This is a genomic window from Qipengyuania sp. (genome assembly GCF_964227205.1).
Classification (GTDB): domain Bacteria; phylum Pseudomonadota; class Alphaproteobacteria; order Sphingomonadales; family Sphingomonadaceae; genus Qipengyuania.
This window is the reverse complement of the sequence record NZ_CAXQVB010000002.1, coordinates 335,071-447,400: the sequence shown is the minus strand read 5'-3', so window position 1 is coordinate 447,400 and position 112,330 is coordinate 335,071. Positions and strand designations below refer to the sequence as shown.

106 protein-coding genes, 5 tRNA genes and 1 other RNA gene (2 of these 112 running past the window's edge) are annotated in these 112,330 nt (G+C 63.9%); 61 read left to right on the top strand and 51 right to left on the bottom strand.

Translation table 11 applies throughout. The features are described 5' to 3' along the window. The 8 genes from ACEQZ0_RS04120 to ACEQZ0_RS04085 all read left to right on the top strand — a co-directional run. Window positions 1–1,647 carry the end of a PAS domain S-box protein gene (locus ACEQZ0_RS04120; RefSeq protein ID WP_370188662.1) on the top strand. The gene continues 1,869 nt to the left of window position 1, outside the view, so only the last 1,647 of its 3,516 coding nucleotides appear in the window; its start codon lies off the left edge, out of view; it ends in the stop codon at window positions 1,645–1,647. A gap of 120 nt (window positions 1,648–1,767) precedes the next feature. Further along, window positions 1,768–2,412, top strand: coding sequence for a response regulator transcription factor (locus ACEQZ0_RS04115; protein WP_370188661.1), 645 nt, complete (start codon window positions 1,768–1,770; stop codon window positions 2,410–2,412). A gap of 89 nt (window positions 2,413–2,501) precedes the next feature. After that, window positions 2,502–2,975: a DUF4402 domain-containing protein gene (locus ACEQZ0_RS04110; RefSeq protein WP_370188659.1), complete on the top strand. Its 474-nt coding sequence runs from the start codon at window positions 2,502–2,504 to the stop codon at window positions 2,973–2,975. A gap of 147 nt (window positions 2,976–3,122) precedes the next feature. Beyond that, window positions 3,123–3,608, top strand: coding sequence for a DUF4402 domain-containing protein (locus tag ACEQZ0_RS04105; RefSeq protein WP_370188657.1), 486 nt, complete (start codon window positions 3,123–3,125; stop codon window positions 3,606–3,608). Between the two features lie 97 nt (window positions 3,609–3,705). Further along, window positions 3,706–4,179, top strand: coding sequence for a DUF4402 domain-containing protein (locus tag ACEQZ0_RS04100; protein ID WP_370188656.1), 474 nt, complete (start codon window positions 3,706–3,708; stop codon window positions 4,177–4,179). 92 nt (window positions 4,180–4,271) lie between these two features. Further along, entirely contained in the window at window positions 4,272–5,090 is an 819-nt protein-coding gene (locus tag ACEQZ0_RS04095) for a hypothetical protein (RefSeq protein ID WP_370188654.1), read from the top strand. Window positions 5,091–5,108: 18 nt separating this feature from the next. Next, entirely contained in the window at window positions 5,109–7,829 is a 2,721-nt protein-coding gene (locus tag ACEQZ0_RS04090; RefSeq protein ID WP_370188652.1) for a carboxypeptidase regulatory-like domain-containing protein, read from the top strand. A gap of 160 nt (window positions 7,830–7,989) precedes the next feature. Next, window positions 7,990–8,433: a DUF2267 domain-containing protein gene (locus ACEQZ0_RS04085; RefSeq protein WP_370188650.1), complete on the top strand. Its 444-nt coding sequence runs from the start codon at window positions 7,990–7,992 to the stop codon at window positions 8,431–8,433. 29 nt (window positions 8,434–8,462) lie between these two features. Here ACEQZ0_RS04085 and ACEQZ0_RS04080 read toward each other — a convergent pair whose 3' ends face one another. Then, window positions 8,463–9,140, bottom strand: a complete 678-nt coding sequence (locus ACEQZ0_RS04080; RefSeq protein ID WP_370188648.1) for a phosphoribosyltransferase — start codon at window positions 9,138–9,140, stop codon at window positions 8,463–8,465. Beyond that, window positions 9,137–9,733 (bottom strand): dienelactone hydrolase family protein, encoded by a 597-nt coding sequence (locus ACEQZ0_RS04075; protein ID WP_370188646.1) that lies wholly within the window; start codon window positions 9,731–9,733, stop codon window positions 9,137–9,139. Before ACEQZ0_RS04075 ends, ACEQZ0_RS04080 begins: the two co-directional genes overlap by 4 nt. Before the next feature lie 605 nt (window positions 9,734–10,338). Between ACEQZ0_RS04075 and ACEQZ0_RS04070 the strand changes: the two genes are divergently transcribed. After that, window positions 10,339–11,001 (top strand): CPBP family intramembrane glutamic endopeptidase, encoded by a 663-nt coding sequence (locus ACEQZ0_RS04070; RefSeq protein WP_370188644.1) that lies wholly within the window; start codon window positions 10,339–10,341, stop codon window positions 10,999–11,001. Window positions 11,002–11,468: 467 nt separating this feature from the next. Here ACEQZ0_RS04070 and ACEQZ0_RS04065 read toward each other — a convergent pair whose 3' ends face one another. The 4 genes from ACEQZ0_RS04065 to ACEQZ0_RS04050 form a co-directional block, all read right to left on the bottom strand. Then, window positions 11,469–12,530 carry a glutathione synthase gene (locus ACEQZ0_RS04065; RefSeq protein ID WP_370188642.1) on the bottom strand — a complete coding sequence of 354 codons (1,062 nt, stop codon included), beginning with the start codon at window positions 12,528–12,530 and terminating at the stop codon, window positions 11,469–11,471. Continuing rightward, the gene (locus ACEQZ0_RS04060; RefSeq protein WP_370188640.1) at window positions 12,520–13,740 is read right to left on the bottom strand and encodes a tyrosine/phenylalanine carboxypeptidase domain-containing protein; all 1,221 of its coding nucleotides are present in this window, start codon (window positions 13,738–13,740) and stop codon (window positions 12,520–12,522) included. Before ACEQZ0_RS04060 ends, ACEQZ0_RS04065 begins: the two co-directional genes overlap by 11 nt. Continuing rightward, window positions 13,737–14,567: an N-formylglutamate amidohydrolase gene (locus ACEQZ0_RS04055; RefSeq protein WP_370188638.1), complete on the bottom strand. Its 831-nt coding sequence runs from the start codon at window positions 14,565–14,567 to the stop codon at window positions 13,737–13,739. The genes ACEQZ0_RS04060 and ACEQZ0_RS04055 overlap by 4 nt, the downstream gene beginning before the upstream one ends. A 799-nt stretch (window positions 14,568–15,366) precedes the next feature. Continuing rightward, window positions 15,367–15,870: a CinA family protein gene (locus tag ACEQZ0_RS04050; protein ID WP_370188636.1), complete on the bottom strand. Its 504-nt coding sequence runs from the start codon at window positions 15,868–15,870 to the stop codon at window positions 15,367–15,369. Window positions 15,871–16,280: 410 nt separating this feature from the next. Here ACEQZ0_RS04050 and asd point away from each other — a divergent pair, with 410 nt between their 5' ends. Continuing rightward, entirely contained in the window at window positions 16,281–17,147 is an 867-nt protein-coding gene (gene asd / locus ACEQZ0_RS04045; protein WP_370188634.1) for an archaetidylserine decarboxylase, read from the top strand. Between the two features lie 62 nt (window positions 17,148–17,209). Here the strand turns inward: asd and ACEQZ0_RS04040 are convergent, their stop codons facing one another. The 3 genes from ACEQZ0_RS04040 to ACEQZ0_RS04030 form a co-directional block, all read right to left on the bottom strand. After that, a complete protein-coding gene (locus ACEQZ0_RS04040) occupies window positions 17,210–18,619 on the bottom strand; it encodes a class II fumarate hydratase (RefSeq protein ID WP_370188632.1) in 1,410 nt (469 codons plus the stop codon). A 145-nt stretch (window positions 18,620–18,764) separates the two neighbouring features. After that, complete coding sequence (locus tag ACEQZ0_RS04035) at window positions 18,765–18,950, bottom strand: DUF3008 family protein (RefSeq protein ID WP_370188630.1); 186 nt, start codon at window positions 18,948–18,950, stop codon at window positions 18,765–18,767. A 19-nt stretch (window positions 18,951–18,969) separates the two neighbouring features. After that, complete coding sequence (locus ACEQZ0_RS04030; protein ID WP_370188628.1) at window positions 18,970–19,839, bottom strand: SDR family oxidoreductase; 870 nt, start codon at window positions 19,837–19,839, stop codon at window positions 18,970–18,972. A gap of 305 nt (window positions 19,840–20,144) precedes the next feature. Between ACEQZ0_RS04030 and ACEQZ0_RS04025 the strand changes: the two genes are divergently transcribed. Further along, window positions 20,145–20,372, top strand: a complete 228-nt coding sequence (locus tag ACEQZ0_RS04025; RefSeq protein ID WP_370188626.1) for a hypothetical protein — start codon at window positions 20,145–20,147, stop codon at window positions 20,370–20,372. A gap of 427 nt (window positions 20,373–20,799) precedes the next feature. Here the strand turns inward: ACEQZ0_RS04025 and ACEQZ0_RS04020 are convergent, their stop codons facing one another. The 4 genes from ACEQZ0_RS04020 to ACEQZ0_RS04005 all read right to left on the bottom strand — a co-directional run bounded on the left by ACEQZ0_RS04020 (window position 20,800) and on the right by ACEQZ0_RS04005 (window position 23,977). Next, complete coding sequence (locus ACEQZ0_RS04020; protein ID WP_370188623.1) at window positions 20,800–21,078, bottom strand: hypothetical protein; 279 nt, start codon at window positions 21,076–21,078, stop codon at window positions 20,800–20,802. A 42-nt stretch (window positions 21,079–21,120) separates the two neighbouring features. Beyond that, window positions 21,121–21,735 (bottom strand): hypothetical protein, encoded by a 615-nt coding sequence (locus ACEQZ0_RS04015; RefSeq protein ID WP_370188622.1) that lies wholly within the window; start codon window positions 21,733–21,735, stop codon window positions 21,121–21,123. A gap of 62 nt (window positions 21,736–21,797) precedes the next feature. Beyond that, complete coding sequence (locus tag ACEQZ0_RS04010) at window positions 21,798–22,796, bottom strand: endonuclease/exonuclease/phosphatase family protein (protein ID WP_370188620.1); 999 nt, start codon at window positions 22,794–22,796, stop codon at window positions 21,798–21,800. 911 nt (window positions 22,797–23,707) lie between these two features. Further along, window positions 23,708–23,977, bottom strand: coding sequence for an usg protein (locus ACEQZ0_RS04005; RefSeq protein ID WP_370188618.1), 270 nt, complete (start codon window positions 23,975–23,977; stop codon window positions 23,708–23,710). Between the two features lie 490 nt (window positions 23,978–24,467). On the opposite strand from ACEQZ0_RS04005, the gene groES reads away from it, so the two are divergent. From groES to ACEQZ0_RS03985, 4 genes are all read left to right on the top strand, one after another. Then, complete coding sequence (gene groES, locus ACEQZ0_RS04000; protein WP_370188616.1) at window positions 24,468–24,782, top strand: co-chaperone GroES; 315 nt, start codon at window positions 24,468–24,470, stop codon at window positions 24,780–24,782. A 53-nt stretch (window positions 24,783–24,835) separates the two neighbouring features. After that, complete coding sequence (gene groL, locus ACEQZ0_RS03995) at window positions 24,836–26,455, top strand: chaperonin GroEL (RefSeq protein WP_370188614.1); 1,620 nt, start codon at window positions 24,836–24,838, stop codon at window positions 26,453–26,455. Window positions 26,456–26,601: 146 nt separating this feature from the next. After that, a complete protein-coding gene (locus ACEQZ0_RS03990) occupies window positions 26,602–26,793 on the top strand; it encodes a DUF465 domain-containing protein (RefSeq protein ID WP_370188612.1) in 192 nt (63 codons plus the stop codon). 247 nt (window positions 26,794–27,040) lie between these two features. Continuing rightward, a complete protein-coding gene (locus ACEQZ0_RS03985) occupies window positions 27,041–27,517 on the top strand; it encodes an Hsp20 family protein (protein ID WP_370188610.1) in 477 nt (158 codons plus the stop codon). Window positions 27,518–27,694: 177 nt separating this feature from the next. Here ACEQZ0_RS03985 and ACEQZ0_RS03980 read toward each other — a convergent pair whose 3' ends face one another. Together ACEQZ0_RS03980 and ACEQZ0_RS03975 are read right to left on the bottom strand one after the other, a co-directional pair. Further along, a complete protein-coding gene (locus ACEQZ0_RS03980) occupies window positions 27,695–28,189 on the bottom strand; it encodes a hypothetical protein (RefSeq protein ID WP_370188608.1) in 495 nt (164 codons plus the stop codon). 149 nt (window positions 28,190–28,338) lie between these two features. Further along, window positions 28,339–28,415 (bottom strand) — tRNA-Pro (locus ACEQZ0_RS03975). 108 nt (window positions 28,416–28,523) lie between these two features. Between ACEQZ0_RS03975 and ACEQZ0_RS03970 the strand changes: the two genes are divergently transcribed. The 5 genes from ACEQZ0_RS03970 (at window position 28,524) to ACEQZ0_RS03950 (ending at window position 33,863) form a co-directional block, all read left to right on the top strand. Next, window positions 28,524–29,498, top strand: a complete 975-nt coding sequence (locus tag ACEQZ0_RS03970) for a thymidylate synthase (RefSeq protein WP_370188606.1) — start codon at window positions 28,524–28,526, stop codon at window positions 29,496–29,498. A 79-nt stretch (window positions 29,499–29,577) separates the two neighbouring features. Beyond that, window positions 29,578–30,879, top strand: coding sequence for a 3-methyl-2-oxobutanoate dehydrogenase (2-methylpropanoyl-transferring) subunit alpha (locus ACEQZ0_RS03965; RefSeq protein WP_370188604.1), 1,302 nt, complete (start codon window positions 29,578–29,580; stop codon window positions 30,877–30,879). A gap of 56 nt (window positions 30,880–30,935) precedes the next feature. Next, window positions 30,936–31,934, top strand: a complete 999-nt coding sequence (locus ACEQZ0_RS03960) for an alpha-ketoacid dehydrogenase subunit beta (protein WP_370189927.1) — start codon at window positions 30,936–30,938, stop codon at window positions 31,932–31,934. A 5-nt stretch (window positions 31,935–31,939) separates the two neighbouring features. Next, window positions 31,940–33,241, top strand: a complete 1,302-nt coding sequence (locus ACEQZ0_RS03955) for a dihydrolipoamide acetyltransferase family protein (protein WP_370188602.1) — start codon at window positions 31,940–31,942, stop codon at window positions 33,239–33,241. A 34-nt stretch (window positions 33,242–33,275) separates the two neighbouring features. Beyond that, entirely contained in the window at window positions 33,276–33,863 is a 588-nt protein-coding gene (locus tag ACEQZ0_RS03950; RefSeq protein ID WP_370188600.1) for a YdeI/OmpD-associated family protein, read from the top strand. Between the two features lie 24 nt (window positions 33,864–33,887). Here ACEQZ0_RS03950 and ACEQZ0_RS03945 read toward each other — a convergent pair whose 3' ends face one another. Further along, window positions 33,888–34,034, bottom strand: a complete 147-nt coding sequence (locus ACEQZ0_RS03945; RefSeq protein WP_370188598.1) for a hypothetical protein — start codon at window positions 34,032–34,034, stop codon at window positions 33,888–33,890. Between the two features lie 187 nt (window positions 34,035–34,221). On the opposite strand from ACEQZ0_RS03945, the gene ACEQZ0_RS03940 reads away from it, so the two are divergent. Further along, a tRNA-Asp gene (locus ACEQZ0_RS03940) sits at window positions 34,222–34,298 on the top strand. Between the two features lie 183 nt (window positions 34,299–34,481). Here the strand turns inward: ACEQZ0_RS03940 and ACEQZ0_RS03935 are convergent. The 5 genes from ACEQZ0_RS03935 to ACEQZ0_RS03915 form a co-directional block, all read right to left on the bottom strand. Continuing rightward, a complete protein-coding gene (locus ACEQZ0_RS03935; protein ID WP_370188596.1) occupies window positions 34,482–34,697 on the bottom strand; it encodes a DUF2842 domain-containing protein in 216 nt (71 codons plus the stop codon). Continuing rightward, window positions 34,694–35,266, bottom strand: a complete 573-nt coding sequence (locus ACEQZ0_RS03930; RefSeq protein ID WP_370188594.1) for a 5-formyltetrahydrofolate cyclo-ligase — start codon at window positions 35,264–35,266, stop codon at window positions 34,694–34,696. The genes ACEQZ0_RS03935 and ACEQZ0_RS03930 overlap by 4 nt, the downstream gene beginning before the upstream one ends. A gap of 104 nt (window positions 35,267–35,370) precedes the next feature. Further along, window positions 35,371–35,540: non-coding RNA, 6S RNA (gene ssrS / locus ACEQZ0_RS03925), on the bottom strand. An 11-nt stretch (window positions 35,541–35,551) separates the two neighbouring features. Further along, complete coding sequence (locus tag ACEQZ0_RS03920; RefSeq protein ID WP_370188592.1) at window positions 35,552–35,875, bottom strand: cell division protein ZapA; 324 nt, start codon at window positions 35,873–35,875, stop codon at window positions 35,552–35,554. Next, window positions 35,872–36,078 (bottom strand): hypothetical protein, encoded by a 207-nt coding sequence (locus tag ACEQZ0_RS03915; protein ID WP_370188590.1) that lies wholly within the window; start codon window positions 36,076–36,078, stop codon window positions 35,872–35,874. Before ACEQZ0_RS03915 ends, ACEQZ0_RS03920 begins: the two co-directional genes overlap by 4 nt. Window positions 36,079–36,257: 179 nt before the next feature. Between ACEQZ0_RS03915 and tkt the strand changes: the two genes are divergently transcribed. The 4 genes from tkt to ACEQZ0_RS03895 are packed head-to-tail and all read left to right on the top strand — an operon-like array spanning window position 36,258 to window position 40,924. Continuing rightward, a complete protein-coding gene (gene tkt, locus ACEQZ0_RS03910; RefSeq protein WP_370188588.1) occupies window positions 36,258–38,237 on the top strand; it encodes a transketolase in 1,980 nt (659 codons plus the stop codon). 16 nt (window positions 38,238–38,253) lie between these two features. Further along, window positions 38,254–39,261 carry a type I glyceraldehyde-3-phosphate dehydrogenase gene (gene gap / locus ACEQZ0_RS03905; protein ID WP_370188586.1) on the top strand — a complete coding sequence of 336 codons (1,008 nt, stop codon included), beginning with the start codon at window positions 38,254–38,256 and terminating at the stop codon, window positions 39,259–39,261. Between the two features lie 11 nt (window positions 39,262–39,272). Continuing rightward, on the top strand, window positions 39,273–40,472 hold the full coding sequence (gene pgk / locus ACEQZ0_RS03900) for a phosphoglycerate kinase (RefSeq protein WP_370188584.1): 1,200 nt from the start codon (window positions 39,273–39,275) through the stop codon (window positions 40,470–40,472). After that, complete coding sequence (locus ACEQZ0_RS03895; protein ID WP_370188582.1) at window positions 40,469–40,924, top strand: PaaI family thioesterase; 456 nt, start codon at window positions 40,469–40,471, stop codon at window positions 40,922–40,924. The genes pgk and ACEQZ0_RS03895 overlap by 4 nt, the downstream gene beginning before the upstream one ends. On the opposite strand, the gene ACEQZ0_RS03890 is transcribed toward ACEQZ0_RS03895, so the two are convergent. Continuing rightward, window positions 40,921–41,679 (bottom strand): flavodoxin family protein, encoded by a 759-nt coding sequence (locus ACEQZ0_RS03890; protein WP_370188580.1) that lies wholly within the window; start codon window positions 41,677–41,679, stop codon window positions 40,921–40,923. The genes ACEQZ0_RS03895 and ACEQZ0_RS03890 overlap by 4 nt on opposite strands. A 95-nt stretch (window positions 41,680–41,774) precedes the next feature. Between ACEQZ0_RS03890 and ACEQZ0_RS03885 the strand changes: the two genes are divergently transcribed. The 3 genes from ACEQZ0_RS03885 (at window position 41,775) to ACEQZ0_RS03875 (ending at window position 45,636) form a co-directional block, all read left to right on the top strand. Next, on the top strand, window positions 41,775–43,298 hold the full coding sequence (locus tag ACEQZ0_RS03885) for a tryptophan halogenase family protein (protein WP_370188579.1): 1,524 nt from the start codon (window positions 41,775–41,777) through the stop codon (window positions 43,296–43,298). Further along, window positions 43,295–44,641 (top strand): tryptophan 7-halogenase, encoded by a 1,347-nt coding sequence (locus ACEQZ0_RS03880; RefSeq protein WP_370188577.1) that lies wholly within the window; start codon window positions 43,295–43,297, stop codon window positions 44,639–44,641. The genes ACEQZ0_RS03885 and ACEQZ0_RS03880 overlap by 4 nt, the downstream gene beginning before the upstream one ends. Before the next feature lie 107 nt (window positions 44,642–44,748). Next, the gene (locus tag ACEQZ0_RS03875) at window positions 44,749–45,636 is read left to right on the top strand and encodes a fructose bisphosphate aldolase (protein ID WP_370188575.1); all 888 of its coding nucleotides are present in this window, start codon (window positions 44,749–44,751) and stop codon (window positions 45,634–45,636) included. Between the two features lie 3 nt (window positions 45,637–45,639). Here the strand turns inward: ACEQZ0_RS03875 and ACEQZ0_RS03870 are convergent, their stop codons facing one another. Continuing rightward, window positions 45,640–46,029: a hypothetical protein gene (locus tag ACEQZ0_RS03870; RefSeq protein WP_370188573.1), complete on the bottom strand. Its 390-nt coding sequence runs from the start codon at window positions 46,027–46,029 to the stop codon at window positions 45,640–45,642. 81 nt (window positions 46,030–46,110) lie between these two features. Between ACEQZ0_RS03870 and thiE the strand changes: the two genes are divergently transcribed. The 3 genes from thiE to ACEQZ0_RS03855 are packed head-to-tail and all read left to right on the top strand — an operon-like array spanning window position 46,111 to window position 48,751. Continuing rightward, complete coding sequence (thiE, locus tag ACEQZ0_RS03865; protein WP_370188572.1) at window positions 46,111–46,746, top strand: thiamine phosphate synthase; 636 nt, start codon at window positions 46,111–46,113, stop codon at window positions 46,744–46,746. A gap of 53 nt (window positions 46,747–46,799) precedes the next feature. Beyond that, complete coding sequence (locus ACEQZ0_RS03860; protein ID WP_370188571.1) at window positions 46,800–48,041, top strand: L,D-transpeptidase family protein; 1,242 nt, start codon at window positions 46,800–46,802, stop codon at window positions 48,039–48,041. A gap of 17 nt (window positions 48,042–48,058) precedes the next feature. Then, a complete protein-coding gene (locus ACEQZ0_RS03855; protein ID WP_370188569.1) occupies window positions 48,059–48,751 on the top strand; it encodes a M23 family metallopeptidase in 693 nt (230 codons plus the stop codon). A 5-nt stretch (window positions 48,752–48,756) separates the two neighbouring features. Here ACEQZ0_RS03855 and ACEQZ0_RS03850 read toward each other — a convergent pair whose 3' ends face one another. Continuing rightward, a complete protein-coding gene (locus tag ACEQZ0_RS03850; protein ID WP_370188567.1) occupies window positions 48,757–49,125 on the bottom strand; it encodes an elongation factor P in 369 nt (122 codons plus the stop codon). A 141-nt stretch (window positions 49,126–49,266) separates the two neighbouring features. Here ACEQZ0_RS03850 and efp point away from each other — a divergent pair, with 141 nt between their 5' ends. The 6 genes from efp to ACEQZ0_RS03820 all read left to right on the top strand — a co-directional run bounded on the left by efp (window position 49,267) and on the right by ACEQZ0_RS03820 (window position 55,039). Next, a complete protein-coding gene (efp, locus tag ACEQZ0_RS03845; RefSeq protein WP_370188565.1) occupies window positions 49,267–49,830 on the top strand; it encodes an elongation factor P in 564 nt (187 codons plus the stop codon). A gap of 4 nt (window positions 49,831–49,834) precedes the next feature. After that, entirely contained in the window at window positions 49,835–50,185 is a 351-nt protein-coding gene (locus ACEQZ0_RS03840; protein ID WP_370188563.1) for a hypothetical protein, read from the top strand. Window positions 50,186–50,195: 10 nt separating this feature from the next. Continuing rightward, window positions 50,196–51,017, top strand: coding sequence for an inositol monophosphatase (locus ACEQZ0_RS03835; protein ID WP_370188561.1), 822 nt, complete (start codon window positions 50,196–50,198; stop codon window positions 51,015–51,017). Between the two features lie 43 nt (window positions 51,018–51,060). Beyond that, window positions 51,061–51,145, top strand: a tRNA-Leu gene (locus ACEQZ0_RS03830). Between the two features lie 647 nt (window positions 51,146–51,792). Next, window positions 51,793–53,592: an SLC13 family permease gene (locus ACEQZ0_RS03825; RefSeq protein WP_370188557.1), complete on the top strand. Its 1,800-nt coding sequence runs from the start codon at window positions 51,793–51,795 to the stop codon at window positions 53,590–53,592. Between the two features lie 121 nt (window positions 53,593–53,713). Then, window positions 53,714–55,039, top strand: a complete 1,326-nt coding sequence (locus ACEQZ0_RS03820; protein WP_370188555.1) for an amidohydrolase — start codon at window positions 53,714–53,716, stop codon at window positions 55,037–55,039. 84 nt (window positions 55,040–55,123) lie between these two features. Here the strand turns inward: ACEQZ0_RS03820 and ACEQZ0_RS03815 are convergent, their stop codons facing one another. Then, window positions 55,124–55,303, bottom strand: coding sequence for a hypothetical protein (locus ACEQZ0_RS03815; protein ID WP_370188553.1), 180 nt, complete (start codon window positions 55,301–55,303; stop codon window positions 55,124–55,126). A 20-nt stretch (window positions 55,304–55,323) separates the two neighbouring features. Then, window positions 55,324–56,922, bottom strand: a complete 1,599-nt coding sequence (locus ACEQZ0_RS03810) for an isocitrate lyase (protein ID WP_370188551.1) — start codon at window positions 56,920–56,922, stop codon at window positions 55,324–55,326. Window positions 56,923–57,070: 148 nt separating this feature from the next. Between ACEQZ0_RS03810 and ACEQZ0_RS03805 the strand changes: the two genes are divergently transcribed. The 7 genes from ACEQZ0_RS03805 (at window position 57,071) to ACEQZ0_RS03775 (ending at window position 66,624) form a co-directional block, all read left to right on the top strand. Then, window positions 57,071–58,459, top strand: a complete 1,389-nt coding sequence (locus tag ACEQZ0_RS03805; protein ID WP_370188549.1) for a short-chain fatty acyl-CoA regulator family protein — start codon at window positions 57,071–57,073, stop codon at window positions 58,457–58,459. A gap of 84 nt (window positions 58,460–58,543) precedes the next feature. Next, entirely contained in the window at window positions 58,544–58,837 is a 294-nt protein-coding gene (locus tag ACEQZ0_RS03800; protein ID WP_370188547.1) for a hypothetical protein, read from the top strand. Between the two features lie 139 nt (window positions 58,838–58,976). Beyond that, window positions 58,977–60,362 (top strand): TIGR03013 family XrtA/PEP-CTERM system glycosyltransferase, encoded by a 1,386-nt coding sequence (locus ACEQZ0_RS03795; RefSeq protein ID WP_370188545.1) that lies wholly within the window; start codon window positions 58,977–58,979, stop codon window positions 60,360–60,362. Further along, on the top strand, window positions 60,362–62,470 hold the full coding sequence (gene prsK, locus ACEQZ0_RS03790; protein WP_370188543.1) for an XrtA/PEP-CTERM system histidine kinase PrsK: 2,109 nt from the start codon (window positions 60,362–60,364) through the stop codon (window positions 62,468–62,470). Before ACEQZ0_RS03795 ends, prsK begins: the two co-directional genes overlap by 1 nt. After that, window positions 62,470–63,837: a PEP-CTERM-box response regulator transcription factor gene (prsR, locus tag ACEQZ0_RS03785; RefSeq protein WP_370188541.1), complete on the top strand. Its 1,368-nt coding sequence runs from the start codon at window positions 62,470–62,472 to the stop codon at window positions 63,835–63,837. The genes prsK and prsR overlap by 1 nt, the downstream gene beginning before the upstream one ends. Beyond that, window positions 63,821–65,581, top strand: a complete 1,761-nt coding sequence (locus ACEQZ0_RS03780) for a tetratricopeptide repeat protein (protein WP_370220983.1) — start codon at window positions 63,821–63,823, stop codon at window positions 65,579–65,581. Before prsR ends, ACEQZ0_RS03780 begins: the two co-directional genes overlap by 17 nt. Before the next feature lie 41 nt (window positions 65,582–65,622). Continuing rightward, window positions 65,623–66,624, top strand: coding sequence for a bile acid:sodium symporter family protein (locus ACEQZ0_RS03775; protein WP_370188537.1), 1,002 nt, complete (start codon window positions 65,623–65,625; stop codon window positions 66,622–66,624). Here ACEQZ0_RS03775 and ACEQZ0_RS03770 read toward each other — a convergent pair. After that, the gene (locus ACEQZ0_RS03770; RefSeq protein ID WP_370188536.1) at window positions 66,557–67,624 is read right to left on the bottom strand and encodes a DUF475 domain-containing protein; all 1,068 of its coding nucleotides are present in this window, start codon (window positions 67,622–67,624) and stop codon (window positions 66,557–66,559) included. The two genes, ACEQZ0_RS03775 and ACEQZ0_RS03770, sit on opposite strands and share 68 nt — an antisense overlap. A gap of 18 nt (window positions 67,625–67,642) precedes the next feature. Further along, window positions 67,643–68,515, bottom strand: a complete 873-nt coding sequence (gene panB, locus ACEQZ0_RS03765; protein WP_370188534.1) for a 3-methyl-2-oxobutanoate hydroxymethyltransferase — start codon at window positions 68,513–68,515, stop codon at window positions 67,643–67,645. A 129-nt stretch (window positions 68,516–68,644) separates the two neighbouring features. Between panB and ACEQZ0_RS03760 the strand changes: the two genes are divergently transcribed. Further along, entirely contained in the window at window positions 68,645–70,075 is a 1,431-nt protein-coding gene (locus ACEQZ0_RS03760; RefSeq protein WP_370188532.1) for a sodium-dependent transporter, read from the top strand. A 103-nt stretch (window positions 70,076–70,178) separates the two neighbouring features. Next, complete coding sequence (locus ACEQZ0_RS03755) at window positions 70,179–71,747, top strand: amino acid permease (protein ID WP_370189925.1); 1,569 nt, start codon at window positions 70,179–70,181, stop codon at window positions 71,745–71,747. Window positions 71,748–71,822: 75 nt separating this feature from the next. On the opposite strand, the gene ACEQZ0_RS03750 is transcribed toward ACEQZ0_RS03755, so the two are convergent. Then, window positions 71,823–72,308 (bottom strand): pyridoxamine 5'-phosphate oxidase family protein, encoded by a 486-nt coding sequence (locus ACEQZ0_RS03750; protein ID WP_370188530.1) that lies wholly within the window; start codon window positions 72,306–72,308, stop codon window positions 71,823–71,825. Window positions 72,309–72,456: 148 nt separating this feature from the next. On the opposite strand from ACEQZ0_RS03750, the gene ACEQZ0_RS03745 reads away from it, so the two are divergent. The 7 genes from ACEQZ0_RS03745 to ACEQZ0_RS03715 all read left to right on the top strand — a co-directional run bounded on the left by ACEQZ0_RS03745 (window position 72,457) and on the right by ACEQZ0_RS03715 (window position 83,270). After that, window positions 72,457–73,239: a hypothetical protein gene (locus ACEQZ0_RS03745; protein ID WP_370188528.1), complete on the top strand. Its 783-nt coding sequence runs from the start codon at window positions 72,457–72,459 to the stop codon at window positions 73,237–73,239. A 62-nt stretch (window positions 73,240–73,301) separates the two neighbouring features. Further along, window positions 73,302–74,822: a DUF6504 family protein gene (locus ACEQZ0_RS03740; RefSeq protein ID WP_370189923.1), complete on the top strand. Its 1,521-nt coding sequence runs from the start codon at window positions 73,302–73,304 to the stop codon at window positions 74,820–74,822. 60 nt (window positions 74,823–74,882) lie between these two features. Then, complete coding sequence (locus tag ACEQZ0_RS03735; RefSeq protein ID WP_370188526.1) at window positions 74,883–76,124, top strand: putative DNA modification/repair radical SAM protein; 1,242 nt, start codon at window positions 74,883–74,885, stop codon at window positions 76,122–76,124. A gap of 232 nt (window positions 76,125–76,356) precedes the next feature. Then, the gene (locus tag ACEQZ0_RS03730; RefSeq protein WP_370188524.1) at window positions 76,357–77,808 is read left to right on the top strand and encodes a UdgX family uracil-DNA binding protein; all 1,452 of its coding nucleotides are present in this window, start codon (window positions 76,357–76,359) and stop codon (window positions 77,806–77,808) included. A 145-nt stretch (window positions 77,809–77,953) separates the two neighbouring features. Continuing rightward, on the top strand, window positions 77,954–81,901 hold the full coding sequence (locus tag ACEQZ0_RS03725; RefSeq protein WP_370188522.1) for an error-prone DNA polymerase: 3,948 nt from the start codon (window positions 77,954–77,956) through the stop codon (window positions 81,899–81,901). Window positions 81,902–81,912: 11 nt separating this feature from the next. Further along, on the top strand, window positions 81,913–82,548 hold the full coding sequence (locus tag ACEQZ0_RS03720) for a LysE family translocator (RefSeq protein WP_370188520.1): 636 nt from the start codon (window positions 81,913–81,915) through the stop codon (window positions 82,546–82,548). Continuing rightward, window positions 82,545–83,270: an extensin family protein gene (locus tag ACEQZ0_RS03715; RefSeq protein WP_370188518.1), complete on the top strand. Its 726-nt coding sequence runs from the start codon at window positions 82,545–82,547 to the stop codon at window positions 83,268–83,270. The genes ACEQZ0_RS03720 and ACEQZ0_RS03715 overlap by 4 nt, the downstream gene beginning before the upstream one ends. A gap of 1 nt (window position 83,271) precedes the next feature. Here ACEQZ0_RS03715 and phoB read toward each other — a convergent pair whose 3' ends face one another. The 11 genes from phoB to recJ all read right to left on the bottom strand — a co-directional run bounded on the left by phoB (window position 83,272) and on the right by recJ (window position 94,111). Beyond that, the gene (gene phoB, locus ACEQZ0_RS03710) at window positions 83,272–83,958 is read right to left on the bottom strand and encodes a phosphate regulon transcriptional regulator PhoB (protein WP_370188516.1); all 687 of its coding nucleotides are present in this window, start codon (window positions 83,956–83,958) and stop codon (window positions 83,272–83,274) included. Between the two features lie 70 nt (window positions 83,959–84,028). After that, window positions 84,029–84,700, bottom strand: a complete 672-nt coding sequence (phoU, locus tag ACEQZ0_RS03705; protein WP_370188514.1) for a phosphate signaling complex protein PhoU — start codon at window positions 84,698–84,700, stop codon at window positions 84,029–84,031. Window positions 84,701–84,713: 13 nt separating this feature from the next. Next, the gene (pstB, locus tag ACEQZ0_RS03700) at window positions 84,714–85,460 is read right to left on the bottom strand and encodes a phosphate ABC transporter ATP-binding protein PstB (RefSeq protein ID WP_370189921.1); all 747 of its coding nucleotides are present in this window, start codon (window positions 85,458–85,460) and stop codon (window positions 84,714–84,716) included. Window positions 85,461–85,498: 38 nt separating this feature from the next. Next, a complete protein-coding gene (gene pstA / locus ACEQZ0_RS03695) occupies window positions 85,499–86,749 on the bottom strand; it encodes a phosphate ABC transporter permease PstA (RefSeq protein WP_370188512.1) in 1,251 nt (416 codons plus the stop codon). Further along, window positions 86,742–88,127, bottom strand: coding sequence for a phosphate ABC transporter permease subunit PstC (gene pstC, locus ACEQZ0_RS03690; RefSeq protein ID WP_370188510.1), 1,386 nt, complete (start codon window positions 88,125–88,127; stop codon window positions 86,742–86,744). The genes pstA and pstC overlap by 8 nt, the downstream gene beginning before the upstream one ends. 16 nt (window positions 88,128–88,143) lie before the next feature. Next, a complete protein-coding gene (locus ACEQZ0_RS03685; protein WP_370188508.1) occupies window positions 88,144–89,190 on the bottom strand; it encodes a substrate-binding domain-containing protein in 1,047 nt (348 codons plus the stop codon). Window positions 89,191–89,310: 120 nt separating this feature from the next. Next, the gene (locus ACEQZ0_RS03680; protein ID WP_372529832.1) at window positions 89,311–90,621 is read right to left on the bottom strand and encodes an OprO/OprP family phosphate-selective porin; all 1,311 of its coding nucleotides are present in this window, start codon (window positions 90,619–90,621) and stop codon (window positions 89,311–89,313) included. A gap of 181 nt (window positions 90,622–90,802) precedes the next feature. Then, on the bottom strand, window positions 90,803–91,990 hold the full coding sequence (locus ACEQZ0_RS03675) for an ATP-binding protein (RefSeq protein WP_370188504.1): 1,188 nt from the start codon (window positions 91,988–91,990) through the stop codon (window positions 90,803–90,805). Between the two features lie 62 nt (window positions 91,991–92,052). Further along, a tRNA-Glu gene (locus tag ACEQZ0_RS03670) sits at window positions 92,053–92,127 on the bottom strand. 47 nt (window positions 92,128–92,174) lie between these two features. After that, a tRNA-Glu gene (locus ACEQZ0_RS03665) sits at window positions 92,175–92,249 on the bottom strand. A gap of 83 nt (window positions 92,250–92,332) precedes the next feature. Beyond that, complete coding sequence (gene recJ, locus ACEQZ0_RS03660) at window positions 92,333–94,111, bottom strand: single-stranded-DNA-specific exonuclease RecJ (RefSeq protein ID WP_370188502.1); 1,779 nt, start codon at window positions 94,109–94,111, stop codon at window positions 92,333–92,335. An 80-nt stretch (window positions 94,112–94,191) separates the two neighbouring features. Between recJ and ACEQZ0_RS03655 the strand changes: the two genes are divergently transcribed. From ACEQZ0_RS03655 to ACEQZ0_RS03645, 3 genes are all read left to right on the top strand, one after another. Then, entirely contained in the window at window positions 94,192–94,677 is a 486-nt protein-coding gene (locus tag ACEQZ0_RS03655) for a flavodoxin family protein (protein WP_370188500.1), read from the top strand. 85 nt (window positions 94,678–94,762) lie between these two features. Then, the gene (locus tag ACEQZ0_RS03650; protein WP_370188498.1) at window positions 94,763–95,581 is read left to right on the top strand and encodes a hypothetical protein; all 819 of its coding nucleotides are present in this window, start codon (window positions 94,763–94,765) and stop codon (window positions 95,579–95,581) included. Window positions 95,582–95,631: 50 nt separating this feature from the next. Continuing rightward, window positions 95,632–96,120 (top strand): AHH domain-containing protein, encoded by a 489-nt coding sequence (locus ACEQZ0_RS03645; protein ID WP_370188497.1) that lies wholly within the window; start codon window positions 95,632–95,634, stop codon window positions 96,118–96,120. On the opposite strand, the gene ACEQZ0_RS03640 is transcribed toward ACEQZ0_RS03645, so the two are convergent. Together ACEQZ0_RS03640 and ACEQZ0_RS03635 are read right to left on the bottom strand one after the other, a co-directional pair. Beyond that, complete coding sequence (locus ACEQZ0_RS03640; RefSeq protein WP_370188495.1) at window positions 96,117–97,085, bottom strand: NAD(P)H-dependent flavin oxidoreductase; 969 nt, start codon at window positions 97,083–97,085, stop codon at window positions 96,117–96,119. The two genes, ACEQZ0_RS03645 and ACEQZ0_RS03640, sit on opposite strands and share 4 nt — an antisense overlap. An 82-nt stretch (window positions 97,086–97,167) precedes the next feature. Beyond that, window positions 97,168–98,217 carry an amidohydrolase gene (locus tag ACEQZ0_RS03635; protein ID WP_370188493.1) on the bottom strand — a complete coding sequence of 350 codons (1,050 nt, stop codon included), beginning with the start codon at window positions 98,215–98,217 and terminating at the stop codon, window positions 97,168–97,170. A gap of 317 nt (window positions 98,218–98,534) precedes the next feature. On the opposite strand from ACEQZ0_RS03635, the gene ACEQZ0_RS03630 reads away from it, so the two are divergent. Then, window positions 98,535–100,349: a diguanylate cyclase domain-containing protein gene (locus ACEQZ0_RS03630; RefSeq protein WP_372529831.1), complete on the top strand. Its 1,815-nt coding sequence runs from the start codon at window positions 98,535–98,537 to the stop codon at window positions 100,347–100,349. Here the strand turns inward: ACEQZ0_RS03630 and leuA are convergent. Further along, window positions 100,346–102,028 carry a 2-isopropylmalate synthase gene (leuA, locus tag ACEQZ0_RS03625; RefSeq protein WP_370188489.1) on the bottom strand — a complete coding sequence of 561 codons (1,683 nt, stop codon included), beginning with the start codon at window positions 102,026–102,028 and terminating at the stop codon, window positions 100,346–100,348. The two genes, ACEQZ0_RS03630 and leuA, sit on opposite strands and share 4 nt — an antisense overlap. A 224-nt stretch (window positions 102,029–102,252) precedes the next feature. Here leuA and ACEQZ0_RS03620 point away from each other — a divergent pair, with 224 nt between their 5' ends. Then, window positions 102,253–102,675 carry a PaaI family thioesterase gene (locus tag ACEQZ0_RS03620; RefSeq protein ID WP_370188487.1) on the top strand — a complete coding sequence of 141 codons (423 nt, stop codon included), beginning with the start codon at window positions 102,253–102,255 and terminating at the stop codon, window positions 102,673–102,675. A gap of 2 nt (window positions 102,676–102,677) precedes the next feature. Then, window positions 102,678–103,805 carry an epoxide hydrolase family protein gene (locus ACEQZ0_RS03615; RefSeq protein ID WP_370188485.1) on the top strand — a complete coding sequence of 376 codons (1,128 nt, stop codon included), beginning with the start codon at window positions 102,678–102,680 and terminating at the stop codon, window positions 103,803–103,805. A 123-nt stretch (window positions 103,806–103,928) separates the two neighbouring features. Here the strand turns inward: ACEQZ0_RS03615 and ACEQZ0_RS03610 are convergent, their stop codons facing one another. The 7 genes from ACEQZ0_RS03610 to miaA all read right to left on the bottom strand — a co-directional run bounded on the left by ACEQZ0_RS03610 (window position 103,929) and on the right by miaA (window position 110,495). Continuing rightward, entirely contained in the window at window positions 103,929–105,077 is a 1,149-nt protein-coding gene (locus ACEQZ0_RS03610; RefSeq protein ID WP_370188483.1) for an alpha-hydroxy acid oxidase, read from the bottom strand. Beyond that, entirely contained in the window at window positions 105,074–105,682 is a 609-nt protein-coding gene (locus ACEQZ0_RS03605) for a DUF6151 family protein (protein WP_370188481.1), read from the bottom strand. Before ACEQZ0_RS03605 ends, ACEQZ0_RS03610 begins: the two co-directional genes overlap by 4 nt. 30 nt (window positions 105,683–105,712) lie before the next feature. Further along, window positions 105,713–106,747 (bottom strand): ketol-acid reductoisomerase, encoded by a 1,035-nt coding sequence (gene ilvC, locus ACEQZ0_RS03600; protein ID WP_370188479.1) that lies wholly within the window; start codon window positions 106,745–106,747, stop codon window positions 105,713–105,715. Between the two features lie 123 nt (window positions 106,748–106,870). Continuing rightward, entirely contained in the window at window positions 106,871–107,386 is a 516-nt protein-coding gene (ilvN, locus tag ACEQZ0_RS03595) for an acetolactate synthase small subunit (protein WP_370188477.1), read from the bottom strand. After that, window positions 107,383–107,682, bottom strand: a complete 300-nt coding sequence (locus tag ACEQZ0_RS03590; RefSeq protein WP_370188475.1) for a hypothetical protein — start codon at window positions 107,680–107,682, stop codon at window positions 107,383–107,385. The genes ilvN and ACEQZ0_RS03590 overlap by 4 nt, the downstream gene beginning before the upstream one ends. Beyond that, complete coding sequence (gene ilvB / locus ACEQZ0_RS03585; RefSeq protein ID WP_370188473.1) at window positions 107,682–109,433, bottom strand: biosynthetic-type acetolactate synthase large subunit; 1,752 nt, start codon at window positions 109,431–109,433, stop codon at window positions 107,682–107,684. The genes ACEQZ0_RS03590 and ilvB overlap by 1 nt, the downstream gene beginning before the upstream one ends. A gap of 108 nt (window positions 109,434–109,541) precedes the next feature. Continuing rightward, window positions 109,542–110,495 carry a tRNA (adenosine(37)-N6)-dimethylallyltransferase MiaA gene (gene miaA, locus ACEQZ0_RS03580; protein ID WP_370188471.1) on the bottom strand — a complete coding sequence of 318 codons (954 nt, stop codon included), beginning with the start codon at window positions 110,493–110,495 and terminating at the stop codon, window positions 109,542–109,544. A 19-nt stretch (window positions 110,496–110,514) separates the two neighbouring features. On the opposite strand from miaA, the gene serB reads away from it, so the two are divergent. Both serB and ACEQZ0_RS03570 read left to right on the top strand, forming a co-directional pair. Then, window positions 110,515–111,381, top strand: a complete 867-nt coding sequence (gene serB, locus ACEQZ0_RS03575; protein WP_370188469.1) for a phosphoserine phosphatase SerB — start codon at window positions 110,515–110,517, stop codon at window positions 111,379–111,381. 70 nt (window positions 111,382–111,451) lie between these two features. Continuing rightward, on the top strand, window positions 111,452–112,288 hold the full coding sequence (locus ACEQZ0_RS03570) for a Coq4 family protein (protein ID WP_370188467.1): 837 nt from the start codon (window positions 111,452–111,454) through the stop codon (window positions 112,286–112,288). 2 nt (window positions 112,289–112,290) lie between these two features. On the opposite strand, the gene ACEQZ0_RS03565 is transcribed toward ACEQZ0_RS03570, so the two are convergent. Further along, on the bottom strand, window positions 112,291–112,330 hold the end of the coding sequence (locus ACEQZ0_RS03565; RefSeq protein ID WP_370188465.1) for a nitroreductase family protein. Its footprint extends 632 nt past the window's final position; only the last 40 of its 672 coding nucleotides appear in the window; its start codon lies beyond the right edge, outside the window; its stop codon occupies window positions 112,291–112,293.

The window sequence follows — 112,330 nt, the reverse complement described above, 5'->3', positions numbered from 1 at the left end:
CGTGCACTGGTCGCCTTTCGCACGCCTGCGCCGCAGGGGCGCGGAGAGGGGCGCTGGTTCGAGGCCAGTTGCGCGGCGATTTCGCACCAGGACGACCCGGCAAAGGATTATATCCTCGCTTCGGTCCGCGACATTTCGCATACCAAGCGGCTCGAAGGCGAACTGCGCTCGGCCCAGCGCCAGGCCGAGGCGGCAGCCCAGGCGAAATCGGCCTTCCTCGCCAACATGAGTCACGAAATCCGCACGCCGATGAACGGCGTTATCGGCTTCACCGATCTGCTCGAGCAGAGCGAACTCGATGCTGACCAGCGCCACTATGTGAAGATGATCGCCGAGTCCGGGCTGACCATGATGCAACTGCTCAACGACATTCTCGACGGGTCGAAGATGGAAGCCGGACACATGACGGTTTCCTCCGAGCCGCTCGACCTGCGCGAAAAGATCGGTGCGGCCAGTCGCCTGATGCAGCCACTGGCACGCCAGAAAAACGTAGTGCTCGAAACGGTGGTCGATCCGGCGCTACCCGCGGTTATCCTAGGAGACCGGCTGCGGCTGCGTCAGGTGATGCAGAACCTCATCGGCAATGCGATAAAGTTTACCGAGAATGGCAAGGTCACCGTCGCGGCGAGAGTCATCGGCGAGGCGCGCGAGGTTGAGCTGTCGGTCGCCGACACCGGGATCGGCATCGCGTCTGAGAACCTGGAGCGGATATTCGAGTCCTTCACCCAGGCCGACGCCACGGTCGCCCGGCGTTACGGCGGCAGCGGGCTCGGCCTCGCGATCACGCGGCAATTGGTCGAGCTGATGGGGGGGCGGATCGAGGTTGCCAGCACGGTTGGCGAAGGGTCCGTCTTCACCGTGACCCTGCCGATCGTGTTGCCCGGCGAGGACGCCGCGAGTGAGGCTCCGGAGCAGTCTGCGAAGGGCGATCGCCGCTCCATGGACGGGCTGCGCGTGCTCGTTGCCGAAGACAATGAAATCAACCAGCACCTCATCCGCACGATGATCGACAAGGTCGGCGGCAACTCGCTGATCGTCGGGGACGGGGCAGCAGCGATCACGGCGGTCGAGCAGGCATGCGCCACCGGCGAACCGTTCGATCTGGTCCTCATGGATCTGCAGATGCCGGGCCTCGACGGGTTGGAAGCTACGCGCGTCTTGCGCGGACGGGGTTTCGATGCCGATCGGGTTCCGATCGTAGCGCTGACGGCAAATGCCTATGACGATGATGTCGAGGCGTGCCATGCGGCGGGCATGCAGGGCCATGTCGCCAAGCCGATCACGCTGAGCGCCCTTTCGCGAGTGCTCGACCGTTTTGCGCGAGGCGGCGAGATGCGCGGTACAGAGCAGGAGACCGATGCCGGGGCGAGCTTCGCGCAAGACCATCCGCTTCGCAGGCAATTCGCGGAACGCAAGGCTGAGCTGCGCGATCTTGCAAGGTCGATCAACGCCGACAACATCGCTGAACAGTCGCCCGAGATGGTTCGGGCACTGCACCAGCTCGCAGGCACGGCCGCCGTCTTCGGGCAGGGCGAACTTGGCGAATACGCGCGCGAACTCGAGCGCCGGCTCATCAAGGCGGAGAACGATCGCGAGCGGCTCGAGCTGATTTCGGCAAGCTGCGCGCGTCTCGCCGACGAGGTTTGAACCGGTTTGGCGGTGGGGAAAGCTGTGGGCCGATTGCAGCGCCAAGCTTGTGCCCCGTCCCAAGACAATTGCATGGTGAAATCAATAATGAGATCGCATAATACCGACGAGAGAGGATCGATGAACCGGCCAATCCACATCATCGACGATGACGCCCTGTGGCGCGCAATCGTCGCGGAAATGATCCAGGCCTTGCCCGGCTTCGTGGCGGTCGAATGGGAATCGGGCAACGCTTTCCACGATAGCCCGGACAAGGCACCCGGTATTGCGCTGATCGACGTCAAGATGCCGGGGATGTCGGGCGACGAACTCCTTGTCTTGCTCGACCAGGCGCGCTTCCTTCCCATCATGATGTCGGGCAGTGCCGACATTGCGCTGGCGGTCGAGGCGGTCAAACGGGGCGCCTTCGACTTTCTCGAGAAACCCTGTTCGGCGCAGAAACTGGAAGACACGATCGGGAAGGCGTCGCGGGAATTCGAACAGCGGTATCATGAAGCGCTCAGGCGGGAGGAGGACCTTGCGCGGTTCGAGGCGCTTTCGCACCGCGAACGAGAGATCCTTGCCGAGATCGCAGGCGACAGCAGCAATCGCGAAGCAGGAGAAAAGTTCGGCATCAGCGTGCGGACCGTCGAGGCACACCGGGCACGGATCATGCTGAAGCTGGGCATGTCTAGCTTCGCCGAGGTCGTCAGCCTAGCCCATGGTTGCGGATTCGCCGCGGAACGGCGCAAGCGTTCGGATGTCTCCGCGAGAGGCGCAGTTTAACCTTTCGGTAGGCATATCGCATTACGTATGGTTACGTCATAGGGGCTACCAAGGCTCGTATGGCTCGGCTTGATTTCATGTCACACCCCATGATTCGACCGATCCTGATGCTCTGTGCTTGGGTGCCTTCCAGCGGCGCCCAAGCACTTCCTCCTTCTGCCGGAGACGCTTCGGTAGAGATCTTGCGACCGGTTACGGTCACCAGCGAACGCAACCTCGATTTCGGTCGCGTGGTCATCGCCGATCAAGGTGGCACGGTCGAGATCACTCCAGACGGGACGCGGAACTGTTCGGCGGCACTCGCGTGCAGTGGCGCCGTATCACCGGCCATGGTCCGCCTCACCGGTGCGGAAGAGTGGGTGACGCTGTCCGTGCGGTTCGATGATCGCCTGGTGGGTCCTAACGACACGCACATCGCTGCGCGTTTGCGACTTGAGACAACCGAATTGGCGATCACGGAAGAAGGAACACTCGTCCCGATCGGCGCAACGGCGGAGATCCTGCCAGGACAACCCAGCGGAAACTACGCTGGAGAATTCGATATTATCGTTTCATATCAATAGGATAACTCGCAAAGAGCCAACCGTCTTGCCGTTAGGACGGGCTTAACCATGCTCGTCATCCGTAAATAAACGGCATTCGCCCAACTTGGCCTCGTCGGTAGCTGGAAATTGCCGACCCATAGACCAACAGAGGGTGTGACAATGAACATGACTGTACTCAAGGCGCTCGGCATCGCCGGCGTCGCTTTCGCGTCGGCAAGCCCGGCATTCGCGCAATCGGCCACGGGCGATGCTTCGGTCAAGATCCTGACCGCCATCACCGTAACCAAAAGCTCGGATCTCTACTTCGGCAAGGTTCTCGCCTCGGCCAGCGCCGCGACTGTCGATATCGCCGAAAACGGCAGCCGTACCTGCGGCACCGGCCTCTCGTGTTACGACACGGCCACCGCCGGCGGCTTCAATGTCACCGGTACCGATGGCGAAACCGTGACGGTGGCAATCGACAATCCGAACATCAGCTTGTCGGACGGACATGGCAATAGCATGGATGTGGCCCTTTCCACGTCGACCTCGACGCTGACGCTCGCCGGTGGATCGGGCAGCTTCAACATCGCCGGCTCGCTCAGCGTCGGTGCCAACCAGGCTGCTGGGGATTACACGGGCCAGTACAGTGTATCGGTCGACTATCAGTAGACCTGGGCGCTCGGTTTGTATCGCCAAGGGGGTGTCGTGCAGTGCGCGGCGCCCCCTTTAGCGATGGATTAACCATATCGACGCGATGATACCCCCCGTGATCCGCCGCCCCATACCGATCGCCGTCCTCGGGCTGGCCATCGCCGCCCTGCCGACGGGTTGGGCGCCGCTCGCTGCCCAGCAAAGCACGACGGCGCCGATCGTCGAAGAGGGGGCGCAGGTCGATTTCGGGATCGTCGTGCCGTCGGGTGAGGCGGGCGCGATCTCGATAACTCCGGGCGGCGCGCAGTTGTGTTCGCCGACGCTCACCTGCCTCGGCGGGCAACGGGAGGGCCTGATCTATGTCACCGGTGTGAAAGACGAGCTTGTCACTATCTTGATCGGCGACGCGCTTCTCTCGAACGGCAGCGCAACGCTGCATGCGCGGTTTAGGCCTAGCGATCCCTATCTCATCCTGCGCCCAGGGCGGCGCAAGAATGCATTCGGCGTTACGGGTACGCTCGCAATCGAACCGCATCAGCCCGCAGGCAGCTACAGCGGCACGTACGACATCATCGTCGAATACCAGTAACGTGCACGCATTAGGCATTTTTCAACCTTAATTCGCCAATTTGCCCCAACGCGGCGAGCTGGAAACACGCCGCAATACAAAGAGGTGTGTCAATGAAGTTCCGATCGATCGTGATCGCGGCAATGGCCGCGTGCTGTTCCGCCATGTCCGCTTCGCCGGCGCAGGCGCAAAGCGACCTGCTGGTCGCGCCGACGCGGCTCGTGCTGGCAGAAAACAGCGGCGGCGAAGTCGTCATCAGCAACAAGGGCGATGCGTCCGCCACTTACCGCATCTCGCTCGTCCTGCGGCGCATGGACTCCGAGGGACGGGTCGTCGCCGTCGACGAGGCGGAGGCGAAGCCTGAAGAGGCCGCAGCGATCGATATCCTGACCTATGCGCCCCGCCGGGTCACGCTGGCGTCGCAGGAATCGCGCACAGTGCGCATCGGCGTGCGGGCCCCGGATACATTACCCGCAGGCGAATATCGCGCGCATCTGCTGTTTCGCTCGGTACCCGATGCCGCCGACCCGACCGCTGCACCCGGGAATACCGGCAGCGATGGCATGTCGATCAGGCTCACGCCGATCTATGGCGTCGCCATCCCGGTGATCGTCCGCGTGGGGTCGGTGCATGGCCAGGCGAGAATAACGATGGCCAAGGTCGAAAACAGCGACGGCCGGGCGGGCATCCATGTCGAATTGGCCCGCGATGGGGACCGCTCGGTCTATGGCGACCTCGCAATCAGGCGGGCAGGGCGCAAGGATCCGATTGCCAGGGTCCGAGGTATCGCGGTCTATCCCGAAATCGCGAAGCGGACGGTGGCGATTCCGGTTGATGCCGCCAGTATCGCCGCGGGCGAATTGACGGTAGAGTTCGTCGAAACCGATCCCGCTGGGAACGGCCAACCGGTCGTCGCCGCGGTCGCCCGATAGCAGGCGAGGGTGCCGCGCATGCGGCCGTCGCTCTTCCGCTCTCGCTACCCTGTACTGCGGGCCGTCCTGCTGGCGGGCGCGATGTGCTGTGTCGCGGCTGCCTCGTCTGCGCGAAGCGAGGAAGAGGCAGCTGCGGCCGATCCGGTGGTTGATCCCGATACGGCGCTGCTGTTCGAAGCGCGGATCGGCCGCATGCGGATCGGCAACGGGATCAGGGCATTCGAAACCGAAGCAGGCCTGTGTCTCGATTTCGGCGATGTTGCCCATGCGCTTCAGCTCGCGGTCAAGCTCGAGGACGGGAAAAGTCGCGCGCGCGGCTGGGCCTTCAGCGAAGACCATCGGATCGACATCGATCGGGCTGCGGGTCACGTCGAGTTCGGCTCGCACTACGAGGAAATCGCACCGGGCAGCTTCTGGCGAAGCCGGTCGGGCTGGTGCGTTCGCGCGGACGACCTTGCGCGCTGGATCGGGGTGAGGCTCGAGCCCGATCTCACGAATGCCGTCCTGGCGGTGGAAAGCGATAAAGAGCTGCCGATCGAGCAAGCGGCCAAGCGGGCGATCGCGGCCGATCGATTGCGTGACATTACGGCCGGTGCCCGCGAAGAGGAACCGCTGGAGAAGCGCGTGCTGCCCTATCGCGCATGGCGGGTTCCCTCGGTCGACCTGTCGGTCCGGCTCGGGACCAGCCGAGAGCCCAGGGCTGGGCGCAAGCATACGGCTTCCTACGAGCTCTTCGCTGCGGGCGAACTGGCCTATTTTTCGGCACAGGCACGGCTTGCCTCCGACAGGAATGCAGTGCCCCGATCGCTGCGAATGCGCTTCTTTCGCGAAGATGCCGGCGCCGGTCTGCTGGGGCCCCTGCGCGCCACCCATATCGGCTTCGGCGATGTCGAGAGCTTGGCCAGCCCCCTGGTGGCGCAAGCGATGCCGGGCCGGGGGATAGCCCTGGCGAACCGACCGCTCGGCCTGTCTTCCTCCAGCGACACGACCGAACTGGTCGGTGACCTGCCGCGCGGGTGGGACGCGGAGCTTTATCGCAACGGCGAACTGATCGCGGCAACCGGTGGGCGTGCCGGTCGCTATGAGTTTCGTGACATCGAGCTGCAATACGGCACCAATTTGCTCGAAGTGGTCCGGTATGGGCCGCAAGGCCAGGTGCGCCGAGAAAAGCGCCTCTATAACATCGCCGCGCAATCGCCCGGCGCGGGAGAGGTCTGGTACGCGATTGGTGCGCTGCAGGATCGGCGCGACCTGATCGATTGGCAGCGGGATGCGCGCTCCGTAGGTGGCTGGCGTGCGACCGGGCAGGTAGAAGTCGGGCTTGGCAAGGGGGCGGCGCTGGGGCTCGGTCTTTTCCATGTGCCGCGCCGCGGGGGAGCGCGGCGATATGCCGAACTCACCGCCCGTGCCGGGGTTTTCGGCCTCCTCAACGAAGTCAATCTGGCAGCGGGCAGCGGTGGCGGGACATCGCTTCGGTTGCGCTCGATCGGGCAGGTGGCCCGATCTAGCCTGTCGTTCGAGGCGATCGTCAATCGTCGCCTCGAATCCGAACGAATCTCCGACAACCTTCGCTCCCGATACCGTCTCTCGGTCAGTCCGCGGATCAGGCTTGCAGGGCAGATCGTTCCGCTCACCTTCGACCTCGCGCGGGTCGCGACCGAGCGCGACACGCAGGAAAGGGCCCGCGTACGCGGAGCGATCACCGGGCGCAGTTTCGCGCTGGGTATCGCGGCAGGGTGGCAGCGCACGCATCGCCCGCTCGGCGAGACGGTGCAGGGTGCAACGATCGATATGCTGTTCAACGCTCGCCTGCGCGGCATCCGTCTGCGCGGCGAGGCCAATTGGGAGATTGGTCCTGCCATGCGCTTCGTCGGCGCCCAGGCAAATGGGGTCTTCGCCGTCGGTGCGTCGGGCAGCGGGCATGCTTCGCTGGGATACGGCGCGCGCGATCGCCGCGTCCGTTTCGGCCTGGGCTATACGCGCAGCTTCGCACCGGTGGCGATTACCGCCTCCGCCAATGCCGATACCGGGGGAGCGTTTTCGCTCGGGCTCGATCTGACGCTGAGTGTCGGACCCAACGGTCGGGGACGCTTCGGCAGCATCCGCGCGGAAAGCCGAGCGCAGACGGGGAGGCTGCTGGTGCGCGCTTTCGAAGACCACAACGGCGACGGCATCCGCCAGCACGGGGAGGATTGGCATCCGTTGCGCACCGCGCTGGTCAATGGCTTGCCCGTCGAACTCGAGCAAGCTTCGGATGCCGGCGGCGGGATGCTTGCCGCGCTCGCCCCGGCAGTGCCGGTGTCGCTTGCCATCGATCCTTCGAGCATAGCCGACCCGAACAAGGTTCCGACCTCGCGCGGCGTGATGGTTGCGCCGCGCGCGGGGGTGGTCATGCCGCTCGAGCTGGGAATCGTCTCTACCGGCACGGTCGAAGGGACGTTGGCCGACGCCCGGGGACCGCTTGCGGGATATCGGCTCGAACTGGTCGGGCTCGACGGTCAGGGGAATCTCGTCACGCACAGCGAATTCGACGGGCTGTTCGTGTTCGAGGGCGTGCGCCACGGGCGTTACATGCTGAAAATGATCGACAAGTCTGGTCCGGTCGAACTGCGCATGGTCGAAACCGGAGCGAATAAGGCCCGGGTTCGCCTGGGCCGGATCGGCACCGGGGGCGCACTCGCTGTCGCCGCCTCGCCGCAATCCGCGGTGCCGCGGGCCGCGACGCAAGGGGGCAACTAGGACCGCGAATTAGCCTCTGCAAGCCGCAACGGGGAGCACAATTGCTTCAACCGCGGGCTGCATCGCATGGCGGGCGGATGCGGAGGTTTCCTTAGTGCGGCACTGGTGGTCGACCGCCTAGCCTCGCGCCTTGCCTGACTCGGCAGGAAAGGAAAGCGCGATGAGTACGACCGGCCTCGAGGTGTTCGACAGGACGCTGCACTCGACCCACATATGGCTCGATGAAATCATGCAGGAGATCGGTCCCGATCGCACGCTCGCCTGGAAGGTCCTCTCGACCGTCCTGCAGACGCTGCGCGACAGGCTTCCGCTCGAGCTGGCGGCCCATCTCGGTGCGCAGCTCCCGTTGCTGGTTCGCGGTGCCTATTATGCCGGGTTCGATCCTACGAAAATGCCGACCGATTGGCACACCGCCGAAGAGTTCCGGCAGTATGTCGCCGCCCGCTTGAAAGACGCACGGCCGGTCGGGGCCAGCGACGCGATCGATGCGGTCTTCCGCGTGCTCGACCGACATCTCTCGGCCGGGCAGGTCGACAAGGTCTACCGCGCGCTTCCCAAGTCGATCCGCGGGCTGTGGCCTTTGTTCGCCGGCTGGGAAGGATGACGCGAGGCCGGCGGAATGCCTCCGCCCGACTAGCGCTGGTCGGCCGAGCCTGCGGTGCCCAGCCGGGCCTCGTGCAGGAGCTGGATGACCTCGGCATCGCTGGTCTGCCCGAAATCGCGATAGTGCGCGCCCACGGCATAGAACGGCGACGGAGTAGCGAGGCAGACGATCTCGTCGCAGAAGGCGCGTAGCGTATCGAGTGTTTCGCGCGGGGCCACCGGCACGGCGAGAACGATATTGGCCGCCCCTGCGGTGCCTAGCGCCTGCAGCGCGACCATCGCCGTGTTGCCGGTCGCGATCCCGTCGTCGACCACGATCGCGGTGCGGCCTTCGATCGGGACCGGCGGGCCGTGGCGATAGGCGGCGCGGCGCTGCTCGATCCGCTCGAGTTCGCGCGCGACCTCGGCATCGATATAGGCCTGGTCGGCGCCGGCCGCGCGCGCGGCGGCGTGGTTGATGATTGCCCGGTTGGCAGCGCCGTCCACCACGGCGCCGATACCGTATTCGCTGTGCCCCGGTGCCCCGATCTTGCGTACCAGGATGACGTCGAGCGGAGCATGCAGGCGGCGGGCGATCTCGAACCCCACGGGGACGCCGCCGCGCGGCAGCGCCAGGATGACGGGATCGCGCGGATGCAATTCCTCGATCTTCCGGGCAAGGGCGGCACCGGCCTCGCTCCGGTCGCGAAAGACCACATTCCCGCTCATGATTGCGGTGCCTCGAACGCTAGGCGGAACCAGTCGCTGGCCAGTTCGACCACCCGATCGAGCGTGCCCGGCACCTCGAACAGATGGCCGGCGCGTGGGACGATGACCAGTTCGTGCGGGCAATGGAGATCGGCGACCGCGTGCTGGTTGAGTTCGATGACCGGCCCGTCGCGTGCGCCCACAAGCAGCAAGGTGGGGGCGGTCACTGCCGCCAGCGCTTCCCTGCCGGCGAGGTCGGGGCGTCCGCCGCGCGATACCACCGCGGCGATACGCGGATCTCCCGCTGCCGCGCGCAACGCCGCGCCGCCACCGGTGCTCGCGCCGAAATAGGCCGGCTTCAGGCCGCGCGTCTCCGCGTAGCCGGCAGCCCAGTCGGTCGCGCGGACCAGCCGCGAAGCGAGCAGCGCGATATCGAAGACGTTGCGCCGGTCCTGTTCTTCGGCGGGCGAGAGCAGGTCGATGCGGGCGTCGGCGTAGCGGTCGAAGGCGTCGGCGAAACGCGGGGCGTCGGGGTCGCGCAACGGTTCGGCCCTGCCGCGCAGCAGTGCGGCAATGTCCGCCTGTGCCGCGAGCCTGGCCGGATGGATCGTCATGGCGTATCCCCTGGCTTGTCCGCCCGTGCCGCGCCGGGCGCGGGACGGGGTGCATCGAGCCTGGAGAGATGCCGAGCGCAGGGGGATCGCTGCTATACGTAATGTCCCGCGCGGGGGACGGGCGCGGAGACGGATACCGACAATGCAGACAAGGAAATTCACCGCTCGCGCGATGAAATGGTCGGGGAGAGAGGATTCGAACCCAGAATAGCGCTCACCCGCAACTGCAGATTTCCGCCGGTTTTGCAGGATTGATGGGCTCTTGTGCAGGGCTTGTGTGTGAGTGTCCAGTTTCCACTTCCTGGCGTCCCCAATGACCGGCAGGCTACTCGAATTTGCTAGGCGGAGGACAGAGATCTTCTCCTGTTCGACCTAGGCAATGAAGGCGTTCGTAAGTGTCCGGTCGAAACCGTTGTCGGCAATGGCTGGATTTGGCGTGCGGGCGACGGCACCGGAATGACCGGGTCTGGGTGGAGAGCGGACGCCGCTGAAACAGAACGAATGGGTAAATTCCACCGCTATTGGGCTAGTCATGTTGGACAGCCTAGGCGCAGTCGCGCTAGCCGCTGGCAGACTGTTACGGCACAGTTTCAAGATAGGTGCTTATGTCTGCGTCTAAACTTCCGCTTCTTACCAATCCGGCGATACGCCTGATCGTCACCATCGCGCTCATGGCTGGCGCCATGTTCGCCCCCATCCCCTTCCCATGGAAAGTGCCGTTATTCGCAGTGCTGGCTATGCTTGTTGTGTGGCTTGAGACTGGAAACTTAGAACGCATGGGGCTTGGAAAGCGTTCGCTGCGTCCAACCGTGGGTTGGGCGATCGTCGGCTTCCTTCTAGTAACTCTTCTCGTTGCGCGAGGCATCATGCCGGTAATCGAAGGCGCAATGGGGATCGAGACCGACTATTCGGCCTATGGCGCACTTAAGGGCAATCTCGAATTAGTCCTCAAGCTGCTTGCGGGAGCCGCAATCAGCGCTATGATCGCCGAAGAGATCGTCTATCGCGGTTTCTTTTTCCACCAACTCACCGCACTATTTGGCAATGGCAAGGCCACACGCGCCGTCCTGATTGTCCTCGGCGGCCTCGTCTTTGCGCTCCCGCACAGTGAGCAGGGAATGGTTGGCATGGTAGCCGTTGCGCTCACCGGCATAATTTTCGGCTGGCTCTTCTTCCGAGGCGACAAGCGAAACCTGTTCACTTGCATGCTCGCTCACGCTTTGATCGACATTTGGGGCCTCTCCAGCCTATATTTCGGCTGGTATTGAGAAGTGGGAATGGGAATTTTTTGCAGTGGGCCGTTTGCCACCCGACAGCTTGGGTGCAAAAGGCTGACGCTTGGACCAATGTCCGCAAACTGGGTCGATTCCCGAGAGGCAGCTTTGGTCGGGAAATCGCAGATAGCTGCCATTGGCGCCATGTTCCTCAGGCACCGCCCGCGACCAAAAACTCGAGCCCGGGAAGTATGGCACGCCCAAGGTTGGACCAAAGATTTTGGACCGCCCCCGGCAGTGAGACCCGGAGGCGACCCACCGTGATGCAGTGATAAACGCCCCGACCAGCCCAGTACGAACCGACAAGTGACATAAGAGCCAGTCTCATGACAAGGTTCAAGCGCGGCGGTGACCCGATCGACGACTATACCTTTTTGAGCACGATAAATCGCACAGAGCATCTGAGCACACGGGCGATACGCCCGGTTGGCCGATGAGCGGGCTACCGTCTGGCCGCTTCTCTATATGACGGCGAGCTCGCGATTGGTCAGCGTGCCGCCATATTGACGCTGCAGACGTACCTTGCGTTCCAGATCGTCGATGATCGCGCCGCTGAAATCTACCCCGCTGAGATCTTCCATGAAACTGATCCCACCGGGTGTATCGACGTTAAGTTCGATCATCTTGTCACCCACGATGTCCAGTCCGGTTAAATACATTCCGTCGTCGATTAGCTTGGGGCCAACGATTTCGGCGATCGCCAGCGCGTTTTCGTCGGGAGCCATCATCTCGCACCCGCCGCCTGCCGAGATGTTCGATCGGTGATCCTCGGTCTCGCTAAACCGACGCAAGCAAGCATAAGTGTCGGCAACCTTGAGCGGTCTCCCGTTCAGCGTGATCATGCGCAAGTCGCCGTTCTTAGCTGCGGGAAGGTATTCTTGGACGATGGCATAGCCATCGCGGATAACCGCTTCGGTTATTTGGTTGAGATTCTGGCGATTTTTCTTGTCGAGGAGGAACACACCCTGGCCGCCGGAGCCTTGCAAGGGCTTGATCACACCCTTGCCACCATGGGCATCGAGGAAACGCCGAACCTCCTCCGGTTCGCGGGTTATCGTGGTTTCCGGACGCACACTGGCAGGGAAACCCTGGAAGTATGTTTTATTCACCGCATCGGTTAGATGACGGGGGTCGTTGAGCACAATGGTGCGTTGAAGCGAGGCCAGTTGCGCGAATAGCAGGCTCGATGACGGAGCCCAGCTGCGAGAGACCAGCTCTTCAGCCGGGTCGCTTCGAAGCATAAGGACGTCCCAGTCGCTGAGCGCTATTCTCGCCCGTTCCCGTCCGGTATCCTGCAAGTGCGCCAGATAGACGGTATCGTCTTCGAATTTGCTGTTCTTGCTGAGAGTGGCCATGGCACAGATGCCCTCCTCCCAATCGTAGATGAAGTCGCCAAGTCCGATGAGCGCGACTTCGTGTCCTCGCGCTACTGCCCGACGGGCAAGGCGAATGGTCGAATAATTGTCCTGCTCGGTGGCCACATCGTTGACCACAAAGGCAAGCTTGATCTTTTCAGCTGTCACTGGGGGTTTCCTGATAAAGCGACGAGAGCGGTAGTTTGCGTATCTCCGCGAGCCGCTGGCGTGCTGCCGCATCGTCACAATAGGCGGGCAGTAGTTCGGGCGGGTGTAGAATTCCCTGCTCGATCAGCTTTTGCAGGCTCGGCAATTGCTTCAGCGCAAACTTCCCGAGGAAGAGTATCTCGAACTCGTCCCCGTGGCTGAGATAGGCGAGGAGTTCTTCCAGCCCCTTCAGATAAAGCGCGTCCTTGGTCAGTCCGCCCCCTCGTTTGGCACGTACCGCTGTATCAAACGCGTCTTTCGACGGGATTCCATATTGCTCGGTCAGACAAGCGTAGATTTCAGCACCCGTCCCTTCCTCTGCGGCCATGTGCGCGGCAACGACCCTGGCCGCGAGCACGCGCAAACGACCGGCGGGAAGATAGCCGGTTAGGTATTCTCCGAGTACCGCAAGGCCTTCCTGCAAGACATCGTAGTCGCACAATCCGCCTGCCAGTGTGTGCAAAGGCTGCCGCTGGCCGTTATGGCGCGTCACTACATGAGTGCCGATCTCGTGGGCGATCAAGGGCTTCACTCTGTGGCGCGAGGTAAGGTAGTCGTGCGCGACATGGAAATCGCCTGCGGAAACATACATAGATGTCCCCGAGGTAGGATCGACCACAACTTTGCATCGAAAGTCCGGCGCCCGTTTGCGATAGCCGGCAATGGCAGCCTCCGCCGCCTCGCTTACTTCCGCAGCTCCGACATCTTCCTGCTCTGGCTTGAGGATGGGGACGGTTTCCAACAGGTCGAGTGCGGTTTGAAGAAGCCGTTCGCTGACGTGCCCAAACAGGTCAATGCTGGCCAAAATGAAGCCGTCCTTGTCGCGCATTCGCACGAGTTCAATCTGCCGGTCGAGCTCGCGCTGCTTCTCGAGCAGAAGCGCCTCAATGATCGGGTTCTCAATCTCCTGAACGGGCAGTTGGAAGAGCTCGCTACGAAGTACCGGCGCATCCTGATCGAGCCCCTCACCATACCGGCTATCGGGCATGAAACTGTAGGAAGACGCTTGGAAACCCTCCCAGATTTCGTCGATGTTCACCGGGGTCAGCCGTTCCAACCAATTGATTCTCCGGTCCATTTCCTCGAGCGCGCGATCAACGCTTATTGCCGCTTCGCAGAGCGGCTCGCCGTTCAAGTTCTGGCACTTCCCTACCGCAGCGGCATAGGTCACGCGGACGCTCCGACTTCGCTTGAGGCCGGGCCGGGCGCCGGATGTGCGGAGAGCCAGTCGCGCGCCTCGCTTACCGCGGCTAGGAAGCCCTCGCGTAAATCCTGCAGCGCGAGGATGTCGGCCGAATGGCCCCATTCATCCATGAAAACTTTTTTGTATTCGAGCGTTATCACACAGGCGGCGTCGCCGTATTTGGCATGAAGCCACTCGGGGAAATGCCCGCCATTCTCCCAACGAATATTGGTTCCTACCTCGAGCGAGCGGTTGCCCATTGGGTGCGAGCGCAAGGTGTCACCGAATTTGCCGAGAAGCTCCCCGTAGATATCCTTGTTCAGCGTGGTAGCGCCAAGGTCAATGTCGGGGCTACGCTGCGGATCGTCGGGCTCCGCGTCGCGGCCTTTCCGCCGGTGATTATAGCTGTGCACGTCGAGCACCAGTATGCGCCCATGCGCGCTGATCATCTCTTCGACCTGCTCGGCGATCCGATCGTAGAATTGCTGGTAAAGCGTAAGAGAAAGTTCCTTTTCCCTTTCCGGCATGTCGGGGTTCCAGATGCGCAGGCCCCAAGTCTCACCGGGATCCGTAGTCACAGCAGTCTCGGGCGGTCGGTTGAGATCGAACTCGAACCGAGATCGGTTGGCCCGAATTATCGTGTCGCCAGCAGCAAGGAAAAAGTCGGTTAGGGGATCTTCTTCCCGCAGGCGATCAGACTCTCCAATCTCGAGCCAAGGCCTAAGAGACCTGCGAATTGTATGGCCCGCGTGGATCGCCGCAACCAGCACCGGCCCGGGCTGTGTGACAATATCCCACGGAGCAGTCGTCTTCAACGAAGGTCGTGATAGTTGCACCATGCGTGCCTAACGGCCTCTCCCACCAGGTGTTCCTACTTGCCGTGCGACCGCTGACGATGACAGCGTATTTCGGACTGTGCGTTGCCGCCACGCTGCAGAAGAGAGCTCTAAGTGGCGCCGTTTCGACGCCATAATGGCAGGCTGCCGTCGAAGTGCGGAAACCCCAACAGGTGATCCGAAGCGACCCACCCAGCCGGGTCATCCCGACCTTCCAGCAATCGCATGGCAGCAACGCGAGTGCTGAATCGTGCCGAAATTGGTGGAGTTTACAGCTTTTTTCGCCCGTCGGCATGTAATCTCGCGGACGACGGACCTTTCTCTTTCCTCAAGCGTCCATTTAAGACCTGATGATTGAAAGGAACAGCCATGGGCGAGTATGAACCAGAGGACTCCCGCAACGTCACTCAAAGGCAGTCTGGCACGCCGGGCGAACCCGAACGCACTGGTCCTCGAGAAAGCGAAACGCGTGATTCGCGAAAAGACAATGATGAGGGGCAAATCCAACGTAGCGGTCACACGCCGAAGGGCAATGATTTGTCGCGGGGCTCGGAGCCCTCGACTGCGGCGGCAAGTCGCAACCGCAATTAGTGGGCAGCCCCCGCATCCTGCTAGGTGAGAGATGTAAACCGGCTGGGTCGCAGGATAGGGAATGGGTTGCCGCTGCCTTGATCCGAAAACCTTTTTGGCGAGGATGTCGGATAGCCCGCACGCGGAGCCTGGAAACGCACACCACGAGAGGCGTGCGCTTAGACGCAAACCAAAGAGTAACCTAAGCTTAATTGGGAGCGACGGTTATTTCCTTGGCGTGATCGACAGCCATTTCGAGAGCAACCCTGACCGCTGCCTCGCAGGCAGCGGTCCTGCCTATGTCACCAAGATGCAAGACTCTATGCCGGATGCCGTCTTTGGCTGCCGACGCAACGTGGATCAGGCCAACTTCCTCGTCACTCTCTCGCGGACCTGCAAACCCCGTGATTGCAACCGCAAGGTCTGCATGGCTCCTATCTAAAGCGGACTCTGCCATGGCGCGTGCCACGTCTTCCGCCACACCGCCACATTCTTCCACTCTTGTCCTTGCGAGACCCAGCATTTCGCATTTCGCGTCGATTGAGTAGACCACGAAGGCACGGTCGATGATGGGGCTGGCGTTTACATCGCCGACGATTGCCGATGCCAGCATACCCCCGGTACAGCTCTCCGCGACTGCGATCTTCATTTTACGAGGTACGAGTATACCCCCAAGCTCAGTAACTAGGCCGCATATCGACTTGTTGCACATGGTCAGGCTGGATTTTCGTCTCGGTCCGGATAGTCTTCTGGCCTTACCGACCCCTGGTTCTTCACCGCTTGACGGTTTTCCTTTTGCAGGGCCGGGTTTTCATCCCTGTCCTTGATACTTGGATGTCTTTCCTTTGCGCCCCCCTCATCAAGCGGCTTTTGCGTAGCTCGGCTCATATCGATCTCCTATCTTTCCGGTATGCTCCCTGTCGAACGCGCGCGGATCGGCCTCTTTCCAAATTTTTCTAGCAGAAAGCGCCATCCGCCGTGCGGGTCCGACTATTGGCCACTGCTTCGGAACACATGAACCGCGAGATAGCTCCGGTCTTGCCAAGCATTTTTTGACCCTAGTTGCATGCCGACCAGGAGGCTTCGATCCATATTTTCGGCCATGCTAGAAGGAAGATTGGAATGTCTGATCGCCTTACTGTCTTATTTCAGCACCTGCTGCCGAAACAACGTCTAACCAAGTTCGCCGGTCTCGTAGCCCGTTCACAATGGGGCCGGATAACAACCACTCTTATCCACTTGTTCATTCGGAGATATGGCGTCGACATGGGCGAAGCCGAAATCGCCGACATAAAGAGATACAAGACTTTCAACGATTTTTTTGGCAGGTCCTTGGTATCCGGTGCCCGGTCAATGGCAGAGGCGGATTTTGTCAGCCCGGTGGACGGGGCGATCAGTCAATTGGGGGCAATCGATGACCACCATATCATGCAGACCAAGGGACATCGGTTCACGACTACTGACCTGTTAGGCGGAGACGCCGCCTTGGCAGCCCAATTCCGCCACGGCAGTTTTGCAAACCTCTACTTGTCACCGAAGGATTATCATCGAGTGCACATGCCCTGCACCGGCCGACTGACCCGGATGATCTACGTCCCTGGCTCCTTGTTTTCGGTGAACCCCGCAACGGCACGCAGCGTTCGAAATCTGTTCGCCCGTAACGAGCGCGTCATATGCGTGTTTCACTCGGAGGAGCACGGATCCTTCGTGATGGTGCTCGTCGGAGCGACAATCGTCGGGAGCATGAGAACCGTATGGCACGGTATCGTCAACCCGAAGCGGAACGGCGAGGTCTCCACTTGGGACTACGCCTCCCAGTCGATCGTTCTTCAAAAGGGACAGGAAATGGGCCGGTTTCTACTTGGCTCCACGGTGATCCTCTTGTTCCGGCAGAACAGTATCGTCTTCAACGAAAATTGGGAGCCTGGACGGTCGGTGCGTCTCGGAGAAACGATGGGCAATACGCCCGGTCCTATCGCATCTGGCTAGGCAAGCGCGCGAAACCTCACTCGGCTATTTTCGCATCACGCGGCGCGTCATCGATCTATCTTCTAGACCATCTTCCCCGGCCGTACGAGCCGGTCGAACGTTTCGGCATCAACAATGCCGAGTTCTAAACCTGCCTGTTTGAGGGTTTGGCCGGTCTCCAGCGCGTGCTTGGCGATGGCCGCAGCGTTATCGTATCCGATTTCGGGGACCAGGGCGGTGACAAGCATCAGCGAGCGTCCGACCAACTCGGCGATCCGCTCCTCGTTTGGCTCGATCCCCTCGACACAGCGACTAGCGAAGCTATCCATACCGACAGCAAGCAGTTCGATCGAGCGCAGGACATTGGCACCGATGAGCGGCATGAAGGTGTTCAACTCGAACTGGCCCTGCATCCCGCCTAGCGTTGCTGCTTGGTGATTGCCGATCACCTGGGCGGCCACCATGGTCAGCATTTCGACCTGTGTCGGATTGACCTTTCCCGGCATGATCGAACTTCCGGGTTCGTTCGCCGGTAACGACAATTCACCCAGGCCCGAGCGCGGGCCGGAGGCGAGCAGGCGGAGGTCGTTAGCGATCTTGTTCAATGCCACGGCGAGGGTGTTTAGCGCACCCGAAAAGGAAACGAGACCGTCCTTGGCCGCGAGCTGCTCAAAGGAGTTGTCGGCCTCGCGGAACTGCTCGCCAGTGATGCCGGAAATCGCCGCCACCATTTCGCTGCGCCACCCCTCCGGCGCATTTAGTCCCGTCCCGACAGCCGTCCCGCCGATTGCTAGGACACGGAGATCACGCTCAAGCGAAGCTTGGATACGCTCTCGGCAATTGGCTATCTGCGCGGCGTACCCGGAAAACTCCTGACCCAGCGTGAGTGGCGTTGCGTCCTGCGCGTGGGTGCGTCCAATCTTCACGATCCTGCTGAAGGCTTGGGCCTTGCCGTCGAGAGCCGAATATAACGTATCCAGGGCCGGCAGGAGCTGTTGATGCGATGCGAGCACCGCCGCCACATGCAGTGCTGTCGGGAAACTGTCGTTGGAGCTTTGCGATTTATTGACGTGATCATTGGGGTGGACCGGCCGCTTGCCACCCCGCGTACCGGCGAGCTGCTCGTTGGCGATCCCGGCGATCACTTCGTTGACGTTCATATTGGTCTGCGTGCCGCTGCCGGTCTGAAAGATGGTGAGCGGGAATTGATCGTCATGATCGCCAGCTTGCACCGCCTTGGCCGCGGCCTCGATCGCTTCTGCCAGTTTCGGGTCGAGCCCGTGCTTGCGATTCACTCTCGCGGCCGCCTGCTTCACCGCGGCTTGCGCGTGCACGATCTGGAGCGGCATGCGGTGGTGGGGCGGGAAGGGGAAGTTCTGAAGGCTGCGCTGCGTTTGCGCGCCCCAATAGGCATTCGCCGGGACGCCGATCGGTCCGATGGAGTCGGTTTCGGTACGGGTGTCGTTTTCGGTACGGGTGTCGTGGTCGGGCATGCGCGATCTCGCCTTCGATGTATTCCGGTTGCAAAAGGGTGGCATCGTTGGCTCGCCGTTTCGCAACCGGAGAACGTGGCCGATCGGCCGACTTCGACGGCAACGGTCGGAAGATCGCCTGCCTCGGCGAGAGGCCCCTTGGCTATCAATCGCCCTTGTGCTCGGGTTTACCCTTACGCTTCGTACTGGCGAACTCCTCGAGTTCGCTTTCGCTCATCGACTCATACATCTCTTTGGATGCGCCGCGTAGTTCGCTTTTGTCCGTCTCTCCGCGCTTGGCACTCAGGGCTGCCCCGGCTGCCTTTTGCTGCGCTTGCGATTGTGCTGGCATGGTCTTCTCTCCTGAAAATTTAGCTACCGATAATGCTCCCGCCGTTAGGATGCAGAACCTGGCCCGACATGTAACTGGAATCATCGCAAGCGAGAAAGAGGAAGGCGGGAGCGACTTCGTTCGGCTCTCCTGGACGTCCCATAGGCGTGCTCCTGCCGAAATCGTCCATCTCTTCGGGAGACTGGCCGCCATAGGGATTTAACGGCGTCCATATCGGACCGGGAGCCACTCCATTTACCCTAATGCCTTCTCCCACGAGATTTTCGGAGAGCGAGCGGGTGAACGCTGTGATGGCGCCCTTGGTGGCCGAATAGTCGAGCAGGTTGTCGGCGCCCTTATACATGGTCACGCTAGAGCAATTTATGATGGCACTGCCGCGGCTAAGATGCGGCCTCGCAGCCTGCACGAGGAAAAACATCGAGTAGATATTCGTCTGAAAGGTTCGCCGCAGCTGCTCTTCGGTGATATCGGTCACGTGCTCATCGGGATGCTGCTCCCCCGCGATATTCGCCAGAATGTCGAGCCTGCCGAACTCCTTGACGGTCCGTGCTACCGCCTCGTCGGCAAAGCTTCGGCATCCCAAGTCGCCCTGCAGGCACAGCCCCTTGCGGCCCTCGCCCTCGATAATCGACATAGTGTGCTCGGCGTCCTTGCGCTCTTCCTCCGCAAGATAGACAATTGCAATGTCGGCACCCTCGCGAGCAAAGAGCGCCGCAACTGCTCGCCCGATGCCGCTGTCTCCGCCGGTAACGAGAGCAACCTTGTCCTTTAATCGGCCCGACCCGGGATAGCGGGGGCGCCAGTTCGGCTTATCCGACATCTCGTCTTCCGAGCCGGGCATGCGCGGCTGTTCGTGGATTTCTGGTTGGAAGGCTTCAGCTTCGGTCATCGGTGTACCCATCGTTTCGATTCAGTCGGGATCGGTGTCGATCCATCTCAACAATGACCGCACGAGCGCGATGTTTCATGGTCGGTGCGAAGCGTGGTAGAGATGCGATGAACCACATTGTGGGCCGAGGAAGTTCCCGCAGGCGAGCGCTCCAGTGGCCCCAACGCCAGCACCCGGCGGTTTGAGGCGGTCCACCCATCTATGCTAAGTTACCGGTATCTAGACGACTCGCCGTCGCAGGGCCGCTCCCCGTCGTCTAATTTCTCATCGGTCCCATGAGCCCGGATCCAAGCGAGGGCTAGATTATGCCAACCTATAAACTCGTATTCGAAGACGATGGCCTCGGACAACCCAAGACAATGGAATTCGAAGGGCAGACAGCTGCCCATGCGCTGTCGCTCCTTGAAAGCGAGAGGGACGCGCGCAACGTCAAACTTTGGACCGGCGGCGAATTACTCGCCAACTTGATCAAAGATCGCAACAGAGTCTGGCAGGTCAGCGCTAGCGAGCGCGAGGTAGCTGAGGATGCTTGACTTGAGACACTTTTAAAGGAACTCGGCTGCGAAGTAGGTCAAGGTTTTCTCCTCGGCAGGCCGCATCCGTTCCATGTTCAAACGAGTAAGAGCGTGCGAGCGAGCAGCTGAGGGCCCGAGGTCTGCAGCGTCTTTCAAAAACCTTGTCGATAAGCTCATCGAGCAGGGGCCTCATGCAATCGGCGCATTTGAGCGCGTTACCGGCTGATGTGATCACTACTCCGGAGCATCTTGTAACGTGATCTCATCTGGTGGGAGCTTGTCCCGCGGCGAACCGAAACTTTTGTATTGCTGGGGCGCTGTGAGGGCCGGCTCGAACCGTCCATAAACACTTTCTCACGTTTTTAAAATCGAGGCCCCCGCCGGGAAGGCGAGGGCCTCTTTGCGACACCAAGGGGAATGAAAGGGTCGCATGATTATTGCAGATTTACTCCATTTTATCGGCGGCCTCATTGAGCGCGTCGGCTTTTTCATCGCCAACATCGTCGATTGCCTCGGCGCGTGCGTTCAAAGCGTCTTCGCGTGCGTCAGTCGACGCATCGTCAGCCATTTCTTCGAGCTGTTCAGCACGTTCGTCGCCCATATCTTCAACAGCATCGGCACGCTGTTCAAGCGCGTCACCGGTTTCTTCAACCGCGCTGTCATCTCCGCAGGCAGCGACGAGAGCAAAAGCCGGGATAGCAGTAATCAGTGCAAGTTTCTTCATTTTAATCCTCCTGTTGATTAAGGTAGAAAGTATACCGCCCGCTTATGAAGGTGTGCGAGCGCTGGCGCGTGCCTCGCCGAACTCATCTGGCGAAAGATAAGTGTCCCCATCCTTATCGAAGTAGAAAAAAGTCTTTCCTGCTTCGTTGATCTGGTCTGGGGATGTGAACGGGCGGGTCTCATCGTTCTCCTTCGGCTTGCGCGGATTGGAGCGCACCGCCCAGATGGCATATTCCGCCACGGACAATTGGCCGTCCCCGTTGCGGTCGAGGAATGCGAAGTCCATCGCACTGCGCGCCCTCAGCCGGGCGACATTGGAGCTCGCTACGGCAGTGCCGCTATTCTCAGGCACCTCCCCGGAGGAGGTATCGCCGCCGGCGGCGTCAGGGGCGTCGCCAACTGCATCGGCAGCCGACGAATCTGTCATCGCAAGTGCTGCCTGATTTGCGTCATATTCTTTCACCGCCGCGTCACGGTCCAACGAGTCGAAATTGGTTTGCTGTTCGGTCGTCAACTCGCCCGCGACTGGGTAACCTTCGTCGTCTTCGACGACCAATTCATCCACATCGTCTATCGGAGTGTTCTCAACGTCCTCGGAGCCGCAACCGGCAACCGAGACGCATGCTGCGGCAACGGTAATCAGGAATGGATATTTCACTCAAAACTCCCCTGTCATTTGACTTGGCTAACACCTCCTCAATGAATGGGACCGTTGAACGTTCAAATTTTTTTCCGCGAGGCTAATTGACCCGGTTCAGTGCAGAGCTTTGCCCACACCGGCCGGTGGTCGGACCCGTTGTCGGGCAGAATTTCAAACGCAACGAGTTCCAGCCGGCCCTTCAACATGAGTTGGTCCAGGGGCCATCCCACGAACAGCCAGTCGGACGGGAATGTCGGGAAGGCGCCTCGGCCTATACGCGGGTCGCGCCAACCTCCCTGTTCGCGAAACTTGGTTGTCGTGCGTGACCAAGGGACATCATTGAAGTCGCCCATGACAAAAGCGTCGGCAAGGCGGTCTGGCGTCTCAATGCCCGCGTTCACGATGTTCTCGTCGCGCAGTTCAGTGTTCCACCCCGGCAGCGGAGGCTTGGGGTGAAGCCCAATGAACTCGACAGCCGATCCGCCTCGCATACGAAGCGTGGCATATAGAGTGGGAGTGTCACGGTGCGTGTTCTCGACGATACTCGATTTCACGACTTCGAGGCGGGAAGCGAAGGCGAGGCCGAAAGCCTTGGGCTGCGGATGGCGATCACTATGCGGGTAAGCCGCGAGGACAGGTTCCAACTCGTTGATCCATCGCTGATCGGTCTCCATTAGGAACAGCACGTCTGGATCGTAGCGGCGGATTTGCTCCACTATGCGGCCATATCCCTCGTTTTTCACCTTCACATTTACCGACAGCGCAGTGAAGCAGCGTTCCGCTGCCGGGCTCTCGTCGGTCAACGCAACTTGGGTCTGCGCCACCGGATTATACGGCCACATGCGCCAAAGATTGATCACGATTACGCTGACTAGCGCTGCCACCGTCCACCATCGAGCCGCGAATCGTGCGAACAGGGCTGCAATCAGCAGTAGGCCGGCTAGATAGGTAAGCGGTTCGCGCACCAGGTCGACCGTTCGGATGAACCATTTATCGCTGGGCAGTAGCGATAGCACCACCGCCAGGAATAAGATGGCAGCTGCTGCCGATAGGGCCTTAGAGAAAACCTTCACATTCATCTCCCCTGCTGGTTTTGGCAGCGACTGAGAGCGCGAACTGTTCCGAACTTGTGGTTCCGTCATGGATGAGTGTCACCGGAATTCAGCCGCCTTTCGCGACATCGACTGCCGGAAGCAAAAATGGCGATTCTGACACTCCCATACTGGCAGAGTTGACCGGGGCAGAAGTTTACGACGGGCGCGACGTGGACAGAGAGGCGGAATAGATAAAAAACCACGAGATACGGCGACTTCCACGCGACCGGAGAGCTCGAGTTCCGCATCCTCGAAATTCCGGTCAAACCTTCGCCCTCACCGCCGAGGCAATCATCGATGGGGAGTATCCTGACAAGGCTATCGGCGTTTGCACCGACGGCGCGCCATTTATCGGTGATGTTGGCCGGATCGATTTCTATCCCGATCGCAAGCGCGAGGTCGGGGAGGGGGGGCGCTCCCTCCGCAATTTCTGCGATCTGCGCGACTCGGCGATCATTTATCCCGTAGATGATGCCGGTTCGGTGCGCGGATCAGGTATGGCGTACCGGGAGGTCGACGGTCAGTCGCGAGCGCCGCACCGACCTAATGCTCCACATCGAGGATCGCAACGTGTCTATCGACCGCAAAACTAACGAAAACCACTACCAGCCCTGCTATCTCCGGCTGATGGAAAACCTAAGTTTCGTGGGGGGCTATACCGCAACGGAAGTACTCAAGCCACAACCGATGAGCCTTGGCGTACTGTAGTCCTGCGGCGCGGATAGGGGGTATCTATGTCCGCGAGCCGCTCGCCTATGCAGCGGGTCATCTGGCGGGCAGGATCCAAGCTACGCACACGTGAATTCCTCGCAGCATCTTATCGTCCGCGATGTGCATCTAGGTTCGATGGGCGCCTGGAAGGCGGCGCATTCGTTAATGAGTTTCCCAACCGCCGCCTATTCCCATGAGATAACGCCATCTGCAGACCGCCAAGTCGCGGGCCGGATCATCCCTTCGTGGGCGATGCGGACTGCCTTGATCTCGGCGTCGATTTCGCGCCGCCAATGATCAAGAAAATCGAAGAGTACGGGGAAATCCGGTGCCGCGTCGTACTCCTGCCAGGCGAAAATCTGGAGAAGCGCTGGATAATCCGGCATGGCGTAACAAATCTCAGCCGTAGTCAAACCGTATCCCTCCAGCTGAACCAAGAACGCCCGGTCGGTCATCGCGAAGGGCTCCGCCTGAGGGTCCCGCAGATCGAACCTTTCGCCGGGAAGAGCTCTCGAGCAGTTTCCGATCGCTCAGGTTCGGGCCAGCGACGGGCCCCAAGCCCGATCTCAAGAGCGTTGGATTCTCGGGCCCATGACGCGAGCATCGCGCGCCTAACCTCCGGTTCTGGCGTAGGGTGGTGAGCTTCATCAAAAGGGTGCAGGTAACGTGAGAATGGTTGCGACATAGGGTCATCCTCCTTTCCGGCTCGCCGCTCCTCACTCACTGCGGCAGGTTCGCCAGAAACATTTTGGGCGTCGGATCTGGTCCGTCAAGTCCCTGATAAGGAGCATTAAAACCCCGACCTGGCGTGATCCGTCAAGCGAGCGTCAAAAATTTTCAGCGGACCACTTGATGCCGATTTTGGGCAAAACTAGATCGCCGAAGTCTCCTGCCGAATGAGGGGGAGACACCTTTAGACATTTCGCTTTGTAATGGAGGTTATGCATGCATTTCCGACCTTTGCACGATCGTGTGCTGGTTCGCCGCATCGAGGCCGAAGAAAAGACGGCCGGCGGCATCATCATCCCCGACACCGCTAAGGAAAAGCCAATGGAAGGCGAAGTCGTCGCTGTTGGTCCGGGTGCTCGTGACGATACCGGGAAGCTGGTGGAACTCGCCGTCAAGACGGGCGACCGCATCCTGTTCGGCAAGTGGTCCGGCACTGAAGTTCGGATCGAGGGCGAGGACCTGCTCATCATGAAGGAGAGCGACATCCTCGGCATCGTCGAAAACACCGCCGAACTCAAGAAGGCGGCGTAAGCAATCAACTCGATCTTCAGTTCAATCGAAGGAAGAGAAAGGAGCAGGCTAAAATGGCTGCGAAGGAAGTAAAGTTTGCGTCGGATGCGCGTGATCGCATGCTCCGTGGCGTGGATACGCTTGCGAATGCGGTCAAGGTAACTCTCGGCCCCAAGGGCCGCAACGTGGTGATCGACAAGAGCTTCGGCGCTCCCCGCATTACTAAGGATGGCGTCACTGTCGCCAAGGAAATCGAACTCAAGGACAAGTTCGAGAACATGGGCGCACAGATGCTGCGCGAGGTCGCCAACAAGCAGAACGACAAAGCTGGCGATGGCACCACAACTGCAACGGTTCTCGCGCAGTCGATCGTTCGAGAAGGGGCCAAGGCCGTTGCCGCCGGCATGAACCCGATGGATCTTAAGCGCGGTATCGATCTTGCTGTTGGCACCGTGGTCAAAGATCTCGAAAGCCACGCCAAGAAGGTATCTGCCAACAGCGAGATCGCGCAGGTTGCCACGATATCGGCCAACGGCGACGAAACCGTCGGTCGCATCCTTGCTGAAGCGATGGACAAGGTCGGCAATGAAGGCGTGATCACGGTCGAAGAGGCCAAAAGCCTCGAGACCGAGCTTGAAACGGTCGAGGGCATGCAGTTCGACCGCGGCTATCTCTCGCCCTATTTCGTGACAAATGCTGAAAAGCTGAAGGTGGAACTCGAGGATCCCTACATCCTCATCCACGAGAAGAAGCTTTCGAACCTGCAGGCGCTGATCCCGCTGCTCGAACAGGTCGTGCAGTCGGGCAAGCCGTTGCTCATCGTCGCCGAGGATGTCGAGGGCGAAGCCTTGGCAACCCTGGTAGTGAACAAGCTGCGCGGCGGCCTCAAGGTAGCGGCGGTCAAGGCACCCGGCTTCGGCGATCGCCGCAAGGCCATGCTGGAGGATATCGCCATCCTCACCGCCGGCAATGTGGTGAGCGAGGAACTCGGCACCAAGCTGGAAAATGTCACGATCGGCATGCTCGGCCGAGCCAAGAAGGTCATCATCGACAAGGACAACACCACGATCGTCGATGGTGCCGGCAACAAGGCCGACATCGACGCCCGGGTCAGCCAGATCCGCGCCCAGATCGAGACCACGACCAGCGAGTATGACCGCGAAAAGCTGCAGGAACGCGTGGCCAAGCTGGCAGGCGGCGTTGCCGTCATCCGCGTCGGCGGTGCGACCGAAGTCGAGGTTAAGGAGCGCAAGGACCGTGTCGACGACGCGCTGCACGCGACCCGTGCTGCGGTCGAAGAAGGCATCCTGCCGGGTGGCGGTATCGCCCTGCTGCGCGCGCTCAAGTCGTTGGAGGGCCTCAAGGCCGCCAATGACGACCAGCAGTCCGGTATCGACATCGTGCGCCGCGCGCTGCGTGCCCCGGCTCGCCAGATCGCCGAGAACGCGGGCGAAGACGGTGCCTATATCGTCGGCAAGCTGCTCGAAGGCGACGACTACAACCACGGCTTCAACGCTGCCACCGGTGAATATGAAGACCTGGTGAAGTCGGGTGTTATCGATCCGGCGAAGGTGGTGCGCACGGCGCTGCAGGACGCGGCTTCGGTCGCCTCGCTGCTGATCACCACCGAAGCGCTGGTGGCCGAACTGCCCAAGGAAGACACGCCCGCACCGATGCCGGCGATGGACTTCTAACAGGGTGAGGAGAGCGCGGCATCAAGCTGCGCTCTCCCATCCTCCACGCACGGCTGGCGGCAGTGCTGCTTCGGCGCCTGCTGAGCAAGGCAGGCTCCAAACATGGCAGCATCGGAGGACAGGTCGGATGGAAAGAGGAGGAGATAATGACCGACAGGTATCTGGACTATCTTTCACGCGAACATGCGCGGCTGGAGGACGAGATCCGGCTTGAAAGAAAACGACCCCGGCCTGACGAAGTTCTGATTGCACGCCTGAAGAAGCTCAAACTGGCGCTCAAGGACCAGATGCAAGGCTGGGCTTCCGATCCCGCGAGCAGCGATCGGTTGACCGCGTAAACGGACTGGATCCAATCATATTCTCTCCTGCAAGAAGGCCAGGCGCACCTCTATCGCTGTGCCTGGCTTTCTCTTGGAAAGCACTGATAACAAACTGAAAAAATTTTCATCGGGTCTTGAAACTAATTGCGCGTTTCCCAATTGTATCGGTACCGGACGCCATAACGGGTTCGGTTGGACAGAGAGCGTCGGCTCTTGGTTCCCGGCGCCTCTCATGCCCAGATTGCTCAACTAGGAGGATTTGGAAATGAGAACTGCTTTTGATTTGACCCCCTATCGTCGCTCGACGGTCGGTTTCGATCGGCTTTTCGATGCGCTCGAGAACAGCTTCCGCGCCGAGACGCAGGACAGCTATCCACCCTTCGACATCGTTCGCACCGGCGAGGAAAGCTACCGGATCACTCTAGCGGTCGCCGGCTTCCGTCCGGACGAAATCGACATCACCGCGCAGCAGAACCAACTCGTCATCTCCGGTGAGAAGGCCGAGAAAGACGAAGACGCTGTCGAATTCGTTCACCGCGGCATCGCGGCCCGTGCGTTCGAGCGCCGGTTCCAGCTGGCCGACTATGTCGAAGTGCGCGATGCGAACTACGAGCACGGCATGTTGACGATCTCGCTCCAGCGGATCGTCCCTGAATCGCTCAAGCCGCGCAAGATCGCCATCGGAAGCCGTGAGCATGTCAATGACGACACGCCGCAGCTGACCGAAGACAAGGCGGCCTAAGCCTCAATCAGCGGGCAAATCCTCGGCGGGGTGGGTGCCTCCGCACCTGCCCCGCTTGACGGAGCTTTGCCTGAACCAGTCGGAAAATAGGAGGAATGTCGAGATGGCTATTCGCGATCTCATTCCCTGGAAAAGCCAGGGCCAGGACATCGCTCCCCGGCAGGAGGAGCGGGTCGATCACCCGGTGATGTCGCTTCCGCGCGATATGGGAAGCTGGCGCTTGTGGCGACAGGCGAGGGCGGTAAGGGCGTCTGCATCGCCCTCGCTCAGACCACGCAGGCGAAGCTCCTCGTAGCTCTCGAGGCTGCCGTCCAACAACCGCGGCTCGGTCGCGAGGAGGGTGAAGTAACGCGCATAGTGGCAGTTGAATGCGAGATGGTCCTCGACCCGACCCGGTTCATGAAACTGCGCCATGATCACCCGGTCGAGCTCGCGCTCGAACGCGCGCTTGTAGAGGCCGGGCATGTCCTCCGCCTTCACGTTGCGCTGCAGTATCGGCATCTGTTCCATCATTGCGTCCTTAGCCAGATCGAGTTCGGCTGCACGCGAACGGGCCTGCTGGGGGCTCGCCGTGCGCAGCGATATCCTCACCATTGTATGATGAGACGGAACGGATGAGAGACGCAGGCGGGATTTCCACCAGAACACGGGGCCGCGACGATAGAGTGCCATGCCATTGAATTCCTGGCTGCGAGGAGCCGGGCGGGGCACGAGCTGTGGCACAATTTGTGGCACAATCGGCGCTCGAGATTCCCGACCGCTTTCCTCTGGGTGAGGAAAACGGCGGAATCCTGCGGCTTATTGTCGGAAACGACGAAAAATGGTCGGGGAGAGAGGATTCGAACCTCCGGCCCCTGCCTCCCGAAGACAGTGCTCTACCAGGCTGAGCTACTCCCCGACCGGATCGGCCCGCCGCGTTTCTGGCGCTGCGGGTGCGAAGCAGGCGCGCCCTATAGGTGTGGATTGCGAGGCACGCAAGCGGGCATTTGCCACAATTTCGGGTTAGATGTCCGGCATCGACCAAGTGAGCCCCGAAGCCGTGTCCCAGCCGCATTACGAACAGCAATATCTCGACCTCATGGAGCGCATCTGGCGCGAGGGCGATCGGCGCGCGGACCGCACCGGGGTGGGGACGCGTTCGGTCTTCGGCGCCATGCTGCGATTTGATCTGGCCGATGGCGCGGTGCCATTGATCACCACCAAGCGGGTCTATTGGAAAACCGCCACGCGCGAACTGCTGTGGTTCCTCACCGGCAACACCAACATCCGCCCGCTGGTGCTCCAGGGGGTGAAGATCTGGAACGAGTGGCCGCATGCCCGCTATGTCGAGGAGACCGGCGAGGGGATCACGCTCGAGGAGTTCGTCGAGCGGATCGCAACGGACGAGGCCTTCGCCGAACGATGGGGAGATCTCGGCCCGGTCTATGGCAAGCAATGGGTCGACTGGCCGACCTACCAGCCGGTGGCCGGCGGGCTGTACCGCAAGGGGCGCGGGGTCAACCAGGTGGCGCAGGTCGTCGAATCGCTCCGCAGCAATCCGGGCAGCCGGCGGCATATCATCGAGGGGTGGAACGTCGCCGAACTCGACGCGATGGCCTTGCCGCCGTGCCACAAGACATACCAGTTCCATGTGGCAGGCGGCGAAACGGGGAGGGCGCGGCTCAACTGCCTGCTCTACCAGCGCAGCTGCGATGTTGCGCTCGGCCTGCCCTTCAACCTGTGGTCGGCAGCGCTGCTGACGCGGATGATCGCACAGCAGGCCGATCTCGAGCCGGGCGAACTGGTATGGACCGGCGGCGACACGCATCTCTATCTCAACCACCGGCACCTGGTCGAAGAACAGCTTTCGCGGGAACCTCGCGGCCACCCGCGGCTTGAGATCATGCGGCGCCCACCGACGATCTTCGACTATGCAATTGAGGATTTCGAGGTTCGCGACTACACGCCGCACGGGCCGATCAGCGCGCCCGTCGCGGTGTGATGCGGCCCTGACTTGACCGTTTCCCGCTAGTGAAATAAAATAACGCGTAAGCGTAAGATTGCGTCTGGGAGACGATTCTATGGCCGACAGGCCCGAGGGTAGTGCAGCAAAGGGCGACAACCGTCCCACGCTTTCGCTGCATGTTCCCGAACCCAAGTTCCGACCGGGCGACACGGTCGATTTCTCGCATATCGATGTGCCCGAAGCGGGCAGCATGGCGCGTCCCGACGAGACCTGCGACCCTGCCGAGATGCGCGACATGGCCTATGGCCTGGTGCGCGTGCTGGGCGAGGACGACAAGGCGCACGGGGCCTGGGACCCCAAGCTCGATCCCGATACGCTGCGCGCCATGCTCGGCCACATGGCGATGACCCGCGCCTTCGACGAGCGCATGTTCCGCGGGCAGCGGCAGGGCAAGACCAGCTTCTACATGAAGTGCACCGGCGAGGAGGCGACCAGCGTCTCGGCCAGCATGGCTCTCGCCGCCGACGACATGGTCTTTCCCAGCTATCGCCAGCAGGGCATTCTGATCCAGCGCGGCTATCCCTTGATCGAGATGATCAACCAGATCTATTCGAACAAGGGCGACAAGCTGAAGGGCCGCCAGCTGCCGATCATGTATTCGAGCCGCGAGCACAGCTTTTTCACCATCAGCGGCAACCTTGCCACGCAGACCCCTCAGGCAGTCGGCTGGGCGATGGCGAGTGCCATGAAGGGCGACAGCCGCATCGCCGCGACCTGGGTGGGCGAAGGCAGCACCGCGGAAGGCGACTTCCATTCCGCCTGTACCTTCGCCACCGTCTACAACGCCCCGGTGATCCTCAACGTGGTCAACAACCAGTGGGCGATCTCGAGCTTCAGCGGATTCGCCGGGGCCGAACGGACCACCTTCGCCGCGCGCGCGCTGGGCTATGGCCTCGCCGGATTGCGGGTCGACGGTAACGATCCGCTCGCCTGTTACGCCGCCGAGCAATGGGCCGCCAACCGCGCGCGTGCCAATGCCGGGCCGACTCTGATCGAATTCTTCACATACCGCGCGGAAGGCCATTCCACCTCGGACGATCCGAGCGGCTATCGCAGCGCGCAGGAACGCAGCGAATGGCCGCTGGGCGATCCGGTCATGCGGCTCAAGAACCACCTCATCGCGATCGGCGAATGGGACGAGGAGCGGCAGGAAAAGATGGACCTCGAGGCGGCCGAGCACGTCAAGAAGGTGACCAAGGAGGCCGAAGCCAACGGCATTCTTGGCCACGGCCTGCACCATCCGTTCCGCACCATGTTCGAAGACGTGTTCGAGGAACTGCCCTGGCATCTGAAGGAACAGAGCGAGCAGGCGATCCACGAGCGCGAGACCAAGTTCCCGGGAGGGCTCGACCTGTGAGCACCGAGGTCAAGGAAACCGAAGCGGCGCCGCAGGGCACCGAACGCCGCCTCAACATGATCGAGGCGATCAACGATGCGCTCGACGTGACCATGGCGCGCGATCCCGACGTCGTGGTGATGGGCGAGGATGTCGGCTATTTCGGCGGTGTGTTCCGCTGCACCGCCGGCCTGCAGGAAAAATACGGCAAGACCCGCGTGTTCGACACGCCGATCTCCGAATGCGGCATCATCGCGGTGGCGGTGGGGATGGGGGCCTATGGCCTGCGCCCGGTCCCGGAAATCCAGTTCGCCGACTATATCTACCCCGGGCTCGACCAGCTGATCAGCGAGGCGGCGCGGCTGCGCTATCGCTCGGCGGGCGAGTACATCGCGCCGATGACGGTTCGCTCGCCCTTCGGTGGCGGCATCTTCGGCGGGCAGACGCACAGCCAGAGCCCCGAGGCGATCTTCACCCACGTCTCGGGCCTCAAGACAGTGATTCCGGCGACGCCCTACGACGCTAAGGGCCTGCTGATCTCGTGCATCGAGGACAACGACCCGGTCATCTTCTTCGAGCCCAAGCGGATCTACAACGGTCCGTTCTCGGGTTATTACGACAAACCCGTGCAGCCGTGGAAGAAGTTCGACGCGAGCGTGGTGCCCGAAGGCCATTACACCATCCCGCTGGGCAAGGCGCGGCACGTCACCGAAGGCGAACAGCTCACCATCCTTGCCTATGGGACCATGGTCCATGTGGTCGAGGCGGTGTGCAAGGAGAAGGGAATCGAGGCCGACATCCTCGACCTGCGTACGCTGGTACCGCTCGACATCGAGGCGATCGAGGCTTCGGTCGAACGCACCGGGCGCTGCCTGATCGTCCACGAGGCAACCCGCACCAGCGGTTTCGGCGCGGAGCTTTCGGCGCTCGTCACCGAGCGCTGCTTCTACCATCTCGAAGCGCCGGTCGAACGCGTGACCGGTTTCGACACGCCCTATCCCCACAGCCTCGAATGGGCCTATTTCCCCGGTCCGATCCGCATCGGCGGGGCCATCGACAAGATTCTGAGCGAGTAACGCACATGGCGAAATTCACCTTCAACATGCCCGATATCGGCGAAGGCATCGCCGAGGCCGAGATCGTGCAGTGGCACAAGGCTGTCGGCGACACGGTCAACGAGGACGAAGAATTCGTCGATATGATGACCGACAAGGCGACGGTGCCGATGGAAAGCCCGGTCACCGGGAAGATCCTCGAGATCGCCGGCGGCGAGGGCGAGATGGTCTCGATCGGTTCGATGCTCGTGGTGATCGAGGTCGAGGGCGAAGTGCCCGACGAGGTGGTCGAGGAGAACGAGGCGGCGTCCGCCCCCGCGCCCGCACCCAAGGATGCGGACGTCGAGGAGCGGATCGAGGTCGAGACCTCCGATGCCGGCGATGCCAGCGACGCGCTGTCGGCCGATCCCGAACCCGAACCGCTTCCCGCGCCGACCCCGGCGCCCGAGCCCGCGGCGCATGCCAAGGTGCTCGCCACTCCCGCAGTGCGCAAGCGGGCCCGGGACCTCGGCATCGACCTTGCGCAGGTGAAGCCGGCCGAGGATGGCCGTATCCGTCACGGCGATCTCGATGCCTTCCTGTCCTACAGCGGCGGCTACGAGCCCGCCTCGGCCCCGCGCGCCGACGAGCAGGTCAAGGTCATCGGCATGCGCCGCCGCATCGCCGAGAACATGGCTGCGTCGAAGCGCAACATCCCGCATTTTTCCTATGTCGAGGAATGCGATGTGACCGAGCTCGAGGCGCTGCGTGCGCAGCTCAACCGCGAGCGCGGCGACCGGCCCAAGCTGACCATCCTGCCTCTGCTGATCACCGCGATCTGCAAGACGCTGCCCGATTTCCCGATGATCAATGCCCGCTACGACGACGAGGCGGGCGTGATCACGCGTCACGGTTCGGTGCACATGGGTATGGCAGCGCAGACCGATGCGGGGCTGATGGTCCCGGTGATCAAGGACGCGCAGGCGAAGAACCTGTGGCAGCTCGCCAACGAGATCACGCGCCTCGCCGAGGCCGCGCGCACTGGCAAGGCGAAGAGCGAGGAACTGCAGGGCGGCACGCTGACCGTGACCTCGCTCGGCCCGCTCGGCGGTGTCGCGACCACGCCGGTCATCAACCGTCCCGAGGTCGCCATCATCGGCCCCAACCGGATCATCGAGCGGCCGATGTATGTCACCGGCAACGACGGGATCGAGCGGATCGAAAAGCGTAAGCTGATGAATATCTCGATCAGCTGCGACCATCGCGTCGTCGATGGCTGGGATGCGGCGAGCTTCGTCCAGGCGCTGAAGAAACTGCTCGAAAGCCCGGCGCTTATCTTGGTTGCCTGATTAGGCTAGCATGGCGCCCCATCGGGAGGATGCCATGAAGTCCGATCCACGAGTCGATGCCTATATCGCCAAGGCAGCGCCCTTCGCGCAGCCGATCCTCACGCGCATTCGCGAGATCGCGCATGCCGCGCTCCCCGAGGGGGAGGAGGGGATCAAGTGGGGCATGCCGCACTTCATGCTCGGGGGGAAGAATGTCGCCGGGATGGCCGCTTTCAAGGCGCATTGCGCCTTCCTCGTCCACGGTGAAGAGGGCCAGGGCGCGAAGGAGGGCATGGGCGGCAATGGCAAGATCGCCGCGCTCGATGATCTGCCGCACCGTGAGGAGATGATCGCCAGCATTGCCGCTGCGGCCGCACGGGTGGCGGCGCGGGGGAGCGCGTCGGCTGGTGCAAGGCGCACTCCGAAGCCCGAGCTTCCCGTACCCGACGATCTCGCGGCAGCGCTTGAACAGCGGCCCGCCGCGAAGGCGGTGTTTGCAGATTTCGCACCTTCATACCGACGCGACTACATCGAGTGGATCACCGGCGCCAAGCGCGAGGCGAGGCGCGCCAGCCGGTTAGCCCAGGCGATCGAGTGGATCGCCGAAGGCAAGCGGCGCAACTGGAAGTACGAGAACTGCTAGATATCGCGAAGCGTCCGCAGCCGCTCAGCCGGCGGCAAGGTGAGTGTGCGCGACGGGCGCCGTGACCGGTCCGGAATAGGCGGATTGCTGGATGGCCATCGCCGATTGCGTGGCGCAGCCGCCGGCCCCCAGCAGGGCGATCGAAAAACCCAGGAACAGCTTCGTCAGCATGGTCACCCCCGTCCTGTTTCCCATGGGAAAGCAGCGATGCAACTTTTACCGAAAAGGGTAAATTTGGGGTAAAATCGGCAACCCGAAACGGCTTGCGGAAAAAGTGCGAAAAAAGCGCAATATCTCCCATTGACAGGAATCGGAGCCGCCCGTAGATGCGCGGCTCCCAAGCGGTGCAACGCTTCAAGCGGGTGTAGCTCAGTTGGTTAGAGTGTCGGCCTGTCACGCCGAAGGTCGCGGGTTCGAGCCCCGTCACTCGCGCCACTTGGGACATTGTGAAAGGCCTGCCCTGCGGCAGGCCTTTTGCTTTTCAGCCGCCCGTTTCCGTCAGTCGGCGGAGCCTCGCTTCGATCGCCGGCCAGTCGGTCCGCTGGCGTCCGGGGCAGGGCATTGCGGTCGAATTCAGGACAAATGACGGGCCGCTGATCCGGCGCGTCGGCCTTGCGATCAGCCCCAGCGGCCGGTTTCCATCCATATCAGGAAGCGGCGCAGCGGGAGCAGCCAGACCACGCCCAGCACGATATAGACGAGCGTTTGCACCAACGTCGGCCAGTCGCCGATGAGGTCGGGGGCATAGCGCGCGATCACCACGCCATAGATCGCCAGCGCCGACAACAGGCCGAGGATCCCGACAGGGATTCGCCAAGTGGGTTCTTTCCTCATGCGAAAGGTCCGTAAATGCGGGTTGGGGTGACTACGGCGGCGAGCGGCATGTCGTGCGGTTCGACCGGCAGGTCATCGACCAGCTGGCAGTCCCAGGCCAGCCCGATGGCTGTGGTGCCGGGATGGTGCGCGAGCCAGCGGTCGTAATGGCCCCCGCCCTGGCCGAGCCGTGCCCCCTGCGCGCCGAAGCCGACCAGCGGCACGAACAGGACCTGCGGTTTCACCACCGGCGCGTCGGCCTTCGGTTGGAGCAGTCCGAACGGACCCGTTTCGAGATCGCTTTCCTCGAACGGATCGGTGAAGCGCGCGAATTCCATCGGCTCGCCCTTGCGGGCGAAGCGCGGCAGCGCAAGTTCGTGGCCCAGTTCGAAGAAGTACCGGGCATACGCGGGTGTGGGTGCCTCGAACGGATCGGAGCGATAAAGACCTATCGCGGTTCCCTCGGGCACGAGCTCGAGCAGGGGCGCGGGCGGACGCATGAACACGAGCGTGCGCATACTCTGGGGAAGCGCCTCTACATGCTCGCGACGCGCGGCGCGCAGCTGGTTGCGGAGTTCGGACTTGGTCACGGATGCTCTCTACGGACAGACACTCTTGGCGTCTATTCGCTCTTTTGCGGCCGCTGCTAACAGCAGGCCGGGACGGATACCGACCGCACAAGAAAGAGAAAAGTGGCGGGACCACCATGGGTCGTTTCCGGCGAAATCCTCTGACGCCTAAACGTCAGGTGGGTGCCGTATGCCCCAATCCCACGGCCGAACCGGTGGACCGGGGCAGGGACAGCTCCCTTGGATTGCTTATAGCCTCAGGGATATTCATGCGGCTCGTGCCGGGCAGCCCCGCCGCGACGTTATTTAGGAGGCCTGTGCGCCGCCCTCAAGAGCCGAAGCGGCATTCTCGAGCCCGGTCGCGATATGTTCGAGCTGCGCTGCGAGGCGTTCGGGATCGATACCGCTGCCCACGGCCGTACCCGGATCCTTCTTGGCCTCGTCGAGCTCGTCGGCCAGCAGCAGGGCGGCAAACAGCAGATTCTTCGCCTCGTTGGTCGACAGGTTGGCACCCATCGAGGCGAGCTTCGCATCGACCATCGCTGCCAGCCGCTGGACATTCTCTTCCTCGCCGTCGGCACAGGATACCGTATACTTGCGCCCGCCCACATCGAGCTTGACGTCGCTCATGCGCCGAGACCCTCGATCAGTGTGTCGAGCTCGGCCAGGCTGGCCGTAACGCTTTCGCGCAGCGCCTCGTGACGCGCGACGAGGGCGGCATTGCCTGCCTCTCCCGCCGTCCCGCCATGCGAGGCGAGCGCCGCCTGCGTTTCGATCCGGGCCAGGGCGCGATCGATCCGGTCGACGGCTTTTTGGATGCGTTCGGAACTCATGGCGATGCCGGGATACCAAAATAGCTACGCCGTGGCAAAGGGTTGGACCTCTCTGTTGATAAGTGGGATGAGGGAAAGGGCGCCTGTGCATGGGGGCCGGCCCGGGTTGACCTCTCGCGCGCGCTCCGCGAAGGCTTCGCGCGCGTCGAATCGGCCCCCTTTCCCGGAGAATATTTCCTATGAGTCTCGACACCGCTCGCATGGTCCAGATGGCCAATGCCATCAGGGCGCTTTCGATGGATGCGGTGCAGGCGGCCAATTCGGGACATCCCGGCATGCCGATGGGCATGGCCGATGTCGCGACCGTCCTGTGGAGCGACTATCTCAAGCACGATCCCGCGGCGCCGAAATGGGCGGACCGCGACCGCTTCGTGCTTTCGGCCGGTCACGGCTCGATGCTGATCTATTCGCTGCTCCACCTTTCCGGCTACGCACAGCCGACGATCGAGGACATCCGCAACTTCCGCCAGCTCGGCAGCCCGTGTGCCGGCCATCCGGAAAACTTCCTCCTAGACGGCGTCGAAAGCACCACCGGCCCGTTGGGCCAGGGGCTGGCCATGGCGGTCGGCATGGCGATGGCCGAGCGCCATCTCAATGCCGAGTTCGGCCAGGATATTGTCGACCACCGCACCTGGGTGGTCGCCGGCGACGGCTGCCTCATGGAAGGCATCAACCACGAGGCGATCGGCCTTGCCGGTCACCTGAAGCTGGGCCGGATGATCGTGCTGTGGGACGACAACAACATCACCATCGACGGCTCGACCGACCTGTCGACCAGCGAGGACATCAAGGCCCGCTACGAGGCGACCGGTTGGCACGTGGCTAGCTGCGACGGACATGATTTCGACGATATCCGCCGCGCGATCGACGAGGCTGTGGCCGACGAGCGCCCCTCGCTCGTCGCCTGCAGGACGGTGATCGGCAAGGGCTCGCCCAACAAGCAGGGCACCAGCGCCACGCATGGTGCACCGCTCGGCGAGGATGAAATCGCCGCGGCGCGCAAGGTCCTCGGCTGGGATGCCAAGCCGTTCGAAATTCCCGACCAGGTGCTTGCCGACTGGCGTGGCACGGCCGAGCGCGGGGCGAAGGCCCATGCGGATTGGGAGACGCGCTTCGCCGGACATGCGCAGAAGCGCGAGTTCGAACGCCGCATGGCGGGCGAGCTGCCGAAGGGCTTCAGCCTCGACAATTACATCCAGTCGCTGATGAAGGAGCCGGTCAAGGTCGCTACCCGCAAGGCGAGCGAAATGGCGCTGGCGCAGATCAACGCGAAATTGCCCGAGACCATTGGCGGCAGCGCCGACCTGACGGGGTCCAATAACACCAAGGCGGGCGGCATCGGGCCCTTCACGGCCGACGATTATTCGGGCCGCTACGTCTATTGGGGCATCCGCGAATTCGGCATGGCCGCTGCGATGAACGGCATGGCGCTGCACGGCGGCGTGATCCCCTATGGCGGTACTTTCCTCGTCTTCACCGATTATTGCCGCGCGGCTATCCGCCTGTCGGCACTGCAGCAGCAGCGCGTAATCTATGTGATGACACACGACAGCATCGGGCTGGGCGAGGACGGCCCGACGCACCAGCCGATTGAACACGTCCAGTCGCTGCGCATGATGCCCAACCTCCTCGTCATGCGCCCGGCCGATGCGGTCGAGACCGCCGAGTGCTGGGAGATCGCGCTGCGCCAGACCGATCGCCCGACGGTGCTCGCGCTGAGCCGCCAGAACCTGCCGCAGGTGCGCAACGCGCCCGACGAGACCGGCATGTCCTCCAAGGGGGCCTATCGCCTCAAGAAGGCGGGGGCGAAGCGCCAGGTGGTGCTCGTCGCCAGCGGTTCGGAAGTGCATATTGCGCTCGAGGCGGCCGCGGCGCTCGAAAAGCAGGGCGTCGGTGCGGATGTCGTCTCGATGGTCTGCACCGCGCTGTTCGACGAGCAGGACGCGGGCTATCGTGCCGACCTTCTGCCTGCCGACGCACTCAAGGTTTCGGTCGAGGCGGGGACCACTTTCGGCTGGGAACGCTATGTCGGCAGCGACGGGCTGACGATCGGCATCGACCGCTTCGGGGCCAGCGCCCCGGCCGAGGATCTGTACCGCAAATTCGGGCTCGCGGCGGACGCTATCGTCCCGCAAATCATGAACAAATTGAACGGTTAAGCAGGAGTTCTGTGCAATGGCGACCAAGGTTGCAATCAACGGTTTCGGACGTATCGGCCGCCTCGTGGCGCGCGCCATCCTCGAGCGTGACGACCACGATCTCGACCTTGTCTCGATCAACGATCTCGCCGACACCAAGTCGAATGCCCTGCTGTTCCAGTACGACAGCACGCATGGCCGTTTCCCCGGCACCGTCGAAGTGGGCGACAACGCCATCATCGTGAACGGCAAGTCCATCGCGGTGACCAGCGAGCGCGACCCCGGCAACCTGCCGCATGCCGCACAGGGCGTGGACATCGTGCTCGAATGCACCGGCTTCTTCCAGAGCCACGAAGCTGCCGAACCGCACCTCAAGGCGGGCGCCAAGCGCGTGCTGATCTCGGCTCCGGCCAAGAATGTCTCGGCGACCATCGTCTACGGTGTGAACCACGAAACGCTGACCGCCGACGACGTGATCGTCTCGAACGCCAGCTGCACCACAAACTGCCTCTCGCCGATGGCCAAGGTGCTGCACGAGACGGTGGGTATCGAACGCGGCTTCATGACCACGATCCACAGCTACACGAACGACCAGCGCATGCTCGACCAGATGCATTCGGACATGCGCCGGGCCCGCGGCGGCGCGCAGAACATGATCCCGACCACCACCGGCGCTGCCCGCGCGGTCGGCCTCGTCCTGCCCGAACTCGCCGGCAAGCTCGACGGCAGCTCGGTCCGCGTGCCGACGCCGAACGTCAGCCTCGTCGATCTCGTCTTCACCCCCGGCCGCGACACCAGCGCCGAGGAGCTGAACGCCGCGCTCAAGGCCGCTGCCGAAGGCAAGATGAAGGGCGTGCTCGACTACACCGACCAGCCGCTCGTCAGCTCGGACTTCAACCACTATCCGGCCAGCTCGACCATCGACAGCCTCGAAACCAGCGTGATGGAAGGCAAGCTCTGCCGCGTCGTCAGCTGGTACGATAATGAGTGGGGCTTCTCGAACCGCATGATCGACACCGCCGGCGTGATGGCGAAGTTCCTCTAAAGGACGCAAACATGAGCAGTTTCAGGACCCTTGACGACCTTGGCGATGTCACCGGCAAGGTCGCGCTGGTGCGCGTCGACCTGAACCTTCCTATGAAGGACGGTTCGGCGACCGACGTCACCCGTGTCGAGGCGGTCAAGCCGACCGTGCTCGAACTCGCGGACAAGGGCGCCAAGGTCCTGCTGCTCGCCCACTTCGGCCGCCCCAAGGGCCAGCGCTATTCCACCATGTCGACCAGCTTCGTGCAGGGCGATGTCGAGGAAGTGCTCGGCAAGGAGATCATGTTCATCCCCGAGGTCATGGGCCCGGTGGTCGAACAGTCGATCGGCATTCTTGGCAATGGCGATATCGGCCTGCTCGACAACGTCCGCTTCTGGCCGGGCGAAGAGGCGAACGATCCCGAATTCGCCAAGGGCATGGCCGCCCACGGCGATTTCTATGTCAACGACGCCTTTTCCGCTGCGCACCGCGCGCATGCTTCGACCGAAGGACTGGCGCATTTCCTCCCCGCCTATGCGGGCCGTGCGATGGAGGCCGAGCTCAAGGCGCTCGACGCCGCGCTCGGCAATCCCGAGCCGCCGGTCGCTGCGGTGGTCGGCGGGGCAAAGGTCTCGACCAAGCTCGATGTGCTCGAAAACCTCGTGGGCAAGGTCCAGCACCTCATCATCGGCGGCGGCATGGCCAATACCTTCCTCGCGGCCAAGGGCGTGGATGTCGGCAAGTCGTTGTGTGAGCACGACCTCACCGCCACGGCCAATCGCATCATGGACGAGGCCGACCATGCCGGCTGCACCGTCCACCTGCCCTACGACGTGGTCGTGGCGAAGGAATTCGCCGCGAACCCACAGAGCTTGCGCACCTGCAACGTCCACGAGGTTGCCGAAGACGAGATGATCCTCGACGTCGGTCCGCTCGCAGTCGAGGCGTTGGGCGACGTGCTCAAGACGTGCCGCACGCTGGTGTGGAACGGGCCGTTGGGCGCCTTCGAGATCGAACCTTTCGACGCAGCCACCATCGCGCTCGCGCGCATTGCCGCCGCCCTCACGCAGGATGGCTCGCTGATTTCGGTGGCGGGCGGCGGGGATACGGTTGCGGCGCTGGCGCATGCGGGGGTGAAGGACGACTTCACTTTCGTTTCGACCGCGGGCGGGGCCTTCCTCGAATGGATGGAGGGCAAGGACCTTCCGGGCGTCGCGGCGCTCAAGGCATGAGCGAGAACGAAGCCGTAGGCTCGAGCGGTGGGCTTGCGCCCATCACCGAAGGCGAATGGTTCGGTTGGTCGACTTGGCAGAGCGACGCTTTCGAGCAGCGCGCGGGACCCTTCTACGAACGGCGCGAGGATGATGGCACGATGGTTGCCGCCTTCCGCGCCGAAGAGCGCCACATGAACGGCGCGGGCTTCATGCATGGCGGCTGCATGATGACCTTCGCCGACAGTGCGCTGTTCACTATTGCCACCGATGCGCTGGCGGGATCGCACGGCGTGACCATGCACCTGGCGGGCGATTTTCTCGATCCCGCACGCGTCGGTCAGCTGATCGAGGCGCGCGGAGAGGTCGTGCGCGCGGGCGGCAAGACGATCTATGTCGTCGGCATGATCCGCGCCGATGGTGCCCCGGTGCTCAGCTTCAACGGCATCATCCGGAAGGTCCGGCGGGGCTAGCGATACTCGGGATTGGGCGCATCGAAACGGCGGCCTTTCTTCCATAATTCGACCGAATTGCCATGCGCTGGGATGCCGCCCGCGTCCTTCAGCATGCGCGCCAGATGCATCAGGTTCCAGGTCATGAAAGTGGTGTTGCGGCGGGTGAAATCGTTGTCGAATCCGACATATCCCGATCCATCTTCCTTCGCGTCGCCATAGCTCGGCCCGGGGCCGGCCTCGCCGATCCATCCGGCATCGGCCTGCGGCGGGATGGTGTAGCCGACGTGCTGCAGCGAATAGAGCACGCCCATGCCGACATGTTTGATACCATCCTCGTTGCCGGTGACGATGCATCCGCCGACCTTGCCGTAGAAGACATATTGGCCCTTGTCGTTGGTCTGGCCCGAATGCGCGTAGAGCCGTTCGATCAACCGCTGGCAGACCGAACTTTTCTCGCCCAGCCAGATCGGCGTGCCGACCACGAGGATATCGGCTGCCCGCACTTTCTCCCAGATTGCAGGCCAATCGTCGCGAGCTGCCCCGTGCTCGGTCATGTCGGGGTAGACGCCGGGTGCGATGTCATGGTCGACGAGTCTGACCTGGTCGAGCGCGACATCGTTCCTGGCCAGGATCGTCTCGACTACGCCGAGCAGCTTGTCGGTATGCGAGCCCTCGGGCGAGGGCTTGAGAGTACAGTTGATCGTCAGCGCCGTCAGATCCGAAAAGTCGGTCTGGTTGTCGTCGCAGAGCTTCTGCTGTGTCTGGTCGAGCATGTCTTCTCCCCGTGTCTGATGAGAAATACGCATGGGAAGCGAGATAGTTACCTGCCCCAGTTGTCTGCCCATGCCATGGTGGTTATCCCTCGGCCATGGACGCGCGGCCGCAGCAGATCGACAATGTGGTGATCGTCGGCGGCGGGACCGCCGGATGGATGACCGCAGCGGCTCTCGCGCGCCTGCTCGGCCGGACGGGGTTGTCGATCACGCTGGTCGAATCCGCCGCGATCGGCACCGTCGGCGTAGGTGAGGCAACGCTTCCGCAGATCCGCCGCTTCAATCGCCTGATAGGTATCGACGAACGTCAAATGATGGCGCGGACCGCGGCGACCATCAAGCTGGGGATCGAGTTCCGCGACTGGGGCAGGGTGGGCGATCGCTACGTCCATCCCTTCGGCGCCTATGGCGAGGAGATCGGCCCGGCCGACTTCATCCATTACTGGGCCCGCGCGCATGCCGCAGGAAAGGCCGCACCGATCGGGGAATATTCGCTGCCCATCGTCGCCGCATGGGAAGAGCGTTTCGAGCCTCCGCGCGAAGGCGATCCGCGACAGTCATACGATTACGCCTTCCAGTTCGATGCGGGACTTTACGCCGCCTGGCTTGCCGAGCTCGCGCAGGCTGCGGGTGTGGTCAGGCGCGAGGGCAGGATCGTCGACGTCCGGCGCGCAGGCGAGAGTGGCGATATCGCAGCCGTGGTGCTGGAAAGCGGCGAGGAGATTGCGGGCGATCTGTTCATCGACTGCTCGGGCTTTCGCGCATTGCTGATCGGCGAGACGCTCGACACGCCATTCGAGGACTGGAGCCGGTGGCTGCCATGCAACCGCGCCTTTGCCGTCCCATGCGCCAATGGCGGCGAGCACGGCCCTTATACCCGCGCCACCGCGCGCGCTGCTGGCTGGCAATGGCGCATTCCGCTGCAGCATCGCGTCGGCAACGGGCTCGTCTATTGCGATGCCTATTGGGAGGACGAAGCGGCGCGCGAATTCCTAATGGCGAACCTCGAGGGCGAGTCCGGAGCGGACCCACGGCAATTGCGGTTCACCACCGGGCGGCGCAAATCGCTTTGGCGTGGCAACTGCGTCGCGATCGGCCTGTCGGGCGGGTTCCTCGAACCGCTCGAATCGACCAGCATCGATCTGATCCAGAGCGGCATCCTCAACCTGATCGAGCTGTTTCCCCGGACGCGGATCGAGGACTCCGACAGGAGCGAATACGACCGGCTGATGGCAATCGAGTTCGATCGCATTCGCGATTTTCTGGTGCTTCATTACGTCGCCAACCGGCGCGAGGAGGATTTCTGGCGGGCGATACGCGCCATGGCGATACCCGACAGCCTCGCCGAGAAGATCGAGGATTTCCACGAACGGGCGATCCTGCCGGATTATGCCGAAGGCCTGTTCCAGCCGGTCAGCTGGATCGCGGTCTTTCTGGGCCAGAATATCGTGCCCCACGGATGGGACCCGCGCGCCGGGACGATGGACGGGGAGGAATTGGGAGAGAAGCTCGTGCAAATCCGGACGCGGATCAGGCGCGAGGCCGCGGCGATGCCCGACCATCGCGAGTTTCTCCGCGCTTCGGGCGCCTCCTTCTCCGCTGAGAGGGCGGTTCGATGACCGGGCGCGTCGGCTCCTACCTCTTGTTCGGCGACGCGGTCGATGTGTGGCCCGTCGCCACCCTGCTGGCGAAGCACCTTCCCGCAGAGACGGCAATCACGATCGTCGAGACCCGGTGCAGACCTGCCGAGACAGTCGCGCTGCCGCTCGAATCGCCTTTTTTCCGCACGCTCGACATCGGAGCGACCGAGTTGGCGGGTGCTGGCGCGCACTTCGCGCTCGGCCATGTGCTCGATGGATTTTGCGGTAGCGGGACGCGGCAGGTCGCCGCGCCTTCGGGCGACCTGCCCGCAATCGCGGGCCTGCCTTTGCACCAAGTGCTTCACTGCGTGGCCGAAAGGGCGGGGGCGCTCGACCGCTTCGGCGAGCTCTACGAAGGCTTCCGTTTCTGTGCCCGTGCCGCGGCAGAGGGGCGCGTGGCGCTGCCGGAGGATGCGCCGCAATCGCCGCTTGCCATGCTCGGTCCGTTGGTCGTGGTCGACCGCATGGCGCTCGCCGGATTGCTCCGCGATCGGTTCGCCGGGCAGCGGGTCGAAAGTTTCGACGGTGAGGTCGCCCAACTGCGGCGCGCAGACGGCGCCCGCGTGAGGTCTGCCCGGCTGGCAGACGGCAGGCTGATGGAGGCCGAGGTCTTCATCGACCTGCGCGCGCCGGGCGGGGGGATGGGTGAGGGCGAGCAGATGGCGCTGCCGTTGCTCGAGGCCTTGGCGCGCTCGGATATCGGCATCGCGGCCGATCCGCTGGCGGGCGCCATGCCCATCTATTCCGCCCGCGCGGGCGCCGGGTGCGCGGCACAACCCCATGCGCTCGAAACGCCGTGGCTTGCCAACCTTCTCCGCCTCGGTCCCGCCTCGGCCGCGCTTGGTCCACTGTTTTCGGCCGATGCGCGCATGCTGCTGGTGCAGGTGGAGGCGCTGGTCCAATGCCTGCCCGCGACCAGCGAGATGAGAGTGGAGTCGCGGCGCTTCAACCGGCTTCACGCGCGGACGGTAGAGCGCCTTTACGAGCTGATCGCCGCACCGCTGTACCTCAACCGGCGCGCAGAGGAGCCATGGCGTGCGTTGCGCGCTGTCGAGCCGCCTGAAGGTCTCGCGCTGCGCATCGAGCAGTTCCGCAGCCGCGGGCGCCTGCCCGAATTCGATGGCGAGGTGGTCGACCGGCAGTTCTGGATCGACCTGCTGATCGGGTTTGGGGTGCTCCCGGCTCGCCATGATCGCCGGGCCGGGGCGTTCGATCCGCGACAGCTCGACGCCGCGCTCGGCACCATCCGCGGCCAGATCGACCAGGCGCTCGCCGCCATGCCTACGCAGGGGCAATTCATGCAGCGTTTCGGCAACGCCTGACCGCCCTCTGACAATAAGTTGCCCGGCCCCGTTGCAGGCGCGGAGGGGCTTTTGTATGCGCCGCGCATACGAATGCACGACCACCACCAAGCGACGGGGTTTTCCAGATGACTTTCGATGAAATGAAGGCGCGTATCGCCGAGGGCCAGGGCTTTATCGCGGCGCTCGACCAGTCGGGCGGTTCGACCCCCAAGGCCTTGAAGGGCTACGGCATCGAGGAAGGGGCCTGGTCGAACGAGGAGGAAATGTTCGGCCTGATCCACCAGATGCGGCAGCGCATCATCGAAGCCCCCAGCTTCGGCAATGGCAAGGTCATCGGCGCGATCCTGTTCGAAAAGACGATGGAAGGAACCAGCGGCGGCAAGAGCGTGCCCGCGCGCCTGAAGGAACGCGGCATCGTCCCCTTCCTCAAGGTCGACAAGGGGCTCGAAGACGAACGCAACGGGGCGCAGCTGATGAAGCCCAATCCCGGGCTCGAAGACATGTGCAACCGTGCCAAGGAACTGGGTGTCTTCGGAACCAAGATGCGCAGTGTCATCAAATCGGCCAACCCGGTGGGAATCAAGGAAGTGGCGCACCAGCAGTTCGCCGAAGGTGCGCGCATCCTGTCCTGCGCCCTGGTGCCGATCTTGGAACCCGAATACGACATCATCGCCGCCGATCGCGCCGAGGGAGAGAAGATCCTGCTCGAGGCGATCGAAGAAGGCCTCGATGCGCTGCCCGCGGGCCAGCAGATTATGCTCAAGCTTTCGATCCCGAAGGAGCCCGGTCTCTACAGCGCATTGGTCAACCACCCCAAGGTGCTGCGCGTGGTGGCACTGTCGGGCGGCTATTCGACCGACGAGGCCTGCGCCGAACTGGCGAAGAACCACGGTATGATCGCCAGCTTCAGCCGTGGCCTGCTGCAGGACCTGCGCGCGACGCAAAGCGACGCGGAATTCGATGCCACCCTGTCGGGCGCGATCGATCAGATCCACGCCGCCAGCGTCGCCTGACGTTCAGCGGCGCTCGATGACGAAGCGATAGTCGCGGACCGGAATTTCCCGGTCCGTGGTCTTTTCGGGCGTTGCCGAGACCAGGGTATAGGTCCGGCCCAGCACCGTATAGGGTTCGCCCAGTGTGAGCGGGGCGGTCTGCGTCCAGTGCGTGGCGGCGATGCGGGTCGAGACGGTCAGCTTGCCAGCCCAGACGCAGCGCGCATTTGCCGGGCAACGGCTGTCTTCGGCGACCGCCAGCGGTGTGACGATGGTGTCCCCGGCCCAGACCGGCTCGCCCATGCGGACCGCGGTTCCCTGTGCGGCGGCATCGCCATTCGCCATCGGCGTACCTGGAATGATTGCGCAGGCAGAGAGCGGGGCGAGGAGCAGGGCGGCGAGATAGGTTTTCATGCCGACCGCTAGACGCCGGGCAGGCTTTCGCGGTTCTGAACGCGTGACGAAAGGCGATCGGGGCACTAGAGAGCGCGACCGATGACTGATAGCTTGCCTCCGACCCAGCTCTACCTGATCTCGCCACTCGACGTGTCAGGCGATTTTCCCCAGCGGCTCGAACGCGCACTCGACGCGGGGCCCGGCGTCGTCACCGCGTTCCAGTTCCGCGTGAAGGGGCTGGACCAGCACGCGGCAGCAGCGCTGGCCGAGCCGCTCCAGGCGATCTGCGCGGCGCGCGATGTCGCATTTATTGTCAACGACGATATTGCGCTCGCCAAGCGGCTCGGGGCCGATGGCGTACATCTCGGCCAGGGCGACGGCGACCCGCAGGAAGCGCGCGAGGAGCTGGGCCGCGAAGCGCAGATCGGCGTGACCTGCCATGCCTCGCGCCATCTCGCGCTCGAAGCGGGCGAGGCGGGTGCGGACTACGTCGCCTTCGGCGCCTTCTTTCCCAGCACGACCAAGGACACCGAGCATCGCGCCGAGCTCGACCTGCTCGAATGGTGGACCGAGATGGTCGAGCTCCCCTCGGTCGCGATCGGCGGGATCACCCCCGAGAACTGCCGCCCGCTGGTCGAAGCGGGGGCGGATTTCCTTGCCGTGTCGGGGGCGGTGTGGAAGGGCGACGAAGTCGCCGCGATCAAGGCTTTTGCGGAGCAAATCGCCGCAGCGTGAGTTGGGTTGCCTGAAGGGGCGGGTCGCGCCCCGTGGTTCAGGAGCTCCCATTCATGCGCAAATTCGCTTTCGCCGCGGCATCCTCGCTCGCTCTCGCCGCCTGCGGCATGCAGGGCCAGGACAACGAGCGCGAGTCCGATACGGTCGCGAGCGCTGATGTACAGAAGGATTACGGCTACGAGACCTATGGCGACGACAATCTCGCCGACACGATGGCCTCGAACGACGACCGCTATCTGAACGAGATCGACGAGGATGCGGCGGAGGATGCAACCAAAAGATCGGAGCTGCCCGATAGCGAGGAGCGTCCCATCATGCAGGCGCAGGTCGTGCTTGACCGCGTGGGTTTCGGCCCGGGCGTGATCGACGGCAAGATGGGCATGAGCACCACCAATGCGATCGAGGGCTTTCAGGAAGCCAACGATCTCGACATCACCGGCAAGCTCGACGAACCGACCAAGGCGGCGCTCGCACAATGGGACCGGATTCCCGCCACCCGCGTGGTGACGATCCCGGCAAGCTGGGGCGATGCCGCCTATACCGACATGCCCGAGGACGTGGCAGACAAGGCCAAGCTCGACCGGCTCGGCTACACTTCGCTCGACGAACGGCTTGCCGAACGCTTTCACACCACCGTCGAGGTGCTCAAGCAGCTCAATCCCAACGGGCAGCCGGCCGGCCCGTCGGACGGCACGGGCGCCAAACCGCAGGCCACAGCGACGTCTGCAATCAGCCGGTCCAATGAGCAGAAGCCGAGCTATTTCAAGCCCGGCCAGCAAGTGCGTGTACCCAATATCGGAGGCGACCGCATCGCTCCGGGTGCAATCAAGGACGGCGATTGGCAGCGCACGCTCGCCTCACTCGGAGTTGGGACCGAACAGGCCGAAGTCGACCGCATCGTCGTGAGCAAGGCTGGCAAGACGCTCAAGGCCTATCGCGGCAACAGGCTGGTGGCGCTGTTCACCGTCAGCTCGGGTTCGAGCGAATTCCCGCTACCGCTGGGTGAATGGAAAATCCTCGGCGAAGCCTACAACCCGCCCTACAGCTATGATCCCGAGGTGCTGGGCGAAGAGGAAGCAGGCAACCAGACGCATACTTTGCCACCGGGTCCCAATTCGCCGGTGGGCGTGGTGTGGATCGACCTCAGCAAGGAGCACTACGGGATCCATGGCACGCCGGACCCCGAAACCATCGGTCGCGCGCAGTCGAGCGGCTGCGTCCGCCTGACAAATTGGGATGCGGCGCGGCTAGCCGGAATGGTTTCGCAATCGACCCAGGTGATTTTCGAGCCTTGAAAGGTTAGGCTCCGCGCATGAAACTCGTTGACCGCATCCTGACCATTGTCATCACCGCCACGCTGACCAGCGCCGTATGGATCGTGCTGGGCGGCAGCCTGATCGAGAATGCGACGAGCGTGAGCCAGCGCGGCGTCACGCGTCCGGCCGAAGTGGCGCCCAGTCCGTCACCGGCAACGGGCGAAGGCGATGCTCAGCGGGGCGAGACTGCCGAGGAAGCATTGGCGGGCGGGCTCGACACCCGCGGCCCCGAGGCACCGAGCGATGCAAAGGCGCGGCAATTGCTGATCCCGGTGCAGAATATCCGTCCTTCCGACCTGACCGACACCTATAGCGATTCGCGCGAAGGCGGGGCGCGGCTCCACGAAGCGATCGACATCATGGCGCCAAAGGGCACCAGCGTGCTGTCGGCGGCGCCCGGTGTGGTGGAAAAGCTGTTCCGCTCGGATGCCGGCGGGAAGACGATCTATGTTCGCTCAGCCGATGGTGAGACGATCTATTACTACGCCCATCTCGATGCCTATGCCAAAGGGCTCAAGGAAGGGCAGCGCGTGCGGCGCGGACAGCGGCTCGGTACGGTCGGCAGTTCGGGCAATGCTTCGGACGAGGCTCCGCACCTGCATTTTGCGATCCTGCAGACGACCGAGGATGCCGAATGGTGGGAACCCGCCAATGCGGTCAATCCCTATCCGTTGCTGACCGAACGCTAGCGCGCTCAGTCCTCGAGCGGGCCGGTGCGATGGCAGCGCAGCCGCCCGAGCTTGCCGTTGCGGTCGACCTGCTGGAGCAGTCCCGACCCCAGGCGCATGAACTTGGCCCCCCGCATCGGTCCGCGAGTGAAGGTGACCAGCTTGCCTTCCATCAGATAGGTGCCGCTGCCCTTCGCGGTGCGATAGCTCGATCCGCCGGTAATGGCGAATTCGTGACCGTCCTGGACGATCCACGCCGCGCCCGAGGCATCGCCTGGCAGCGCGCAGACATATTCGCCCTGCGCGAGCAGAGCGAGGCGTCCCTGCGCGAGAGCAGGGGGAGAGGCGAGGCCCGCCACCGCGGCGAGCAGGGTGAGTTTCTTGAAGTCGATCATCAATTCCGTCCGCGACCTACATAGCGATGCCTGCGGCCTTTTTCCACTCGCTTGCCCGCACGGCCTCGCTCGGCTAAGGCGCGCGGCACATGTCCGCCCGGGTGGCGGACTGGCTCTTTTACAAGTCGAAGGTAGCTTCCCATGAAGATCAGCGGCGTGGACATCCGTCCGGGCAACATCATCGAATACGAAGGCGGCATCTGGAAGGTCGCCAAGATCCAGCACACCCAGCCGGGCAAGGGCGGCGCCTACATGCAGGTCGAAATGAAGAACCTGCAGGATGGTCGCAAGACCAATGTCCGCTTCCGCAGCGCCGACACGGTCGAGAAGGTCCGTCTCGACACCAAGGACTACCAGTTCCTCTACGAAGACGGCGACATGCTCGTGTTCATGGACAAGGACACCTACGAGCAGATCCACCTGCCGTCCGACCTCCTTGGCGATGCCCGCCCGTTCCTGCAGGACGGGATGGAAGTCATGCTCGAGCTGTGGGACGAAAAGCCGATCTCGGTCGAATTGCCCCAGCAGGTCGAGGCGACCATCGTCGAGGCCGATGCCGTGGTGAAGGGGCAGACCGCCTCGTCCAGCTACAAGCCCGCCGTGCTCGACAATGGCGTGCGTATCATGGTCCCGCCGCATATCGAAAGCGGTACGCGGATCGTCGTCGACGTCTACGAACAGAGCTACGTCGGCAAGGCCAGCTGATCCGGTGGGCAGGTCTATCGCCAGCAGGTTCGAAAACGTCGATCTCGTCGCCAGCGTGCTGCGCGCGGTGATCATCAACGACGACGAACTGACGCTGGAGATGGACTTCTGCCTCGAACAAGCCCATCCCGACTACGAGGCGCCGGGAGCGGGTGAGGAATGCTGTTTCCACCCGGGCATGCTCCGCTTCGCCGGGATTTCGAAGCTTAGTCTCGAACGCGCGGAGCAGCCGGCGGCAAGCAGCCGCCGCTTCGCCATCCAGTCGTTCCATATCGATGGCACCAAATTCGATATGGCCTGCGACTGGGGCACCATCCACCTGCAGGCGCGTTCGATCCGCGTCCTTACCGAATAAGAGAGTTTCCATGGCCGTTCTATCGGGTGTCATTCGCGTAATGGAGAAGGCCGCGCGCAAGGCGGGCGGGCGCCTGCGGCGCGACTTCGGCGAGGTCGAGCATCTCCAGGTGAGCCGCAAGGGGCCGGCCGACTTCGTGTCCAAAGCCGATCGGATCGCCGAACGCACGATCTACGATGAATTGCTCGCCGCACGGCCCGACTGGGGCTTCGTGATGGAAGAGGCAGGGATCATCGAGGGCGACGAGACCAAGCCGCGCTGGATCGTCGACCCGCTCGACGGCACCAGCAACTTCCTCCACGGCATCCCGCATTTCGCCATCAGCATCGCGGTGCAGGAACCCAAGCTCGGCGGGGGCGGCTGGGGCGATGTAACCGCAGCGGTCGTCTACAACCCGGTGACCGACGAGACTTTCTGGGCGGAAAAGAGCCGTGGCGCCTGGCTGCACGACGGCCGCCTGCGCGTTTCGTCGCGTCGCCACCTGTCCGAGGCGCTGATCGCCACCGGCATCCCCTTCCAGGGTCATGGCGACTTCGCTGACTGGACGCGCATCTTCAGCGCCATCGCTCCTCAGGTTGCGGGCATCCGCCGGTTCGGCGCGGCCTCGCTCGACCTCGCCTGGCTCGCCGCCGGCCGTTTCGATGGTTTCTGGGAAAGCGACCTCAAGGACTGGGATACCGCCGCGGGGTGCCTGATCGTGCGCGAAGCTGGCGGTTTCGTGTCCGATTTCCGCGGTCGGTCGCAGCCGATCCATGCGAAGCAGGTGCTCGCGGCGAACGATACGCTGCACTCGAAGCTGCACAAATTGCTGGCGGGCGCGCTCAAGGCTTGATGCCGCCCCGGGGCGCGGCTAACGCCTGCGTTCCCGACCCAGTGCCCCTGTGGCGGAATTGGTAGACGCGCTCGACTCAAAATCGAGTTTCTTACGAAGTGCCGGTTCGAGTCCGGCCAGGGGTACCAATCACTGGCTCGATCGGCCCGAGCGGAAAGCCGCGTTTGATCGAGACCTATGTGGTCGTGGCGCTGATCGCATTCATTGTCGTGTCGGGCTTGGTGGCGCTTCGCCGCCGGATCAAAAAAGGACGGGACGCACGCTGGCCCCAGAAGGGAGCCCGCAAAAAGAACGGCCCCATCCGAAGAAGGGGCCGAGAGGCGGAAGACTTGGACAAGCCTTCCTGATTGCAACTGTGTGGTAGCATAGTCTTTCGGAATTGTAATCCGTAGTTTTCGGTATTTCACAAAAACAGCCCCGCCATTCCAGGAGAATGGCGGGGGAAAGGCTCGATCGGGGTCGTTACGCCCCTCGGGTCGCATCGGCCAAATGCCAAACTGGCAGATCAAACAATTGTATTTTTTCGCCATTCAGTGCGGCCCGAAGGCGACTTCCTCGTTCCCGGTGCGAAGCCACCCTGCGGCAAGTTACCGAGGGACAGGTGCGGCGACAGTGCCGCGGCCAAATCGGTGGTCCGCCACTAAGCAGGCCTGCTGCCAGCGCATGCGGCTCAGTTTCGGCAAAGCGCCGATCCGGTTCAATTCAGAGACTTCGCTCGGGGCCACCAAACTAAATCCTTGCACATTCGAGGATAAACTGGGAATTCCGGCACCGGATGATCGGGGTTCCTTCATACCATGCAATTGCGGCGATGGCGGTGACCATCGCGATGTTCGTCGCTTTCGCGCGCGGGCGGATGTCGGTCGAGATCATTTCGCTGCTGACGATCGCGGTGATCGCGGTCGGCCTCTATTTCTTTCCGCTACCTGATACGCAGCCGATCGACGGGCTCAGTCTCGCCTTTTCGGGCTTCGGTCACTACGCCCTGGTGACGATCTGCGCGCTGATGATCATGGGGAGGGGCCTGGTGGTGACCGGTGCGCTCGAACCCGCCGCACGTTTCCTCGAACGGTTGTTTAAGGTCAATCTCCAGCTCGGCCTGCTGTTTTCGCTGGGGGTGACCTTCATCCTCTCGATGTTCGTCAACAATACGCCCGTGCTGGTGCTGCTGGTGCCGATCTTCGTCCAGCTCGCCTTGCGCGGCGCGATGCCCGCCTCGAAGACGCTGATCCCGATCAATGCGGCCTCGCTGATGGGCGGGATGGCAACCACCATCGGTACGTCGACCAACATCCTCGTCGTGTCGATCGCGGTCGATCTCGGTATGAAGGAAATGGACGTGTTCCATTTCACTCCGATCGTGCTGGTGGCCTCGCTCGTGGCACTGCCTTTCGTGTGGATCGTCATGCCGCGCATGCTGGGCGACAATCGGGTCGAAACCGTCCACGCCCAGCGCCTGTTCGAAACGCGCCTGCGCGTGACCGAGAATTCGGTGCTCAACGGGCGGGAATTGTCCGAACTGGAATCGCGCCTTCCGGCCGGGATCGAGTTTCACGATGTGCCCGTCGGCCTGCTCCGTCCGCAACACCGCTTGCGCATGACGGGTACCCACGAGGCGATCGAGGAAGCCATGGCGACGCTGCGCGGCGACGCGGCGCCGAGCTGGGTGATCGACCGGATCCGGCGCCGTTCGTCGGAAACCGGGATCGACATCGCGGTCGGTGAAATGATCGTTACCGCGGATTCGCGGCTGATCGGGCGAACCTTGCCAAGCTCGGGGATCGCCGATCTCTATGGTGTGGCGGTGATCGGGACCCACCGGCCCGAGCGCCTGGTGGGCGAGAAGGAACAGTTCTCCGAAGGGGGCGATCATCGCTTCGCCGAGGGCGACGTGCTGCTGGTCATGGGCCTGCCCGACGACATGCAGCACTTCGCGCGGGCCGACAGCCTGCTCCAGCTCGAAGGTATGCGCGAACTGCCTCGGCGTTCGAAAGCGGCGCTTTCCGCAGGCATCATGGGCGGTTCGATCGCCCTTGCATCGGTCGGCCTGGTCCCGATCGCCATCGCCTCGCTGGCCGGCGCAATCCTGATGTTCGTCACCGGATGCGTGAAATTCGACCGTGTCGGAAGGGGCCTGTCCGCGAGCGTCATCGTGCTGGTCGCGGCCAGCATCGCCCTGGGGCGTATCATCCTCGACAGCGGGGCGGCCGACTGGATCGGCACGGTCATGGCGGTGGGCCTCGACTACCTGTCTCCGGCCGCCTCCCTCGCGGCGATCATGCTGGCGATGACCTTCCTGACCAATTTCGCATCGAACGCGACCGCGGCCACGGTCGGAACGCCGATCGCTTTCGCCATCGCGAGCAAGCTGGGGCTGCCACCCGAACCGCTGGTGTTGGCCGTGCTGTTCGGCTGCAACCTGTGTTATGCCACCCCGATCGCCTATCAGACCAACATGCTGATCATGGCCGAGGGGTCCTATGAGTTCAAAGACTATGTCCGCACCGGTGTGCCGCTGGTCTTGATCATGGTAACCGTGCTCTCGCTCGCGCTGGTTGTGACCTACGGCCTCTAGCCCCTTTCCTGCGGCGCGCGGCTCTGCAACACAGGGCGATACCACGCCGGCCGCGCCGGGCGGAAAGGCTTTGACCCTGGACACCGGTCCATGCGGTCCATGTCGGAGGAGACCAGAGGGTATGCATACGATCGTTCCATCAAGCCTCGCTGCGCTGGCGATGGTCCTCGCAGTACCGGCCCAGGCCGACGATCTGCGCGAGGGCATCGCCGCCGATATGCCCCAGCTGATGGAGCTCTACCGCGATCTGCACGCACATCCCGAGCTCAGCTTTCAGGAACACCGGACCGCCGCCAAACTCGCCGAGCGGATGCGTAGCCTCGGTTTCGAAGTGACCGAGGGCGTGGGCAAGACCGGTGTGGTCTCGGTGATGAGGAATGGCGAGGGACCGACCGTACTGATCCGCGCCGACATGGACGGCCTGCCCGTGGTCGAACAGACAGGGCTTCCTTTCGCCAGCAAGGAAACAGCCACCCCGGCGAGCGGCGTGACCACCGGGGTGATGCACGCCTGCGGCCACGATACGCACATGACCGGCTTCATCGGCGCAGCGCAACAATTGGCAGAGCGCAAAGACCAGTGGCAGGGCACGCTGGTGATGATCCTGCAGCCGGCCGAGGAAGCAGGCGGCGGGGCTAGGGCGATGCTCGCCGACGGGCTTTATACGCGCTTTCCCAAGCCCGATTACGCGCTCGCTTTCCACGATGCGGCGGCGCCCACACCGGCGGGAACGATCGGCGTCACGCCGGGCTATGCATTGGCCAATGTCGACAGCGTCAATATCGAGGTGAAGGGGATCGGCGGGCATGGCGCCTATCCGCACACGACCAAGGATCCGATCGTGCTCGCCAGCGCCATCGTCATGCGCCTGCAGACGCTGGTCAGCCGCGAGCTGTCGCCGCTTGAACCGGGCGTGGTGACCGTGGGCAGTTTCCTGTCGGGGGCCAAACACAACATCATCTCGGACGAGGCGAAATTGCAGCTCACCGTGCGCAGCTATTCGGACGAAAGCCGCAAACTGCTGCTCGACGGGATCGCGCGTATCGCGAAGGGCGAGGCGATCGCGGCGGGGCTTCCCGAGGAGCTTATGCCGGTGGTCGAGGTGCAGGAGGATTTCACCCCCTCGACCTACAACGACCCCGACTTCACCGAGCAGCTGCTGGCACGCTTCGGCGAGCGCTTCGGCGAAGATCGGGTCGCGACCATGCCGCCGGTGATGGGGGGCGAGGATTTCAGCGAATACCGTCGCGCCGACCCCGACCACATCAAGTCGGCGATCTTCTGGATCAGCGGCACGCCCGCGCCGATGCTCGAGGCGCTCGAGAAACAGGGCACGCCGCTGCCCTCGCTGCATTCGCCCTTCTGGGCGCCCGATGCGGAAAAGGTCATTGCCACCGGTGCAGAAGCTTTGGCGAGCGCAGCTATCGACCTGATGCCTGCGGACTGACTCCCACGCACAAAAGTGGCCGCCGGAGCGTTGGGGCGCTCCGACGGCCGTATTCTCCTCCCCAGGAGAAATCGTGAAACGGGGTCACTCGGAAGGGACGTAGGTTCCCAGCCGGTGGTGCAGCGCATTGATACGGGCAAGTTCTTCGCGATCGTCGGTCGCCTTGGCGTAATGGGTCAACGCCGTGCGCAGCAGCCGGAAATCTGCGGTCGAGAAGAGCGCGCGGGCGCGGCCTGGCTCGGTCTTCGGAGTGTCGTCGGTCATGGTCGTCATCCTTCCTCTCCTTACGCTGCGGCGAACTGGTTCATTGTGTTGTCCTTGCCACCGGCCTTGAGGGCGGCTTCACCAGCGAAGTATTCCTTGTGATCGTCCCCGATGTCGGAGCCGGCCATGTTCTGGTGCTTTACGCAGGCAATACCCTGGCGGATTTCCTCGCGCTGGACGTTCTTGACGTAGCCGAGCATCGCCTGCTCGCCGAAGTATTCGCGAGCGAGGTTGTCGGTGCTCAGCGCAGCCGTGTGGTACGTCGGCAGCGTAATCAGGTGGTGGAAGATGCCCGCACGCTTGCTGGCATCGGCCTGGAAGGTACGGATCTTCTCGTCGGCTTCGGCGGCCAGATCGGTGCCGTCGTAATCGACGCTCATCAGCTTGTCGCGATCATAGCCGCTCAGATCCTTGCCCGCTTCGGCCCAGGCATCGTAGACCTGCTGGCGGAAGTTGAGCGTCCAGTTGAAGCTGGGCGAGTTATTGTAGACCAGCTTGGCATTGGGGATCACCTCGCGAACCCGGTCGACCATGCCTGCGATCTGCTCGACATGCGGCTTCTCGGTTTCGATCCACAGCAGGTCTGCGCCCGCTTCCAGCGCGGTGATGCAGTCGAGCACGCAGCGGTCTTCTCCGGTTCCGGGACGGAACTGGTAGAGGTTGCTGGGCAGGCGCTTGGGCGCCAGCAGCTTGCCGTCGCGGCTGATGAAGACCTGGCCGTTTGTGATGTCGGCAGGATCGACTTCGTCGCAATCGAGGAAGCTGTTGTACTTGTCGCCGAGGTCGCCCGGTTCTTTCGAATAGGCGATCGACTTGGTCAGGCCGGCGCCGAGGCTGTCGGTGCGGGCAACGATGATGCCTTCGGGCACGCCGAGCTCGAGGAAGGCGTAGCGGATCGCGCGGATCTTCTGGTGGAATTCCTCGTGCGGCACGGTGACCTTGCCGTCCTGGTGGCCGCACTGCTTCTCGTCCGACACCTGGTTTTCGATCTGCAGCGCGCAGGCACCGGCCTCGATCATCTTCTTGGCGAGCAGGTAAGTCGCCTCGGCATTGCCGAAACCGGCGTCGATATCGGCGATGATCGGCACGACATGCGTTTCATGCTCGTCGATCTCCTTGAGCAGGCGATGCGTGTTGACCGCGTCGCCGGCAGCCTTGGCTTCGTCGAGCTGGCGGAACAGCCCGCCCAGTTCGCGGGCGTCTGCCTGGCGCAAGAAAGTGTAGAGCTCCTCGATCAGGCCGGGCACCGACGTCTTCTCGTGCATCGACTGGTCGGGCAGGGGGCCGAAATCGCTGCGCAGCGCGGCAACCATCCAGCCCGAGAGGTAGAGGTAACGGCGCTTGGTGCTGCCGAAATGCTTCTTGATCGAGATCATCTTCTGCTGGGCGATGAACCCATGCCAGGTGCCGAGCGACTGGGTATAGTTCGCCGGGTCGCGGTCGTAGGCTTCCATGTCCTCGCGCATGATCTTCGCGGTGTAGCGCGCGATGTCGAGCCCCGTGCGGAAGCGGTTCTGGACGACCATGCGCGCGGCGCTTTCGGCATCGATCGCACCCCAGGGCGCACCGTTGGCGGCGATGGTTTCGTTCAGTTCTTTGATCCGGGCCGAATAGGTCACGGGGAAGCTCCTTGTCGTCAAGCGGCGTGATCGCCTGAGTGCTTTGTGGAACATGGAGCACGGGTTCGACAGGAATATTGACAAAATAACTTGTCGACGGGAGCGTACTCGCGCTACTTTAGCTGTTAAGATGTAAAGAAAGTGACTTATGACGGAGAAGGCGCTCTTTGCCGGGCCCGCTGTCCGGCGTCTCCGCAAGCGCGAGCGGCTGACCCAGGCCGCCGCTGCGGCGCGGCTCGATATCTCGCCCAGCTATCTCAACCTGATCGAACGCAACCAGCGCCCGGTCAGCGCGCGGGTCATGATGCAGCTCGTCGAACAATTCGATTTCGATCCACGTTCGCTGCGCGAGGATGAGGCGATCGGCGGGCTCGACGGGCTCGCCCGGCGGTTTGCGGACGATCGCTTCACCGACCTCGGGATAGACCGCGAGGAATTGCAGGAGTTCCTGTCCGCCTCGCCGCAAGTCGCGGCAGCATTTGCCCGGCTGTACGACAATGCAGCTCCGGCTGGTGATGCGCCAGATGATCCGCTTGCTGCCTCGCGACGCGAGATCGAGCGCTGGCGCAATCACTTCGCCGATCTCGATACCGCTGCCGAAGACCTTGCCGACGACATGCGCCTGTCGCGCGGGGACATCGGCCTTGCGCTCGTCGAACGGCTGCGCGAGCGCCACCAATTGTCGGTCCGCATCCTTCCGCGCGAGGTCATGCCCGACAGCCTCAGGCGGCTCGACCTGCACGCCCGCCAGGTCCAGCTGTCGGAAATGCTCAGCATTCCGTCACGCAACTTCCAGCTGGCGCTGCAAATCGCGCAGCTCGAATTCGCCGAGGCGATCGATGCGGTGGCGAAGGGAGCGAAGTTCGACGACGAGGCAGCCCGTGCTCTCTTCTCGCGCCATCTGACGGGTTATGTCGCGGCGGCGCTGATCATGCCTTATGGGCGCTTCCTGCGTGCCTGCGAGGCGACCGGCTACGACCTGCCGGTTCTAGAACGTCGCTTCGGGGTCAGTTTCGAACAGCTCGCGCATCGCCTGACGACGCTGCAGCGTGTCGGCCAGCGCGGGCTGCCTTTCTTCATGGTCCGGCTTGATCGCGCCGGGCAGTTTTCCAAGACCTTTACCGGGGCGAGTACCGCGCGTTTCCTCGAGTCGGAGGCAAGCTGTCCGCTGTGGGATGCCCACCGTGCCTTCGACCGCGCTGGCGAATTGCAGGTACAGTTCGTCGCGCTCGACGACAGCACCGATGGCGATCGCGATGGCGGATGGTTGACGATGGCGCGCACGGTGGAGGGGAGCGGCGCCCCGGGCGAGGCGCAGTTCGTCGTGGCGGTCGGGGTCGAGGCAGTCCTCGCCAGCGACCTCGCGCAGGCGCGCGGCGTTTCGCTGCGCCCTGCCGATGCGCAGCCGATCGGTCCCGGCTGCGCGCGATGCCACCGCAGTGGCTGCAGCCAGCGCTCGCTGCCGCCGCGGGGCCGCAAGCTGGCCTTCGACCGGATTCGCCGCGGCGTGACACCCTTCGAATTCGAGGAGCGTTAACCAGTCTCTGCGCGAACGGATGGAAACCAGTTGCCGCCTGCAGCGTTTTCACTGCCATCACAGATATATCGGGGACGAAATGACATGACCGAGGAACGCATTACCGAAACCACCGATGAGGCTGGCAATACCCACACCACGCATACGGTCGTGACCGATGGCGAGACCCGCTCCGGCGGTACCAATTGGGTTCTGATCCTGCTGGTTCTTATCGTCGCGGTAGTAGGGATTTTCTTCCTCACCGAGATGAACAGCGCTGAGGTCGCCAAGGACAATGCCATTGCCGGGGCAGCGAACGAGGTGGGCGAAGCTGCCAATCAGGTCGGCGAGGCCGCGCAGGGCGCGGGCGAAGCGGTCGAGAACGCCGTCAACAACTGAGTTCTTCCAGACTTCAAGCGGTAGGGGGCGGCGCACCGGATGCGTCGTCCCCTTCTTACTGTGTTGTAAAATTTACCGACGGTTCACTCCTCTCTGCTAGTCAAGGATTCCGACACCAGCAATTCGCGAGCCGGACCGGATGATCCGTCTTTTCAAGCACTACATCTCCTACAATGTCGTGCTGCTGTCCCTGATCGATCTCGTATTGCTCGTTCTTGCGGGCGAAGCGGCATGGCGCCTGAGGGTCATGCAGATCGGGGTCGGCGTCGGGCAATTTTCCGACCGCGCAGTGGAGATCGGCATATTCGCCGGGGTGATCTGGCTGGGCATGATCGCCGTGGGGACCTACGGACCGCTCGCGCTGCGGTCGATCCGGTTTGCCACGGCGCGGCTGCTGGTCGCCGTCAGCCTCGGGGTGCTGGCAATCTCGCTGATGGATTTCGTCCTGCCAGGTGCGGCGCTGTGGCGATCGGTGCTGCTCTATGCGATGGGCATCGCGATCTTCGTGCTCGTCGCCAACCGGCTCGTGGCGGGCAAGATTCTCGGCGTCGAGGCCTTTCGGCGGACAGTGGTCGTGCTGGGCGCGGGCGAACGCGCTCAGCGCCTGAGGCGGCTGTCGCAACGACCGGAAAGCGGGTTTCTGGTCGCTTCCTTCATTGCCATGGGCGATTCCGCCCCGGTCGTCGAGACCGCCGTACCGCGCGAGACGATTGCCGATCTGGGGCGTTTCGTCGACCGTGCCGGAGCGACCGAGGTCGTGCTTGCGCTCCAGGAAAGGCGCAATTCGCTGCCCCTGAAGGATCTGCTGCGGATCAAGACGCAGGGCGTACAGGTCTATGATTTTTCCAGCTTTCTCGAACGCGAGATGGGGCGCGTCGATCTCGACACGCTCAATCCCAGCTGGCTGATCTTTTCCGACGGTTTTTCCGCCGGGCGACGGCTATCGAGCATCGGCAAGCGCCTGTTCGACATCGTAGTCAGCCTCGCGATCCTGATTGTCGGCCTGCCCCTGATCGCGCTCTTCGCGCTGCTGGTGAAACTCGACAGCCCGGGGCCGGCCTTCTTCCGACAGAAGCGAGTGGGGCTCTACGGACAGAATTTCACGCTCATTAAGCTGCGTTCGATGCGGATCGATGCCGAAAACGGTGGGGCGAAATGGGCGGAAAAGGACGATCCCCGAATCACCGGCGTGGGGAGACTTATCCGCAAGGTGAGAATCGACGAGCTTCCGCAGGTGTGGAGCGTGCTCAAAGGGGACATGAGCTTCGTCGGGCCGCGGCCCGAGGTTCCCGCCTTCGTGGTCGAGCTCGAGCAGGAATTGCCGTTCTATGCAGAGCGGCACGTCGTCAAGCCCGGGATCACCGGATGGGCGCAGATCAACTATCCTTACGGTGCGAGCATCGAGGATGCCCGGCAGAAGCTCGAATACGACCTCTACTATGCCAAGAATTACACGCCCTTCCTCGACCTCCTGATCCTGCTGCAGACCGCGCGGGTGATCCTGTGGCCGGAGGGCGCGCGATAATGGGGTGGATCGCAAGCCTGTCCTATATCGCCTATACGACCGGCGCGATCATCTGCGCGCTCGCTGCGATCTGGATCGCACGCAAGGGCGATGCGACTCGCGGCGACCGTATTCCGGCGATGGTCGCTGTCGCGCTGACTGCAAACTGGTGCTTTGCCGCGGCCAGTTTCGAGCCGAGCCGCTCGATCGTCCAATTGACCGAAATCGCGCGCAATCTGGCGTGGCTGTTCATGCTCTTCCGGCTGTTCGGCAATGACGGTCGTGACGAGACGCTGAGGCTCGTTCGCCCCGCGCTGATATCGCTCGCCTTCGTCGAGGTGCTGCAATTCGCGCTGCTGCTGATCGCGCGTCGCTATGCCGTAACCACCGAACTGGCTGTATTGACGTACGAGACCGCGGTGCTGTTCCGGGTGATGGTCGCGGTCGGCGCGCTCGTGCTGCTCCACAACCTCTATGTCGGCGCGGCGGCTTCTTCACGTCAGATCCTGCGCTGGAGCGCGGCTTCGCTGGCGGGGCTGTGGGCGTTCGACCTCAATTATTTCACCATCGCCTACATCACAGGCTCGATCCCGCCCGAACTCGTCGCGCTAAGGGGGGTAGCCGCTGCAGTCTTCGCGATTCCCTTCGCGATCGGGTTCAACAGCCATTCCTCGAACCTCGAATTCCGGCCCTCGCGGGCGGTAACCTTCCGGTTTCTCTCACTACTGGTGATCGGTGCCTATCTCGCCCTGATGCTCGGGCTTGCGCGCTCGCTCGACATGATGACCGGCGATCTTGCGCGGATGACCCAGGTCGGTCTGATCATCGCAGCCGGCGCGCTCGCCCTGATTTGGCTTCCGTCGGACCATTTGCGCGGGTGGCTGCGCGTCACCGCGATCAAGCACCTGTTCAAGCACCGCTACGACTACCGCTCGGAATGGATTCGTTTCACCGAGACGATCGGCACTACCGGCCTGGACAATATCTCGCTGCAGGAACGTGCAGTGAAGGCACTGGCCGACATCACCGATAGCCCGGCAGGCATTCTGCTCGTCGCGGATGAAGACGGCGCGCTCGAGCTCGCGGCGAAGTGGCGCTGGCCGGATATCGAGATCCCGGCGCAGGCTGCTCCAGCTGCACTCGCCGACCTGCTCGAACGCAGCGAGTTGATCATCGATCTGGACGAGCTCCGCGAGGGTGTTGACCGCGCGGGCGAGCAGGCGCTGGTGCCCGACTGGATGCGCGGCGACCAGCGGGCTTGGGCGGCGGTGCCCTTGCTCCACTTCGAGCGGTTGGTCGGCCTGGTCCTGCTCTCGCGGCCGGTCGTCGAGCGGAAGCTCGACTGGGAGGATTTCGACCTGCTGGGGGTCGTCGGTCGCCAGCTGGCCAGCTATCTTGCCGAACAGGCGGGTCAGGCCGCCCTGCTCGAAGCGGGCCGGTTCGATGAATTCAACCGTCGCATGGCTTTCGTCATGCATGACATCAAGAACCTCTCGAGCCAGATGGCGCTGCTGCTGCGCAATGCCGAGAAGCACGCCGACAAGCCCGAGTTCCGCAAGGATATGTTGCTCACGCTGAGGAACAGCGTCGACAAGCTCAATACATTGCTGGCTAGGCTCGGGCGTTATGGCGCGCCCGAAAGCGATGCGGCGCGTGAATTCGATCTCGCCGATACAACGCGCCAGGTGGCCGAGCGCCTGGGCAAGGTCCATCCGGTCGCTTTGCTGCACAGCGAGGTGGTTGCCGTCGAAGGCAATCCCGAGGCGCTCGACCAGGCGCTGGTTCACCTCGTCCAGAATGCGATCGAGGCCAGCGATCCATCGAGTTCGGTCATGCTCGAAGTCATGAGCGACGGCCTGTGCGGCAAAATCCACATCATCGACAACGGCGCGGGCATGTCGCCACAATTCCTACGCAAGGGGCTGTTCAAGCCCTTCGTGTCCTCGAAAAGCGGCGGTTTCGGGATCGGTGCCTTCGAGGCGCGCGAGTTGATCCGCTCGATGGGCGGGCGGATCGAAGTCGAATCGCGCGAAGGGCTGGGAACGCGGTTTACCATCAGCCTGCCACTCAAATCGGCAGCCTCGGTCCTGAATCGTGGATCGTCGAAAATCGAAAACGAGGTCGCGTAATGGCAGACACCAAGCCCAAACTTCTTGTCGTCGAGGATGATGAAGGTCTGCAGGCGCAGCTCAAATGGGCCTATGACGATTTCGACGTGGTGCTGGCAGGAACGCGCCAGGCGGCGCTGGCGGCGCTGCGTTCCGAGGAGCCTGCCGTCGTGACGCTCGACCTCGGCCTGCCGCCCGATCCCGATGGCACGAGCGAAGGCTTCGCCGTGCTCGAGGCGATCATGGCGCTCAAGCCCGATACCAAGGTCATCGTCGCTTCGGGGCATGGTGCGCGCGAGAGCGCGCTGCGGGCGGTGGAACAGGGCGCATATGATTTCTACCAGAAGCCGGTCGATATCGACACTCTGGGGCTGATCGTCCAGCGCGCCTACCGCCTACATCGGCTCGAGCAGGAAAACCGATGTCTCGCGGAAAAGGTCGGCGAGGAGCGCACGGTGCTCGGCTCGATGATCACGGCTGCACCCGAAATGGCCAAGGTGGCACGAACCATCGAAAGGGTGGCCCCCACCAATGTGTCGGTCATGTTGCTGGGAGCCAGCGGCACGGGCAAGGAATTGCTCGCCCGCGGCGTCCATGAATCGAGCGATCGCAAGGACGGCAGCTTCGTCGCCATCAATTGTGCGGCGATTCCCGAAAACCTCCTCGAAAGCGAGTTGTTCGGACATGAGCGTGGGGCCTTTACCGGCGCGGTCAAGACGACCGAGGGCAAGATCGAGCTGGCCAGCGGGGGAACGCTGTTTCTCGACGAGGTCGGCGACATTCCGCTGCCCCTCCAGGTCAAGCTGCTGCGCTTCCTGCAGGAACGAACGATCGAGCGGATAGGCGGGCGCAAGCCGATCGCGGTCGATACGCGAATCGTCTGCGCCACGCACCAGAACCTCGAGGCGATGATCGCCGAAGGGACGTTCCGCGAGGACCTGTTCTATCGCCTGGCGGAAATCGTGGTGAAGGTCCCGAGGCTCGCCGAACGCCCGGGCGACGCAGTGCTGCTGGCCAAGCATTTTCTCACCCGCTTCGCCAAGGAAATGAACCCCCAGGTCAAGGGCTTCGCGGCGGATGCGCTCGCGGCGATCGACGGCTGGGCCTGGCCCGGTAATGTCCGCGAGCTCGAAAACCGGGTAAAGCGCGCGGTCATCATGGCCGACGGCAAGCTTGTTTCCGCAGATGATCTCGACCTGCCGCAATCCGACGAGGACGGAGGGGACCTGGCCCTCAACCTCAAGGCCGCGCGCGAGCAGGCCGACCGGCGGATGATCCGTCAGGCTCTCGCGCGTAGCGAGGGCAACATCTCCAACACCGCCAAGCTGCTTGGGATCAGCCGCCCGACCCTGTACGACCTCCTCAAGCAATATGATCTTCAGACGTGATCGGGGACCGGTCGCTGGTCTTCTGCTGGGGCTGGCGATCTTGGGGGGATGCGGAGAGCAGGAGCCGGAAACTTCCCCGGTAGACACGGCGCGCGCCCAGCTGGCGCGCGGCGATACGCTGGCTGCGCATGTCTCCCTCGAACGGGCGCTCGAACAGGGATTTGCGCGCGAGGAACTGGCGGTGCTTTTCGGCGAGGCGGCGCTGATTGAGGGGAACCTAACGGCAGCGCGCAAGTGGCTCGGCCCGGGCAAGTTCTCCGCCGGCACCAGCGCGATCGGTTTCCGGCTGCTCGGACGGCTGGAAATGGCAGAGGGCAATTTGCCCGCGGCGGGGACGGCCTTCGATCGGTCCTATCGCCTCGATCCGGACAGCGCCGACCTATGGGTCGATATCGGGCGATTGCGGTATCGCGGCGGCGAACAGGTGCAAGCCATCAAGGCGGCGGAGCGGGCGCTGGCGCTCGATCCCGACAATGGCGAGGCGCTGCAGTTTCGCGGCCAGCTCGCCCGCGATGCCGAGGGGCTGGGGGCTGGATCGGCACTGTTGGAGCAGGCCCTCGAGCGGCAACCCGACGATATCGCTCTGCGGGTGGAATATGCCGCGACGCTGGCCGATGTCGGGCGGGCGAAAGACGCGCTTGCCGTGCTTCGCGCAAGGGGGGGGCGTGCGGCCGCGACGCCGCGCGGACTGTTCGTCCAGGCGGTCATCGCCGCACGAGGGCAGAAGTTCGGTCTCGCCCGGGACCTGTTCGAAAGGTCCGGCTCCGTTCGCTCCGAGGTGCCCTCGACGCAACTGCTCTCGGCGATCATCGATCTTGCCGACGAAAATTATGCGAGTGCGGCGCTGACGCTGGACCGGCTCCATACGCGCCAGCCCGATAATCGCCGGGTGCGCAACCTGTTCGCCTATGCGCTGTCGCGAAGCGGAGGGGAGCGCGAGCTGGTCCATCGCTTCGCGGCTGCGGCCGCGGAAAAAGCGGGCTCAGCCTATCTCCAGCTTCTTGTGGCCCGCGCCTATGAATCGCTCGGCGATCGCAAACGGGCGGCAGCCCTTATCGATATGGCAGCGCTCGACGAGACGGGCCTCGTGGTGCTGCCGGGCAGGGCCCTGCAAGAGGTACCCGGCGCCTCGACTGCGCTCGGCGGGGCGCAACTGCGCGATTACCTGCGGGCTGAGATCGCCGGAGGCGATATAGCGGCGGCGGTGAAGCGCGCCCGCGCTTTCGCGCAGCGCTTTCCCGGGTCTGGCGACGCGCAGTCCCTGCTGGGCGACGCCGAGTTCGCCCAGGGCAACAAGCTGGCGGCGCGGGCGGCCTATGAACGATCCGCGCGTGTGAGGCGGCCTTGGCCGCTGGCTTTGCGCCTCGCCAGTGTGCAGGACGATCCGGCGCGCGCGCGCCGCATGCTTGAAGAATATGTCCGCAACAATCCGATGAACGGCGAAGCCGCGGCGGTGTTGGCCGACGCGCTCGCGGCGCAGGGCGAATGGGGCCGGGCTGCGCAATTGCTCGACCACGCAATGGAACTCGGGCAGGCAAGAACGCCGTGGGTGCTGGCAGCCCGCAGCATCGCGGCGCTCAACCTCGAGGATCGGGACGGCGCGCTCGATTTTGCGCTGGATGCGCATGAATTGCAGCCGATGAACCCGCTGGCCATATCCGCACTGATCGGCGCATTGCCCGCTGGAGAGGAAGCCGCGAAGAGCGAGCTCGAGGCAAAGCTTCAGTCGCTGACGACAGGCTGAGGCCTCTCGACAACCAGACCAGGTCGGGGCAGGTGCGGGTGATGGCGCTGCGATCCGTAATTGGCGACCCGATGGTGCGCATGCTGATCGTGGCGATCGCGCTGGCGATCCTGTTGCCCGCGACGGGCGAAGCGCGCGGTGCGGCGCAGACGATCGCAAATGCGGCGATCTTTGTCCTCTTCTTGCTTAACGGTATGCGCATCGCCCGGCGCGACATCGCCGCCGGGGTCGGCAATTGGCGCTTCCTCCTGCCGCTGGTGCTGTGGGTCTTCGGGGCGATGTCGCTGGCTGGCCTTGGCTTTGCCGCGCTCGGCTCGGGAGTGCTCGCGCCCTCGGTAGCACTCGGCTTTCTGTATCTCGGGACACTTCCCTCGACCGTGCAGTCTGCGACCTCTTACAGCTCGCTGGCTGGCGGCAATGTCGCGCTGTCGGTGGTCGGGGCGGCGCTGCTCAATATTCTCGGCGTGTTTGTGACCGTTCCGCTGTTTCTGGCGCTCGGGGGCAGCGGTACCGGCGTGGTGGGGATGGACGTGGTGGGCAAGATCATGCTGCTGCTGATCTTGCCCTTCGGCATTGGCCAGGCGATCCAAGGCTACGCGCGCGCTTTCACCGCGCGGCATCGCCCCAAGATCGTCTGGGTCGACCGCTTCGCCATTGCCGCAGCGATATATGTCGCTTTCTCGGGTGCGGTGGAGCAGGGCATCTGGTCGCGGGTCGACCTGGCGGACTGGCTTGCAATCGGCGCGCTGGTCGCCGGCTTCCTGCTGGTCGGCAATTTCGGAGCCTGGTTGGCGGGCGGGACCTTGCGCCTGTCCCGACCCGATCGCATCGCTTTCCTGTTCGCCGGAGGGCAGAAGAGCGCTGCCGTCGGGGCGCCGCTCGCCACCATCCTGTTCCCGCCCGCCGAGGCCGGTTTCGTGGTGATCGCGCTATTGCTCTACCACTTTTTCCAACTGGTTGTGGCCGCGCCGATCGCTAATCGGCTGAGGCAGTCGCCTCTTCCGGATGGCGCCGGTTATAGCGCACCGACCACCAGAAGCTGAGCCCGATCAGGATCGCCCCGATCAGCCCGGTCACGGTCTCGGGAATATGGAATTTGGCTGAAAGCAGCATGATTGCGCCAAGAACGATGATGGCCCAGAACGCGCCGTGTTCGAGGAAGCGATAGGCCGCCAGCGTGCCCTTGCGCACCAGATGGATGGTCATCGAACGCACGAACATCGCGCCGATCGACAGGCCCAGTGCAATGACGATCATGTTGTTCGAGAGCGCGAAGGCGCCGATCACACCATCGAAGCTGAAGCTCGCGTCGAGCACGTTGAGATAGAGGAAACCGCCGAGGCCGCTGCGCACGACCGCGCCGTGTAGCTGGGCCGCCTCTTCCTTCCTTTCGAGGATCGCATTGACCCCCTCCACCGCGATGAAGGTGACGAGGCCGAGAATGCCGGCGACGAGGAAGGTCAGCGCCTCACCGGGTTCGAGCATGGTCGAAATGCCCCATAGCGCGAGTAGCAGCAGCGCGATTTCGGCGGCTGGCAGTGCGGCGAACTTGCTCAGCCATTCCTCGATCGCGCGAATCCAGTGGATCTCTTTGTCGAGGTCGAAAAAGAACTTGAGCCCGACCATCGACAGGAAGGCGCCGCCGAAGCCGGCGATGCCGACATGGGCGGAGGACACGATCCGCTCGTATTCGGCCGGATCGTTGAGCGACAGGCGGATGGTTTCCAATGGTCCCAGACCTGCCGCGATCGCGACGATGGCGAGCGGGAAGACGACGCGCATCCCAAACACGGCGAAGGCGATGCCCCAGGTCAGGAAGCGGCGCTGCCAGACCTCGTCCATAGTCTTCAGCACGCTCGCATTGACCACCGCATTGTCGAAGCTGAGCGAGATCTCGAGCACCGAGAGCACCACGACGATCCACAGCAGCGAGAGCGTGCCGGTAACCGAGCCGGTGCTGACCCAGCCATACCAGCTCGCGAGGCCGAGGCAGAGGAAGGTGAATACGAGCGAAAAGCCGTAGAAACGCCAGAAGCTTGCCATGTTTAGAAAATCCCGCGCTCAGCCTTTAGGCTGATAGGTCTGGTCGGAGGTCGGAAAGGTGCGCGCGCGGACCTCCTCGGCATATTGCGCGACCGTTTTTTCGATCACCCCCGCGATATCTTCGTATTTTTTCACGAAGCGCGGCACGCGTTCGAACATGCCGAGCATGTCCTCGGTCACCAGCACCTGGCCGTCGCATTGTGCCGAGGCGCCGATGCCGATAGTCGGGCAAGACACAGCGCCGGTCGCCTCGATCGCGATCGGCTCGAGGACGCCTTCGAGCACGATGGCGAAGGCGCCCGCTTTGTCGAGAGCTTTGGCATCGCCGACGATCTTCTTCGCTTCGGCATCGTCGCGCCCGCGCGCAGCATAGCCGCCCAGCACATTGACCGCCTGCGGAGTCAGGCCCACGTGACCCATCACCGGGATCCCGCGCTGGTTGAGGAAGGCGACGGTCTCGGCCATCTGTTCGCCGCCCTCGAGCTTCACCGCCGCCGCCCCCGACTGCTTGAGCAGGTAGGCGGCGCTTTCGAACGCCTGCTGCGGCGACTGCTCATAGGACCCGAACGGCATGTCGACGACCACCACCGCGTGATAGCTTCCGCGGACCACGGCGGCGGCATGGTTGGCCATCATGTCGAGCGTGACGGGGATGGTCGTCGGCAGGCCGTAGATGACCTGCGCCAGCGAATCCCCCACCAGCAGGATATCGCAATGCGCATCGAGCAATTGCGCCTGCCGCGCGGTATAGGCGGTCAGCATCACCAGCGGCTCGCAGGTTTCCCCACCTGTCTTGTGCGCGCGAATCTTGGGTACGGTAAGGCGCCGCATCGGCTGCGGGGTCGGATTGGCGCGGCTCGTGCTCGTATCGAGCTGGAAGGTCGTCGACATGGCGCATCCACTAGCAAGCGGGTGAAGGATGGCAAAGCGAAGCTTGGAATTGCCCGGGTTTGCGTGTTTAAGGGCGCCCCATGAAACACGGCGGCAAGCGCCGCGGCGCACGAGGGGAACAGGTTAGGCATGGTCGCAACTACGACTTCCACGGGAGAGGGCTGGTCCTCTCGCACGGCATTCATCCTGGCAGCGGTCGGCGCTGCCGTGGGACTGGGCAATATCTGGCGGTTTCCGACGCTTGCCGGAGAAAGCGGGGGCGGCGCCTTCGTCATATTCTATATCGCCTGCGTGTTCCTGCTCGGTTTGCCGCTGGTGCTTTCCGAAATCTTCATCGGGCGGGTGGGGCAGACCGATGCGGTCGGTTCGATCCGCCGCGTGGCGGCCCAGTCGCAATCGTCGCAGGGATGGTCGGTCTTCGGCGCGATCGGCGCGCTGGCGGCCTTCCTGATCCTGTCCTTCTATTCGGTCGTTGCAGGCTGGGTCCTCTATTATGCGGGAATCATGGGCGCCGATCTGCTTCAGGCGGTGATGGCAGGCGATCCCTTCCGCGGCGCATTGGCGGGCGAGAGCCAGGCGCAGATCCAGCAACGGCTCGGTGACATGTTCGCCAATCCCGGCCTGCTGATCACGATGCACTTTCTGTTCATGGGATCGACGCTCTACATCATCGCACGCGGAGTCCATTCGGGGATCGAAAAGGTCGCGACCTATCTCATGCCGGCCTTCTTCGTGCTGCTGGTCGGGCTCGTGATCTACGGTTCGATCGAAGGCGACATGGGCGGAGCGATCAGCTTCCTGTTCACCCCCGACTGGTCGAAGCTGACCCCGCAGGTCATGAACTCGGCGCTGGGACAGGCGCTGTTTTCGCTCTCGCTCGGGGTGGCGGGCCTGATCACCTATGGCTCCTATATCAAGGAAGGCAGCGGACTTGGCCCCACCTCGACGATGATTGCCTTCGCCGATACGGGCGTGGCCCTGCTGGCTGGCCTGATGATCTTCCCGGTGGTGCTTGCGGTGGGCCTCGACCCGGCCGCCGGGCCGACGCTGGTCTTCCAGACGCTGCCCTTCGCGTTCCAGACCATGCCCGCAGGCGCATTGTTCGGCTTCCTGTTCTTCGTCCTCATCCTGGTAGCGGCGATCACCAGCTCGATTTCGCTGCTCGAGGTGCCGACTGCCTATGGCATCGGCGAACATGGCTGGAGTCGCCCGAAGTCGGCGCTGATCTTCGGCGGCGGGGCCTTCCTGATCGGGATTGCGTGCCTGCTCGGCTACAATGTCTGGGCCGATGTACGTCCGCTGTGGTTCTGGCCCCTGTTCGAGAACACCGACATCCTCGACACGGTCGACGGCTTCACCGGCAAGGTGATGCTACCGCTCGGCGCGCTGCTGACGTCGATCTTCATCGGCTGGAAGACCGATGAGAACCTGCTGCGCACCACCACCGGCCTGTCGCCCTGGGCGTTCACCCTATGGCGTTTCCTGATCGCCTGGCTGTGCCCGCTCGCGGTCGCAATCATCCTCGTCACCGGGCTTTTCCCCGGCATTTTGGGGGCCTGATCCGAATTCGCTTTCACAGGGGCGGTTTGCGGCCTAACTAGCGCCGATCGGGCTGGCGGTGCGGGAAGGTCCCGTGGCGGGCCTGAAGGGAGAACCGCCCTCGATGATCTTCGGCAGGGTGAAGCCGCTCGACGCCATTCTGGCGACGGCGCAGAAGAAGTCGCTGCATCGCAGCCTCGGCTGGTTTCAGCTTACGTTGCTGGGCATCGGCTGCGTCATCGGTACGGGGATATTCGTCCTCACCGCAGTCGGCGCCCAGAAGGCGGGGCCGGGCCTGATGGTGGCCTTCGCGATCGCCGGCACGGTCTGCATCGTCGCTGCGCTTTGCTATGCCGAAATCGCTGCGATGATCCCTGTCGCCGGCAGTGCCTATACCTACAGCTATGCGACCATCGGCGAATTCTTCGCCTGGACGGTCGGTTGGGCGCTGATCATGGAATATGCGATCGCTGCGAGCGCGGTCTCGGTCGGATGGTCGGGCTATTTCAGCGGGACGGTCCTCGGCGGGTTGGGCATCAACCTGCCGCTATGGCTCAGCGCCGGTCCGCTGGCGCTGGGCGGCGTGGAAGGCGGGTTGATCAATCTGCCCGCATTGCTCATCGCGCTGCTCGTCACCGGCCTGCTGGTGATCGGCACCAGCGAAAGTGCCAAGGTCAATGCCGTGCTGGTGGCGATCAAGGTCACCGCGCTGACCGCCTTCGTCGCGCTGACGCTGACGAGCGCCGACTTCGATACCGGCCATTTCAATCCCTTCCTTCCCGCGGGCATCTTCGGCGGCTGGGGGACCGGGGTTGGCGCGGTCGGCGCCGCGGCGACGATGTTCTTCGCCTATGTCGGTTTCGACGCGGTCTCCACCGCCGCCGAGGAAACCATGGACCCGCAACGCAACGTGCCGATCGGGCTGGTCGCTTCGCTGCTGTTCTGCACCGTGTTCTATATTCTCGTCGCGGCGGGTGCGATCGGGACGCTCGGCGGGCAGCCGATCATGGACGCGATGGGCCTCCCGCTCGAAGCCGGTTCGCCCGAGCTGGCACGCCAATGCGCCTTACCACAGTTCGCCGATGCACTGGTCTGTTCGAACGAGCCGCTGGCGCATGTCCTCAAAGTGCTGGGCTTCACCGGCTTCGGCAATGCGATCGGGCTCGCGGCCTTCGTCGCGCTGCCCTCGGTCATCCTGGTGCTGATCTTCGGCCAGACGCGCATCTTCTTCGTGATGAGCCGCGATGGCCTGCTGCCCGAACGTCTCAGCCGGGTGCATCCGCGCTTCCGCACGCCGCACATCGTGACGATCATCACCGGCCTCGCGGTCGCCATCGGGGCGGCCTTTTTCCCTGTCGGGCAGCTCGCCGATATTTCGAATGCCGGAACGCTCTACGCCTTTTCGATGGTGGCGATCGCGGTGCTGGTGTTGCGGGTGAAGGATCCTGCCCGCAAGCGGCATTTCCGGGTGCCTCTGGTGTGGGTCATCGCACCCGCGACGATCGTCGGCTGCGTGCTGCTGTTCTTCAACCTGCCCACCGCGGCCATGTTGTTCCTGCCCGGCTGGGGACTGCTCGGCGTGGTGATCTACTTCGCCTACAGCCGCAGCCGCAGCCATCTCGGCAAGGGCATCGTCGAAGTGGTCGACGATGTTGCAGGCAAGGAGACCATGGTGCCGATGGCACCCAAGTAAGTTCCGGGGAGGCGATTGGAAAGGGCCGCTCCCGGTGGGGGCGGCCCTGTTCGTTTGATCGCGCTGTGCGTTGTATCAGATGTCGACCTTCTCGACGTGGCGTTTCTCGGCCTCGTCATGGACATTCATGCCGAGTGCCATCTTGGCGGTGTTGAGCAGGCCCAGGTCGCCGCTCCAGATTTCGGCATCGCCCAGGTCCATGCGCAGGAACAGGATGTCGGGATCATCCTTGCCGCCATCGTACCAGGCCTCGACGAAATTGTTCCAGAACTGGTCGAAGCGGTCGTTGCTGGTTTCGATCACCAGGCGGCCGGCGAAACGGGCGAAGATGTCGTGATCCTTGGCTGCGAAACTCGCCGTGACGCTACCCAGCTGTGCGAAGGCCGATTTCTTCTGGGTGAAGAACCAGATCGCGCTGTTGGCGTCCTTGTCGAGCTGCGCGGTCATCGGCACCGATGTGTCCGAGCGGCCGTCGAGTTCAAGGAAGAGGAAGGGCGACTCGGCGAGCGCCTCCCAGAATTTCTGTTTGAGCGCGTCAGGGTTGCCTTGCGAATATTTCATGGGTCGCAGCCTTTCGAATTGTGTCTTTTTTTCAAACGGCTGATCACCCTCCGGCGTTCCGCGGGATGCGTCGGAGCGAGGGCGGTGAAGGACGAATTGCGAATCGCTGTTGGATGGAACATAATGGGAACAAGAAAGTCGTCCCCCTATGCCTCACCCCGATCTCGCCTCGCTGCCACTTGCGGCCTTCGAAAACCTTGTCGCGCTTGGTCCGCAGCGTAGCGCGCGCTGGCGTCCCGGGCTGGCGGCGCAACAGGGCCTGGCGCTGCATAGCGAGATTTTCGCCTCCTCGCGTGATGGAGCGGGGGCGGCTGCCGCGCTCGCGCTGGCGTTCGACGACTGCCACAGCCTTCCGCGACCAGAGGCGAGCGAGGTGCAGGACCGCCGCAGCGTGCTGTGGGTCCAGACCCGCGAGGCGGCGCGGCGTGGGGGGCGTCCCTATCGCCCCGGGCTGCCCGAAGAACTGCAGGCGCGGGTTATTCATGTCTTGGCCGAAAGAGCCGAGGATGCGCTCTTCGCACTCGAAGAAGGGCTGCGCTGCCGCGAGCTCTGCTTCGTTCTGGGCGAGATCGCGGGCAATCCCCGCGCGCTCGATTTCACCGCCTCGCGCCGGTTGACGCTGGCAAGCGAACAGCACGGCGTGCCGCTGTTCCTCGTCCGGCTCGATGCCGCGCGCGATCTTTCCTCGGCACGGATACGATGGGAAGTCGCCTCGCTGCCGTCGCCCGCCCCGCGCTGGAATGCACAGACCCCCGGTTCGCCGCGCTGGCGGGCGGAGCTGTTCCGTGCGCGCGCCCATGCACCGGGCGAATGGGTGCTGGGCGAGGAAGGCGGCAGGCTCACCGCGGGCAAGGCGCGGGGCGAAACCGACAGGGCGGTTGCCGACTGGACGGCGGGATTGCGCCTGCGACGCCCGCTCCTCCGGGCGTGAGCGCAGAATCGGCGAGGGGGCCGTCTCGCCGCATCCTTTCGCTCTGGCTTCCCGCGCTGGCGATGGATCGCTGGCGCCTGGCGATGGCAGGGCGGGAGGATACCCCCGCTGCGGGGCCGCTGGTGCTGATTGCCGACACCGCCCACGGCCCGCGGATCGAAGCGGTCGATAGCGTCGCGGCGGCTGCGGGCGCGTGCAAGGGCATGATGCTCGCCGATGCGCGCACGCTGTGCCCCGGGATCACCACTGCCCCTGCCGATCCGGCGGGCGACCTCGCCTTCCTCGAACAGCTTGCTCTCTGGGCGCAGCGCTGGGGGCCGTGGTCCGCGCTCGATGCGCCGGAGGGACTGCTGGTCGATGTCACTGCCGTCCCGCACCTGTTTGGCGGCGAAGAGGCGTTGCTGGCCGATATCCATGCCGCCTTCGCCCGGCGCGGACTGACCCTGCGCGCAGCCATCGCCCCGACCGCCGGAGCGGCCTGGGCGCTGGCGCATTACGGTCCCGAGCGTGCGATCGTGGAGCAGCGCGAGGGGATCATGCGCGCGCTGGCCGAACTGCCGGTGGCGGCATTACGCCTCGACCAGGACGTGGTCACCGTGCTGCGCCGGCTCGGCCTCAAGCGGGTGGGCGATATCGCTGGCATCGAGGGAGGCGGGGGCGGGCGCGATGCGATCCAGCGGCGCTTCCGCAACCGCAGGTCGCCCGCGGCCAATCCGCTGGTCCGGCTCGACCAGCTGCTCGGTCGCGTGCCCGAACCGCTGCTGCCGGTGATCCCGCAGCTCCTGCCGCTGGTCCAGCGGCCGCTGCTCGAACCGATCCGGCACCGGCAGTTGCTCGACCGGGTGGTCGCCGATCTCGCCCGAGATATGGCGCGCGAACTCGAAGAGCAGGGGCAGGGCGCTCGGCGGCTCGAACTGGGTCTGTGGCGGGTCGATGGCGAGGTCGTCGTCCGGCGACTTGAACTGGCCGCCGCCACGCGCGATCCGGCGCATATACTGCGTCTCTTCGCCGCGCGGCTCGACGATGTCGATGCCGGTTTCGGGATCGAGATGCTGCGCCTGCGCGCCAGCTGGATCGAGCCGCTGGCGCTCGATCAGGGTGATATCGAGGCGCGCCCCGAAAGCCGCGGCACCAGCCTGGCCGCCTGCATCGACCGGTTGAGCGTACGGCTCGGGGCGAAGGCGGTCAGCCGACCGGTGCCCTACGCCAGTCACCTCCCCGAACGCGCGCAGCGCTGGCAGCCTCCTCTCGACCCCGAACAGAGTTCGCAAAGACTGTTGGAATTCCATTCCAGACCTCAGAAATTACTGGATAAACCAGAAAAGATTGCGGTTCTCTATGCCACCCCCGACGGCTATCCGCAGCGCTTCCGCTGGCGCGGTGAGGTGCATGATGTCGCGCGGGTCGAGGGGCCTGAACGCATTGCTCCCGAATGGTGGCGCGAACGCGGAACCGCACGGCTGCGCGACTATTACCGGATCGAAGACGGGCAGGGGCGGCGCTACTGGATCTACCGCCAGGGCCTGATTGGCGATGGCCGCGGGGGCGCGCCCGACTGGTATTTGCAGGGGCTGTACGCCTGAATCGCCAGCTCTGCATCATTCGATATTGGCAGTAGAGGATAAAGAACATATATAGAACAAATGGCCATGCTCTCCACTCTTCAGAAGCTCGAAATTCTCGCCGATGCGGCGAAATACGACGCCTCCTGCGCCTCCTCGGGAACGGCGAAGCGTAACTCGATGGGCGGCAAGGGCATCGGTTCGACCGAGGGGATGGGCATCTGCCACGCCTATGCGCCGGACGGGCGCTGCATTTCGCTGCTCAAGATCCTGCTGACCAATCACTGCGTGTTCGACTGCCATTACTGCGTCAACCGCAAGAGCTCGAATGTGGTGCGTGCGCGGTTCACCCCGCAGGAAGTGGTCGACCTCACGCTCGCTTTCTACCGGCGCAATTATATCGAGGGGCTGTTTCTCTCCTCGGGGATTGTGAAGAGCTCGAACCATACGATGGAACAGCTGGTAGAAGTCGCACGTATCCTGCGGGAAGAGCACGACTTTCGTGGGTATATCCATCTCAAGACCATTCCCGAGGCGGATGCCGAGATCGTCCACCAGGCGGGGCTCTATGCCGATCGCGTCTCGATCAATGTCGAACTGCCGACCGACAGCGGCCTGACCCGTCTCGCGCCCGACAAGGATGCGCGCCAGATCGAAGGTGCGATGGGGAGGGTCAAGAACGACATAACCGAGCTCAAGGACGCGTACAAAAGGTTCAAGCATGCCCCGCGCTTCGCCCCCGCGGGCCAGTCGACGCAGATGATCGTCGGGGCCGATGCCGCAACCGATGCCGATATCGTCGGTAAGGCCAGCCGGCTCTACGACAGTTTCGGCTTGCGGCGCGTCTATTACAGCGCCTTCTCGCCGATCCCCGATGCCAGCGCGGTGCTGCCGCTGAAGCGCCCGCCGCTGATCCGCGAGCACCGGCTCTACCAGTCCGACTGGCTGATGCGCTTCTATGGCTACAAGCCGGCGGATGTGATGCAGGCGACCGAGGCCGACGGGAACCTGCCGCTCGATATCGATCCCAAGCTCGCCTGGGCCTTGAAATTCCGCGAGGCCTTTCCGGTCGACGTCAACCGCGCGAGCAAGGAGCAATTGCTGCGCGTGCCGGGGCTGGGGGTGAAGGCGGTGGGCAAGATCTTGGCCAGTCGCCGGCACCGTTCGCTACGCCTCGACGATGTGGCGCTGCTGACCCAGTCGATCGCCAAGGTGCGACCCTTCATCTGCACCGTCGACTGGCGGCCGGTCACGCTGACCGATCGTGCCGACTTGCGCAGCCTGCTCGCGCCCAAATCGGAGCAGCTGGAGCTGTTCGCATGAGCGGGGATTTTTCACGCGGAGACGCGGAGGCGCGGAGTTTCGGGCGCTCACAGAGGCGCAGAGGCGCAGAGGGGTTTCACCGCGAAGCGGCCATACTGCGAGAAAGCGCCGGGAAGCTTGAGTGCGGCTGCGCCGCAGGAGTACCCTCTTCGTGCCTCTGTGCCTCTGTGAGCGAAAATTCTCTTCTCCGCTTTTCCGCGCCTCCGTATGGCCCCCTGGCCGGAGGCCGGACATGAGCGCGCTCCCGCAGGCCCGGCTCGCCAGCCATTACGTGGTGCACCTGCCCGAGCCCGACGATTTCGACTTCTGGCGCGAGCGGGCGCGGGCGCTGGTCCAGTGCGGGGTCGCGCCCGAACATATCGCTTGGGTCGAGCCGGGGGGTAGCGGCGATCTCTTCGCTGCCTCGGCCGCGCCGGGGGACGAGCACTCTCTGCCCGTGCCGCCCGCGGATGCCCGCCCGGTGCGCGCCAATCGCCGCTTCGTGAGCCTGGCGAGGAACGCCGCGCTCCATTCGGACCCCGAGCGGTTCGCGCTGCTCTACCGCCTGCTATGGCGGCTGCAGGCCAATTCGCGGATGATGGAGGACAAGGCCGATCCTGACGTGCGGCGAGTGGAAGAACTCGACAAGAACGTGCGGCGCGACAGCCACAAGATGCACGCCTTCGTGCGCTTCCGCCTGGTGGAAACCGAAGATGAGGAGGCAGGCGAGCACTATATCGCCTGGTTCGAGCCCGAGCATCACATTCTGCGCGCCAATGCGGGCTTCTTCATGCGCCGCTTCGCCAATATGCGCTGGTCGATCCTGACCCCGCGCGGCAGCCTCCACTGGGACGGCACAACCATGTCCGAAGGCCCGCCCGCGCAGCGTAGCGATGCGCCCGGCGGCGATCCGATGGAGGACCTCTGGCGCAGCTATTACGCCTCGATCTTCAACCCCGCACGGCTGAAGATCGGGGCCATGCTGAAAGAGATGCCCAAGAAATACTGGAAGAACATGCCCGAGGCCGCGCTCATTCCCGAACTGATCGCGGGCGCACAGACCCGCGAGGCCAGCATGGTCGAAAAGGGCGCGCTCGAATTCGAGGAACGGCCCGAAACGCTGGCGGCGATCGACAAGGCGATCCACGCCTGTCGCAAATGCCCGATCGGCCAGCTCGACAACCACGCGGTGATGGGCGAGGGGCCGCAGGATGCGGCTTTGATGATCGTCGGCGAACAGCCGGGCGACCAGGAGGACCAGGCGGGTCGTCCCTTCGTCGGGCCTGCCGGGCAATTGCTCGACGCGCATCTCGAACAGGCCGGGATCGACCGGCGCGACGCTTACGTCACCAATGCGGTGAAGCATTTCAAATATGTCCAGCGCGGCAAGCGGCGGCTGCACCAGAACCCGGGCGCGAAGGAGATCGACACCTGCCGCTGGTGGATCGAGAGCGAGCGCGCGCTGGTGCAGCCGAAACTGGTGCTGGCGCTGGGCGCCAGCGCGGCGCGCGGGATGCTGGGCAAGACGGTAAGCATCTCGAAGGTGCGCGGCAGCCCCATCCCGCTCGAGGACGGCAGCGAACTGTGGGTCACCGCGCATCCTTCCTACCTGCTGCGGCTCGAGGGCGCGGCGCGCGAAGAACAGGCGCGGCGCTTCGACGCCGATCTTGCCGCGGTGCGCGCGCGGCTGAGCGAGCTGGCATGACGGGCCTCCCCCCGAGGGGGAGGGGGACCATCCGCAGGATGGTGGTGGGGCACGCTCATACGGCTCGGTACTTCGTGGTTCGAAGCCACCGCTGGTGCCCCTCCACCGTCTTCGACGGTTCCCCTCCCCGTGTCGGGGAGGTCTGATGCCCGAGAACGACCATCAGATACCCAAGCGGACGATCGCGCTCGATCCGGCGACGATAGACGCGCCGCCGCGCAGCCCCTTTGTCGAGCTCGGTCTCGTCTCCTGCTTCAGCTTCCTGCGCGGAGCATCGGATGCGGTCGACCTCGTGCTGCAGGCGCGCGCGCTCGGCTATGATGCGATCGGAATTGCCGATGCCAATAGCATGGCCGGCGTGGTGCGCATCCATAGCGAGGCAAAAACGCTTAAATTGAAGCCGGTTATCGGATGCAGGATAGAAACGGTCGAAGGGCTGGCCTTCCTCGCCTATCCGCGTGACCGCGCCGCCTATGGCCGGCTCTGCCAGCTGATCTCGGCCGGGCGCATGCGCAAGCCCGGTGGCGAATGGCAGGACAAGGGCACCTGCGAAATCACCCTCGCCATGCTCGCTGCGCATGCCGAGGGTGTGCAGCTGGTCCTGCTCCCGCCGCGCGATCTCGACCAGCGCTTTACGATTGCGGTGGAGAGCAATGTGGTCCCGTTTCCGCTGAAGGGGTCACGCGGAGAGGCGGAGACGCAGAGGTTTTCGGGACGCTCACAGAGGCACAGGGGCACAGAGGTGTTTCGCCGCGAAGCGGCCATTCTGCCAGAAAGCAATGCCGGGAAGCTTGAGTGCGGCTGCGCCGCAGGAGCACCCTCTCCGTGCCTCTGCGCCTCTGTGAGCGAAAATTCTTCTCTCCGCGGCTCCGCGTCTTCGCGTGAAATCACGCAGCCTTTCGACACTCTCCTCCCGCAACTGGCCGCGCAATTGCCGACGCTGCGCCATATCGCGGCGAGCTATCTCTATACCGACAGCGATGTGGCCCGGATCGAGCGGCTCGATGCGCTGGCGCGCGCGAATGGCCTCTCGATCCTCGCGACCAACGACGTGCATTACGCGACGCCCGACAGGCGCCCGCTGCAGGACGTGATGACCGCGATCCGGCACAAGACCACGGTTGCGGCTGCGGGGCACCTGCTCCACGGCAATGGCGAGCGCTACCTCAAGCCGCCAGCGACCATGGTCAAGCTGTTCGAGCGCTGGCCGCATGCCATCGCCGCGACGCGCGAAGTGGCCGATGCCTGCACCTTCAGCCTCGACGAACTGCAATATGAATATCCTCAGGAAATCTATCCCGAGGGACTGACGCCGCAGCGTCATCTCGAAAAGGAAGTCTGGAAAGGTGCAAAGAAATTTCGCTACCCCAAAGGGTTACCGCATCATGTCGAGAAAACGCTCAAACGCGAGCTGAGACTGATCGGTGAGCTTGAACTGGCGCGCTACTTCCTCACGATCAAGGAGATCGTGGACTATGCCCGCAGCCAGGGCATTTTGTGCCAGGGGCGCGGTTCGGCGGCCAATTCGGCGGTGTGCTTCTGCCTCGGCATCACATCGGTCGATCCGGCCAAGCACCAGCTGCTGTTCGACCGATTCATTTCCAAGGAACGTCGCGAACCACCCGATATCGACGTCGATTTCGAGCACGAGCGGCGCGAGGAGGTGATCCAGCACATCTATGAGAAGTACGGTCGCGATCGCGCGGGTCTGTGCGCGACGGTGATCCACTACCGACCGCGCATGGCAATCCGCGAGGTGGGCAAGGCGATGGGGCTGTCGGAGGACGTCACGGCGGCGCTTGCCCGCACCGTATGGGGTTCGTGGGGCAAGAATATCGATGAGCGGCACATCCGCGAGGAAACCAGCCTCGACCTGGCCGATCCGCATCTGCGCCGGGTACTCAGGCTGACCGAGCAGATGATCGGAATGCCCCGCCATCTCAGCCAGCATGTCGGGGGCTTCATCCTCACCGACGGCCCGCTGACCGCAACCGTGCCGATCGGCAATGGCGCGATGCCCGATCGCAGCTTCATCGAATGGGACAAGGACGACCTCGACGATCTCGGCATTCTCAAGGTGGATGTGCTCGCGCTCGGAATGCTCACCTGTATTCGCAAAGGCTTGAAACTGCTCGAGGACCATCATGGGCAGGCCTATGATTTGGCCAGTGTCCCGCGCGAGGATCCGGCGGTCTACGACATGCTCTGCAAGGGCGATTCGCTGGGTGTGTTTCAGGTCGAAAGCCGTGCACAGATGAACATGCTCCCCCGGCTCAGGCCGCGCGAATTCTACGATCTGGTGGTCCAGGTGGCGATCGTTCGCCCGGGGCCGATCCAGGGCGACATGGTCCATCCCTATCTCAAGCAGCGCCGCCGGGCGCGCGAGGGAAAGACCGATTTCAACCTTCCCTCGCCATCGCCCGAACATGGCCCGGCGGACGAGCTCTCCTCGATCCTCAGGCGCACCTATGGAGTGCCGATCTTCCAGGAGCAGGCGATGAAGATCGCGCTCGACGCGGCCAAGTTCTCGCCCGCGGAGGCCAACCGGTTGCGCAAGGCCATGTCCACTTTCCGCAGCCGCGGGATGGTGCACGAACATCAGGAGATGATGGTCGGGCGCATGATCGCGCGAGGGTACGATCCGGCCTTTGCCGAGCGGTGCTTCGACCAGATCAAGGGGTTCGGCGAATACGGCTTTCCCGAAAGCCACGCCGCCAGTTTCGCGCATCTGGTCTATATCTCGAGCTGGATGAAATGCCACTATCCGGCGGCCTTCGCCTGCGCGCTGCTCAATTCGCAGCCGATGGGCTTCTATGCCCCGGCGCAGATCGTCCGCGATGCGGCGGAGCATGGCGTCACGGTGCTGCCCGCCGACGTCAATCTGTCCGATTGGGATTGCACGCTGGAGGAGATCGGACAGGGCGCTTCACGCGGAGACGCGGAGGTGCGGAAAGACAATTTTTCGCTCACAGAGGCACAGAGGCACGGAGATGATGAGCCCGCGGCGGAGCCGCACTCAAGCTGCGAGGCATCGCTTTCTGGCAGAATGGCCGCTTCGCGGCGAAACTCCTCTGTGCCCCTGTGCCTCTGTGAGCGTCCCGAAAACCTCCGCGTCTCCGCGTCTCCGTGTGAGTCCCATCTCAACCGTAACCGGCCAGTCGCGCTGCGGCTCGGGCTGCGGCAGGTCGACGGGCTGCCCGAGGCGGTGGCGGCACGGCTGATTGCCGCGCGCGAGACGGGCGGGGCCTATGCCGACGTCACGGCGTTGCGCGACCGTGCCCGCATTGCGCCCGCGCAGGTCGAGCGGCTCGCCAGCGCCGATTGCTTCGGCTCGATCGGCCTCTCGCGGCGGCAGGCGCTGTGGGATGCACGCAGCCTGATCGCGGTGCCCGAACTGCCGCTGTTCGCCGCCGCCGCCGCGCGCGAGGAAGGTGCCGAAACCTCTCCCGCCGCACTGCCTGCCATGCCGCTTTCGGAAGAGGTCGTGGCGGATTACCAGACGACCCGCCTGAGCCTGAAGGCACATCCGATGTCCTTCCTGCGCGAGGGGCTGACCGAGCGCGGTTTCGTGCGTGCCTGCGACTTGCGCACCCGCAAGTTCCGCTCCACCGTCCAGGTCGCCGGCGTGGTGCTGATCCGCCAGCAGCCGGGCAGCGCCAAGGGTGTGTGTTTCATCACGCTCGAGGACGAGACCGGAGTCGTCAATCTGGTTGTCTGGCCCGATCTCAAAGAGCGGCAGCGCAAGGTGGTGATGGGGGCCCGGCTGATGGAGGTGCGCGGGCGGGTAGAGTATGACGAGGAGGTGATCCATGTGATTGCGCAGCACATGGAGGATGCGTCGAACCAGCTGTACCGCCTGTCGGACGACATGCTCGATGCACCGGTCGCGCGCGCCGACCACGTGATCTCGCCGCTGCCGGACAAGCCCAGTTCGAGGGATCGTCTGCGGGAGGGCAAGGAGGCTCCAAACACGCCGGTCGAGCCTTGGGAAGAACCGCCGCCGGGCAATCGCGAATGCGGGTGGTTCGGACCCAGCGCGGGCGGGCATCCGCGCGATGTGCGGATCATTCCCCCGAGCCGCGACTTCCACTAGGGGCTGGCCCCATGATCGACGCCGAGAAACTCGCCGCCTTCGCGCTGGTGACCGCCGCCACCAGCCTGATCCCGGGGCAGTCGATGCTGTTCGTCATGGGGCAGGCGATCTGGCGCGGGGCGCGATCGGGCTGGGCGGCGCTACTCGGCATGCAGATCGGCTATATCGCCTGGTGGGTGCTCGCCGCCTTCGGGCTGGGGACGCTGGCGAAGGCCTATCCGCTCGCCTTCCACCTGCTCGCGCTGGCAGGCATCGCGTATCTCGCCTGGCTCGGCGTGGCCGCGATCCGCCATTCCTTCCATCCGCTCGACGATCCGGCGAGACCCGCGCGCGAGCTCTCGCGCCATGCCTTTCGCGACGGAATTTTCGTGGCCATCGGCAATCCCAAGTCGCTGATCTACATGGTCGCGATCATCCCGCCTTTCGTCGATGCCTCGGCGCCGGTGGGCTGGCAGATCCTCGTCCTTGCCGCGGTGGCGCTGGTGATCGACCTCGCAATCGGCGCGCTCTACATCGGGGCGGGGCAGAGCCTCGCCAGCGTGATGCAACGCGCCGCCGCGCGCCGCTGGATCGACCGCGTCATCGGCGCGCTGTTCCTGACGATTGCGACGCTGGTCCTCAGCGAACTGCTGGAGAGCGGCGTGTGACACGGGTCATATCGCGGCACATCGGAACCTTCGGGAGCGACAGGCGCGCCGCCCTGCTGCTCGTCCTGCTTGGCGTGTTGCTGACCGGGCGGGTGTGGCTCGCCGAGCACCCCGAACACGATCCCTGGGCCCCGCTCGACCTGCGCGATCCGCCCGGATGGGCGACCGAGGCCAAGCTGCTCGCGCTGCGCGACGATGTTCGCGCATGCCGCGCCGTGCTCGACCGCAGCGGCATCGCCCACGAGGCGCTCGCACCTGCCGGGGAGGGGGCCTGCCGCCGCGAGGACCGGACGCGGCTCGGCGACTACCCGCTGGCGCCCGACACGCCTGCGGTCACCTGTCCCGCTTCGATCGCCCTGCTGATGTGGCAACGCGACGTTCTGGACCCGGCAGCGCAGGCGAGCTTCGGATCGCCGATAGCGCGGATCGAGCATCTCGGCGCCTATGCGTGCCGCCGGCTCTATGGCCGCGATTCAGGTCCCTGGAGCGAGCATGCGACGGCCAACGCCATCGATATCGCGGGTTTCGTGCTCGAGGACGGAACGCGCATCAGCGTGCTGCGCGACTGGGAAGGCGAGAGCGCGAAGGCGCGGTTCCTGCGCAGCGTGCGCGACGGTGCTTGCGACAGCTTCGCCACGGTCCTTTCGCCCGACTACAATGCAGCGCATGCCGACCACCTGCATCTCGACATGAGCCCGCGCTGGCGCGGGGTCTGTCGCTAGATCACGCCTCGAGCGAATAGCCCGCGCTGCGGACGGTGCGGACCGGATCTTTCGCGCCTTCGATCTCGATCGCCTTGCGCAGCCGGCGGATATGGACATCGACCGTGCGCAATTCGATCTCGCTCTCGGTGCCCCAGACGCCGTCGAGCAGCTGGCCGCGGCTGAACACGCGACCGGGGCTTTCCATGAAGAATTTGAGCAGGCGGTATTCGGTCGGCCCGAGCTGCAGGGTGCGGCCACGGCGGGTGACCTTGTGCGCGACCGGGTCGAGGACGATGTCGCCGACCTCGATGCTCTCGCCGGCCAGCGCCGGGCGGATGCGGCGCATGACCGCGGCCACGCGGGCGAGCAATTCGCGCGGGGAGAAGGGCTTGGTGAGATAGTCGTCGGCGCCGGTATCGAGCCCGCGCACGCGGTCGTCCTCCGCCTCGCGCGCGGTCAGCATGATGATCGGGACGTGCGCGGTGTCCTTGTCGCGGCGCAGGCGGCGACAGACCTCGATCCCGCTGGTGCCCTCGATCATCCAGTCGAGGATGACGAGATCGGGCACGTCCTCGGCCGCCAGAAGCAGCGCCTCGTCGCCGTCGGCGGTGGTGCGAACCTGGTAGCCTTCGTTGGCGAAACGGTATTCGAGCAGTTCGGAGAGGGCGGGATCGTCCTCTACCAAGAGCAGTTTGGCTGCGTGCAAGTCCTTGCCTTTCCGGGAATTGTCCATCTCGGTCGACAAGGCTTTATGACCCTCGCGCTACAGTTTCGTGTCAGCCGTCATCATCGACCGGATAAGTACCGGTCGCCGCGAAATGCACCATTTCGGCGACATTCGTGGCATGATCGCCGATGCGCTCGAGATTGCGCGCGATGAACAGCATCTGCGCCGCACTCGAAATGGTCGAAGGATTTTCGACCATATGGCTGACAAGGTTCCGGAAGATCGAGTTGTAGAAGGCGTCGACCTTCTCGTCCGCCGCGATCACCTCGCGCGCCAGCTCGGCATCGCGCGCGGCATAGGCGGTGAGCACGTCGTGGACCATTTCGGCGGCGACATCGGCCATGGCGGGAAGCAGGGTGAGCGGCTCGAACTGCTTGCGGTTGGCGCCGATCTCCTTGCTCGCCTTGGCGATGTTCTTCGAATAGTCGCCGATGCGTTCGACCACGCCGGCGATCTTGAGCGCGGCGATCACCTCGCGCAGGTCGTCCGCCATCGGCGCGCGTAGCGCGATGATCCGCACAGCAAGCTTGTCGATCTCGCTTTCGAGCGCGTCGATCTGCTTGTCGCCCTTGACCACCTTGTCGGCGAGATCGTCGTCGCCCTTGACCAGCGCTTCGAGCGACTGAGCGATCGCGGCCTCCGACAGTCCGCCCATCTCGGCGATCAGGCCGCGCAGGCGGGTGATGTCTTCGTCGAAGGCCTTAACGGTATGTTCGTGCATGGAATTCATGGCCTTATCCGTAGCGTCCCGTGATGTAATCCTGGGTGCGCTGTTCGAGCGGATTGGTGAATATGTCAGATGTCCGGCCATATTCCACCATTTTCCCGAGGTGGAAGAAGGCGGTACGCTGGCTGACGCGGGCGGCCTGCTGCATCGAGTGAGTCACGATGACGATCGCATAGCGGCCGTTCAGTTCTGCGATCAGTTCCTCGATCTTGGCGGTCGCGATGGGGTCGAGCGCCGAACAGGGTTCGTCCATCAGGATGACCTCGGGATCGACCGCGATCGCACGGGCGATGCACAGGCGCTGCTGCTGCCCGCCCGAGAGCGCGGTGCCGCTGTCCTGGAGGCGGTCCTTGACCTCTTCCCACAGGCCGGCGCGCTTGAGCGACTTCTCGACGATCGCGTCGAGTTCGTCCTTGCCTTCCGCGAGGCCGTGGATCTTCGGACCGTAGGCGATGTTCTCGTAGATCGACTTGGGAAAGGGGTTGGGCTTCTGGAACACCATGCCGACGCGCGCGCGCAGCTGGACGACGTCCATGCCCGAGCGGTAGATATCCTGGCCGTCGAGCTCGATCGCGCCTTCGACGCGCGCCGAGGGGATGGTGTCGTTCATCCGGTTGAGCGTACGCAGGAAGGTCGACTTGCCGCAGCCCGAAGGACCGATGAAGGCGGTGACATATTCGGTCGGGATATCGATCGAAACCTCGTCGATCGCCTTCTTGTCCCCGTAGAACACGGAAACGTCCCTGGCGCTCATCTTGGCTTCGACGTTCTCAAGGTTGGAGTGGACTACGGTCACCAGGTCTTCTCGAATTTGTTACGCAGGTAAATGGCGAGCCCGTTCATCACGAGCAGGAACAGCAATAGCACGATGATCGCCGCGCTGGTGCGCTCGACGAAACCGCGATCGATTTCATCCGACCACAGGAAGATCTGCATCGGCAGCACCGTCGCCGGCGAGGTAAAGCCGTCGGGCGGGGTGGCGACAAAGGCGCGCATGCCGATCATCAGCAGCGGGGCGGTTTCGCCCAGCGCGCGCGCCATGCCGATGATGGTACCGGTGAGGATTCCGGGCAGCGCCAGCGGCAGCACGTGGTGGAACACCACTTGGACGGGCGAAGCGCCCACCGCCAGCGCGCCGTCGCGAATGCTCGGCGGCACAGCCTTGATCGCATTGCGCCCGGCGATGACGATTACCGGCATGGTCATCAGCGCCAGCGTCATCCCGCCGATCACCGGAGCCGAACGCAGGTTCGGGAACAGAGTGAGGAAGACGGCGAGGCCGAGCAGGCCGAAAATGATCGAAGGCACCGCGGCGAGATTGTTGATCGACAGTTCGATCATGTCGGTCCAGCGGTTCTTCGGCGCATATTCCTCGAGATAGAGCGCGGCGAGCACGCCGATCGGGAAGGCCAGAAGCAGCGTGACCAGCATGGTCAGCATCGAGCCCTTCAGAGCCCCCCATATGCCGACCTGCTGCGGATTGGTGGCATCCGAGCGCGACAGGAAGCCGGGGTCGAAATTCTTGGCGATCCGCCCCTCGGCGTAGAGGCGCTGGGCGAGCGCCTGCATCTCGGGCGAGCCTTCGCCTTCGTATCCCGAGGCGAGATCGGCCGAAGCGGGCAGCGAGAAGGTCGCCTTTTCGTGCAGGATGGACGGATCGGCGATGATCGCGGCGGCGACATCGCGCCAGGCCTGCCCGCCCAGCTCGCTGGCGGCCTCTTCGCCGAGTTCCTGCTGTGCGTAGAACTGGACCACGTCACGCAGTCCTTGCGCCTCGAGTGCCTGCACCGCGCCCGTTTGCTGCATTGCCGCCGGATCGGCGGCGATGCCCGCTTCGCTGAGGTCGATGGGAATTTCCAGCTCGACGCGCTGGAAGCCGCCGATCCCGTTCAGCACCATCGTGCCGAGCAGGAACACCAGTACGGCGACAGAGAACAGGATCGCGCCCAGGCCGAGCGCCCGGAAGCGCCGCTCGGCGGCGTAGCGCTTCTTCAGCCGGGCCTCGAAGGCGGGGGTGCGTGTGGGGGCGATGCGCTCAGTCATAAGCTTCGCGATACCTTTTGACGACACGCAGCGCGACGAAGTTGAGGCCGAGCGTGACGAGGAAGAGAACGAAGCCCAGGGCGAAGGCGCTGAGCGTCGCCGGATGGTCGAAACTGCCCTCGCCGGTCAGCATGGCGACGATCTGGACGGTGACCGTGGTCATCGCCTCGAGCGGGTTGGCCGACAGATTGGCGGCGGTGGACGCGGCCATCACCACGATCATGGTTTCGCCGATCGCGCGGCTGACCGCGAGCATAATGCCGGCGACGATCCCGGGCAGCGCGGCCGGTACGAGCACGCGGCGGATGGTCTCGCTCTTGGTCGCGCCCATCGCCAGGCTGCCGTCGCGCATGGCCTGCGGAACGGCGGCAATGCTGTCGTCGGCCATCGAGGATACAAAGGGGATGATCATCACGCCCATGACGAGGCCTGCGGCGAGCGCGCTTTCGCTCGAGGGATTGTTTGCGCCGAGCGATAGCGCGATATCGCGGATCGCGGGCGCGATGGTGAGCGCGGCGAAATACCCATAGACCACGGTGGGAACGCCGGCGAGAATTTCGAGCGCGGGCTTGATCCACTTGCGCAAGGTGGGATTGGCATACTGCGTGAGATAGATGGCGCTCATCAGTCCCAGCGGGATGGCGACTATCATGGCGATGATCGCGCCGATGAACAGCGTGCCCCAGAACAGCGGGATCGCACCATAGCGGCTACCATCGGGGTTGGCGGCATTGGCCATGGGATCTGGGCCCCAATGCGTGCCGAAGAGGAAGTCGAGCGGCGAAACCATGCCGAAGAAGCGTACGGTTTCGAATACCAGGCTGGCGAAAATGCCGATCGTGGTGAGGATCGCCACGAGCGAGGCGCCGAGAAGAATCGCCATCACGATCCGCTCGACCCGCGTGCGGGCTGCGAAATCGGGCTTCAGCCGGAGGAAGGCGAAGGTGCCGCCGGCAAAGGCGATCAGCAACGCCACGACGATGCCGATCACGTTATAATGCGCGAGCGCATCGCGATAGGGTTCGACCAGCGCGGCTGCCTGGGGATTGAATACCGCCTGTGACGCACCGGCTGCGACCGCGCGGGCTTCGTTGAGCATGGTCTGCCGCTGGAAGCCGAACTCGGGCAGCTCGGCCGCGGCGGGGCTGGCAAGTACTTGCTGCGTGACGAGGCCGGGCGCGATTGCGCTCCACAGCGCGATGAAGGCTGCCATGGGCAGCACGATCCACAGCGCGACATACCACGCGTGATAGGTCGGCAGGCTGGGCAGCCGGCCGTCGGCGCTCTCGCGCCGGAAGGTCCATGCACGCGCACGAGCCGCCAACCATCCGGCGAGCCCGAGCCCGAGGGCCAGGAGGAACAGGATGGCTGGCGACATGCGTTACATTCAAACCTTACTTGAGGGTGCTGCCGTCGAGCGTGGTGTACTCGGTAGCTGCCTTCTGGCTGGTCGCCATAACGTCATCGGGCGAAGCCACAAGACCGATCTTGGCCAGATCACCACCCTTTGCCCACATCTTGGTCCACTGTGCGAGGTACGCCTTGAGGCCCGGAATGGCATCGAGGTGCGCCTTCTTGACGTAGACATAGAGCGGACGGGCGCCCGGATAAGCGAAGCTCGAGATGTTCTCGTAGGTGGCTTCGACGCCGTTGATCGGCAGGTCCTGCAGCTTGTCGAGGTTTTCCTCGAGGTAGCTGTAGCCGAACACGCCGACTGCCTTCGGATTGCCTTCGATCTTCTGGACGATCAGATTGTCCTGCTCGCCCTGGTCGACATAGGCGCCGTCCGACCGCACTTCGGTGCAGATCTGGTCGTACTTGTCTTCGTCGGTTTCCTTGAGCGCCTTCATGTCCTCGTTGGCCTTGCAGCCGGCTTCGAGGATCAGTTCCTTGAGCGCGTCACGGGTGCCCGAGGTGCTGGGCGGACCGTAGACGAGGATCGGTTCGTTCGGCAGCGAAGGATCGATGTCGGACCAGGTCTTGGCGGTCTGTTCCTTGCCATAGGGCTTGGCGGCGAGCGCCTGATAGATTTGCTGCGGGGTCAGATCCATGGTGATGCCGCCCTTGGCCGAAGCGAAGGCGATGCCGTCGAGGCCGACCTGGATCTCGATCACGTCGGTGACGCCATTGGCCTGGCAGTCGGCAAACTCGCTCGCCTTCATGCGGCGCGAGGCATTGGCCATGTCGGGCGTGTCGGCGCCGACCCCGGCGCAGAACAGCTTCATGCCGCCGCCGGTGCCGGTCGATTCGATGATCGGCGACCGGAATTCGGGATTGGCGCGCACGAAGGCTTCCGAAACCGCCTTGGCGAAGGGGAAGACGGTCGACGAGCCGACGGCGCGGATCGAATCGCGCGAGGCGGCGTCGCCTCCGGCGCTGCCGCAAGCGGCGAGAGCGGCGGACGAGACGGCAGCAAAGACGAGGGATTTGAACTTGGTCATGATAAGCCTCTTGGGTTGATAGCTAGTGGCGCCAAAGCGCCTCAATGTTACATGCTTGCGACAAGAGTTTGACTGGCAGTCCCGGGGACCGGATTTCTCCGGCCCCTAGCGCAGGTCGGATCAGAAATCGACCTGCGCGCGGACGCCGAAGGCATCGACGCCGTAGCTGGTGTCGCCGGTGGCGGTTGCGATGGCCGCGTCGGTGTACTGGAGACGACCGTAATTGACCGCGAAGGCAGTGTAGTCGGTCGGCTTCCACACCAGCGAAGCCATGTAGCCATCCTGCTTGCCGCCGACGATCCCGGCATCGTTGAGGTCGAGATAGTCGTAGCGCAGGTTGAACTGGAGCGAACCCATGCCGCCCTTGCCGACCGGATTGCCCGGCTTGGTGCGGTCGAACTTGCCGCCCTTGTAGCCGCGGGTATCGTCGGTCAGGAATACGCCCACTTCGACATAGCCGCCGAAGAAGGTCGGATCATTGGCGGTGGCGGGCATGTCGACCGACTGCCAATAGGCCTCGCCGGCGGCGTGGAAGCGGCCCGAGATAGCCGCGGCCTCGAGGCCGTAGCCGGTTTCGCTGTCGGCCCCCATGTTGCCCGTGTTGACGAAGCGCTCCGAAGTGAAGTGGACCAGCGGACGCTGGCGATAGCGGACCGTCGCGGCGGGATCGTCGAGGTCGTTGTAATGGACCGAGCCGCCGAAATGCAGCTGGGTGTCGCCGAGCTTCGGCATGAAGACCAGGCGCGCATCGGCGCCGCGGTTCTTGCTATCGGTGTCCTCGAAATTGTCGGTGAAGACGCCCGCCTGCGCGAGGATCGGGCCCTTGGCATACTGGACCGAGGCACCGATGCGGCGTTCGAAGCCGAAGGCGTCGGTGAAGGCCGCGCGCTCGATGAAGCTCGTGTGCAGGCTGCTGGTGAGCTCTTCGAGCGACTGGAAATTGTTGTGGTGCCCGACGATCACTTCGACCGGCCCGTCGCCGTAGGAGAGGTAGGCGTCCGCCGCCTCGACTTCGTTGCCGGCGAAATCGAGCTCGAACTTGTAGCCGAAGCCGCCCGGGATGTCGCCCGAGGCGCCGAGCCGCGCGCGGCGGACCTCGTTGCCGAAGCCTTCGCTGGCGCCGGTCGAATCGGGGGCGTTGGTGAAGCCGACGTCGAACATCAGTCGACCGCGGGGTTTGAAGCTCCAGCCGTCCTTTTTGGCCAATTCGCCGACCGGCGCCGGCTTGGCAGCGGCGGCTTCGGCGTTGGCGGCGATCGCGGCGTCCTGAGCGGCGATCGTGGTATCCTGCGCTTCATTGGCGGCCTTGGCGGTGGCCAGTTCGCCCTCGAGCTGGTCGATCCGGGCATTCATGGTGGCGAGCTGGGCGCGCATCGCGGCCAGTTCATCGGCCGAGACGGTAACGTCCTGGGCGAAAAGCGGGGTAGCCATGGTGCAGCTAAGCGCGGCCGCCGCCACGGAAAGGCGGGAGGTGCGGGTCATCATTACGAATCCTTTGAACGCGAGGTTACGTGCTGGCGACGCCTCTATGACCGGCAAATTACACTATTGTGACAGTTGCCCCGCGCACCCATTCAGGGGTGGAAAGGCTGTGGACATGCCGGTGACAGCGCTAGTCGGCCTGGACCTCGCGCTCGACCGGCAGGGTCACCGTGACCCGCGTTCCCTCGCCGAGCCTGCTTTCGATATCGAGCCGCCCGCGATGACGTTCGACGATATGCTTGACGATCGCCAGACCGAGGCCGGTCCCTCCCGAAGCGCGGCTGCGGCCCGGATCGGTGCGGTAGAAGCGGCGGGTCAGGTGCGGAATATGTTCGGGCGCGATCCCGTCGCCGCGGTCGCTCACCGTCAGGCGGACACGTGATTCGCCCCTCGGGTGCAGGCGGACCGAGACGGTCTCTTCGGCTGCCCCATACTTGAAGGCATTGTCGACGAGATTGCGGACGAGCTGTTCGAGCTGCTGCTTGTCGCCCTGGACGACGTAGTCGCCTGCGGCCTCGTAATCGAGCCGCGCGGCGCGCTCGCCAGAGGCGACATCATGTGCGGCACTTTCGACCAGCTTGCCCAGATCGACGCGCTCGCGCGGCGGTTCGTGCTTTTCCGCCTCGATCCGCGACAGCGACATGAGGTCGCTGACGAGGTCCTGCAGCCGTTTCGCCTCGCGCTGGATCGTGGCGAGGAATTTGTCGGCCATCGTCGGATCGAGATCATCGACATCCTCGCGCAGCGTTTCGACATAACCGATGATCGAGGCGAGCGGCGTGCGCAGTTCGTGGCTGGCATTGGCGACGAAATCGGTATGTGCGCGGGCGATGTCAGCCTCGGCTGTGCGGTTGACGAACTCGATCACCGCCAATTCGCCGGGCAGGGTCTTGCGATTGATCCGCCAGATGTCGGTGCGCCGCGCGAGGCCGCGGACCACCGCGCCGCCATCGCTGCCGCGCTCGAGCAAGCGGATCGCCTCGGGCTGGCGCAGCGCCATGCGCACGTCCTGGCCGACGATATGGCCGCCGAGCAGCTTGCGTGCCGCGAGATTGGCAATGATGACGCGGTCGCGTTCGGTGATGACGACCGGTGTTTCCGAATGCTCGAACAGGTCGGCCATGCTGTCGCGCGAGAAGGCCGGTCCCGTGGGAGCAGACCGGGCTTCGGCCGGGCGTCCGGCGACGAGATAGAGCGAGCCCGACCAGACCAGCAGGAGGAGCGCGACGAGAAGGAGGTCGGTGCCCAGAATTGCGAGGATGACGCAGGCGACCAGCGCCAGCACGAATCCGGACCAGGGAAAGCTACGCTCGGCCATTGCGGGCGGCTTAGCGAGGCGCGCCGCAGTGCGCCACCTGCTTTTCATGACAAGGGAGGAGATGGTGACCCGTACGGGAATCGAACCCGTGTTTCAGCCGTGAAAGGGCCGCGTCCTAACCGCTAGACGAACGGGCCACAGCCGTGGCACTTTTGCGCGGATTGCCAATGCAATACCGCCACCGTGGTGACCCGTACGGGAATCGAACCCGTGTTTCAGCCGTGAAAGGGCCGCGTCCTAACCGCTAGACGAACGGGCCACACCCCTTGCGGGGTCGGTGGCGTGGCGGCGCAATTAGGCGCGGGGCTGCAAGGCGTCAACCCTCGAATGCGTGCAATGCGATTAATCCGCCCAGGCGGCGTCCTCGAGGTGCAATTCCGCCTGCGGGCGGCTGCCCCAGTCGTCGATCTTCACCCGGCCGGCGAGCCATACACGACGACCGCGGGCACCGTGGAGCAAGGCCTGGCCCATCTCGCTCTCGGCGGCGCGGAAGGCGATGCCCTTGAAGCTCTTGCCGTCGTCGCCCGCAGCAATCAGCCGGACGTGGTCGGTACCGACGATATCGCATTTGACCAGTCGGACGGGGCCGACCGCCACGCGCGGTCCCGGCCAGCCGACACCATAGGGACCGGCGCCTTCGAGCGATTCGACCAGTTCGGGCGTCAGTCCGCCTGGGGCCACCGCGAGGTCGAGAGCCATTTCGCGGCTCGCCGAGGCGCGTGCGACCTGCGCTTCGAGCGTCCTATCGAGCCATTCGGCGAGGTCGTCGATCCGCTCGCTCGCGACGGTCAGCCCCGCTGCCATGGCATGCCCGCCGCCTGCGAGGAGCAGGCCCTCGTCACGCGCGCGGATGATTGCCGCGCCGAGATCGACTCCGGCGATCGAACGGCCCGAGCCCTTGCCGGTCTCGCCGTCGAGCGCGATGACGAGCGAGGGCTTGCCGGTCTTCTCCTTGATCCGTCCTGCGACGATCCCGATGACGCCCGGATGCCAGCCTTCGCCGGCGAGCAGATGCACTGCGCGGTTGTGCTGCGCGGCAAGCTGTTCCTCCGCTGCTTCCTGCACAGCAGCCTCGATTGCGCGGCGTTCCTCGTTGAGCGCCGAAAGCTGCGCCGCGATTTCGCGGGCCTCCTCCGGGTCCTGCGTGGTGAGCAGGCGCACCCCGAGCGTCGATTCGCCGACTCGGCCCCCGGCATTGATCCGTGGCCCCAGCGCGAAGCCGAGGTCGGAACAGGCGGGCGCGCGCTTCAGCCTGCTCGCGTCGATCAGCGCGGCCATGCCGATATTGTCGCGCCGCGCCATGACTTTGAGCCCCTGCGCCACGAAGGCCCGGTTGAGGCCGTGGAGCGCGGCGACATCGGCCACCGTTCCGAGGGCCACCACGTCGAGCAGCGCCAGCAGGTCGGGCTCCTTGCGGCTTTCGAAATAGCCGCGCTCGCGCAGAGTGCGGACGAGGGCGATCGTCAGCAGGAAGGCGACCCCGACTGCGGCGAGGTGGCCGTGCGAGGCGGCCTCGTCTTCTTCGTCGAGCCGGTTGGGATTGACCAGCGCCACCGTCTTGGGAAGCTCGGCGGCGCATTTGTGGTGATCGACCACGATCACGTCGATCCCCGCGTCATGCGCCATGCCGAGCGCCTCGTGGGCCATTGCGCCGCAATCGACCGTGACGATCAGGCTCGAGCCCTGCTCGCCCAGCTTGACCAGCGCCTCGCCCGAAGGACCGTAGCCTTCGAGCAGGCGGTCGGGAATGTAATAGCCGGCCTCGACGCCCAGATCGCGCAACAGGCGGATGAGAAGCGCGGAACTGGTCGCGCCGTCGACATCGTAATCGCCGTAGATGGTAATCGTCTCGCCCGCGATGACCGCCTGCGCGATCCGGTCGGCGGCGGTGTCCATGTCGCGGAACAGCGAAGGGTCGGGGAGGAAATTGCGCAGTGTCGGCGTACGGTGGCGCTCGATATCCTCGGGCGCAACGCCGCGCGACAGCAATAGCTGGCGGACGATGTCGTTGCCGACTGCCTGGCTGTTGCCGAGCTCCATATTGCCGCCGCGCCAGCGCCAGGCGCGCCCCGTGAGCGACTGCGAGACGCCAAAGACGTGCGAGAGGGCCTGCGATGCCATAGGACTGTCATAGCCCCTGGCTGTGGGCGGTGAAAGTTGCGCAGATTGACAATCGACAGGCGCGGGCGATGCTGGAGTGCATGTCGATCGGTCCGCTCCTTATCGTCTGGCACAGCCGCACCGGGGCGAGCGAACAACTCGCTGCCGCGGCAGCCGAGGGCGCCGGTGAGAGCGCTTGCCTGCTGCGCGCCCGCGACACCACGCCCGACGATTTGCTCGGCGCGGGCGGCTACCTTTTCTGCTGTCCGGAAAACCTCGCCAGCATGAGCGGCGAGATGAAAGAAATGTTCGATCGCTGCTATTACCCCGTGCTCGGTCGGATCGAAGGGCGGCCCTATGCGACCGTGATTGCGGCGGGGTCGGATGGCGAGGGCGCGCAGCGGCAGGTCGACCGGATCGCGACGGGCTGGCGCCTGAAACGCGTGACCGATCCGTGGATCGTCATGATGCATGCGCAGGAGCCTGCCGAAATCCTCGCTCCGAAGGCCATCGACACGCAAGATCGCGAACGGGCGCTAGAACTCGGCGCAGCGCTGGCCGAAGGCATCGCGCTAGGCATCTTCTAGAACTGCATCCAGTTTCGAGCCATCGGCCCTTCATGGCTCGACGCGCCCGTACATTACCGCCAGATATGGCGGGCAGGGCAAGAGGATGATGGAAGCAGTGTCTGTGGCAGGAGGAAGCGGCGATCAGGCGGGACCGGCCCAGGCCGGCCTGCTGCTGCTGTTCGATCGCGGCGCAAGGCCCGACCGCGCGGCGGTTGCGACAGCGCTTGCCGCGATTCCCCGCGCCGCGATCAGCCACGATCCAGCGACGGTTGCCGGGCCTCGGCACATCGCCGATCCCGCGTCTTCAATGGTGGTGGACGCGGGCTGGCTCGAACTGTTGCTTGACGGGCTGACATTCGATCTCCTCGGGCTGGCGCCCGGCCCCGCGCTGGAAAGGCCGGTCATCGCTCACCGTTACCATTGCGACTTCGACCACTCCAGCGCCGGAGAGGCAATCGGATTGTTTCCCGGGCCGCACATTGCGCCGGGAGCTGCCAGTCTGCCGATCCTGCGCGCGCTGGTGGGGCTCGGGGCAGGGCTCGCCGCGGCTCTTCCGGGGGTCAAGTGCGTCTGCTGGGCACCGGCGCGTTCGGCGATAGCTCCGCAATTCTTCGCCGGAACCGTGGAAACATGGCTGGCCGGCGGGCCATTTCCTGCGCTCGGTCTGCTGGGGCTGTGGTTCGACGAAACCGGAACGCTGTGCAGCGAAGGGCTGAACTTCCTCTCCGGCTACGAGCTGGCGATCGATGCCGCGCTGACCGAAGACCGCGTGGCGGCCATGCGACTTGCGGTACGGATAGTGCACGAACTGGTGGGGGCGGAACCGTCCAACCTGCGCCATGAATTCGTGACCGAAGGGGGGGTGCGGCTCGCACTCGAACCCGATCCTTCCGCAGGCCTGATCAGGATCCGGCCTCTCTAGGCGGCGTGGGCGAGGGGGGACTTCCTGCGGCCCGGGGGGATCGCCCACAATTGCCGTTCCGCGCGGTCAACCGGCGGGGTACGCCGCAGCACGATCCGGCTCTCCAGCGGCATCACCTGCTACCGCGCCAGCTGCTCGGCAAGCGGTGCTTTGCAACGCTGTTCGAGGTGTTGGGACGGGAAAGGATCGGGTTCGACGATTTTCGCCGCAACGGTCTGCTGCTCCCTGCTCGCGAGGAGGCTGCGCGGCGGCTCGCGCTCCCGCTGCATCGCGGGCCGCATCGCGACTACAACCAGATGGTGATCGATCGCGTGGGCCGGATCGAGAGGTACTGGTCGCGGCAATACCCTGCCCAGCCGCGCCGCGCGGCGGAGACAGCGCTGCTGCGGCTGTCGCTGCTCCAGCGGAGGCTGCGTCTGCGGTTGCTCGACGAGCGAAAGCCCTTGCGACTCAACCGCAAGGACCCGCTGGGGCAGGGGGTGGACTTTTCGGATCTCGACGCGATGGCCGAGTTCCTCTGGGGTGCCACGTCGGCCTAGGCGGTGGCCTTGGCCAGCGCTTCCTTTGCCGCGCCATATTCGCGCTCGAGCCGGGCCACGGTCTCCTCGACCGGCGCGGTTTCGGTCACCGTACCGATGCCCTGGCCCGAACCCCAGATATCCTTCCACGCCTTGGCCTTGGTGTTGCCGCCGCTGCCGAAGTTCATCTTGCTCGGATCGCTGACCGGCAGGTTGTCGGGATCGAGCCCCGCGCCTTCGATGCTCGAGCGCAGGTAATTGCCGTGCACGCCGGTGAAGAGATTGGTGTAGACGATCCCGTCCGCGCGCCCTTCGACAATCGCCTGCTTGTAGCGCTCGTCTGCATTGGCCTCGGTGGTGGCGATCCAGGGCGAGCCGATATAGGCAAAGTCTGCCCCCAGTGCCTGCGCCGCGAGGATCGAGCGGCCGTGCGCGATCGAGCCCGACAGCGCGACAAGCCCATCGAACCAGCTGCGGATTTCCTGCATCAGCGCGAAGGGGCTGAGCACGCCGGCATGGCCGCCGGCACCCGCGGCAACGGGAATGAGTCCGGTCGCGCCCTTTTCTACCGCCTTGTGGGCGAAGCGATCGTTGATCACGTCGTGCATGGTGATGCCGCCCCAGCCGTCGACCGCCCGGAAAATGTCCTCGCGTGCGCCAAGCGAGGTGATCACCATCGGCACCTGCCATTTGGCGCAAGTGCCCATGTCGGCCTCGAGCCGGTCGTTCGACTTGTGGACGATCTGGTTGACCGCATAGGGCGCGGCTGGCCGGTCCGGATTGTCGCGATTATGCGCCGCCAGTTCCTCGGTGATCTGGTGAAGCCACTCGTCGAGCTGGCTTTGCGGACGCGCGTTGAGCGCCGGGAAGCTGCCGACGATGCCCGCCTTGCATTGCGCGATGACCAGCTCGGGCCCGGAAACGATGAACAGCGGCGAGCCGATGACCGGCAGGCGCAGCCTGTCGAAGGGGGCGGGCAGGGGCATGCAGCAATCTCCGTTGCGTTTCGAAACCGGTGGTGGCTTATGGGGGTGGTGGCGACTTGTCGAGCGTGACGTTACGTAACGTTCAACCGGTCGGCAGCAGGTTCTCGATGTCGTAGATCCGCGCGGCCGTGCCGGCAAAGAGCGCGCGCTTTTCCTCCGCACTGTGCCCTGAGGCGAGGCGCTTGAAGGCATTCCACAAAACGGGATAGCTCGCTCCCCAACGATCGACTGGATAGTTCGATTCGAACATCGCACGGTCGGCGCCGAAGGCCTCGATGCAAGTCTCGACATAGGGGCGCCACAGGCCCGCAAGATGCTCCGATCCCATACCCTTGGCGGGGCCGTCTTCGGGCAGTCCGCAGAAGGCCATCGCCAATCCGCCGAGCTTGACCGCGACATTGGGGCATTCGGCGATGGCATGGATCGACCGGCGCCAGGTATCGAAGCGCTCGTGCAGCCGCCCCCGATAGCTCGCGATGCCGAGCGGTGTGCCGCAATGGTCGAGGACGATCTGCTGGTCCGGAAAGGCCTTGGCGAGGTCGAGGAGGTCGCCCAGTTGCGGCTCGAGCAGCCAGGCGTCGAAAGTCAGCCCATAGTCGGCATAGGCGGCGAAGCCGGCGCGAAATTTCTCCGAGCCATACAGTCCTTCGGGTGCATGGAACGGCGGGCCGAGCACTTCGGGATCGGCATCCCATGCCGCGGCATGGCGAATGCCCCTGAAGCGCCCATTTCCCGCTGCCAGCAGCGCCTCGACCACCGGCTTCACCGCGTCGCCCAGCGTGAGGTCTGCGTGGCCAACGATCGCGGCACAGGGGCGGTATTCGCCGTAGAGCCCGCTCGCGCCCTGTGCGGCGACGCCGTTGACGAATTCGACCTCGCCCACCGGTTTAATCGCCTCGTCGCGGTCGGCATCGTAGAAGGCGCCGCATTCCATGAACACGGTCCCGACGATGTTGTGGCCCGAATGCGTATCGGCGTGCAGCGCATCGAAGGTGTAATAGGCCGCGCCCGCGATTGCCTCGAGGAAATCGTGGCGCGGTTCGGGAAAGGAGGGCAGCAGCGGGCGCAGATCCCACAAATGGTGGTGCGGGTCGATGATCGGCAGGTCAGGTTCGAGAATTTCTTCGGTCATCGGCGGCGCTCTCCCGTTCGTCTCCGCGGTATGATTCCGGCACCGTTGGACCGGATTCGGCGATGGAACACGTCCATCGCGGCGCTGACAAGGTTAATCTTCCGGTCGGAGCGACAGTGCGCAGTGGAGTTGGTCGATAGGTCTGAAAGTTTAACGAAAATTGCGCTGCCATGGCCCGGTTTACCGGGCATCTCGTGGCGGTTCGGGTCGATCATCTCCCGGAAGATTACCGTGCACCTACGTATTTATGCGGAGGCGTGGTCCCGATTCCCGTTAACCTTGTCGAGGTAACTCTTTACCATGAAACGGGGAGTCCGATGACGCATCCTATGTGGCGCATTGCCACCTATGGCGCAGTTTTTTTCGGCGTCACTTGCTTTACGATCTTCTGGACCCGGTTTGCCGGCGGGCTGGCGCTCGTCTGGCTGGGAACCGCAATCGGCGCTGCCCTTTTTCTCACGCTTCCCCGCTCACGCCATGCCCTTGCAGCTGCCGTTCTGGTCGCGCTCAGCACAATCGCCACGAGCGTTTTCGGCTTCGGCCCCACGTGGGCTCTTCCGCTTGCAGTCGTCAATATCTTCGAAGCCTGGCTGATCGCCTGGTTGCTGGTACGGTTCCGGCCCCAGCGCGACTATGTCGATAGCGAGGCAGGGATCGTCAGTCTGGGATTTTTTGCCGGTTTCGTCGGTCCCGCAATCGCGGCCATTCCCGGTGCGATGATTGTTACTCAGATAGTTGGCAAGAGTCCTGTCGAGCACGCCGTATCGTGGTTGATCGGACATGGCCTCGGAACCCTTCTGGTGATGCCGCTCGCGCTCTTGCTCGAGGCTTACCGGCGCGACAACTTCCTGCCCTTGCGGCAGCAAGGGCGCACTTTGGCATTTGGCGCCTTGGTCCTCTTCACCATCGCCGTGTCGGCCTTCGCCTTCCTGCAATCGACCTTCCCGTCGCTATTCTTCCCCGTCGTCCCGCTGGTCCTGGCCAGTTTCCGCTTCGGGCGTTTCGGCGCCTCGGTTGTCGTGCTGCTCATCTCGATGGCCGCAGCGGGTTCACTCGGCATGAACGTAGGGGTCTTCGCCGAGCTTCAGATCGCGCTGTGGGAAAAAGCGCTGTTCATGCAATTCTACCTGGCCACGTTGCTGCTCATCTCGCTGCCCGTGGCGGTTGCGCTCAAGCAGCGCCAGCGGTTCCTGGAGGAACTGGTGGATCGCGAAGCCATGCAACGGCTGATTGCGGACCACTCTGACGATGCACTGCTGCATCTCGACCAGCACGGCACGATTCGCTTTGCCTCGCCGGCATCGTCGCGCCTCAGCGGGCGCGATGACACCGACGGGCTGCATCTCGATGCCTTCTTCAGCGATTTCGACAAGCAAGTCGTTGCCGACGCTCTTGGCGCCGCCGCCAAACACCCGGGTCGGACCGAGATTGTCGAACGGTCGGTGGAACGCGACGGCAAGACCCGCTGGCTCGAAGCCAAGCTGCGCGCGATCGAATCCTCGAAACAGCAGGCATCGGCGTTCGTGGTCACCATCCGCGACGTCACCGACCGCAAGCTCGAGGAAATCCAGGCTTCGTTCGAAGCGCGGACCGACGCACTGACCGGATTGCCCAACCGCCGCGCTTTCCTCGATCAACTGGAGAGCCGGCTGGAAGTGGCCGACAAGCAACCCTTCGCCTTCGCGCTGATCGATCTCGATCATTTCAAGCGAGTCAACGATGCCTTCGGCCACGCGGTCGGCGACACTGTTCTCAAGGAGGTTGCCGAAATCATGCGGGCCAGCACCAGTCAGGACTGTTTCTTCGCGCGTTTGGGCGGCGAGGAATTCGGGATGATCGCTATGGATCCTGCACCCGAATCCACCGCGATCGTCTGCGAAGATCTGCGGCAGACCATCGAGCAACACGTCATGACCGATGTCGACGGCGGAAATTTCTCGATTACCGCGAGTATCGGCATTGCGGTCATCAGCGAACGCTGCAGCACGTCTATGGCGATGCAGGCAGCCGATGGCCCGCTCTATTCTGCCAAGGCTTCGGGTCGCAACTGCGTGCGCCACGCGCAGGATTTGAAGCGGTTCGCCCAAATCGACGAACCGGCACGCACCAACCCGATAGCCGTGGCCAACTAGCTCGAACCGAAGGCCGAGTTTGCGGCGCTCAGCACCGCCCGGACGCTGGCGGTGGCGACGTCTTCGTCGATTCCGACACCCCAGATCGTCCGGCCGCTGGCAGTGCGGCATTCGAGATAGGCGGCAGCGCGGCTGTCGCGGCCGGTGGTCAGCGCGTGCTCGGTGTAGTCGACGACCTCGAGGCTGAGGCCGAAGGCGTCCTCGATGGTCGACAGCACGCTGGAGATCAGACCGTTGCCGCGGCCCGATACTGTCTGTTCCCGACCCTCTACCGCGATGGTGCCGGTGAACAGGCGCGTGCCGTCGGCGGCCCGGCGTTCCTCGTAATCGACCAGCTGGAAATGCTTGTCGGTGGTCTGGACATGATAGGCGGACTTGAACGCCTGCCAGATATCGGCGGCGTTGAGTTCGCGGCCCAGCTCGTCCGCCATGCGCTGTACGTGGGGGCTGAAATCGGCCTGCATCTTCTTGGGCAGCTTGAGGCCCTGATCCTGCTCCAGCACCCAGGCGAAGCCGCCCTTGCCGGACTGCGAATTAACGCGGATCACCGCCTCGTAGCTGCGGCCGAGGTCGGCCGGGTCGATCGGCAGGTAGGGCACGCACCAGTGTGGGTCGTTCTGCGTTTCGAGCGCCGCGAACCCCTTCTTGATCGCATCCTGGTGGCTGCCTGAAAACGCCGTGTAGACCAGCTCGCCGCCATAGGGATGGCGCTGGTGGACGGGCAGCTCGTTGCAATATTCGACCGTCTCGATCACGCGGTCGATGTCCGAGAAATCAAGTCTCGGGTCAACGCCTTGCGTGTACATGTTGAGCGCCATTGTCACGAGGCAGCAATTGCCCGTGCGCTCGCCATTGCCGAACAGGCAGCCCTCGACCCGGTCCGCGCCGGCCATCAGCGCCAGTTCCGCTGCAGCAACGCCGGTGCCGCGGTCATTGTGCGTGTGGAGCGAGATCACCGCACTCTCGCGATTGGGCAGGTTGCGGATGAAATATTCGACCTGGTCGGCGTAAATATTGGGAGTGGCCGCCTCGACCGTGGCGGGCAGGTTGAGGATGATCGGATGCTCGGGCTTGGGGGCCAGCACGTCCATCACCGCCTCGCAGACCTCGAGGCTGAAATCGAGTTCGGCGGTCGAGAAGGTCTCGGGCGAATACTGGAAATGCCAGTCGGTATTCGGCTGCTTGCCCGCCTCGTCGCGCATCACCTTGGCGCCCTGCACGGCGATCTCGCGCACCTGGTCCCTCGTCATGCCGAACACGACCTCGCGCCAGGCGGGGCTCACCGCGTTGTAGAGATGGACGATGGCCGCACGCGCGCCGGTCAGGCTGGCAAAACTGGTGCGGATCAGGTCTTCGCGGCTCTGGGTGAGTACCTGCACCAGCACATCCTCGGGCACGCGGCCCGATTGGACGAGACCGGAGATGAAATCGAACTCGGTCGCGCCCGCGCTGGGGAAACCGACCTCGATCTCCTTCACACCCACTTCGACGAGCAGATCGAAGAAGCGGTTCTTCTTGTGCGCATCCATCGGGTCGACGATGGCCTGGTTGCCGTCGCGCAGATCGGTCGAGAGCCAGCGCGGCGGCGCGGTGATCGTGCGCGTGGGCCATTGCCGGTCGCTCAGCGGGACCTGCGGGAAGGGCGAATATTTCGTGCTCGGATCGCGGAGCATGGACATTGCGGATAGTCTCGGTCGTTCTTGCGGGTTCAGGTGAGTGTCGGTCCCTTGGGCGCTCAGCGCACCTTGGGAGGCACGCCAGCTATCACGCCCAAGGGCGCATAAGTCGCAGAATAAGGCCGAGTGCGTTGTGCATGGCTCTTGCTATGATGCCCATGTGCGGGGTTGTAAAGCAAAAGAAGCTTGGGCATCGCGAGACATATTGTTTCACGAGAGGAGAGGGCATGGCCGAAGCGCATTCGCTGTACGAAACGATGGGCTTGGTGCGGATCGTGTCGACCGATCCCGCAGGCCGCGCGAGCCTGGAGTACGAAGCCAAGCGCGAGCAGTGCCATTCGGGCGGCGTCGTGCAGGGCGGCTTCATCAGCGGGTGGATCGATGCCGCCATGGCGCATGCGGCAATGGCGAAGAACGGGCACGGCATCGTGCCCATGACGCTGGAGCTCAAGGTCAGCTTCTTCGCTCCGACGCGGCCCGGGCTGGTAATCGCGGAAGCCTGGGTCGAGCGGCACGGCAAGCGGACCAGCTTCTACGAAGGGCATCTCAAGGATGCGAACGGTACCGTGCTGGCCAAGGCGACCAGCACGATCCTGCTGGCCGATGTGAGCCGCGTGATGGAAGCCTCGAAGAAGGCGACGGGAGGCTAGACATGGGCGAGATCAGACCGTTCGAACTCAGGATAGCCGAGCAGGAACTGGTCGCGCTGGCAGATCGGCTCGACCACGTTCGCTGGCCCGAGAACGAGCCGGTCGACGACTGGTCGCAGGGGACGAAGGTGGCGGCGCTCAAGGAACTCGTCGCCTATTGGCGGATCGAATACGATTGGCGGCGCTGCGAGGCGCGGCTCAATGATATCGGGCAGTTCGTGACCGAGATCGATGGGCTGGACATCCACTTCCTGCACAAGCGCTCGAGCCGTGCAGATGCGGTGCCGCTCATCCTCACGCATGGCTGGCCGGGATCGGTGATCGAGTTTCTCGGGGTGATCGACGAACTGACCGAGCCTTCTGACCGGGAAGCAATGGCTTTTCACGTCGTAGCGCCTTCTCTGCCAGGCTATGGATTCTCGGGCAAGCCGCGCGAAACGGGCTGGGGTGTCGAGCGGATCGCCAAGGCCTGGGCGGAGCTGATGGGAAGGCTCGGTTACGCAAGTTGGGTTGCGCAGGGCGGCGACTGGGGTGCGGCGATTACCACTGCTATCGGCCAGCTCGCGCCCGAGGGATGCCGTGGCATTCATCTCAACATGCCGATCGGGCGGCCGGGGCCAGAGGACATGCAGAGCAGCGATCCCAAGGTGCAGCGCGCCTTCGAGGCGCTGGGATTCTACCAGCAATGGGACGCCGGCTACTCGAAGCTGCAAAGCACAAGGCCGCAGACGATCGGCTATTCGCTGGTGGATTCGCCCGTGGGGCTTGCGGCGTGGATCCTCGAGAAGGTCTACTACTGGACCGACAATGACGGCTCGCCCTGGGACGCGCTGTCGATGGACCAGGTGCTCGACGACATCATGCTCTACTGGCTGCCGGCGACCGGCGCCTCGGCCGCGCGGCTCTATTGGGAAAGCTTCGCCAAATTCGGCGATGGCAAGGTGGCGATCCCCGCGGGCGCTAGCGCTTTCCCGAAGGAAATCCTGCCCGCACCGCGCGAATGGGTGGAGCGCACGCTGACCAACCTCGTCTACTGGAACGATCTCGAAAAGGGCGGCCATTTCGCCGCGTGGGAGCAGCCGGAACTGTTCGTTCGCGAACTGCGAGCCTGTTTCGCGAAGATGGTCTGAACCCATTTCCAGTCATTGCGAGCGGCGAAGCCGCGCGGCAATCCATCACCCGAGCTACCGGCAAGCTCGGCGCCGTGGATTGCCGCGTCGCCTGCGGCTCCTCGCAATGACTGTTCGGGATATTTATCGCCAGCGCAGACGATCGGGCGTAAGCTGGTCGAGAGAGGTCACACCCATCAGGCGCATGCCGCGTTCTATCTCTTCCTTGAGGATACCCACCGCGCGCTCGACGCCGGGCTGTCCGGCCGCGGCGAGAGCGTAGAGGTAGAGCCTGCCGCCGCTCGCCGCCGTCGCGCCCGAGGCAAGGCTCTTGAGGACATGTGTCCCGCGCCGAACGCCGCCGTCGAGGATGATCTCGATCTCGCCGCCGACCGCATCGACGATTTCGCGCAGCTGGTCGAAGGGTGCGCGGCTGCCGTCCAGCTGCCTGCCGCCATGGTTCGAAATCCAGATCGCATCGGCTCCGATCTCGACCGCGCGGCGCGCGTCGGCGGCGCTCATCACGCCTTTCAAGGCAAAGGTCCCGCCCCAGTCCTGCCGGATGCGTGCGGCGGTATCCCAATCCATGCCGGTGTCGAGCATGGTGTTGAAATAGTCCTGGATGCTGACCGCCTTGCCGGTGCCTTCCTGCACATGTCCGTCGAGATTGGGCAGGCGGAACTTCGGCCCGAAGACGTAGTCGAGCGTCCAGCGCGGGCGGGTGGCGTAGCTCCACAGCGCGCTGGGGGTGAAGCGCGGGGGGGTGGTGAAGCCCGAACGCAGGCACCGCTCGCGCTTGCCCGACACGATCGTGTCGACCGTCAGGGCGAGTGCATCGAAACCTGCAGCCTGGCAGCGCTCGATCATGCTGGCATTGAGGCCCTTGTCCTTGTGGACATAGAGCTGGAACAGCTTCGGCCCGCTGGTGAGCGCGGCGATTTCCTCGATCGAGTGCGTGGCGAGGCTGGAAATGCCGAACCACACGCCGAACTTCTCCGCCGCTTTCGCCACTGCCCGCTCGCCGTCGCGGTGGAAGGCGCGCTGGAGGGCGGTCGGGCTGAGCATCAGCGGCAGCGCGCTCTTGCGGCCCATGATGGTGCAGGAGGTATCGATCTCGGCCACGCCGGCGAGCACCTCGGGCACCAGATCGACCTCGTCGAAGGCGCTGGTGTTGCGGGCCTTGGTGATTTCGTCGTCAGCCGCACCGTCGATATAGTCGAACACCGGCCAGGGCAGCCGCTGCCGTGCGAGTTTCCGGAAGTCGTCGACATTGTGGCAGTCGGTCAGCCTCATGCGCGGCCCAGCGCTTTCTGTTCGGCCTCGGTCAGCCGGCGTGGCTGGGCAATCGGTTCAAGCGTCTCCGGATCGAACAGCGCGCTGCGGCGGCGGTCGCCGGATAACAGGTCTTTCAGCATCCGCTTCAGGAAACGCCGCATCAGCCGGTTGAAGGGCATGGGTGTGAGCGCGCTGGCATCGCCGGTGGCCTGCTCGGCGAACACGTGGCCGATGGGCGGGCCGAGAAGGTCATCTGCTCTCGACCGCTCGGTATTGGCCAGCAGCGTCGTCACATAGGGCACCTTGCCGTTGGCATAGGTGTTGAACAGCGGCGAATTGCAGCAGCTCGCATACCAGCGCAGGGTCTTGCCTTCGGTCATGTGAAGACTGGATAGCTGCTCGCGGCCCGAACGGATTTTTACCCGGGCGCAGCGCGACTGGTAGAGGTCGGTCCCGCCAAGGTGGTCAAGAACGCGGTCTTCCTGGCCCAGATGACGGACAAGGTCGCGGCAGTCGATGCAGTGGCAGACCACGCGGTCGCCTTCCTTGGGCGAAACCTGTTCGACGACGCCCGAAACAGCGCCGCACTCGCAGGCGAAGGGCAGTTGGTCGGGCGCGCTCATGGTCTCTCCCTCCATGAGCGCGACCCTAGCTCAGTTCTTGTCCTTGTCGACCAGCTTGTTGGCCCCGATCCAGGGCATCATGGCACGCAGTTGCGCGCCGGTCTGCTCGATCGGGTGTGCGGCGGCCGCCTTGCGACTTGCCTTCAGTTCGGGCTGGCCGGCCTGGTTATCGAGCACGAAGTCCTTCACGAAACGGCCCGACTGGATGTCGGCGAGGACGCGTTTCATCTCGGCCTTGGTCTCATCGGTGATGATACGCGGCCCGGTCTTGATGTCGCCGTATTCGGCAGTGTTCGAGATCGAATAGCGCATATTGGCGATGCCGCCTTCATAGAGCAGATCGACGATCAGCTTGGTCTCGTGGAGGCACTCGAAATAGGCCATTTCGGGCGCGTATCCGGCCTCGACCAGCGTTTCGAACCCGGCCTGGATGAGGTGGGTGATCCCGCCGCACAGCACCGCCTGCTCGCCGAAGAGGTCGGTCTCGCACTCTTCCTTGAAATCGGTCTCGATAATGCCCGATCGGCCACCACCGACCGCGCTGGCGTAGGAGAGGGCAAGTTGCTTGGCGAAGCCCTGGCCGCCCGACTGCTCGCTCTCTTGGTGGACCGCGATGAGGCAGGGGACGCCGCCGCCCTTGATGTACTCGCCGCGCACCGTGTGGCCGGGGCCCTTGGGTGCGATCATGATGACGTCGATATCGGCGGGCGGATCGATCAGGCCGAAGTGGATGTTGAGGCCGTGCGCGAACGCCAGCGCGGTGCCGGGACGCATCTTGCCTGCGACTTCGCTTGCGTAGATCGCCGCCTGGTGTTCGTCGGGCGCGAGGATCATGAGGACGTCTGCCCATTCGGCGGCTTCGGAGACGGTCTTCACGGGGAAGCCTGCGCCTAGCGCTTTCTGGGCCGTGGCTGACCCTTCACGCAGCGCGATAACGACCTCGTCTACGCCGCTATCGCGCAGGTTCTGCGCATGGGCATGGCCCTGACTGCCATAACCGACGATGGCGACCTTCTTGTCCTTGATCAGCCCGGTGTCGCAATCGGCGTCGTAGTAAACTTTCACGTTCTTCGTCCTTTGTTTTCCGTCACCCCCGCGCTGGCGGGGGGCCGCTTTTCTGTTTGTCGCCCTGCCGCCGAAGTTTAGCGGGATCCCCGCCTTCGCGGGGATGTCGAGCGGTTGATATCTCTACTCCGCGCCCGCGCCGCGCATCATCCCGACGATCCCCGAGCGGCCGACCTCAACCAGCCCGAGCTCGCGCATCAGGGCGATGAAACTGTCGATCTTTTCCGGCGCGCCGGTCAGTTCGAACACGAAGCTCTGTGTGGTGGTATCGACAACATTCGCGCGGAACAGTTCGGCGATGCGCAGCGCCTCGACGCGGTTGTCGCCCTTGCCCGCGACCTTCACCAGGGCGAGCTCGCGCTCGACATGCGCGCCTTCCTCGGTCAGGTCGATGACCTTGTGCACCGGCACGAGCCGTTCGAGCTGCGCCCGGATCTGGTCGATCACCGGCTCGGGACCCTTGGTGACGATGGTGATCCGGCTGATCGCATGGTCTTCCGAAATGTCGGCCACGGTCAGGCTGTCGATATTGTAGCCGCGCGCGGTGAACATGCCGGTGATCTTGGCGAGAATGCCCGGCTCGTTGTCGACGATGACGTTGAGGACGTGCCGTTCGCTGGCCTGCTGGGCGATTTTCACTGATCGCGATCCTGCCACAGCGGCTCGAACATGCGGCCTTCGCCATCATAGTCGCGCAGGAAGTCGCGCCCGCGCCGCACGGCCTCGAAGTTCTCGGTCTGACGGCTCAGGTCGAGCGTGTCGGGCAGGAGGACCCAAGCCTCGTCCTCCTGTTTCTGCGCCACCTCCATACCGAGAAAGCGCTGGCCACTGTCCTCGATCCAGTCGAGCAATTGCTCGGCATCGGCGCGGTTGAACCACACGCGGCGCTCGGCGCGACCGGCGAATTGCGGGGGAATTTTCTGCAGCATGCCCATCACACCAGTGCCTTCGCTTCGTCGTCCATCGTCCCCTCGACCAGATCGCCATAGAGCAGCATGTCGGTATGCGCCGCGCCGCTCGGGATCATCGGGAAGCAATTGGCTTCCTTGGCTACCTGGCAATCGACCATCACCGGCCCGTCATGCGCGAGCATGGCCTCGATCCCTGCGTCGAGCTGGCTTTCGTCCTCGATGCGGATGCCCTTCCAGCCATAGGCTTCGGCCAGCTTGACGAAGTCCGGCAAGGAGTCGCTGTAGCTGTTCGAATAGCGGCTTTCATAGGTCAGTTCCTGCCACTGGCGGACCATGCCCATATATTCGTTGTTGAGGATGAACACCTTGACCGGCAGGCGGTACTGGCTTGCCGTGCCCAGTTCCTGGATGTTCATCTGGATGCTCGCCTCGCCCGCGATGTCGATCACCAGCCGGCCGGGATTGCCGAGCTGCGCGCCGATTGCGGCAGGCAGGCCGTAGCCCATCGTGCCGAGGCCGCCGCTGGTGAGCCAGCGGTTGGGCGCCGAAAAGCCGAAATATTGCGCCGCCCACATCTGGTGCTGACCGACCTCGGTGGTGATGATCGGATCGCGGTCCTGTGTCAGCGCGAACAACCGTTCGATGCTCTTCTGCGGCATGATGAGGTCGCCGCTGCGTTCGGGATAGGCGAGGCAATCGCGCGCTTTCCAGCCGAGGATGCGTGCTTTCCATTCGGACAGGTCGCGCGGCTTGCGAGCGTCCCAGCATTCGAGCAGCTGGTCGAGCACATGCGCGCAGTCGCCCACGATTCCCAGGTCGACGGGGACGATCTTGTTGATGCTCGCCCGGTCGATGTCGATATGGATCTTCTTCGCCTGCGGGGCGAAGGCGTCGAGCCTTCCCGTCACGCGGTCGTCGAAGCGCGCGCCTATCGCGACGATGAGATCTGCGCGGTTCATCGCCATATTGGCTTCGTATGTCCCGTGCATTCCCAGCATGCCGAGCCAGTCGGGATGGTCCGCCGGAAAGGCACCGAGGCCCATCAGCGTGCTGGTGACGGGCGCGCCGGTCGCGTGCTGCAGGGCGCGCAGCAATTCGGATGCTCGCGGCCCGGCATTGATCACCCCGCCGCCGGTATAGAAGACCGGGCGCTCTGCATTCGCGAGCATGTCGACGGCCTCGGCGATTTCGTCTGCCGCGCCGACCATGCGCGGCTGGTAGCGGTGCGAGGGCAGGGGGCTCTCATTCTGTAGGTCCGGGCTCGCCAGCGCGATCTGCACGTCCTTGGGGATATCGACGACGACCGGTCCGGGGCGGCCGGTGGTGGCGATGCGGAACGCCTCCTCGATCGTCGCGCCAAGCCGTTCGGGATCCTTCACGAGATAATTGTGCTTGGTGCAGTGGCGAGTAAGCCCGACGGTGTCGGCCTCCTGGAAGGCGTCGGTTCCGATCAGCGCGGTCGGCACCTGGCCGGTGATCACCACCAGGGGAATTGAATCCATATAGGCATCGGCGATGCCGGTGACCGCATTGGTCGCGCCCGGGCCGCTGGTTACGAGTACGACACCCGGCTTGCCGGTCGAGCGGGCATAGCCCTCGGCGGCATGCGCGGCGCCGGCTTCGTGGCGCACGAGGATATGGCGGATCCCGTCATCGGCAAAGAGCTCGTCATAGATCGGCAGCACCGCGCCGCCGGGATAGCCGAAGACGAATTCGACACCCTGTCGCTTGAGGGATTCGATCAGGATTGCAGCGCCGCTGCGCTCGGTATTCACACCAACCTCCGACCCGTTCGGGGCGTTTGACAGACACAAATCGGCCCGGCGCTGGGGTCTGGAGCGCCGGGCCGACTGCACTCGAAATACGCGCGATGAATTACGCGGTCAAGCGTCGTGGCGAAATAAAGAAACAAAATAATCGTGCTGGCCAATAGATTTGTTATCAACGCGCGGCCAGTCGGCAGGGGGCTGGTTGCGGAACCAGGTGTATTGGCGCTTGGCATACTGCCGGGTGGCGGTCTGTCCTGCCGCGATGGCCTCGGCTCGCGACATTTCCCCGCGCAGGAGCGCGGCGACTTCGGGCACGCCGATCGCACGCATAACGGGAAGCGTGGGGTCGAGATCGCGGGCCAGCAGCGTCTCGACCTCCGCCAGCGCGCCCTCGTCCAGCATGATCTCGAAGCGCAGGTCGCAGCGCGCGTAGAGCCACTCCCGCTCGGGCAGCAGCACCAGCGGATAGAGCGTGATCTCGCCGCCGATGCCGCCCGTCTGCCGATCCTGCCAGTGGACCATCGGTCTGCCGGTCGAGCGCACCACCTCGAGAGCGCGCGCCATGCGCTGGATGTCGCGCGGACCGAGCCGACCGGCGGCCTCGGGGTCTTCCTCGAGCAGGCATTCGCGCAATTCATCGGCAGTGAGCGCGCGCACCACCTCGCGTATGGCGGGGTCGATTGCGGGGATAGGCGATATCCCGTCGAGCAGCGTACGCATGTAGAGGCCTGTCCCGCCGCACAGGATCGGCACGCCGCCGCGGGCATGGACGTCGCTGATGGCGCGCTTGGCGGCAGCGGCCCAGTCGGCGGCAGAGCAGGCTTCGCCACCATCCCACGAACCGAACAGTCTGTGTTCGATCCCGCGCATCTCGTCCTCGCTCGGCCGCGCGGAGAGCACGCGCAGGTCGCGATAGACCTGCTGGCTGTCGGCGTTGATCACCACGCCCTGCCGCCCCTCGGCGGCCAGCCGCTCGCCGAGCTGCACCGCGAGATCGCTCTTGCCGCTTGCGGTCGGCCCTGCAATGAGCGCGACCGGCTTTTTTTCGGGAGGATTCCTGGTGCTCATTGCCCGGCTGATAGCAGACATGGACGCCGTGGAAACACGGCTCGAAGCAGCGATGACTGCCGCCTCGCAAGCCGACATGCCCGTGGCGATGGCTGGAATGCTAGATTTCTGCGGCGACGTACTCCAGCTCTCGCTCCCGCATGGCGACCGGGCGCGGCTTGGCGCCATCCTCGACGAGCATTTCGGCGACTGCGACCTGCTGATCGCCGACCACGCGATCGAGGCGCCGCGCCTGTTCGTATCGGACATGGATTCGACCATGATCGGGCAGGAGTGCATCGACGAGCTTGCCGATTTCGCAGGGATCAAGGATCGGGTTGCCGCAATCACCGAACGCGCGATGCTCGGTGAACTCGATTTCGAGAGCGCGCTCAAGGAACGCGTCGGGCTGCTCGAAGGCCTCGAGGAAGGTGCGATCGAACGCTGCCTCAGCGAACGGATCCGTCCCGTCGAGGGCGCGCGGACGCTGGTGGCCACCTTGCGCAGCAAGGGCTGCCGTACGGTCCTGGTAACCGGCGGGTTCCATCATTTCGCCGACCCGGTGGCCGAATCGCTCGGTTTCGAGCGGGTTGTCGGTAATCGCCTGGCTGTCGCCGGCGGCAAGCTGACCGGCGGGCTCGCCGGGCCGGTGAGCGATGCGTCGACCAAGCTTGCCACGCTGGTCGAGGAACGCGCGCTGTTGGGCGAAGGCGCGCGCGTACTGGCGACGGGCGACGGGGCCAACGACATCCCCATGATCGAAGCGGCCGACTACGGTATCGCCTATCGCGCCAAGCCGAAGGCTCGCGCGGCGGCCGCGGGCCGTATCGCGGGCCGAGACCTGACGGCCGTGCTCAAGCTGTTCGGCATTCCGCAAAGCGAATGGGTCGAGGATTTCCGCGCCTGATCGGGTGGCGCGCATTTCCAATCGCGCCATGTCGGTTTCTGTTAAGGACCGATATGCTATGACCCGACGCATGACCAGCAGCACACACGCCCTCTCAGGATTGGAAACCGCCCGCGACGGGACGCCGCTGCGTCATCCGCGGCGCCCCAAGGCGCGCTATCGCCCGTTGACCGCGCTGAAGCACTTCCGCGAGCTTCTCAAGGACAAGGAAAACACCGCCGAGGTCTTCAAGATCTATGACGCGCTGCCTTCGGGCCGGTTCATTCCCCGCGTCCGCGCCCTGACGCTGAGCCCGCAGGGCGAGGCGCTGCGCGCGAGCGAACCCTTCCTGCCGCCGATTCTCGATGATCACGCGGCCTTGCGCCGGCTTCCTGAAGGTTCGGTGGCGCAGGCCTATTGCGATTTCATGGAACGCGAAGGGCTGTCAGCCGCCGGTCTGGTCGAGGAATTCGAGAAGGCCGAACGCCCGACCTATGACGATCTCATCCAGTGGTTCGGATTCCGCCAGCGCGATACGCATGACCTGATGCATGTGCTGACGGGATATGGTCGCGACGCGCTGGGCGAGCAGTGCGTGCTGCTGTTCACCCATGGACAGGCGCCGAGCCAGGGCCACCTGCTGCTCGGCTATGCCGGGTCGATCCATCTCAAGAAGCTGGTCAAGAGCGCGGCACCGGTGATGAAGGCGGTGCGCCAGGCGCATCGCACCGGCAAGGCCTGCCCGCCGCTGGTCGGCCTGTCGATCCGCGAACTGCTGGAGAAAGACCTGCAACAGGCACGGGCCGAGTTGAACATTCCCGAGCCGGACTGGTATCGCGAATGCCACCGTGTCTGGCGAGAGGAGGGCATCGACCCCTATGACTTGCTCGCGCAGGAGCGGGACACCGAATTGGCCGCCGCCGCCTGATTTCAGAGCCAGCTGGCGATCTGGTCGAGCGGCTTCTTTTTC

Coding starts and splice junctions, on each gene's coding strand:
- ACEQZ0_RS04115 (WP_370188661.1), top strand. CDS start 1,768: ATGAACCGGCCAATCCACATCATCGACGATGACGCCCTGTGGCGCGCA.
- ACEQZ0_RS04110 (WP_370188659.1), top strand. CDS start 2,502: ATGATTCGACCGATCCTGATGCTCTGTGCTTGGGTGCCTTCCAGCGGC.
- ACEQZ0_RS04105 (WP_370188657.1), top strand. CDS start 3,123: ATGACTGTACTCAAGGCGCTCGGCATCGCCGGCGTCGCTTTCGCGTCG.
- ACEQZ0_RS04095 (WP_370188654.1), top strand. CDS start 4,272: ATGAAGTTCCGATCGATCGTGATCGCGGCAATGGCCGCGTGCTGTTCC.
- ACEQZ0_RS04090 (WP_370188652.1), top strand. CDS start 5,109: ATGCGGCCGTCGCTCTTCCGCTCTCGCTACCCTGTACTGCGGGCCGTC.
- ACEQZ0_RS04085 (WP_370188650.1), top strand. CDS start 7,990: ATGAGTACGACCGGCCTCGAGGTGTTCGACAGGACGCTGCACTCGACC.
- ACEQZ0_RS04080 (WP_370188648.1), bottom strand. CDS start 9,140: ATGAGCGGGAATGTGGTCTTTCGCGACCGGAGCGAGGCCGGTGCCGCC.
- ACEQZ0_RS04075 (WP_370188646.1), bottom strand. CDS start 9,733: ATGACGATCCATCCGGCCAGGCTCGCGGCACAGGCGGACATTGCCGCA.
- ACEQZ0_RS04070 (WP_370188644.1), top strand. CDS start 10,339: ATGTCTGCGTCTAAACTTCCGCTTCTTACCAATCCGGCGATACGCCTG.
- ACEQZ0_RS04050 (WP_370188636.1), bottom strand. CDS start 15,870: ATGTGCAACAAGTCGATATGCGGCCTAGTTACTGAGCTTGGGGGTATA.
- asd (WP_370188634.1), top strand. CDS start 16,281: ATGTCTGATCGCCTTACTGTCTTATTTCAGCACCTGCTGCCGAAACAA.
- ACEQZ0_RS04040 (WP_370188632.1), bottom strand. CDS start 18,619: ATGCCCGACCACGACACCCGTACCGAAAACGACACCCGTACCGAAACC.
- ACEQZ0_RS04035 (WP_370188630.1), bottom strand. CDS start 18,950: ATGCCAGCACAATCGCAAGCGCAGCAAAAGGCAGCCGGGGCAGCCCTG.
- ACEQZ0_RS04030 (WP_370188628.1), bottom strand. CDS start 19,839: ATGACCGAAGCTGAAGCCTTCCAACCAGAAATCCACGAACAGCCGCGC.
- ACEQZ0_RS04025 (WP_370188626.1), top strand. CDS start 20,145: ATGCCAACCTATAAACTCGTATTCGAAGACGATGGCCTCGGACAACCC.
- ACEQZ0_RS04020 (WP_370188623.1), bottom strand. CDS start 21,078: ATGAAGAAACTTGCACTGATTACTGCTATCCCGGCTTTTGCTCTCGTC.
- ACEQZ0_RS04010 (WP_370188620.1), bottom strand. CDS start 22,796: ATGAATGTGAAGGTTTTCTCTAAGGCCCTATCGGCAGCAGCTGCCATC.
- ACEQZ0_RS04005 (WP_370188618.1), bottom strand. CDS start 23,977: ATGACCGACCGGGCGTTCTTGGTTCAGCTGGAGGGATACGGTTTGACT.
- groES (WP_370188616.1), top strand. CDS start 24,468: ATGCATTTCCGACCTTTGCACGATCGTGTGCTGGTTCGCCGCATCGAG.
- groL (WP_370188614.1), top strand. CDS start 24,836: ATGGCTGCGAAGGAAGTAAAGTTTGCGTCGGATGCGCGTGATCGCATG.
- ACEQZ0_RS03990 (WP_370188612.1), top strand. CDS start 26,602: ATGACCGACAGGTATCTGGACTATCTTTCACGCGAACATGCGCGGCTG.
- ACEQZ0_RS03985 (WP_370188610.1), top strand. CDS start 27,041: ATGAGAACTGCTTTTGATTTGACCCCCTATCGTCGCTCGACGGTCGGT.
- ACEQZ0_RS03980 (WP_370188608.1), bottom strand. CDS start 28,189: ATGGCACTCTATCGTCGCGGCCCCGTGTTCTGGTGGAAATCCCGCCTG.
- ACEQZ0_RS03970 (WP_370188606.1), top strand. CDS start 28,524: ATGTCCGGCATCGACCAAGTGAGCCCCGAAGCCGTGTCCCAGCCGCAT.
- ACEQZ0_RS03965 (WP_370188604.1), top strand. CDS start 29,578: ATGGCCGACAGGCCCGAGGGTAGTGCAGCAAAGGGCGACAACCGTCCC.
- ACEQZ0_RS03960 (WP_370189927.1), top strand. CDS start 30,936: ATGATCGAGGCGATCAACGATGCGCTCGACGTGACCATGGCGCGCGAT.
- ACEQZ0_RS03955 (WP_370188602.1), top strand. CDS start 31,940: ATGGCGAAATTCACCTTCAACATGCCCGATATCGGCGAAGGCATCGCC.
- ACEQZ0_RS03950 (WP_370188600.1), top strand. CDS start 33,276: ATGAAGTCCGATCCACGAGTCGATGCCTATATCGCCAAGGCAGCGCCC.
- ACEQZ0_RS03945 (WP_370188598.1), bottom strand. CDS start 34,034: ATGCTGACGAAGCTGTTCCTGGGTTTTTCGATCGCCCTGCTGGGGGCC.
- ACEQZ0_RS03935 (WP_370188596.1), bottom strand. CDS start 34,697: ATGAGGAAAGAACCCACTTGGCGAATCCCTGTCGGGATCCTCGGCCTG.
- ACEQZ0_RS03920 (WP_370188592.1), bottom strand. CDS start 35,875: ATGAGCGACGTCAAGCTCGATGTGGGCGGGCGCAAGTATACGGTATCC.
- ACEQZ0_RS03915 (WP_370188590.1), bottom strand. CDS start 36,078: ATGAGTTCCGAACGCATCCAAAAAGCCGTCGACCGGATCGATCGCGCC.
- tkt (WP_370188588.1), top strand. CDS start 36,258: ATGAGTCTCGACACCGCTCGCATGGTCCAGATGGCCAATGCCATCAGG.
- gap (WP_370188586.1), top strand. CDS start 38,254: ATGGCGACCAAGGTTGCAATCAACGGTTTCGGACGTATCGGCCGCCTC.
- pgk (WP_370188584.1), top strand. CDS start 39,273: ATGAGCAGTTTCAGGACCCTTGACGACCTTGGCGATGTCACCGGCAAG.
- ACEQZ0_RS03895 (WP_370188582.1), top strand. CDS start 40,469: ATGAGCGAGAACGAAGCCGTAGGCTCGAGCGGTGGGCTTGCGCCCATC.
- ACEQZ0_RS03890 (WP_370188580.1), bottom strand. CDS start 41,679: ATGCTCGACCAGACACAGCAGAAGCTCTGCGACGACAACCAGACCGAC.
- ACEQZ0_RS03885 (WP_370188579.1), top strand. CDS start 41,775: ATGGACGCGCGGCCGCAGCAGATCGACAATGTGGTGATCGTCGGCGGC.
- ACEQZ0_RS03880 (WP_370188577.1), top strand. CDS start 43,295: ATGACCGGGCGCGTCGGCTCCTACCTCTTGTTCGGCGACGCGGTCGAT.
- ACEQZ0_RS03875 (WP_370188575.1), top strand. CDS start 44,749: ATGACTTTCGATGAAATGAAGGCGCGTATCGCCGAGGGCCAGGGCTTT.
- ACEQZ0_RS03870 (WP_370188573.1), bottom strand. CDS start 46,029: ATGAAAACCTATCTCGCCGCCCTGCTCCTCGCCCCGCTCTCTGCCTGC.
- thiE (WP_370188572.1), top strand. CDS start 46,111: ATGACTGATAGCTTGCCTCCGACCCAGCTCTACCTGATCTCGCCACTC.
- ACEQZ0_RS03860 (WP_370188571.1), top strand. CDS start 46,800: ATGCGCAAATTCGCTTTCGCCGCGGCATCCTCGCTCGCTCTCGCCGCC.
- ACEQZ0_RS03855 (WP_370188569.1), top strand. CDS start 48,059: ATGAAACTCGTTGACCGCATCCTGACCATTGTCATCACCGCCACGCTG.
- ACEQZ0_RS03850 (WP_370188567.1), bottom strand. CDS start 49,125: ATGATCGACTTCAAGAAACTCACCCTGCTCGCCGCGGTGGCGGGCCTC.
- efp (WP_370188565.1), top strand. CDS start 49,267: ATGAAGATCAGCGGCGTGGACATCCGTCCGGGCAACATCATCGAATAC.
- ACEQZ0_RS03835 (WP_370188561.1), top strand. CDS start 50,196: ATGGCCGTTCTATCGGGTGTCATTCGCGTAATGGAGAAGGCCGCGCGC.
- ACEQZ0_RS03825 (WP_370188557.1), top strand. CDS start 51,793: ATGATCGGGGTTCCTTCATACCATGCAATTGCGGCGATGGCGGTGACC.
- ACEQZ0_RS03820 (WP_370188555.1), top strand. CDS start 53,714: ATGCATACGATCGTTCCATCAAGCCTCGCTGCGCTGGCGATGGTCCTC.
- ACEQZ0_RS03815 (WP_370188553.1), bottom strand. CDS start 55,303: ATGACCGACGACACTCCGAAGACCGAGCCAGGCCGCGCCCGCGCGCTC.
- ACEQZ0_RS03805 (WP_370188549.1), top strand. CDS start 57,071: ATGACGGAGAAGGCGCTCTTTGCCGGGCCCGCTGTCCGGCGTCTCCGC.
- ACEQZ0_RS03800 (WP_370188547.1), top strand. CDS start 58,544: ATGACCGAGGAACGCATTACCGAAACCACCGATGAGGCTGGCAATACC.
- ACEQZ0_RS03795 (WP_370188545.1), top strand. CDS start 58,977: ATGATCCGTCTTTTCAAGCACTACATCTCCTACAATGTCGTGCTGCTG.
- prsK (WP_370188543.1), top strand. CDS start 60,362: ATGGGGTGGATCGCAAGCCTGTCCTATATCGCCTATACGACCGGCGCG.
- prsR (WP_370188541.1), top strand. CDS start 62,470: ATGGCAGACACCAAGCCCAAACTTCTTGTCGTCGAGGATGATGAAGGT.
- ACEQZ0_RS03780 (WP_370220983.1), top strand. CDS start 63,821: ATGATCTTCAGACGTGATCGGGGACCGGTCGCTGGTCTTCTGCTGGGG.
- ACEQZ0_RS03775 (WP_370188537.1), top strand. CDS start 65,623: ATGGCGCTGCGATCCGTAATTGGCGACCCGATGGTGCGCATGCTGATC.
- ACEQZ0_RS03770 (WP_370188536.1), bottom strand. CDS start 67,624: ATGGCAAGCTTCTGGCGTTTCTACGGCTTTTCGCTCGTATTCACCTTC.
- panB (WP_370188534.1), bottom strand. CDS start 68,515: ATGTCGACGACCTTCCAGCTCGATACGAGCACGAGCCGCGCCAATCCG.
- ACEQZ0_RS03760 (WP_370188532.1), top strand. CDS start 68,645: ATGGTCGCAACTACGACTTCCACGGGAGAGGGCTGGTCCTCTCGCACG.
- ACEQZ0_RS03755 (WP_370189925.1), top strand. CDS start 70,179: ATGATCTTCGGCAGGGTGAAGCCGCTCGACGCCATTCTGGCGACGGCG.
- ACEQZ0_RS03750 (WP_370188530.1), bottom strand. CDS start 72,308: ATGAAATATTCGCAAGGCAACCCTGACGCGCTCAAACAGAAATTCTGG.
- ACEQZ0_RS03745 (WP_370188528.1), top strand. CDS start 72,457: ATGCCTCACCCCGATCTCGCCTCGCTGCCACTTGCGGCCTTCGAAAAC.
- ACEQZ0_RS03740 (WP_370189923.1), top strand. CDS start 73,302: ATGGATCGCTGGCGCCTGGCGATGGCAGGGCGGGAGGATACCCCCGCT.
- ACEQZ0_RS03735 (WP_370188526.1), top strand. CDS start 74,883: ATGGCCATGCTCTCCACTCTTCAGAAGCTCGAAATTCTCGCCGATGCG.
- ACEQZ0_RS03730 (WP_370188524.1), top strand. CDS start 76,357: ATGAGCGCGCTCCCGCAGGCCCGGCTCGCCAGCCATTACGTGGTGCAC.
- ACEQZ0_RS03725 (WP_370188522.1), top strand. CDS start 77,954: ATGCCCGAGAACGACCATCAGATACCCAAGCGGACGATCGCGCTCGAT.
- ACEQZ0_RS03720 (WP_370188520.1), top strand. CDS start 81,913: ATGATCGACGCCGAGAAACTCGCCGCCTTCGCGCTGGTGACCGCCGCC.
- phoU (WP_370188514.1), bottom strand. CDS start 84,700: ATGCACGAACATACCGTTAAGGCCTTCGACGAAGACATCACCCGCCTG.
- pstB (WP_370189921.1), bottom strand. CDS start 85,460: ATGAGCGCCAGGGACGTTTCCGTGTTCTACGGGGACAAGAAGGCGATC.
- pstA (WP_370188512.1), bottom strand. CDS start 86,749: ATGACTGAGCGCATCGCCCCCACACGCACCCCCGCCTTCGAGGCCCGG.
- pstC (WP_370188510.1), bottom strand. CDS start 88,127: ATGTCGCCAGCCATCCTGTTCCTCCTGGCCCTCGGGCTCGGGCTCGCC.
- ACEQZ0_RS03685 (WP_370188508.1), bottom strand. CDS start 89,190: ATGACCAAGTTCAAATCCCTCGTCTTTGCTGCCGTCTCGTCCGCCGCT.
- ACEQZ0_RS03680 (WP_372529832.1), bottom strand. CDS start 90,621: ATGGCTACCCCGCTTTTCGCCCAGGACGTTACCGTCTCGGCCGATGAA.
- ACEQZ0_RS03675 (WP_370188504.1), bottom strand. CDS start 91,990: ATGGCCGAGCGTAGCTTTCCCTGGTCCGGATTCGTGCTGGCGCTGGTC.
- recJ (WP_370188502.1), bottom strand. CDS start 94,111: ATGGCATCGCAGGCCCTCTCGCACGTCTTTGGCGTCTCGCAGTCGCTC.
- ACEQZ0_RS03655 (WP_370188500.1), top strand. CDS start 94,192: ATGTCGATCGGTCCGCTCCTTATCGTCTGGCACAGCCGCACCGGGGCG.
- ACEQZ0_RS03650 (WP_370188498.1), top strand. CDS start 94,763: ATGATGGAAGCAGTGTCTGTGGCAGGAGGAAGCGGCGATCAGGCGGGA.
- ACEQZ0_RS03640 (WP_370188495.1), bottom strand. CDS start 97,085: ATGCCCCTGCCCGCCCCCTTCGACAGGCTGCGCCTGCCGGTCATCGGC.
- ACEQZ0_RS03635 (WP_370188493.1), bottom strand. CDS start 98,217: ATGACCGAAGAAATTCTCGAACCTGACCTGCCGATCATCGACCCGCAC.
- ACEQZ0_RS03630 (WP_372529831.1), top strand. CDS start 98,535: ATGACGCATCCTATGTGGCGCATTGCCACCTATGGCGCAGTTTTTTTC.
- leuA (WP_370188489.1), bottom strand. CDS start 102,028: ATGTCCATGCTCCGCGATCCGAGCACGAAATATTCGCCCTTCCCGCAG.
- ACEQZ0_RS03620 (WP_370188487.1), top strand. CDS start 102,253: ATGGCCGAAGCGCATTCGCTGTACGAAACGATGGGCTTGGTGCGGATC.
- ACEQZ0_RS03615 (WP_370188485.1), top strand. CDS start 102,678: ATGGGCGAGATCAGACCGTTCGAACTCAGGATAGCCGAGCAGGAACTG.
- ACEQZ0_RS03610 (WP_370188483.1), bottom strand. CDS start 105,077: ATGAGGCTGACCGACTGCCACAATGTCGACGACTTCCGGAAACTCGCA.
- ACEQZ0_RS03605 (WP_370188481.1), bottom strand. CDS start 105,682: ATGAGCGCGCCCGACCAACTGCCCTTCGCCTGCGAGTGCGGCGCTGTT.
- ACEQZ0_RS03590 (WP_370188475.1), bottom strand. CDS start 107,682: ATGGGCATGCTGCAGAAAATTCCCCCGCAATTCGCCGGTCGCGCCGAG.
- miaA (WP_370188471.1), bottom strand. CDS start 110,495: ATGAGCACCAGGAATCCTCCCGAAAAAAAGCCGGTCGCGCTCATTGCA.
- serB (WP_370188469.1), top strand. CDS start 110,515: ATGGACGCCGTGGAAACACGGCTCGAAGCAGCGATGACTGCCGCCTCG.
- ACEQZ0_RS03570 (WP_370188467.1), top strand. CDS start 111,452: ATGACCAGCAGCACACACGCCCTCTCAGGATTGGAAACCGCCCGCGAC.